Below are 115343 nucleotides of genomic sequence, written 5' to 3' on the forward strand. Positions count from 1 at the left end.
GCGAGTCCTTGCCGGCCGGGCAGGAAAACTTCCCGGACAACAATGCGCGAAGGCGGGCATCCCGTGACATCGGGCTTGGGCCGCGGCAAGCGCGACGAGGTGCTGGGGCCCCGCCTGCAGGGACGACGAGCACACGGATGGCAGCCCACGATCCATGTCCCGCGGTTGCCGATGCGGCCTGCACGGGGACGACGAGCACACGGGCAGCGGCCCACGATCCGTATCCCGCGATTGCGGGTGCGGGTGCGGGTGCGGGTGCGGGTGCACGACTATTGCGGCGAGTCCTTGACGGCCAAGCGAGAACACTTTCCCGGATAGTGCTGCGCGAAGGCGGACATCCCGTGGCATCGGGCTTGGGCCGCGGCAAGCACAACGAGGCGCTGGGTCCTCGCCTGCGCGGGGACGACGAGCACATGGGTGCGGCCCACATCCGTATCCCACGGTTGCCGGGGCGGTCGCACGACGCCTGTGGCGAGCCCTTGCCAGCCAGGCAGGGAAACTTCCCGGACAGCAGTGCGCGAAGGCGGGCATCCCGTGGCATCGGGCTTGGACCGCGGCAAACGCGACGAGGCGCTGGGTCCCCGCCTGCGCGGGGACGACGAGCATATGGGTGACGGCCCACGATCCGTATCCCACGATTGCGGATGCGGGCGCACGACTATTGCGGCGAGCCCTTGCCGGTTAGGCGGGAACACTTCCCCGGGACGCAGCAGGCGCTTGCCAGCCGCGATACGGGTTCCGGCTAATGGTGGCGCCGTCGCGCGTCGACCCGCATGCCGTTGCGCGTCAGCAGCGCGTCGAGTACGCGCCGCGCATAGGCCTGGTCGCGGGGATCCGCACGCGCCAGGATCTCGCTGGCCAGGCAGGTGAACTGTGGCCAGAACTGCGCAGGGTCGCGCAAGTGCTCGCACCAGGGCGGCAGCATCCGCGCCAGGTGGCGCAGGTCCGCGTCGAGTTGCGCGCGCCGGTTCACGCGGCGGCCCTCGGCCAGCGCACCTGCACGTGGTGCTCGCCGCCATCGTCATGCAGGCGGAACGCGAATCCGTCGCGGCCGCTGCCATCCACCCGCAGCGTGGACTCGCCCTCGGCCGCGGCGCCGGCATCGACCTGTTCCACCTCGATCCGGTACGTGCTGGTGCCGAAGCGGTAGCGCAGCGTGTAGCCGGGCCAGTCGGCGGGCAGGCACGGCCGCAGCGCCAGCATGTCGCCGTCGCGCTGCAGGCCGAGCAGCGATTCGGTCAGCAGCCGATACATCCAGCCGGCCGAGCCGGTGTACCAGGTCCAGCCGCCGCGGCCGATGTGCGGGGCCACGCCGTAGACGTCGGCCGCGAGCACGTAGGGCTCGACCTTGTAGCGCGCCACCGCGTCCGCATCGCGGGCGTGGTTGAGCGGGTTGATCATCCGCGCCAGCTCCCACGCGCGCGTCGCATCGCCCAGCCGTGCGAACGCCATCGCCGCCCACACCGCGGCATGGGTGTACTGGCCGCCGTTCTCGCGCACGCCGGGCACGTAGCCGGCGATGTAGCCCGGATCGTGGTAGCCGGCACCGTGGTCGACGCGGTCGAACGGCGGCTCCAGCAGCTGGATCAGGCCGGCGTCGCGCTTGACCAGGTGCTCGTCCAGCGAGGCCATCGCCTGCCGCGCGCGCTCCGGGTCGCCGGCACCGGACAGCACCGACCAGCTCTGCGAGATCGAGTCGATCCGGCATTCGGCATTGCCGGCCGAGCCCAGCGGGGTGCCGTCGTCGAACCAGGCGCGGCGGTACCACTGCCCGTCCCAGGCATGCGCGTCCAGGTTCTCGCGCAGGCGCTGCGCCGCCTGCTCGCAGTGCCGCGCGAATCCGGCGTCGCCGCGCGCGTGCGCCACCGGAGCGAACTGGCGCAGTACCTCGTACAGGAAGAAGCCCAGCCACACGCTCTCGCCGCGGCCGCCCTCGCCTACCCGGTTCATGCCGTCGTTCCAGTCGCCGGTGCCGATCAGCGGCAGGCCGCGCTCGCCGAGCAGTTCGCAGCCGCGGCGCAGCGCGCGCACGCAGTGGTCGTACAGCGGCTGGCGCAGCGACGAGGCGACCGGCAGGTCGTAGTAGGACTCCTCGTCGGCATTGACCAGGCGGCCCTCGACGTAGCCCACCGGCTCGTCGAGCACGCCGGCATCGCCGCTGGCCTGCAGGTAGCGGCAGGTGGCCAGCGGCAGCCACAGGTAGTCGTCCGAGCAGCGCGTGCGCACGCCGCGGTCCAGCGGCGGATGCCACCAGTGCAGCACGTCGCCCTGCGGGAACTGGTGCGCGGCGCTGAGCAGCAGGTGCTCGCGCGCCAGCGCCGGCGCCACGTGCACCAGCGCCATGGTGTCCTGCAGCTGGTCGCGGAAGCCGAACGCCCCGCCGGACTGGTAGTAGCCGCTGCGCGCCAGGTAGCGGCAGGCCAGGGTCTGGTACGGCAGCCAGCCGTTGGCCAGCAGGTCCACGCCGGGATCGGGCGTGGCCACCTGCACGCCGCCGAGCACGTCCAGCCAGTGCGCGCGCACCGCATCGAGCGCGGCATGGGCGGCCCCGCTGCCGCGCACCTGCAACGCCAGCTGCATCGCCTGCGCGCGGTCCATGCCGGCGCCGAGCCGGAACGTGGTCTCGAACGCCTGTCCGGGCGCCAGCTCGAACGGCACCTGGATCGCCGCGCACGGGTCCAGGCCGACGCCGAGCCGGCCGGACAGGTGCTCGCGGCGCAGCGCATCCGGATCGGCCAGGCTGCCGTTGCGGCCGAGGAACTCGCCACGGTCGCCGCTGAAGCTGCGCGCATCGGCATCGGCGTCGAAGAACGCGGTACGGCCGCCGAACTCGGTGTTGTAGGGGTTGCGCGCCAGCACCGGGCCGTCGTCGCCGTCCATCTCGGTGACCACGTGCATCTGCGTGCGCCCGCGGATATCGCCCAGCACCCATTCGACGTAGCCGGTGGCCGACAGCCGGCGCGGACGCGTGCCGAGGTTGCGCAGCTTCAGCAGCGAGAACCGGACCGCCGCGTCCGTCGCCACGAACACCCACAGCTCGCTGGCGATGCCGTCCTCGACATGCTCGTAGACGCTGTAGCCGAAGCCGTGGCGGGTGCGGTAGTCGCCGCGGCCGCGGCACGGCAGCGGCGTCGGCGACCACACCCGGCCGCTGTCCTCGTCGCGCAGGTAGAAGGCCTCGCCGCCGGTGTCCGACACCGGGTCGTTGTGCCAGGGCGTGAGCCGGAACTCGTGCGCATTCTCGAACCAGGTGTAGCCCGGCATGCTCTCGCTGAGCACGCAGCCCAGCTGCGCATTGGCGATGACGTTGGCCCACGGCGCCGGCGTGGCCGCGCCCTCGCGCAGCGCGACCACATACTCGCGGCCGTCGGCGGCGAAGGCGCCGGTGCCGTTGTCGAACAGGGGGTCGCCGGCCGTGGCGGCGAACGGCCATCCGTGCACGTCGGCCGTCTCCGGTGCCGCGTCGTCCTGCACCGCCGTCGCGGCCGCCGGCACCTGCGGCAGCAGCTCGGCCACGCGCAGCTCCGGCGGCATGTGCCGGGCCACCTGCGCCGCCAGCGTGCCGCGCTGATCGCTGACGACCACCCGCGCCACCGTCTGCAGCAGCACGCGGTCCTCCTGCGAGATGGCCTGCACCGCCCGCACGAAGATCCCGCCGGGACGCTCGAGCACGTTGGCATCGGCATCGGCCGAGACCATGCCCAGGATCTGGTCCTGCAGCTGCTGGCGGTAGCCGGCCGGGCTCTCGTTCCAGATCACCAGGTCCGCGTGCAGGCCCTTGAGCCGCCAGTAGGCGTGCGCCTGCACCATCTGCCGCACCAGCTCGATGTTCTCCACGTCGGCGATCTGCAGCAGCACGATCGGCAGGTCGCCGGAGATCGCATGGCCCCACAGCCCGGACTGGCCGCGGCGGTTCTGCAGCAGTACCTCCGGCTCGGCGCGCAGGAACGGGTGCGCGTACACCATCGCCCCGGCCAGGCGCTCGTACAGCTGCGCGTCGGCCTGCGAGGCGTTGATCTGCCGGCGCACCACCTGGCTGTGGGTCCAGGCCAGGTCGAAAACGCGGTCGGCCAGGCGGCGGTCGCGGTACTTGTCGATCAGCGCGGCGCAGGCGGTGCGGTCGCTGCCGACGCCGAACACCATGTCCACCACCGCGCTCTGCTCCGGCGCCAGCACGATGCGGCAGCGGATCGCCACGATCGGGTCGAGCACCGAGCCGGCGCTGCCGGACAGCGCGGCATCGCCGAGCAGCGCCTGCGGCGCGCGCGGGGTGTTGCCGCGGCCGAGGAAGCGCGCGCGGTCGGTCTCGTAGGAGATGGCGTCGATGTCGGCCTCGTGCACCGCCACCAGGTGCAGCATCCACGGCGCGGCCTCCTCCTGCGAGCGCGGCCGCCGCGTGCACAGCAACGCCTGCTTGTCGCGCACGATCTCGGTCTGCACGAACAGGTTGCTGAAGGCCGGGTGCATCTCGTCGGCGATCGCCGGCGCCAGCACCACCTCGGCGTAGGTGGTGATCTCGATGGTGCGCGTGTGGCGCGAGCGGTTGCCGATGCGCAGCCGCCGCAGCTCGATGTCGTCCTCGGCGGAGATGGCGATCTCCAGGTGGGTGTCGTAGCCGCGGCGGCGGCCGCGGAACTCGGCGCGGGCATCGGAGAAGATCGCCTCGTACTGCTCCACCGGCACGCAGGTGGGCTGGTGCGCGGCCGACCAGAAGTCGCCGCTGGCGACGTCGCGCAGGTAGCAGAAGTTGCCCCAGTGGTCGCGGGTGAGGTCCTCGCGCCAGCGCGTGACCGCCATGTCGCGCATCCGGCTGTAGCCGCCGCCGGCGCTGCTGAGCAGGCCGTGGTAGCGGCCGTTGGACAGCAGTTGCACCGCCGGCCGCGCGGTGCCGGGATTGCGGAACACGCGCAGCCGGGTCTCGGCCTCGCCTTCGGTCGCGGTGGCGCGCACGCGCGCGGTCTCGGCCGCCTGCGGATGGAAGATGCCGGTGCGCGGGATGCGTTCCTGCAGCAGCAGCAAGGTGGCCTGGAACTGGGCGTCGGCGGCGAAGCGCTTCTGCATCGGCTGGTCGCGCAGCAGCGAATCCAGCGCCAGGAAGCCCATGCCCTGGTGGTGGGCCATGAACGAGCGCACCACCGCGTGCTCCTGGCCCGGCGGCACCCGCCCGGGGGTGTAGTCGATCGCCTCGTACAGGCCGAAGCGCCCGCCGAAGCCCAGCTCGGCCAGCCGCTGCAGGTTCTGGCACGCCGCCTCCGGCGCCACCATCAGCGCCATCACGCTGGCATAGGGCGCGATCACCAGGTCCTGGTCGAGGCCGCGCTTGAGCCCCAGCCCGGGCACGCCGAAGGCGCGGTACTGGTAGTTCATCCGCGCATCGACCGCGTTGTAGCCCGATTCGGACACGCCCCACGGCACGCCGTGGCGCGCGCCGTGGGCGATCTGCGCGTTCACCGCATGCCGCGAGGTCTGCTCCAGCAGGGTGTCGGCGTAGGCCGGCATCACCAGCTGCGGCATCAGGTACTCGAACATCGAGCCGCTCCACGACAGCAGCGTGGCCTCGCCCGCGACCTCGGTCAGCAGCCGCCCCAGCGCGAACCAGTTCTCCTGCGGCAGCTGGCCCTGGGCGATGGCGACGAAGCTGCCCAGCCGCGCCTCCGAGGCCAGCAGGTCGTAGTAGCCCGAATCCAGGCGGCGCTCGTCGACGTTGTAGCCGATCGCCAGCAACCGCCGCGCGCGGTCGTAGAGGAATTCGTATTCCATCAGCGACAGCTGCCCGGCCACGTGCGCCAGCCGCTGCAGCTGCTGGATGCGCGCCCGCGCCCGGCTCGCCGCCTCGCCGCTGTCCTGGCCGGCGAGCTGGCCCTGGTCGGCGACGGCCGGCGACGTCGCGGCGGCGGCGTCCGGCAGCAGGAAGCGCAGCTCCGCGAGCGCCGCCTGGCAGGCCCGGTCCAGTGCCTGCGGCCAGTGCGGCTCGGGCACCTCGGGCAACGGTTCGGCCAGCGACGGGGGCGGCGGGGGCCAGGCCTGGGCGATGGTCGCCGCCAGCGCGGCCAGGCCTTCCAGCACGGCGCGCGCGTCGGCCAGCGAATGCGGCGGCACCGCGCGCACCGCCGCCAGCTGCCCGGCGAACGCGGACAGCGCCTCCTCGACCACCGCGTCGGTGCGCCCGGCGTTGCGCCAGGCCCGGCGCAGCACGCCCAGCGTGTCGTCCAGGCCGGCAAACGTCGCCGGCGCCAACAGCGGTGCCCGCGCCAGCGCCAGCAGCCCCTGGCGCAGGGTGAGCAGGTGCCCGGCCAGGTTGCCGCTGTCCACCGTGGACACGTAGTGCGGCGGCAGCGGCTGCAGGGTCTGGGTGTCGTACCAGTTGTAGAAGTGGCCGCGGTGGCGCGGCAGCGATTCCATCGTCGCCAGCGCGCGCTCGGTGCGCTCGATCGCCTCGCCCGCCTGCAGATAGCCCAGGTCGTAGGCGGCCAGGTTGGCCAGCAGCGACAGGCCCATGTTGGTCGGCGAGGTGCGCCGCGCCACCACCAGGTTGGGATGCTCCTGCACGTTGTCCGGCGGCAGCCAGTGGTCCTCGGCGCGGATGTGCACCTCGAAGAACGCCCAGGTGCGCCGCGCCAGGCGACCGAGGAAGGCGCGCTGGGCATGGGACAGCAGCGATTGCCGGCGCCGGCGCGGCTGGCCCAGCCAGGCCATCAGCGCCGGCGAGACCAGCCACAGCGCCAGGACCGGCGCGGCCACCCACAACGCGGTCGGTTGCAGCCGCCACAGCACCGCCGCCAGCACTAGCACCAGCACCGGCACCGGCGCCATCGCGCGCAGTTCCGCGGCCATGCCGCCGAGGCCGCGCTCGACCTCGCTGGACGGGTTCCACTGCAGCAGGTGCCGCCGCCGCACCATGCGCCACAGCGTGCGCACGATCGCCACCGCGCTGTAGCCAGCCTCGTACGGCAGGCACGCCAGCATCACCAGCACCCGCTGCAGCTGCCGCGCGGTGGCATGGCCGACCAGCAACAGGTGCGGGCGCCAGGCCACGTCCGGCGGCTTGGACACGGCATCGTGCAGCGCCGGCAACAGCACCGGCAGCAGCCACAGCATGAGCAGCGAGGCGGTCCATGCCAGCGGCCACGGCAGCAGCACCCAGCCCAGCACCAGCAGCGCGACCGCGGCGGCCGGCACCAGGCTGCGCCGCAGGTTGTCCAGCAGCTTGCCGCGCGACAGCGCCGACAGGGTGTTGCGCGCATGGCCGCCGCCGGCGCGCGGCACCCACGGCAGCAGCCACGGCAGCAGCTGCCAGTCGCCGCGGATCCAGCGCGCGCGGCGCTTGACGTCGGCGGCGTAGCGGGTCGGGTAGTCCTCGAACAGGCGCACGTCGCTGACCAGCCCGGCGCGCGCGTAGCAGCCCTCCAGCAGGTCGTGGCTGAGGATGCGGTTGTCGGGCAAGCGGCCTTCCAGCGCCCGCTCGAACGCATCCACGTCGTAGATGCCCTTGCCGACGAACGAGCCTTCGCCGAACAGGTCCTGGTACACGTCCGAGACTGTGCGCGTGTACGGGTCGATGCCCGGCTCGCTGCCGAACAGGCGCGCGTAGCGCGAGCCGCGCCCGCCCATGCTGGTGCCCACGCTTGGCTGCAGGATGCCGTAGCCGCGCGTCACCCGGCCCAGCGCCGGGCCGAAGCGGGCCCGGTTGAGCGGATGCATCAGGGTGGCGGCGAACTCGCGCGCGGCATCGCGCGGCAAGCGCGTATCCGAGTCCAGGGTGATCACGTAGCGCACCTGGCGCAGCACCGCGACGTCGCCGGCGACCTGCATGAAGTCGGCCTGCGCGCCGCCGCCGCGCAGCAGCCGGTTGAGCGCGGCCAGCTTGCCGCGCTTGCGCTCGTGGCCGATCCACTTGCCTTCGCCGGCGTTCCAGCGGCGCGGGCGGTGCAGCAGGAAGAAGCGATCGCCGGTTTCCGGGGCGTAGCGCCGGTTGAGTTCGGCGATGCGTGCCCGTGCATGCGCCAGCAGCGGTGCGTCGGCGGGCAGCGTTTCCGCGTCGGCGTCGAGGAAATCGGTCAGCAGGGCGAAATGCAGGTGGCGGTCGCGGTTGGCCAGGAAGCGCACTTCCAGCCCTTCCGCCAGCTCGTCCACCCCCTGGGTGCTGGCGAGCATGCTCGGTACCGCCACCAGCGTGCGCGCGTCGGCGGGAATGCCCTTGGAGAAGTCCATGCGCGGCAGCGGCCGCGGCGCGACCAGCAGCGTGGCCAGCCAGTTGACCAGGGCGATGCCGAGCTCGCTGAAGGCCAGCACCGCCAGTACCGCGGCCACCGCCGCCAGCCAGGCCGGCGCCGCGCCCGGCGGCAGCGTCCGCCACGATTGCGCCAGCCCCCAGGCGCCGGCCAGCGCGACCAGCGCGATCGGTGCCAGGTACAGCGGCAACGGCACCCGGCGCGGGCGCAGCCGCGGCGGCCCGCGCGCCCCGGGCAGTTGCGCCACCGCGGCGCAGGCGCCGGCCAGGCCGTCGTCGACCAGGTAGTAGCCGACGTGCGCCTGGTCGTCGACGGCGCCGGCCTGCGCCAGCCGCAGCACGCAATCGGCCACCTCGATCTCGCTGGTGCCGCTGCGCCGGGCCAGCGTCTCCACGCCATGGCGATAGCTGTCGCGGGTGTTGAAATCCATCCGCGCATAGATGCCGGCAGGATCGGTGCGCAGGCGCTGCTCGACCAGGCTGGTGCCCTCCACGAACTCGCGCCAGTCCACGTCGGCGAGCAGGCGCAGGCTGCCGATGCTGTTGCCGATCGACACCTGGTCTGCCGCCTGCTGCCGGCTTTCGGCATGCACCAGGTCGTCGATGCGCTGGCCGCTGTCGGCCACCCACTGCTCGACCCAGGTCACCGGCATCGCCAGCACGCCGCCACGCCCCTGCAGGCCGCGGGTCAGCTCGGCGACGAACGCCCCGGTCAGCGGCGGCGACGAGCGCGCCATGTCGGCGACCACCAGCACCACGGCCTTGGGGTCCTGCGCGGCGGTGGCATTGAGCCGCTCGGCCCAGTCGCTGGCCAGGCGGTGGTCGCGGCCATCGCGCATCACCCGCGCCGCTACCCGCCGCAGGTTCTCGAGCAGGCCCAGCCGCAGCATGATCGGGATCGCCCACAGCTCGCCCAGTTTCAGCGGCGTCACCCGCTGGTAGGCGGCGACGAAGCGGCCGATGCTCTCCGCGTCGATGCGGCCGTCGCCGTGGGCGATGGCCTCCATCGACAGGTCGTAGACCCGCGGCAGCCCCGCCGCGCCGCCGCCGGCCAGCACCGGCAGCTGGCGGCTGTAGCCCTGCGGCAGGTGGCGGCGCGCGGTGTGGATCTGTTCCTCGACCAGGTAGTAGTTGTCCAGCAGCCACTCACCGGCCGGGGTGATGCGTACCTCGTCCTGGACCATGCGCGTGAGCAGCGCCTGCGCCTGCGCCAGCACCTCCTCGTTCTGCCGGAGCCGCGCCAGCAGCCGCTCCGGCACCGGCCGCGTGCCGAGCCGGTGCGCGCGCGCCAGCGCCTCGCCGTGCAGCGCCATCTGTTCGGCGCTGAACAGCTGCGCGCGCAGCGGCTCCTCCCCCGTCGGCCGGCGCCGGGCGCGCCCGGCCGCAGCGTCCCGCGCCGCGGAAAGGCTGCGGAAATACCAATTCAGCCAACGGCCGAAGGCGCGCAGTGAGGCAGGCATCGTATGTTCCCGTCAGGCGTGCGGCGCCTGCGCTATGTCCAGCCTTAGCACCCGGCGGGGAATACCGGCGTGAAGCGGGCGGTGCGACGGCACATCGCCGTCCGTGCCGGCGGCGGGCGCGGGCCGGCCCGTGCGATCACCCGGAAACGATCATGGCCCCCACGACGGGCAGCGTATCGGCAGGCACCGGCCGGGCCAGGCGTCAGCCCGGCGCATGTCCGCCACCGGACGCGCGTGCGGGCCGTGCGGTCCCATCCTCGGTTGCCGGCTCCGCCGCGGCGGGCGCGGGCTCCCAGCCGAACACGCTGCGGCCGCCGTAGCCATGCGAATCGCGTCGCTCCCGGGCAAGGTACTGCTCGAGCGAGGGACCGCTGGCACTGGCCTCCAGCCGCCGCGCCTGGGCATCGAGCCGGCCGATCGCCTGCAGCTTCTCCTCGTTGCCGAGCTGCGCCTGCTGCACCGCCTGCTTGAGCACCATGATCGTGCGGTCCAGCACCTTCGTCGGCACCGGGAACGGATGCCGGTCCTTGCCGCCGTGCGCCAGCGAGAAGCGTGCCGGATCGCTGAACCGGCACGGCGTGCCGTGCAGCACCTCGGCCACCATCGCCAGCGAGCGCACCGTGCGCGCGCCCACGCCCGGCACCTGCAGCAGCTCGGTGAAGTCCTTGGGCCCCTGTTCGGCCGCCGCGGCCAGCGCACCGCGCAGCCGGCGCAGCACCACGTCCTGCGGTCGCACGTCGTGGTGGTCGGGCAGTGACAGGTGCGGCTGTCTGTCATCGGGACGCCAGGGTTCCAGCACCGGCACCGGCACCGGTGCCGGCGCGGCTCCCGGCAGGCCACCGAACAGGTCCCCGGTCGTCGGCACAGCCTCGGCACCGATCGGGGCATGCCCTGCCCGGCCGCCAGGACGGGCGTCGCGTGCATTCCCGGAAACGCTGTGCCCCGGTGGACCAGACCGGGCGCGCCGGCCGTCGCGGTCTTCCCGCGCCGTCTCCAGCTTGCCGAACTCGCGTGCGATCGCCTCCGGCGCCATCTCCCGCAGCAGTTCCACCTGCGCCGCGCGCGCGGCGGCGGCACGGTGGTCGGCCAGGTTGACGATGCGTCCCTGCCCCGGCCCGTCGATGGCCGCATGCGGCGCATCGACGAAGCTCTCCAGCCCTTCCGACAGCCAGTGGTAGCGGCGCGCCTGCTTGCGGGCGCCGTTCATGCCCTGCTGCACCACCACCCAGCGGCCGTCGTCGCTGACGATGAAGCCGTGCAGGTACAGGTCGAAGCCGTCCTGCACCGCCGCGCTGTCCACCTTGGCCACCAGCCGGCTGGCGCGCGCCAGTGCCGCACCGTCGATGCCGGTGAGCTCGCCCACCGCCAGCAGTTCGTCCGGCGTGGCCCGCGAATGCCGCCCGCGGCCGCCGCAGACATGGATGCCCAGCTCGCCGGCCAGCGGCGCCAGCCCGCGCTTGAGCGCGCCGATCACGCTGGTGGTGATGCCGGAGGAATGCCAGTCCATCCCCATCACCGCACCGAAGGACTGGAACCAGAACGGATGCGCCAGCCGCCGCAGCAGCTCGTCGCGTCCGTACTCGAGCACGATCGCCTGGCACATCACCGCGCCCAGCCGGGTCATGCGCTGGCCCAGCCACGCCGGCACGCGCCCGCCGTGCAGGGGAAGGTCGGCGCTGCCGCCGCGTCGGCTCATCGGGACACTCCGCAATACATGGCGCACATGATCGCGCAGCCGGGTCTCAGCCGGCGAGAAGCCGGTGCCTCGTGGCGATGAAGGCGTTCATCGTCGCGGCACACAAAGACACAGGCCGCCTCAGGAACGCAGCGCGGCCATCGCCGAACGCGAAGACACCACGCCGGCGGCCTTGGACGCCTCCAGCACCGCGAACGCGGCCCGCATGCCGTCCACGCTGCCGGCCACCGCGTCGCGCACCACCCGCACCCGGTATTCGCGCGTGTTGGCATCCAGCGCGGTGGCCAGCACGCACGATTCGGCCGTCATCCCCGTCAGGTACAACGAGCCGACGCCGAGCTTGGCCAGCAGCACCGGCAGCGCGGTGGCCAGGAACGCCGAATGCTTGGGCTTGAGCACGAAGTAGTCGTCCGCGCCCGGGCGCAACAGCTCGGCCACCTGCTGCGCCGTGCCGCCGGCGCCGGCGCACCTCGCCACCAGTTCGCGGAAGTCCGATTTCCAGTTGGCGAAGTTGTCGTTGGCGTAGATCACCGGCAAGTCGCGGCGGTGGAAGGCGCGGCGCAGGCGCACGATGCAGCGCGCGGCGGCCAGCACGCTCGGCGCCAGCGATTCCGCTTCCGGGAAATCGAGCGGGTGGATCATGTCGATGATCAGCAGGGCCTGGCAGCCATTGGCAGTCCCTGGCATGTCAGCGCCTCCCTCGCGTCCCCGCAGGGCCGGCACGGAAGAGTACGCGCCCCCGTACCGGTCCTGGCCATACGCACAGGCCGCCGACGCTTCCCGCGCATGCCGGCATGGCCGTCACCTGCGGTGGTTCACGCCTGCGCCAGCAACTTTTCCAGCTCTGCGCGGCCGGCACGCACACAATAGGCCGGGGTACCGTTCTGGAAGCGGAAGCCCTCGTGCAGCGGGCCGGCATCGAGCACGTCGAATCCGAACGATTCGATCAGGCCGGCCACCACCTTCTTGGCCTGGGCATCGTCGCCGGCGATGGGCAGCGTGCGCCGCTCCGGATCGCCTTTCGGCCGCGCGGTGCTGCCGATCTCGGCCGCATAGATCGAGTTGAACGCCTTGACCACCTTCGACTGCGGCAGGTGCGCGGCAGTCATCTCGCTGGTGGTGGTGGTGCCGTCGTCGAGCGCGGCGATGTGGCCGTCGCGCTCCGGGTAGTAGTTCATCGTGTCGATGACGACCTTGCCGGCCAGCGGCGCGACCGGCACGTCCTCGAGGTCCTTCAGCGGTACCGTGACCACGACGATGTCGCCACGCTCGCCGGCTTGCTGTGCGGTAGCCGCGCTGGCATGCGGGCCCAGCTTGTCCACCAGGCCGGCCAGCGTCTGCGGTCCACGCGAGTTGGACATGATCACCTCGTGCCCGGCCTCGATCGCCTTCTGCGCCACGATGGAACCGATATGCCCGCTGCCGATGAATCCGATCTTCATGGGACCAACCTCCACTGCATGGAATCGATGGCAGACATGATGCGCCGCCCCATGCGGCGATCGGATGAAGACCACGCCGCCCGGATGCGGCACCGCTTCGCGCCGATGGCGCGGCCACGGATTCGGCCACGACACCCGTGCGGCATGGCGGCTCTATGGCCCTTGCGCTCATACCGGATGTGCCCCCCGGCCGGTACCGATTCGCTGCAAAGCAGCATCACATTGAGCCAGGGCTCACTCGCAATCAATCAACCGGAAGACGACGGACGCCACGCCACATTGCCGCCCCATCGACCTACCTCCGCGCCTCGGCCGCACCTGCTTTTGACCGCAGCGCCTCATACAGCTGTCCCGGCCCGAGCAACACATCCTTGAGCTCCCGGCGGATGCGTTCCGAATTCAGTGCTTGGGTGCTCATGCTCGCGTAGGCACCCGAGGCATCCAGCGCATCCATCAAGGCATGCACCAGCGCCTGGTCCAGGTCCGGCGAGCTGGAAAAATGCTGTTTGCCATTGCTGCCCGCCTGTTCCAGCAGCACCGGATTGTCCAGCAACTTCCCTTTCAGCACGCCGTTGACGTACATCAGCTGGTCGTCATCGCCTATCTGGCCTTCGAACAGGCCGTTGACCTTGTCGATGATCTCGGCCAGCCATGCTTGCTGTTTCTCCTGCACACCGCCGCTGCCCACCGCATCCATCGGCTTGAGCTTGTAGCTGCCATCGGCATTGAGACCCATCGGCTGCGCGCCGCCGCTGCGCAGCGTGTGGTGTGTGAGCACCACCCTGGACAGGTCCACCGTGTCGCGTTCGCGGCCGAACTCCAGCAGGGGCAGCAGGCGCTTGTAGAAGATGAAGCGCTTCTCGATGTCGGTGTTGCCGTAGTCGAACATCTGCGACAGGAAGGCATACAGGCGATTGAATGCACCCATGTCGCCCTTGAACAACACCAGTGCATCGAGCGTGTCCTTGGCCGCCTTGGCCCCATCGGCATCTTCGGCGGCCTCGGCCGTGGCCCTGGCCTGCTGCGCGGCCTTGTAGCGGCGTAGCAGGCGATCGGCCACCGGGGCAATCGCCGCGCTCAGCTGCGCCTGCGTCCCCTTGGGATCCAGCTCCACCTGCGCCACGCGATCCACTTCGAATGCGTCGTAGTGGCCGCTGGCATCGAGCTTGGCGCGCAGGTCGTAGACCAGGTTCGGGTCGGTGGTGGCCTCCAGTTCGGCCGTCTCGTAATAGGTCTTGAAGGCGGCCAGGATCTCCGGCGCCTTGTTGACGAAGTCCAGGACATAGGTGGTGTCCTTGCCCGGATACGCACGATTGAGGCGCGACAGCGTCTGCACCGCCTGGATGCCGCCGAGCTTCTTGTCCACGTACATGCCGCACAGCAGCGGCTGGTCGAAACCGGTCTGGAACTTGTTGGCCACCAGCAGCAACTGGTAGTCCGGCGTGGCGAACGCCTCGCGGATGTCCTTGCCGCGCAGGCCGGGGTTGAGCTCCTTGCTGGCCTCGCCCACCGGCTCGGGATAGCTCTCCGGGTCGTCCACATCTCCAGAGAAGGCCGTCAGCACGCCCAGCGCATAGCCCTGCCGCTGGATGTACTCGCGCATGGCTTTCTGCCAGCGCACCGCCTCCTTGCGGCTGGCCACCACCACCATCGCCTTGGCCTTGCCGTCCAGCAGCGGCTGCACGTTCTCGCGGTAGTGCTCCACCACGATCTGCACCTTGGCGGCAATATTGTAAGGATGCAGGCGAACCCACTGCATGATCCCCTTCATTGCCGTGCTGCGTTCGACCTGGGTGCTGTCGAATTCCTGGCCGTCGTGCGCCAGCCGGAATGCCAGGTCGTAGGGCGTGTAGTTCTTCAACACATCGAGGATGAAGCCCTCCTCGATCGCCTGCCGCATCGAATACACATGGAACGGCTGCGGCAGACCGTCCGGACCGGGACGGCCGAACAACTCCAGCGTCTTGGACTTGGGCGTGGCAGTGAAGGCCACGTAGGTCAGACCATGACCGCTGTCACCGGCACGCGCCTGCATGTTGGCGGCAAGCACCGTTTCCGTGTCGATCTCGCCACCGTCGGCCAGCTGCGCCAACTCCTCGGCACTGAGCAACTGCTTGAGTTTGGCCGCCGCCTCGCCGGTCTGCGAGCTGTGCGCCTCGTCGGCAATCACCGCAAAGCGCTTGCCTTCGGTGGCCGCCAGCTCCTGCACCGCCTGCAGCGCGAACGGGAACGTCTGGATGGTGCAGACGATGATCTTCTTGCCGTCCTTCAGCGCCTGGCCCAATTGCGCACTCTTGCTGCCGTGCTCGCCGGTGATGGTGGCCACCACGCCGGTGGTGCGCTCGAAATCGAAGATCGCCTCCTGCAACTGCGCGTCCAGCACGTTGCGGTCGGACACCACCAGCACGCTGTCGAAGACCTTGCGCTTCCGGTCGTCGTGCAGGTCGGCCAGGAAGTGCGCGCTCCAGGCGATGGAATTGGTCTTGCCCGATCCGGCCGAATGCTGCACCAGGTAGCGCTGCCCCGCGCCCTGCGCCTGCACGTCGGCCACCAGCCTGCGGGTGGCATCCAGTTGGTGGTAGCGCGGGAAGATCACCCCGGTCAGCCGCTTCTTGTCGTCGCGCTTGCCGATCAGGTAGCGCCCCAGGATCTGCAGCCAGCTCTCGCGCTCCCACACCTGCTCCCACAGGTAAGCCGTGGCGAACCCATCCGGATTGGGCGCGTTGCCGGCGCCGCCGTGATTGCCCCGGTTGAACGGCAAAAAACGCGTTGCCGTGCCGGCCAGCCGCGTGGTCATCATCACCTCGGCCTGACTCACGGCGAAATGCACCAGCGCACCGCCGGGAAAGCCGAGCAGCGGCTCGGACAAGCCGCCCTTGGGTTGCGGATCGCGGTCGAACCGGTACTGGTCCACCGCATCGCCCACGCTTTGGGTGAAATCCGATTTCAGCTCCGCCGTCGCCACGGCGATGCCGTTGACGAACAGCACCAGGTCCAACGCATCCAGCGGGCGATTGGGCGAATGGTGCACCTGGCGTACCACCCGCAGGCGGTTGGCCGCGTAGTTGCGCTGGATGGCCGGATTCATCGCCAGCGCCGGCTTGAACTGCACCAGCTGCAACGGCTCGCGCAGTCCCAGCATCTCCACGCCCCGGCGCAGCACGTCCAGCGTCCCGCGCTCGTCCAGGTTCTTGCGCACGCGCGCGGCCAGCCGCTCGCCCAACGCTGGACCATGGGCCTTGAACAGGCGCTGCCAGCTGTCCGCTTGCGTCGCCTCCACCCACGCCAGCAGGTCCGGCAGGAACAGCCCGTGCCGGCGGTCATAGCCGGCGGCATCGCCTTCGGCATATAGCCAGCCGTGGGCGGCCAAGTGCTCGCAGATCTCGGCCTCGAAATGGTGTTCCTGGTGCAGGTTCATGCGTTTCCCTTACGCTGGCCGGGCGGGACACAGTGCGGCCGTATTGCCGCCATCATTTCCACGATGGCCGCTGATCACCAGCATTATGGTTAGACGCCATTCAGCGGTCATACGTAATGTCGAATAATCGCTAGATTTACACAGCTATACGTCAACGAGCGCCCTTGCTCTCGCCGCGAGGTCAGCGCAGAACTCAGGGTTCGCGCGCACCCATAGAGCAAGAAAGGCTCCCCGAACGATTGCCTCTGGTACAAACCCGATAGCGATACCTATTTGGTTGAAAAGAAGATGAGGATCTCGATTTGTCTGTGCAACCTCTTCCAACACCCGATTAACCAATTCTTGGGCCTCAGGTGCGCGTTGACAGGATACTGTTAGCACGGCCAAGTCCCGATCTAGTCTATTTCGAATTTCTTCAAAGACAGCAAGTTCTGGCTGAGTTCCAGGAAGCCGGATGACACCTGCATCGCGATCTTCGGCCTGCTGTGAGTCGCCATCGATTACACATAGCGACTTGAATTTCATGGCGGGATTGCTCATGTGTCCACGATGAGTCTTAACTGCGTTTCCATCGCCTTGTACAGCATGAACCTCGACTTGATCATAGTCTGCCCCTAGCGTTTCACGGAGGATTGCGTCCACCCATGTCTTCGCGAAAACGTCCTCTACGAAAACCGCCAGTTTCTTATCAACGCGACCAGCAACGGCGCGCAGCGCCTCTACGGATAGTTTTCCTTGTCGAAGCTTTCCGTCAATACTTGCCCAAATAGCCTCATTCGGCAGGGGTGAGAGGGCATAGTCGCTATGCGTTGTAAAAATTGTCTGGATCGACTTTCGACTGGCAACGTCGATCAAGTACTCAACCATTCTTCGCGTGGCCACAGGATGTAGCCCGTTTTCAATCTCCTCTATGAGGATCAAGCTGTTCTCAGGAGCCTGCTCAATCTTCGTGACCATACGAATGATGGAAGATTCACCTGCGCCAAAGTGAAATTCTGAATATTGGTTTGCACCAGCACGTCCAACCAAAAACTTGTCGTCGTGCCCATATTGCGTCACGCGATAGTCGGCGACCGACTTTCCTAGAATGTGCTCTACTTGCCTTGCGACATCTGCATCAAGCGGCTCTAAAGGCAGAGTATGCACATACGTGGATCGCATCAATTGTTTGTAGCGCGCTTTCTCGCCAGCCGGGACTGTTCGTTCAATGCCAAAAAATAGAACCTCACGGTCTACAACATCTCCACGGACCCACTTCGCCTGTCGAAAATTTGAAGTCCTCTTAATTGTCTGCCGTTGATTTAGTTTTTTATCGATCAGTTCGTATTCAACCCTCCAGCCGGACATCGATTCGTCGCCGACGGCACTCTTCGGAAAGAACATTCCTGGTTTCACTGGCTTATAGGCGCACCCGGCAGCACCCATGACAGCAGATTTTCCGCTCCCATTCGGCCCTATAAGGGCGGTTACTGGAAACTCGAAATTAATATCCTCACCCATGAATCCACGGATTTTCTCTATACTCGCTTTGAGAAGATAACTACCGTAATCATGCCTTCTTACTTTATCTAATAAATCGACTTTTGTTGAATCACGAATTTCGCTTGCGATCATTATTTAATCCTCAACAATTATGCCGTATTAATTATAAACCTTCGGCTGGACTGTATGACTGTAAAAAACTGGTCGATCAGGTCGTCGATCAGCTCCTTGACCTGCTTCTTCTGCCAGCGGTACTCGCGCTGGTAGTAATCGATGCCGTAGCGCTTGCCCTTGAGGATCTCGCTGATGGTGCGAGCCTTGCCGTCGATGGTCTTCATGGCTGTCCTTCCATCTCGCTTTCCTGCGGGGCGGCCTTGCGCTCGCCGAGGGTACGTCCGTTGGCGTCCTTCCATTCGATCCAGCCGTTGGCGGTGCGTCCGGTCACGCAGGCCGCGGCGCCGCTGGGGGATTGGAACAGGTGATCGCGGGTAAAGCGGATGCGCCCACCCTCCACCACCAACACACCCTGCTGCAGCAGTTGCTCGCGGATGCGGTGATAGCCATGGCCCTGGAACGAGGGCACGGTGTCCAGGCGTCCGCTGGAGCCGGCCAGCACGACGAAGCCTTCCTCGGTGTACAGGCCGCGGGCGTCGGCGCCGGAGGCGCGACACAGGAAGACCTCGTCGGCACGCTGTACCTGTTCCTCGCGCGCCAGCGGCTCGAACAGCGGGTAGCCCAGGGTGGCCAGCAGCGTGCGCACCGTGGCGTGGATCTCCATGCAGTCGGCTTCCAGCGGCGCCGGCGTGTGCGGCCGGCCGCCGACGTTGCCGTTGTCCAGCAGGTAGCGCCCTGCCCGCTGCGCCTGCTGGATCGACAGCCATTCCAGATAGCCCACATGGGTATTGGTCAGGCTGTTGGTGAGCGAGACCGCCACCAGCGCGCGGTTCCAGAAGCCCTTGGCCTGCTGGTGCTGCGACAGGCGCTGCTTCAGCAGGCCGGTCTGGCCGATATACGCCTTGGCCGCGCCGCCGGCCTCGTCCTCGCCGAACAGGAAGTACACGCCCACCTGCTCGGCCTCGGGCATGCGCAGGAAGTCGGCCAGCAGCGCGCGCGGCACCTCGATCACCCGCACGATGCGGGTGGTGATCTCGGCCACGCGGATGCCCTGCGGGTCGCCCGCGGGCAGGAAGATCTGGATGGTCTGCGGGTGGGCGCTCATGCGGCCATACCCTCCACCGCGCCGCGCACGTCGATCTTGCCGGTGACGGCGGCGGCGATGAGGGCGGAACGGCGTTCTTTCAGAAGATCGATGGTGCGCTGCGCAGAACTCGACAAAGAGTTGAGCTTGTTGAGCTTGGTCTGAATGAAGTAGACGACCTGTTGTTGTTCGGCCACTGTCGGCAATGGCAAAGGGAGTTCCATGACAACATCCTGGCCGATATTCAGCATAGAGCTACTGGCACCCGTCGCGACAAGTTCGATTTGCGACCGCGCCTCCCGAGTGCCAAGAACAAAGGCTGCATATTCCGGCAAGCACTCCTTACGATCCAACCGAAGGCGATATAGCTTGTCGCAAAGCAATAAATGATCCAAGTCGGATGGGACGACCGCGGCACTGCCTACGAGCTCTCTTGTATTCGCCCTTGAAATCAAAAGATCCCCTGCATTTAACGCATACTCAGGCCTGGGCGCGAGTTCGGACGGGAGTCTTTTGTTCTGATCTGGATCGAACACTCCTCGATTAACACAGCCCACTTTGAGAACACCCCATTCCGTCGAATCCTCAACAGGATAGTTTTCACATTGGGGGCTCCATCCTTGCTCAATCGTCTGAGTCACGCGCTTGAGCTTGGACACGACCCAATGCGCCGGCACGTGACCCAGCCAGGGGATACCGGAGTCCTTCATGGGGACATTGGGATCAAGCCCGCGGGTGACGGCGCGGGAGATGGTGGCCTGACGCTTTTCGGCCAGCAGCGCCAGCAGCTTTTCCTGCTCGGCGATCAGGGCATCGATCTTGGCGGTTTCGCGGTCGAGGAAGGCGGCGATGGCTTGCACTTCCGTAGATTCGATCGGTAGCGCAAGCCGAATCTTTTCAACATCGGATGATGATAGGTGCTTAACGGTAGTCGAGTAGGTAACGTCGTTTATAGCCCTCAACGGAATCGGTAGAGCATGCAAGAGGATCGATGAGAGTCCGGTATCCCTAGTTCGGACACAGCACATCCGCTGATTCAAGAGAGCAGGTTCGCTGCCAAGCCATCGACCGACATTGAAATCGCCATCCATGCCTATTAGCACGTCTCTCGAACTCACAATTGCGGCGCCAACCTGCTCTCCTGCATAGCGGGTTTCCGCCTCATTTCGATTCAAGTCTCGAATGCGAACAAGCGGAAATTCGCCTTCGGCGTCGAACAGCTTTGAGTCGAACGGATAGCCGTTAATGATTGTTGCAACGTCCTGAAGTCTGTAGATGCGCCAATGCGCTGGCACGCTCCCAAGCCACGTTACCCCACTGTCCTTGTACTCCGGATACCTGGGCAAGCTCATTCCACCAACTCCCCCAGCATCTTCATGATGCTGGCCGACACCTGCTTCAGTTCGGCGTCGATCTCCTGCAGCGGGCGTGGCGGCTCGAACACGTAGAAGTGGCGGTTGAACGGGATCTCGTAGCCCACCTTGCTCTTGGCCTCGTCGATCCAGGCATCGGGCGCGTGCGGCAGCACCTCGCGGCGGAAGTATTCGCCGATGTCCTGGCCCAGCGGCACGTTCTCGGTGTCGCGCAGGGCGCTGTCCGGCTGCGGCTTGCCCTTCTGCTTGCCCTTCAGGCCCAGCACGATGTTGCCGTCCTGGTCGCGCAGCGGCCGCTCCACGGTGACGGTGGTATAGCCGAACTCCCGGTTGCGGAAGATGCGCGACAGCGGTGCGCGCTTGAGGGTGCCGCCGGGCGGCGGCTCGGGTGCGTTCTGCGTGGCGGTGACCACGTGCTGGCCCACTTCGTTGCCCTGGGCATCGAACACGGTGACGCGCTCGGCCTCGACGAAATCCCCGTACAGGCGGGTGAGCATGCCGATGTGCTCGTCGCCCAGTTCCTTGCGCTTGCTGCCCAGGCTCTTGCGCATCTTGCGCCAGAAGCCGCTGCCGTCGATCAGCTGCACCCAGCCGCGGCGGTCGCCGGGTTTCCTGTTGGACAGGATCCACACGTAGGTGGCAATGCCGGTGTTGTAGAACATGTCGGTGGGCAGGGAGATTATGGCCTCCACCAGGTCGTTCTCCAGCACGTAGCGGCGGATCTCGCTCTCGCCGCTGCCGGCGCCGCCGGTGAACAGCGGCGAGCCGTTGAGCACGATGCCGAAGCGGCTGCCGCCCTCGCCGTTGACCACCGGCGCCATCTTGGACACCAGGTGCAGCAGGAACAGCATGGAGCCATCGGATACGCGCGGCAGGCCGGGGCCGAAGCGGCCGTCGAAGCCCTGCTCCTCGTGCTCGCGGCGCACTACCTTCTCCACCTTCTTCCACTCCACGCCAAAGGGCGGGTTGGACAGCATGTAGTCGAAGTGCCGGCGCGGGAAACCGTCATCGCTCAGGGTGTTGCCGGCCACGATGTTGCCGATGGGCTGGCCGCGGATCAGCATGTCGGCCTTGCAGATGGCGTAGGACTCGTCGTTGAGCTCCTGGCCGAACAGCGAGAGCTTGGCCTTGGGATTGTGTACATGCAGGAACTCGGCCGCCACCGAAAGCATGCCGCCGGTGCCCGCGGTGGGGTCGTAGAGGGTTCGGATGACCGGCTTGCCCGGGCTTAGCACCTCGTCGTCCTCGACGAAGATCAGGTGGACCATCAGCTGGATCACTTCGCGCGGGGTGAAATGGTCGCCCGCGGTCTCGTTGGAATCTTCGGCAAAGCGGCGGATCAGCTCCTCGAACACGTAGCCCATCTGCACGTTGTCCACGCTGTGCGGGTGCAGGTCCACGTTGGCGAACTTCTCGGTCACCAGGTACAGCAGGTCGGCCTTGGCCAGGCGTTCGACCTGGGCGTGGAAGTCGAAGCGCTCGAAGATGTCGCGCGCGTCCGGAGAGAACTGCTGGATGTATTCGTGCAGGTTCTGGCGGATGTTGTCCTGGTCGCCGACCAGCGTGGCCAGGTCCATGGGGCTGGTGTTGTAGAACGCCTGGCCGGACTTGCGCAGCAGGAACTGATGCGGATCCACACCACTGGCGGTGCGCTTGTGCGCCTCGGCCAGCACGGCGGCCTTGGTCGGCGCCAGGATGCAATCGAGCCGGCGCAGCACGGTGAACGGCAGGATCACCTTGCCGTATTCGGAACGCTTGTAGTCGCCACGCAACAGGTCGGCGACCGACCAGATCAGGGCGGACAGGGAGCTTTGGTTCATTTCGGCACGTTGTTCCAGAGGTATCGCCGGACACGCGGGGTCCGGCGCCGATTGGGTTCATGACGGGCATGGCGGCTGCGCTGGCCGATGGCGGCCCCTGCCGCTTGCGGGCGATTGCGGGCCGCTCCGTCCCGTTCTTCCATGAATTGTTCCACGAAGTCGCCGATGCGGGGCCTGTCGTCTGGTGTCTGTCATTTTCGGCCTCATCCTCGAACCGGTCCAGTTTCGAGCCGGTCCAGTTCCCATGGGCTATTGCGCTGACAGGGCTGGCAAGGCCACGAGCAGCCCCGCGCAGGCCGGAACGCATCGGCCCGCGCCTGTAAGCACATGGCAAGGCACGCCGCCGCCGTAACCGCACGGACCGCTGCACCGTTGGATGAGCTGGCACTCTCCTGTGGCCTGTGTGGCTTGTGTGGTTTGCGGCCTCGCCGGCCGTGGGCCCGTGCAATCCGGCTTGCCGCCAGTATCGCCATGAATGTCTCACCGGACGAGACCCGGAGATGGCCGTGGCCGACCATGCAACGCCGGGCGGCCCGGAAATGGCCTGGCTGCGGTGCATCAGGCCCCGCCCTCTCACCTTGAATGCAGGCCGGCTCCAGGCGCGCGTGTTACGTTCGTGGCGATCCATCGCCGGGAGCCCCGATGCGCCACCTCCGCCATGCCGTCCACGCCCTGATCCTGGCCACCGCGCTGGCCGGCACCGCCGCCCAGGCGCGGCCGGCCGACGATGCCTATGCGGCGGTGGACCCGTTCATCGGCACCGGCGGCGAAGGCCACACCTACCCCGGCGCCACGGTGCCCTTCGGCATGGTCCAGCTCAGCCCGGACACGCGCATCCAGCCGCGCGCCAAGGCCTACGGCTGGGCCGCCGGCTACCGCCACGACGACAGCACCATCGTCGGCTTCTCGCATACCCATTTCTCCGGCAGCGGCCACTCGGACCTGGGCGACGTGCTGCTGATGCCGGTCAGCGGCACGCCCAGGCTCGAGCGCGGCGATCCCGACGTGCCCGGCAGCGGCTACACCTCGCGCTTCCGCCACGCCACCGAGCAGGCGCGGCCGGGCTACTACGCCGTCACCCTGGACGACTACGGCGTGCGCGCCGAGCTTACCGCGAGCGCGCGCGTGGGCGTGCACCGCTACACCTTCCCGCAGGGCAAGCCGGCGCACGTGCTGGTGGACCTGCGCACGTCCATGTACGACTACCCGGGCAAGGTGTCGTGGTCGCGCCTGCGGGTGCGTGCGGACGGCACCGTCACCGGTTTCCGCGAGACCCGCGGCTGGGCGCCGGGGCGCCAGTTGTATTTCGCGATGCGTTTCTCGCGCCCGCTCGCCGGCCAGCAACTGCAGGACACCGAGCAGGACGTGCCCTACAAGGGCTTCCCGCCGCCGGGCGCCAAGGATCCGCGCCAGCGCGCGCAGATCGAGGGCCGCCAGTTGGTCGGCGTGTTCGACTTCGGCGACGGCGTCGCGCAGCCGCTGGTGGTGAAGGTCGCCCTCTCGCCGGTGAGCGAGGACAACGCCATTGCCAACCTCGACGCCGAGGTGCCCGGGTTCGATTTCGATGCCGTGCAGGCCGACGCGCGCCGGCAATGGACGCAGGCCCTGTCGACGATCGATGCCGAAGGGTCGGCGCCGCAGCGGCGCCAGTTCTACACCGCGCTCTACCACACCCTGCTCGGCCCCACCCTGTTCATGGACACGGACGGGCGCTACCGCGGCCCGGACAACGCCGTGCACCAGGCCGACGGCTGGACCCACTACTCCACCTTCTCGCTGTGGGACACCTACCGCGCGCTGCACCCGCTGCTGACCCTGGTGCAGCCGCCGCGGCACACCAGCGACATCGTCAACTCGCTGCTGGCCGCGCGCCGCGAGAGCCCGTACGGCATCCTGCCGGTGTGGGCGTTCCACGGCCTGGAGACGTGGTGCATGATCGGCTACCACGCCGTGCCGGTGATCGCCGACGCCTACATGAAGGGCATCGGCGGCTTCGACGCCGGCGAAGCGCTGGATGCGATGGTCGCCAGCGCCGACTACGGTCCCTACGGCGGCATCGCGGCCTACCGCGAACTCGGCTGGGTGCCGATCGACGAGGAAGGCGAGGCCGCCAGCAAGACCCTGGAGTACGCCTTCGACGACTGGACCATCGCCCAGGTGGCCCACAAGCTGGGCAGGAGCGACATCGCCGCCGAGTTCGACCAGCGCGCCGGCAACTGGAAGCACGCCTACGACCCGGCCACCGGCTTCATGCGCGCGCGCAATCGCGACGGCTCCTTCCGCGAGCCGTTCGACCCCGATGCCAGCGGCTACGGCACCGACTACACCGAGGGCAACGCCTGGCAGTACTCGTGGTACGTGCCGCAGGACGTGGCCGGGCTGGCCGCCGCGCACGGCGGCGCCGACAAGCTGCTCGATCGGCTCGACGCGGTGTTCGACGCCAAGGTCGATCCCAAGGTGTTCGAGCACATGGAGGACATCACCGGCCTGATCGGCTGGTACGCCCACGGCAACGAGCCCAGCCACCACGTCGCCTACCTGTATGCCTACGCCGGCCAGCCGTGGCGCAGCCAGGCGAGGCTGGCGCAGATCATGGACAGCCAGTACGCCCCGCGCCCGGACGGCCTGGCCGGCAACGACGACCTCGGCCAGATGTCGGCGTGGTACGTGTTCACCGCGCTGGGCTTCTACCCGGTCACCCCGGGCAGCAACCAGTACGTCATCGGCCGCCCGTTCCTGCCGCGCGCCACCCTCCACCTGCCCAACGGCAAGCGCTTCACCGTCATCGCCGACGGCCTGGACGCCGGGCATGGCTACATCGGCGGCGCCACGCTCAACGGCCAGCCGCTGCAGCGCGCGTTCCTGCGCCACGAGGAGATCATGGCCGGCGGCGAACTGCGCTTCGTCATGCAGGCCGAGCCGAACCGGCAATGGGCGACGGACCCGGCGCAGCGGCCGTATTCGATGTCGGCGCAGTGAGGCCGGGGGGCCGGCCCCGTTCCCGTCCCGGAAATCCATTCATGGCAAGGCCCGCATCAACGCGGGCCTTGCCGTTGCGGGGGACCATCAGCGCGAATAGAGCCGGACCATGCCCGCATCCACCACCCTCGCGATTTCTTCCATGCGGCATGTGATGTGTGCCTGGATCAGGGTACGGCATGCCTCGGCATCGCCGGCATCGATGGCATCGATGGCATCGATGGCATCGATGGCATCGATGGCATCGAGCATGCGGAAATGCTCTTCGAAGGTGTCGTGGCCGCGCCACCGGGATCGCTCCATCGCACGATGCGGATGCGGATGCGTGCGTCATGCTCGCCGATGCGTGCCGTCTCCGGGGACCGGACAACGCTGGCGGATTCCCCCATCGGGAAAGGCTCGCTGCACGGCCCGGTAAATCGCAGCCCCGGAACGAAGAAGGGCCCGGCATTGCCGGGCCCTTCTTCTCACACACCCCTGCGCGGGATGCCGATCAGGCGAACGGATCCTGCAGGATCATCGTCTGGTCGCGGTCGGCACCGGTGGAGACGATGGCGATCGGGCAGCTGGCCAGCTCCTCCACCGCGCGTAGGTAGGCACGCGCGGCCGGGGGCAGCTGCTCCCAGTCGGTGATGCCGTGGGTGCTCTCCTTCCAGCCCGGGAACTCCAGGTACACCGGCTCGCACTCGTCCCAGCCCTGCGCGTCCAGCGGCGCGTACTCGCTCTCCTTGCCGTGGTAGCGGTAGGCGATGCAGACCTTGAGCTTGTCCATGCCGTCGAGCACGTCGAGCTTGGTGATGCACAGGCCGGAGATGCCGTTGATCCGCACCGCGCGCTTGAGCGCGACGATGTCGATCCAGCCGCAGCGGCGCGGGCGGCCGGTGGAGGCGCCGTACTCGGCGCCGCGGTCGCGCAGCCCCTGGCCGACCTCGTCGTGCAGCTCGGTCGGGAACGGGCCGCCGCCGACGCGGGTGGCATAGGCCTTGGCGATGCCCAGCACGTAGTCGATGGTCTGCGCGCCCACGCCGGTACCGGCCAGCGCGCCGCCGATGGTGGTGTTGGAGCTGGTGACGTACGGGTAGGTGCCGTGGTCGATGTCCAGCAGCGCGCCCTGGGCGCCCTCGAACAGCACGCGCTTGCCCTGCTTGCGCAGGTCGTAGAGGATGCTGACGATGTCGGACTTCATCGGCTCGACGTATTCGCCGAAGGCCACCGCCTCGTCCAGGGTCTTCTGGAAGTCCACCGGCTCCACGCCCAGGTACTGGGTCAGCACGAAGTTGTGGTAGTCCAGCGCGGCGCGCAGCTTCTCGGCCAGTTCGGCCGGATAGCGCAGGTCGGCCACGCGGATGCCGCGGCGCGCCACCTTGTCCTCGTAGGCCGGGCCGATGCCGCGGCCGGTGGTACCGATCGCCTTGCCGCCGGCGGCCTTCTCGCGCGCCTGGTCCAGGGCGATGTGGTACGGCATGATCAGCGGCGCGGCCGGGGAGATCTTCAGGCGCGAACGCACCTCCACGCCGGACTCCTCCAGCTCCGCGATCTCCTTCTGCAGCGCGGCCGGCGAGATCACCACGCCGTTGCCGATCAGGCACAGGGCATCCTGGCGCAGGATGCCGGACGGGATGAGGTGCAGGACGGTCTTCTTGCCGTTGATGACCAGCGTATGGCCGGCGTTGTGGCCGCCCTGGAAACGGACGACGGCACCGATTTCCTCGGTGAGCAGGTCGACGATCTTGCCCTTGCCTTCATCGCCCCACTGGGCGCCGAGGACGACGACTGACTGACCCATGGCGGATAACTCCTGAGTTGGTGCGGCCATCGGGGCCGCGGAACGGGCCGCGTGCAGGCCGGCACGGGAATGGCGGTTCCATCGGGGAACACGCGCGGCGCCGGCCCTTACACGGAAAAAGCCGGTCGGGCGCTCAGAGGGCCCGGCCGGCTTTTGTGCATTATCCGGGTTTCGGCAGGCACCGGCCACCCCCGCCATTCAGCCCTCGCACGGCGTCGTGAGCGCCGGGTCGACGCCGCGATCCGCGCCCGGTCCGGCGGCGAGCTGCGTGGTCCCCGGCCAGGAAGGCAGTACCGGTCCCGGCGACGCCCGGAGCCGCGGCCGGGACCCGGTGCCCTGGCCCCCACTCCCGATTTCGCCGGGCCGGCCGCAGCGGCCAGCCCGGCATCCGGGCGTTCCTCCCGTCAGCGGTCGCTGCGCAGGTACTGCAGGAACGGGTCGTCCTTGCCCATCACGATCACGCCGTTGCCGTCGGCCAGCGACTTCCGGTAGGCCTCCAGGCTGCGGTAGAAGGCGTAGAACGCCGGATCGGCGTTGCCGGCCTTGCCGTAGGTCGCCGCGGCCTGGGCATCGCCCTCGCCGCGCAGGCGCTGGGCGTCGCGCTCGGCATCGGCCACGATCACCGTGCTCTCGCGGTCGGCCTGGGCGCGGATGCTCAGCGACTGCTCCTCGCCCTCGGCGCGCAGCTTGGCCGCCTCCTGCTTGCGCTGGGCGCGCATGCGCTCGTACACGTCGGTGATCACCTGGCTGTCGGTGGGCAGGTCGATCTGCTTGATGCGCAGGTCGCTGATCTGCATGCCCAGCGGGGCGACGGCGGCGTTGATCGCCTCGAGCTGGCCGGCGATCAGCTCGCTGCGGTCGCCCGAGACCAGCTGCTGCAGCGTGCGCGAGTTGATCTGGTTGCGCAGCGAGTCGGTGATGATCGGCGCCAGGCGCGCATCGGCCACGCGCTCGTCGCCGCCGGTGGCGCGGTAGAACGCGCGCACATCGGAGATGTGGCCAATGGCGAAGAAGTCCACGCTCACGTCCTTCTGCTCGGCGGTGAAGTAGCGCGCCGGCGCGGTGTCGAGCACCTTGTTGCGGCGATCGAACAGGCGCACCGACTCCACCAGCGGCACCTTGAAATGCAGGCCGGGCTCGACGTCGGCCCGCACCACGCGGCCCAGGTTGAGGACCATCGCGGTCTGGTCCTCGCGCACCACGTAGACCGAACCGAACAGCGCCAGCAGCACCGCCACGGCCAGGCCGATCAAGATCGAATTCCTCATGGCTGGACCTCCTCGCGTCCGCTAGGGCGCGGCCCGCGTTCCGGATTGCGGATCGGCTCGGCCGACGCACCCTCCTGCAACGCCGGCAGCAGCGTGCCCGGCGGCAACGGCCCGGGCGTGGCCTGCCCGGCGGCGGCCGGCGCACCGGTGTTGCCGCTGCCGGGCATCGGCACGTAGATCAGCGGCTTGCCGTCGCCGCCGATCACCTTGCGGTTCTCGGCCAGCACCTGCTGCACCGTCTCCAGCCACAGGCGCTTGCGGGTGACCTCCGGGGCGTTCTTGTACTGCTGCTGCAGCAGGGTGAAGCGCTCGGCGTCGCCGTCGGCCTTGGCGATCACCGCCTCCTTGTAGCCCTCGGCGGTGGTGCGGGTACGCGCCGCCTGGCCACGCGCCTCGGGCACCACCTTGGCGGCGTAGGCCTGGGCCTCGTTGATCAGCCGCTCCTTGACCTGCTGGGCACCGTTGACCTCGTCGAAGGCCGGCTTGACCTCCTCCGGCGGGCGCGCGTCGGGCAGGGTCACGCCGGTCACCACCAGGCCGGTGCGGTAGGCGTTGAGCGAGGCCTGCAGGCGTTCCTTGGCGGCGGTGGCCAGCGGCCCGCGGTTGTTGAGCACCATGTTCAGCTCCGAACGGCCGACCTGCTCGCGCACCGCGCTCTGCGCGGCCTGCTGCAGCACCTGGTCGGCATCGCGCGAGCCGAACAGGTAGGTACGCGGGTCGTCGATGCGGTACTGCACGTTCAGCGCCACGGTGACGATGTTCTCGTCGCGGGTCAGTACCGGCACCTGGTTGGAGAAGGTCTTGATCTCGGTGGCGTTGACCTTGCGCACCGACTCGATCGGCCAGGGCAGCTTGAAGTTGGGGCCGGGCGGCAGGATGCGCGAGAACTGGCCGAAGCGCAGCACCACGCCGCGCTGCTGCTCGCCGATCAGCTGGAAGCTGGAGAACGCCAGCAGCACCACCACGGCGATGACGATCCAGCGCGCGATGCCGCCGTCGAGCAGGTCCTTGAGTGGCCCGGGCAATCCGTTCCAGCCGTTCCAGCCATTGCCGCCGCGCGGACGCGGCGCGCCGGGTCCGTTGGAATCCGGGCCGTTTCCGCCCTTGCTGCCGGGTGTGTTCCAGGCCATGCACGCTCCGTATCTGGGGACGCCGGCGGGTACATCCCGCGACGCCGGCCGGTAAGTCGGCCGTCGATTCTACTAGATGGGGACAGACCGTCCCTTTACGAGAGGCTATCTTGGCCGTTCCTTTCCCGGACAGGGCCCGTCATGACCGTTCCGCATACCTTCCGCGTCCTGCGCATCCGCGACGACGAGGCCGGCTACCGCAGCGCCATCGAGCCGGCCACGCTGGACGAACTCTCCCCCGGCGAGATCGTGCTGCGCACCGAGTGGTCCTCGGTCAACTACAAGGATGCCCTGGCCGGCACCGGCGAGGGCAAGATCCTGCGTCGCTTCCCGCTGGTGGGCGGCATCGACGTGGCCGGCCACGTGGTCGCTTCGCGCGATCCGGCCTGGCGCGAGGGCGATGCGGTGATCGCCACCGGCTGCGGCCTGAGCGAGACCCGCGACGGCGGCTACGGCGAGTACGTGCGCCTGGAATCGCGCGCGGCGATCGCACCGCCGCCCGGACTGGGCCTGCGCGAGGCCATGATCATCGGCACCGCCGGCTTCACCGCCGCGCTGGCGCTGTTCCGGCTGCGCGAGAACCGGCAGACCCCGGCGCACGGCCCGCTGGCGGTCACCGGCGCCACCGGCGGGGTCGGGTCGCTGGCGGTGGACATCTTCAGCCGCGCCGGCTTCGAGGTGCACGCCATCAGCGGCAAGGCCGACCACGCCGACTACCTGCGCACCCTGGGTGCCACCCAGGTGCTGGGCCGGGACGTGCTGCAGACCGCGCGGCCGCTGGAGTCGGTGCGCTTCGGCGGCGGCCTGGACAACGTCGGCGGGCCGATGCTGGCCAGCCTGCTGGCGCAGACCGCGCCCTACGGCAACGTCGCCGCGGCCGGCATGGCCGCCTCGCCCAGGCTGGACATGACGGTGATGCCGTTCATCCTGCGCGGCGTGGGCCTGCTGGGCATCGGGTCCTCGGGCACCGCGCGCGACATCCGCGAGCGCATCTGGCAGCACCTGGGCGATGACTGGAAGCCCGCCCACCTGGACGTCATCTGCACCGGCGAGACCACCCTGGACGGCCTGCCGCAGGCGTTCGCGCGGATGCTGGCCGGGGGCGCCATCGGACGGACGGTCGTGCGGCTGGCCTAGGCGGGCGCCGCCGCCGCGCCAGGCGCTTTGCTGGCCCGCACGTGCTCGCTAGACTCCCCGCACTACCGAGGGGGACGAGGGGGGAACCTGAACATGGCACGCATCCTGATCGTGGACGATTCGCCGGTGCAACTGCTCGGCATACAGCGCATCGTCGAGAAGCTCGGGCACGAGACCCTGACCGCCACCGACGGCGCCGCCGGGGTGGAGGTGGCGCGCTCGCAGCTGCCGGACCTGGTGCTGATGGACGTGGTGATGCCCAACCTCAACGGCTTCCAGGCCACCCGCACGCTCAAGCGCGACCCGGCCACCGAGGCCATCCCGGTGGTGCTGGTCACCACCAAGGACCAGGACACGGACCGCATGTGGGGCATGCGCCAGGGCGCCAAGGCCTACATCACCAAGCCGTTCTCCGAGGACGAGCTGTCCGAGGTGATCGAGCGGGTGTTCTCCGGCGTCGAATGACGCCGGCCGCCGCGCCGGCCATCGGCCCCGGCGCGCGCACCGCGCTCCCCCGACATGGCGAAGGCCCGGCACAGGCCGGGCCTTCGCCCACTCGATGCCTGGGCCCGCCGACCGGCGGTGCCGGCCTACTTCTCGCCGAAGGCCTTGGCCAGGGTCTGGTAGGCCTTGCGCTGGGCCTCGGTCCTGGCCTGCGGCGCCACCACCTCCAGCTCGACGATCTGGTCGCCCGGCGGCGTTCCCGGCAGGCCGCGGCCGCGCAGGCGCAGCTTGCGCCCGGCATCGGAATCGGCCGGCACCTTCAGCTCCACGCTGCCGCCCAGGGTCGGCACGCTGATGGTGGTGCCCAGCGCCGCCTGCCACGGGGTCACCGGCAGGGTGTAGAGGATGTTGCGCCCGTCCACCTCGAACTGCGGGTGGGCGGCGTACTCGATCTCCAGCAGCAGGTTGCCGCCGCCGTTGCCCTGCCCGGACAGGCGGATCACCTGGCCGGGGCGGATGCCCTTGGGGATCTTCACGTCCAGCTGCTTGCCGTTGACGGTGATGCGCAGGCTGCCGCCGTTGTAGACCGTGTCCAGCGGCACCGACAGCCGCGCCCGGGTATCGCCGCGCGGCGCCGCCCCGCCGCCGCCGAAGCCGGCGCCGCCGCGGGCACCGCGCTGGCGCGCGAACAGGCTCTCGAAGAAGTCCGAGAAGCCGCCGCCGTCGCCGCCGTGGCCGAACACCTCGTCGAAATCGAAGCCCTGCTGGCCGCCGCCGAAGTTGGGCGGGGTCTGGAATTCCTCGCCGGGCCGGTAGCCCTGCGCGCGCAACTGGTCGTAGGCGGCCCGCTTTTGCGGGTCGCGCAGCGCCTCGTAGGCCTCGTTGACCGCCTTGAACTTCTCCTCGGCCCCCGGCTCCTTGCTCACGTCCGGGTGGTACTTGCGCGCCAGGCGGCGGTAGGCGGTCTTGATCTCCGCCTCGCCTGCGCTGGGTTCCACGCCCAGGGTCGCGTAGTAATCCTTGAATTCCATCCATCACCTCAAAAAAAGGCCCGTTGCCATGCGGCGACGGGCCGGAATGCGTTGGCATCGGACCGACCGGCCCATTCTACGGGCCGGTCGGCACGGCGGCGTGAGCCGGCCGTGGAGAGCGCCACGTCACTGTACCGACGTGCTCGTTCCTTCCACCGTGCCGCCGCTGCCCACCTCGATGCGGCGCGGCGTGCTGGCCGGCTTCTTCGGGATGCGGATCTCCAGCACCCCGTTGTGGCCACGGGCGGTGATGCCCTCGCCGTCGGCGCTGTCGGGCAGCGCGAAGCGACGATAGAAGCTGCCGTAGCGGCGCTCCACCCGCGAGAAGTGCTCGCCGCCGCTGGACACCTCGCTCTTGCGCTCGCCCTTGATCGACAGGATGCCCTTGTCCATCTCGACCTGGATGTCGGCCGGATCGATGCCCGGCAGGTCGGCGTAGAGCACGAACCGGTCCGGCTCTTCCTTGATGTCCACGCGCGGCACCCACTGCGCGGTCACCACCGCGGATTCGTCCGCGTCGGCGGCGGGTTCGAGGAACTGCTCGAACACCTTGTTGAGTTCGTTCTTGAAAGCGGCCTGCGACGGCCACTGGCGATAACGCATGACGTTCATGGTTGACCTCCTAGACACGTCCTGTTGAAGGATGCGGGAAGCGTCCGGGACGCCTCCCCCGATGCCGCATAGATGGCGCCTGGCCGGGGATTTTCAAGACCTTGACGCGGCTTTCCGCCGGCCCGGGCGACACTGCCAGTTCCAGACCGCAGGCGGAGGATCCATGCCCATCCAGATCGGCGAGCCCATCCCCGAGGTCACCGTCAAGCGCATCCGCGAGGGGATCGAGACCAAGGACACCCAGTCGCTGTTCCGCGGCAAGCGCGTGGTCCTGTTCGCCGTGCCGGGGGCGTTCACGCCGACCTGCTCGGAGAAGCACCTGCCCGGCTTCATCGCCCGCTTCGAGGACTTCCGCCGCCGCGGCATCGAGGTGTACTGCATGGCCGTCAACGACCCGTTCGTGATGCGGGCCTGGGCACAGGATCGCAAGGTGCCGGCCGGCCTGCAGATGCTCTCCGACGGCAACGGCGACCTCACCCGCGCGATGGGCATGGAGATCGACGCCAGCAGTTCCGGCATGGGCATGCGCTGCCGCCGCTTCGCCCTGTATGCCGAGGACGGCGTGGTGCGTGCCCTGTACGTCGAGGAGCCGGGCGAATTCCAGGTGTCCGGCGCGGACTACCTGCTCGCCCACCTGCCGACCTGATCCCCTTTCCGTTCCACCCGATCCACCAGGAGGCCAGCCGATGAGTTCCAAGCCAGCCAGCAAGACCAGCAAGCCGACCGACGCCCACTTCACCCCGACCGCCCAGTTGCGCGCCAACGCGCGCAAGAGCATCGAGGACGGTGCGGTCACCCGCAGCTACAACGCCGACCGCGAGACGGTACTGCGCCTGCTCAACGAGGCGCTGGCCACCGAATGGGTGTGCGTGCTGCGCTACTACCGCCACTATTTCATGGCCAAGGGCATGCTCGCCGATTCGGTGAAGGCCGAGTTCCTCGAACACGCCCAGCAGGAGCAGGCCCACGCCAACCGCCTGGCCGAGCGCATCGTCCAGCTCGGCGGCGAGCCCGACCTCGATCCGGACACGCTCAGCGGTCGCTCGCACGCCGAATACCAGGAAGGCACCGACCTGCGCGACATGGTCCGCGAGAACCTGGTGGCCGAGCGCATCGCCATCGACAGCTATCGCGAGATGATCAACTTCGTCGGCGACAAGGACACCACCACCAAGCGCATCCTCGAGGACATCCTGGCGCAGGAGGAAGAGCACGCCGACGAATTCGCCGACCTGCTCGACGGCTGGATCGGCAGCTGAGGCGGCCGCCGTGGCCGCGCGCGGCGGCGCCGTCCGCCGCGGCGTGCCTCAGGCCGCGGCCGGATGGAAGCGCAGCGTGGCCACCACGCCGCGCTCGGCCCCGGGCCTGACGCTGACCCGCCAGCCGTACAGGTCGCACAGCCGGCTGACGATCGACAGGCCGATGCCGCCGCCCTGCGACTGCCCGGCATGGGTGCCGCGGTAGCCGCGCTGGAACAGCTTGGCCGCGTCCTCCTCGCTCAGTCCCGGCCCGGTGTCGGCCACCTGCACCGCATCGTCGAGCACGGTCACGGTGACCCCGCCCTCCTGGGTGTACTTGACGGCGTTGCCGATCAGGTTGCCCAGCGCCACCGACAGCGCCGACTCCGGCGCCTGGATCACCAGCGCATGATTGCCCTCCAGGCGCAGCTCGAGCTTCTTGCCGCCGAGCTGGGCCCGGTGCGATTCCAGCAGTTGCTCGGCGACCCGGGCGACGTTGCTGCTGCCCGGGCCCCGCTCGTTGCGCGACAGCAGCAGCAGCGCGCCGATCAGGTCCGAGCACTGCTGCTCGGCGCGCTGGATGCGCTGCAACCGCTGCAGGATCTTGGGATCCAAGCTCGGCCGCGCCAGCAGCAGCTCGGTGGCGCCGCGGATCACCGCCAGCGGCGTGCGCAGTTCGTGGCTGACATCGGCGTTGAACTCGCGGTCGCGCTGCACCACTTCGGTCAGGCGGCTCGAATAGTCGTCCAGCGCCTCGGCCAGCTGGCCGACCTCGTCGTCGGGGAATTGCGGCGCCAGGGCCTTGGGTTCGCTGTCGCCGCCGCGGTAGGCGCGCAGCTTGGCCGCCAGGTCCGATACCGGCCGCATCACCTTGGCCGCCGACCACCAGCCGATCAACAGCGACAGCACGCTGAACAGCAGCACGGACAGGTACAGCCAGTGCTTGAGCTGCTGCTCGCCGCGCATGGCCTGGGTGGTGTCGTAGGCGATGAAGAACCAGGCATCCGGCGTCTTGCGCACGCCGACCTTGTAGAAGAACGGCCGTCCGTCGGAGCCGATCCCGACCATGTTGTGGATGCCGTCCGGCAACCGCTCCCATTCCGGGAAGTCGCGCCGCAGGCCGTCGAGCTTGTCCGGTCGATACAGGAACGCGCGCATCTGCTGCACCGGCGCCACCACGTCGTGTCCACCGCTGGCCACGTAGCTCTGCCAGGACGCATCGAGGTTGCGATTCATCACGTCCTCGACCAACTGGCTCTCCACGCGCACGCGGGCCCAGTTGGTCGCGAACGCGAACAGCACGGTCAGCCCCGTGCCGAGCAGCAGGAAGGACAGGATGATGCGGCTGCGCAGGCGGCGACGGAAGCGGCCGCGCCGCCGCGCCGGTGCAGCGACCTCCGGCTCAGGCATCGGGCGCGGCGATCCGGTAGCCGATGCCGTGGCGGGTCTGGATCATCGGTACCTCGAAGGGCTTGTCCACCACGGCGCGCAGGCCATGGATGTGCACGCGCAGCGAATCCGAATCCGGTAGCTCCTCGCCCCACACGCGCGTTTCCAGTTCCTGCCGGGTCACCACCGCCGGCGAGGCTTCCATCAGCGACTGCAGGATCTTCAGCGCGGTCGGGTTGAGCTGCAGCAGCTTGCCCTGGCGCCGTACTTCCAGCGTATCCAGGTTGTATTCCAGGTCGCCGACGTTGAGCACCCGGGTCTGTACGCCCTTGCCGCGGCGCGCCAGCGCGTTCAGCCGCACCTCCACTTCCTGCAGCGCGAACGGCTTGATCAGGTAGTCGTCGGCGCCGGAGTCGAAGCCGGCCAGCTTGTTGTCCAGGGTGTCGCGGGCGGTGAGCATCAGCACCGGGGTCTGCTTGCGCGCCTCGTTGCGCAGCTTGCGGCATACCTCCAGCCCATCCATGCCCGGCAGGTTGAGGTCGAGTACGATGGCGTCGAAATCGTGCACCACCGCCAGGTGCAGGCCGGTGACGCCGTCGGCAGCGAAATCCACCGTATGGCCGCGGTCCTCGAGGTAGTCGCCGAGGTTGGCCGCGATGTCGCTGTTGTCTTCGATCACGAGGATGCGCATGACGTGTCCTTCAGTTGTGCGTTGAAGCCCGGCAACGACGCGCGCCACGGCCGCATGGCAGGGTGGCTAGCTTGAACGAAGGCCGGGCAGGGAGTCAAAAGACCGTCCTGTTTGACGCCCGCGGGCGGCGATCGGTTCCCGCCGGCCACCGCCGGGTTCAGGCGCAGGACGGCTCAGCACGTCGCCAGCGACTCGATCACCGCGCCGGCGACGTCGACCCCGCAGGCCGCCTCGATGCCCTCCAGGCCCGGCGTGGAGTTGATCTCCATCACCAGCGGCCCGCGCCGCGAACGGATCAGGTCCACCCCGGCCACGCCCAGGCCGATGGCCGCGGCCGCACGCACCGCCACGTCGCGCTCGCCCGCGCTGAGCTCGACCGCCTCGGCCACGCCGCCGCGATGCAGGTTGGAGCGGAAGTCGCCTTCCGGTGCCTGCCGCATCATCGCCGCCACCACCTCGCGGCCGATGACGAAACAGCGCAGGTCCGCGCCCTGCGCCTCGCCGATGAACTCCTGCACGATGAAGTCGGCGTACAGGCCGCGCAGGGCCTCCACCGCCCCGCGCGAGGCCGACAGCTTCTCGGTCAGCATCACCCCGGCGCCCTGTGCCCCGCTGGTGAGCTTGATCACGTGCGGCGTCTCGCCGAGCATGGCCAGCAGGTCGTCGGTGTCGTCCGGACTGTCGCCGAAGACCGTGGTCGGCATCGCCAGGCCATGGGCCGCCAGCACCTGGTGCGCCAGCAGCTTGTCGCGCGAACGCACGATGGCATCGGCGGGGTTGGGCGTGCGGCTGCCCATCAGCTGGAACTGGCGCAGCACCGCGGTGCCATAGCGCGTCACCGACACGCCGATGCGCGGGATCACCGCGTCGTAGCCGGTCAACGGCCGGCCCTTGTAGTGCAAGGAGAAGCCCTCGGTGCCGATGCGCATGTAGCAGCGCAACGGATCGAGCACCCGCACGGTGTGCCCGCGCACGCGCCCCGCCTCGACCAGGCGACGCGTCGAGTACAGGCGGCTGTTGCGGGACAGGATCGCGATCTTCATCGACGGCCGGAGGACGCGCTGGCCACCGGCGGCCCTCCGGGAAAGCACGGCGTGCATTGTGGGCCGCCGCTCCCCCGTCCGGCAACGGCCAGCGCCACATCGTCCGCATCCACGCCACGGCCGGCGAACGCACGCGCACGCCTTCGGCCTTCGCTGCAGTGCGAAGAGGAAACTTGCGGGAAGGGATTGGCCGCGAACGCGGCGAGATGGAGCGGGTGAAGGGAATCGAACCCTCGTCAGTAGCTTGGGAAGCTACAGCTCTACCATTGAGCTACACCCGCGACGCGAGGCGGAAGTCTAATTCGGGGCCGCCCACCAATGCAATTGCAACGCACGCAGACAACCGCAGGCGCCCCGGGGGGACATCGCCGGCGCATAAAAAAACCCCGGCAAGGCCGGGGCGAAAATGGCGGAGCGGACGGGACTCGAACCCGCGACCTCCGGCGTGACAGGCCAGCATTCTAACCAGCTGAACTACCGCTCCAAATTTTCTGCTCCCGGCATTCCCGGGAAAACAAGGCCCCCGTTCGTCACGGGGGCCCTGCGTCTGTTGGCGGAGCGGACGGGACTCGAACCCGCGACCTCCGGCGTGACAGGCCAGCATTCTAACCAGCTGAACTACCGCTCCGCGCCTATGACCTTTGCCTGGTGCTTATCTGGTGGGTGCTGAGGGTTTCGAACCCCCGACCCTCTCCTTGTAAGGGAGACGCTCTACCGCTGAGCTAAGCACCCAAGCGAGCTGATTAGTTTACGGCATCCTTCAGGGCTTTGCCAGCCTTGAACGAAGGATTCTTCGAAGCGGCGATCTCGATGGTCTCGCCCGTCTTCGGGTTGCGGCCCGAACGCGCGGCGCGCTCGCGGACCTCGAAGGTACCAAAGCCCACCAGCGTCACTGCGTCGCCCTTGGCCAGGGCCTTCTTGATCTCGCTGACGACGGCATCGACGGCGCGGCCGGCTTCGGCCTTGGAGATGTCCGCTGCGGCAGCGACACCGTCGATCAATTCGGTCTTATTCATGGATGGAAACTCCCTTTGCGGCCGGGACCGCTGAACTGAGAATCGGAATCGGGCCGATACGCGACCTGCGGGATCCCGATGACATTTTCGATTCGCCAGCACGTCCAGTGTTGTGCCCGCGAGGCGGAATTGTATACCAGCGGCCCATGGGCCATGCAACCGGAAACCCCCGGCGCAGCGCGGTTTTCGGGCCGCGCGCGCCGCGCCGGAAGGCCCGGGTTCAGTGCTTGACGCGGGCGCTCGGCGCGCTCTTGGACTTGCCGCGCACGCTCACGCGCGTGCCCTCCTTGCCCTTCTCCCGGGCCTTGCCCGCAGGCCCCAGCGGCGACTCGAGCGCCAGGTCCAGCACCTCGTCGATCCACTTGACCGGAATGATCTTCAGGTCGCGGGTGACGTTGTCCGGGATGTCGGCCAGGTCCTTGCGGTTCTCTTCCGGGATCAGCACCGTGCGGATGCCGCCGCGCAGCGCGGCCAGCAGCTTCTCCTTCAGGCCACCGATCGCCGACACGCGCCCGCGCAGGGTGATCTCGCCGGTCATCGCCACTTCCGCCTTCACCGGCACCTTGGTCAGCATCGACACCAGCGCGGTGACCATGGCGCTGCCGGCGGACGGGCCGTCCTTGGGCGTGGCGCCGTCGGGCACGTGCAGGTGCACGTCGTGCTTCTGCAGGAAGTCCGGATCGATGCCCAGACGCTCGGCGCGCGCGCGCACCACCGACAGCGCCGCCGATGCCGATTCCTTCATCACGTTGCCGAGCTGGCCGGTGAGGATCAGCTGGCCCTTGCCCGGCACCAGCGTGGCCTCGATCTGCAGCAGGTCGCCGCCGACCTCGGTCCAGGCCAGGCCGGTGACCAGGCCGACCTCGTTCTGCTCCTCGGCCCGGCCGAAGTCGAAGCGGCGCACGCCCAGGTACCGGTCCAGGTTCTTCGAGGACACGGCGACCTGCGCCTTGGCCTTCCTGGCCCCCTTCCTGGCCTTGGCGACGGGCTGCGGCCCGGCCAGCGCGATCTCCTTGACCACCTTGCGGCAGATCTTGGCGATCTCGCGCTCGAGGTTGCGCACGCCGGACTCGCGCGTGTAATAGCGCACGATGTCGCGGATCGCGTCCTCGCCGATCTCCAGCTCGTCGGCCTTCAGCCCGTTGGCCTTGAGCTGCTTGGGCACCAGGTAGCGCATGGCGATGTTGAGCTTCTCGTCCTCGGTGTAGCCGGGGATGCGGATCACCTCCATGCGGTCCAGCAGCGGGCCGGGGATGTTCAGCGAATTGGAGGTCGCCACGAACATCACTTCCGACAGGTCCAGGTCGACCTCCAGGTAGTGGTCGTTGAAGGCGTTGTTCTGCTCCGGGTCGAGCACCTCCAGCAGCGCCGAGGACGGATCGCCACGGAAGTCCATCGACATCTTGTCGATCTCGTCGAGCACGAACAGCGGGTTCTTGGTGCCGACCTTGTTGAGGTTCTGCACGATGCGGCCCGGCATCGAGCCGACGTAGGTGCGGCGATGGCCGCGGATCTCGGCCTCGTCGCGCACGCCGCCCAGGCTCATGCGCACGAACTTGCGGTTGGTCGCCTTGGCGATCGACTGGCCGAGCGAGGTCTTGCCCACGCCGGGCGGGCCGACCAGGCACAGGATCGGGCCCTTCATCTGCTTGACCCGCGACTGCACCGCCAGGTACTCGAGGATGCGTTCCTTGACCTTCTCCAGGCCATAGTGGTCGGCATCGAGCGTGGCCTGGGCGACCTTGAGGTCCTTGCGTACCTTGGTGCGCTTCTTCCACGGCACGCCCAGCAGCCAGTCAAGATAGTTGCGCACCACCGCGGCCTCGGCCGACATCGGCGACATCTGCTTGAGCTTGTTGAGCTCGGCCTTGGCCTTGGCCTCGACGGCCTTGGGCATGCCCGCGGCGGCGAGCTTGCGGGTGAGCTCCTCCATCTCGCCCGGCGCCTCGTCCAGGTCGCCCAGCTCCTTCTGGATGGCCTTCATCTGCTCGTTGAGGTAGTACTCGCGCTGGCTCTTCTCCATCTGCGACTTGACCCGGCCGCGGATGCGCTTCTCCAGCGCCTGCACGTCGATCTCGCCGTCCACCAGCCCCACCAGCAGTTCCAGCCGGTCGCCGATGTCGGGGGTTTCCAGCAGGCGCTGCTTGTCGCCCAGGCGCACGCCCAGGTGCGCGGCAATGGTGTCGGCCAGGCGCCCCGGCTCGTCGATGCCCGACAGCGTCTGCAGCAATTCCGGCGGCAGCTTGCGGTTGGTCTTCACGTACTGCTCGAACAGCGACATCAACGAGCGCGCGACGGCCTCGACCTCGCGCGGCTCGCGCGCGGCGCTGGAGGCGATCTCGGTGCCGTGGCCCCACAGCGCGCCGTCGCGCTCGGCCACCGCGTCCACGTGCACGCGCTCCAGGCCCTCGACCAGCACCTTGATGGTGCCGTCGGGGAGCTTGAGCAGCTGCAGCACCTGGGCCAGGGTACCGACCGGATACAGGTCCGAGCCGTTGGGGTCGTCGGTCTCGGCCGACTTCTGCGCCACCAGCAGGATGCGCTTGTCGGCCTCCATGGCCTGCTCCAGCGCGCGCATGGACTTGTCGCGGCCGACGAACAGCGGGATCACCATGTGCGGGAACACCACCACGTCGCGCAGAGGCAGGACGGGCAGGTCGAGGATTTCGATCTGGGGGGACTGGGCCATTGCAGGGCTCCGGTTGCGTTGGGGCGGCCACGAAAAAAGCCGATGGCCCCGTTATGGGGCCATCGGCTCGGGGTTGCAAGAGCGGCACGGCACCTGCCGGACCGCCGCTCATGCGCCGGTTTCAGTCGCCGGAGGCCGCCTTGGGCGGCGTGGGCGCGGTCTGGTAGATCAGGTACGGCTCGGACTTGTGCTCGATCACCGACTCGTCCACCACCACCTTGCCCACGTTCTCCAGCGAAGGCAGGTCGTACATGGTGTCCAGCAGCACCGACTCGACGATGGTGCGCAGGCCGCGCGCGCCGGTCTTGCGCTTGAGCGCCTTCTTGGCGATCGCCGAGAGCGCGTCGGGGCGGAACTCCAGCTCCACGCCCTCCATGTCGAACAGCTTCTTGAACTGCTTGGTGATGGCGTTCTTGGGCTCGGTGAGGATCTTGACCAGGGCCGGCTCGTCCAACTCCTCGAGCGTGGCGACCACCGGCAGGCGGCCGACGAACTCGGGGATCAGGCCGAACTTGATCAGGTCCTCCGGCTCGACGTCGGCCAGGATCTTGCCGACGTCGCGCTTGCGCTCGCTGCTCTTGACCTTGGCGCCGAAGCCGATGCCGCCGGCCTCGGTGGAGCGCTGCTGGATCACCTTGTCCAGCCCGGCGAACGCGCCGCCGCAGATGAACAGGATGTTCTTGGTGTCCACCTGCAGGAATTCCTGCTGCGGATGCTTGCGCCCGCCCTGCGGCGGCACCGAGGCCACGGTGCCCTCGATCAGCTTGAGCAGCGCCTGCTGCACGCCCTCGCCGGACACGTCGCGGGTAATCGACGGGTTCTCGCTCTTGCGCGAGATCTTGTCGATCTCGTCGATGTAGACGATGCCCTGCTGCGCCTTGTCGACGTCGTAGTCGCACTTCTGCAGCAGCTTCTGGATGATGTTCTCCACGTCCTCGCCGACGTAGCCGGCCTCGGTCAGCGTGGTGGCATCGGCGATGGTGAACGGCACGTTCAGCAGCCGCGCCAGCGTCTCGGCCAGCAGCGTCTTGCCCGAGCCGGTCGGGCCGACCAGCAGGATGTTGGACTTGGCCAGCTCGACCTCGTCGTTCTTGCTGCGGCTCTCGATGCGCTTGTAGTGGTTGTACACGGCCACGGCGAGCGTGCGCTTGGCGCGCTGCTGGCCGATCACGTACTGGTCGAGCACTTCCAGGATCTCGCGCGGCTTGGGCAGGCTCGAACGCGCCGACTGCGCCTTCTCCTCCAGCTCCTCGCGGATGATGTCGTTGCACAACTCGACGCATTCGTCGCAGATGAACACGCTCGGGCCCGCGATCAGCTTGCGTACCTCATGCTGGCTCTTGCCGCAGAAGGAGCAGTACAGAATCTTGTTGCTGTCGCCGGTACGACCTTGACGGTCTTCGCTCATGCTTCGATTACCCAATTGGCCCACCCGCTGAACGGGTGGTTCGTTTCGAGAATAGCACAGGGCCGGGAGGACGCCAGTCCGACCCCGACCCTGCCATTTACTTCTTCGTTTTCAGCAACTTGGCTGCGTCAGACCGACTGGATCGACTCGTCGGGCCGGCGCTCGAGCACCTCGTCCACCAGGCCGTAGGCCTTGGAGTCCGCGGCGCTCTTGAAGTTGTCGCGCTCGGTGTCGCGGGCGATGGTCTCCAGCGACTGGCCGGTGTGCTTGGCCAGGATCTCGTTCAGCCGCGCGCGCAGGGTCAGGATCTCGCGCGCATGGATGTCGATGTCCGAGGCCTGGCCCTGGAAGCCGCCCAGCGGCTGGTGGATCATCACCCGCGAGTTCGGCAGCGCGTAGCGCTTGCCGGCCGCGCCGGCGGCCAGCAGCAGCGCGCCCATCGAGGCGGCCTGGCCGACGCAGATGGTGCTCACGTCCGGCTTGATGTACTGCATGGTGTCGTAGATCGCCATGCCGGCGGTGACCACGCCACCGGGCGAGTTGATGTACAGGCTGATGTCCTTCTCGGGGTTCTCCGCCTCGAGGAACAGCAGCTGCGCCATCACCAGGTTGGCGACGTTGTCGTCGATCGGGCCGACCAGGAAGATCAGGCGTTCCTTCAGCAGGCGCGAGTAGATGTCATAGGCGCGCTCGCCGCGGCTGGTCTGCTCGACCACCATCGGCACCAGGTTCAAGGCTCTCGTCACATTGTCCACGCGCGGATCTCCTGCTCTCTTGCTTCTTGGTTGACCCCCGCACGCGACATGCGGGAGGTTCGCCTCGCCGGGCCGGTGCCGTCAAAGCACGTCGGCCCGCCGGGCACTGGCATTGCGGCCGGCTACTGCCGGATCGCTTCCTGGAACGACAGCGCCTTCTCGGTGTGGTGGGCGCGCTCGGCGATCCAGTCGATCACCTGCTCCTCCATCACCCGGCTCTGCAGTCCCCCCATCAACTGGGGATCGTTGCGGTACATCTCAATGACCTGCTCGGGCTCCTCGTAGGTGGAGGCGATCAGGCGCAGCGTCTCGCTGACCCGCTTGGGATCCAGGCGCAGCTCGTTGCGGCGGGCGATCTCGCCGACCAGCAGGCCGACCAGCACCCGCTTGCGGGCCGCGTCCTGGAACGACTTCCAGGCATCTTCGGGCACCTGGCCCGGGTCGCGGCCGCTGCGGCGGACCTGGTCGAGCTGCTGGGCGAGCATGCTGCGCGCCTCGTTCTCGACCAGGCGCGGCGGCAGTTCGGTCTGGGCGTAGGCGGCGATCAGCTGCTCGCCGACCTCGCGGCGCAGGCGGTTCATCAAGGCGCCCTTCAGCTCGCGCTCCAGGTTGGTGCGGATCTCCTTGCGGAACTGCTCGAGATCCCCGCCCTTGACGCCGAAACTCTTGATGAAGTCCTTGTCCACTTCCGGCAGCACGGGCTCGGACACTTCCAGCGCCTTCACGTGCACCTGGACGGTCTTGCCGGCCAGCTGCGGCACCCGCCAGTCGGCCGGGAAGGCCACGTCCAGGGTCTTTTCCTCGCCCTTGGCCAGGCCGACCAGACCCTGCTCGATCTGCTCGAACATCACGCCCGAGCCGATCACCACGCTGCCCTTCTCCGCGCCCTCGGCCGGCAGGCGCTCGTCGCCGGCCTGCGACCAGGTCTCCAGCGCGACCAGGTCGCCGGCCTGCGCGCCGCGCGCCACCGGCGAGAAGCTGCGGCGCTGCAGGCGCAGGTTCTCGATCATCTGGTCGATGTCGGCGTCGGTCACCTCGGCGGTGGCGCGCTCGACTTCCAGCTTGGCCACGTCGATTTCGCCGAAATCAGGCACCAGCTCGACCGTGGCGACGAAGTCCAGCTCGCCCTCGCCGGCCCGGTCGATGCGCGGGGCACCGGCGATGCGCAGCGCGTTCTCGCGCACCACCGCGTCGAAGGTCTCGCGCAGCAGCCCTTCCAGCGCCTCGGCGCGCACCTGCGGCCCGAAGCGCTGCTCGATCACCTTCGCCGGCACCTTGCCCGGGCGGAAGCCCTTGATGCGGGCGGTGCGCGCGATCTCGCGCAGGCGGCCGCCGACGTGGGTCTGCAGGCGATCCTCCGGCAGGGAGAAGGTCAGGCGGCGTTCCAGGTTGCCGGTGGATTCGATCGAAGCTTGCATGTTGACTCCTGCCACCGGCGGCACGCGGCCGCCGGCCTCGAAATGGGAATGGATGGATTGCGACGGGCGGCCCGCAGGCCGCCGCAGCCCTCGATTTTCGCCGATTACGGCGGCGCCCGCCACTCGCGCGGGCCAGGGGCATGAACGGGGGAGAGCCATGGTGCGAAAGGCGGGACTCGAACCCGCACGCCGTGAGGCACTGGTACCTAAAACCAGGGCGTCTACCAATTCCGCCACTTTCGCAGTGCGCGGCATTGTGGCAGCCGCGCCGGCAAAGAAAAAGGCACCCGCCGGAGCGGGTGCCTTCTATTGGTGGGCCGTCAAGGATTCGAACCTTGGACCAATTGATTAAGAGTCAACTGCTCTACCAACTGAGCTAACGGCCCTTGAAACCGGGCGCACATTATAGGCGCGCCTCGCATCCCGTTGCAACACCTTCGGGACGCTTGTTGTCAGTGGGGTGGCTGATGGGATTCGAACCCACGACCACTGGAATCACAATCCAGTACTCTAACCAACTGAGCTACAGCCACCACTGAAAAACCTTCCTGCCGTACCGCCGATGGCGCGCCCGGCAGGACTCGAACCTGCAACCACCGGCTTAGAAGGCCGGTGCTCTATCCGGTTGAGCTACGGGCGCCCGGACCGGATCGCATCCCAACCCGCCGGGAAGCTTTGGATTGGTCGGGGTAGAGGGATTCGAACCCCCGACATCCTGCTCCCAAAGCAGGCGCGCTACCAGACTGCGCTATACCCCGGCGGAACGGATCTTTCGTGCCTACGCCCGAAAGGCCGGCTATTGTGGGAAGCGCGGGCGCCGCTGTCAATGGACACGGCCGCATCCGCCGCGATCGGCTATGCTCGGGCCACGTGCCGTCGTGGACCGGCGGCCATCCACGCTGAAGGAAGACGACATGATCAGAAGCGGCAACCCTGCCCTGCAGGAATCCACTTTCCTCGACCTCGGCAGCGGCGCGGTGGTGCGTCGCGACGCCGGCGCCATGAGCCTGAACGGCACGGTCAACAAGACCGGCCTGCTCCTGCTGCTGGCGGTGCTGACCGCGGCCTTCGCCTGGCACCAGGCGGTGGGGGCGGACGGCCTGCCGCAGCCGGCCGCCGGCCTCTATGCGATCGGCGGGGCCGTCGCCGGCCTGGTGTTCGCGCTGGCCACCATCTTCAAGAAGACCTGGGCACCGGTCACCGCGCCGCTGTACGCGCTGGCCGAGGGCTTCTTCCTCGGGGCGATCTCGGCGGTCTACGAGGCCCGCTTCGGCGGCATCGTGTTCCAGGCGGTGCTGTTGACCTTCGGCACGCTGTTCGCGCTGCTGTTCGCCTACCGCAGCGGCTGGATCAAGGCCACCGAGAACTTCAAGCTGGGCGTGGTCGCCGCCACCGGCGGCATCGCGCTGGTGTACCTGGCCACGATCGTGCTCGGGTTCTTCAACGTGCAGATCCCCTACATCCACGATTCCGGGCTGATCGGCATCGGCTTCAGCCTGGCGGTGGTCGTGGTGGCGGCGCTGAACCTGGTGCTGGATTTCGACTTCATCGAGACCGGCATCGACCAGGGCGCGCCCAAGTACATGGAGTGGTACGGCGCGTTCGGCCTGATGGTCACGCTGGTGTGGCTGTACATCGAGTTCCTGCGCCTGCTGTCCAAGCTGCAGTCGCGCAACTGAGGCGCCCATGAGGATCACCCCGCCCCGGCGTCGTTCCGCGGCGGGACTGCCGGGCGGCGGCGGACCGGAGTCCGCTGCCGGCCCCGGAAGCAGGAAGGGCGCCCATGGGCGCCCTTCCTTCGTTGCGGTACCTGCGGCCGTGGCCGCCAGCCGGCTCAGACCCGGCTGGCGATCGCCTGGGCGAAGGACTGGGTGGTGCCGCTGCCGCCCAGGTCCGGGGTCAGCGAATCCTTGGCCTCCAGCGTGGCGACGATGGCCTTGCGCAGGCGCTCGGCGTTCTCGACCTGGCCCAGGTGGTCGAGCATCTGCGCGGCGGCGAGCAGCAGCGCGCACGGGTTGGCCTTGCCCTGGCCGGCGATGTCCGGCGCCGAGCCGTGCACGGCCTCGAAGATCGCCGCGTCCTTGCCGATGTTGGCGCCCGGAGCCAGCCCCAGGCCGCCGACCAGGCCGGCGCACAGGTCCGACAGGATGTCGCCGAACAGGTTGGTGGTGACGATCACGTCGAACTGCTCGGGACGCATCACCAGCTGCATGCAGGCGTTGTCCACGATCATTTCCTGGAACTGGATCTGCGGATACTCGGCGGCGACCTCGCGCGCCACCTTCAGGAACAGGCCCGAGGTGGACTTGATGATGTTGGCCTTGTGCACGGCGGTGACCTTCTTGCGGCCGGTGCTCTTGGCCAGCTCGAAGGCATAGCGCACGATGCGCTCGGAACCCTTGCGCGTCACCCGAGCCATCGACACGGCGGTCTCGCCGTCGGCGGAGACTTCCTGGCCCTCGCTCAGGTAGGCGCCCTCGGTGTTCTCGCGCACGGTGATCAGGTCCACGCCGTCGGCGAAGCGCGACTTGGTGTTCGGGAACGACTTGGCCGGACGCACGTTGGCGTACAGGTCGAAGTGGCGGCGCAGGGCCACGTTGATCGAGGAGAAGCCCTCGCCGACCGGGGTGGTCAGCGGGCTCTTGAGCGCCACCTTGTTGCGGGCGATGGATTCCAGGGTGGCCGCCGGCAGCAGCTCGCCGTGTTTTTCCAGCGCGACCAGGCCGGCATCGGCCTCCTCGTACGCCAGGCCGACGTCGAGGGCGGCGAGCACGGCAAGCGTCGCGTCCATGATCTCCGGGCCGATACCGTCGCCGCGGATGATCGTGATTGTCTGTGTCATTGAGTGGGATTCCGGACAGGGGAAGCGCCGGCCGGCCAGACCCGACACAGCGCGGGGACAAAGCGTGAAGTCGGGCAATTATGCCCGAACGCCCGCCGCCGCCCCAAATCGCCTGCCCGCGGCCGGCTCAGCCGTGGTCGTGGGCCGGCACGGTCGCGGCCTGCCCGTCCTCCAGCCGGTCGAGGAAGTCCACCGCCCGGCGCAGGTGCGGGATGACGATGGAACCGCCGACCACCAGCCCCACCGAGAAGGTCTCGAAGAACTCCTCGCGGCTGACGCCGGCGTCCTTGCACTGGGCCACGTGGTAGCTGATGCAGTCGTCGCAGCGCAGGACCAGCGAGGCGACCAGGCCCAGCAGCTCCTTGGTCTTCACGTCGAGCGCGCCGGCCTGGTAGGTCTGGGTGTCGAGCGCGAAGAAGCGGCGCACGACCTGGTTGGACTCGGCCAGGATGCGCTGGTTCATGCGCTGGCGGAACTCGGTGAATTCGGCGACGCGGTCCTGGCTCTCTTGTTCGCTCATGGCGGTGTTCCCGATGGAGTGGCGTGGCCGCCCAGCGCAGGACCGGCGCCGGATCGCCCGGCTTGGCCTGCGTGGGCCGGCGCGGGGGGCTCAGGCGGCGGCGCCGTCCGGGCCTGCCTGCCCGGCCAGCAGCGGCTCGAGCTTGCCGGCGCGATGCAGCGCCATCATGTCGTCGTAGCCGCCGACGTGGACCTCGCCGACGAAGATCTGCGGCACGCTGGTGCGGTGGGTGCGGGCGATCATCTTCTCGCGCTCGGCCGGGTCGGTGTCGATGCGGACCTCTTCCCAGGTCCATCCCTTGCTCTTGAGGAAGTTCTTGGCGGCCACGCAGTACGGACACACCGCGGTGGAATAGATCGTGATCCGGGGGGCGGCGGACTCGCTCATGGGGAAACTCCGGCAACGGAATGGGGTCTGAGCATATGGTAGCGGCGCGGTGGAATTTCCACGGCGCGGCCGCAACACTGTGAACCGCTTTTCCCCTATCGACAGGAAACCCCGCTTGCCCCTGCGCCCCGTCCTCCTCGCCGCGGCCACCGCGCTGGCCCTGTGCGCCGCGGCCGCACCGGCCCAGGAAACGCGCCTGCCCGACATCGGCTCCTCGGCCGGCGAGGTGCTCAGTCCGGCGCAGCAGACCGAGTACGGCCGGATGATGCTGGCCGAGCTGCGCAACTACGGCTACGTGCTGGACGATCCGCTGCTGGAGAACTGGCTGCAGTCCATGGGCACGCGCCTGGGGGCGGCCAGCGACCGGCCGCAGCAGCAGTTCACCTTCTTCGTCCTCAAGGACCGGCAGATCAACGCCTTCGCCACGCTCGGCGGCTACATCGGCGTGAACGCCGGCCTGGTGCTGACCGCCGAGCGCGAGGACGAGGTCGCCGCGGTGCTGTCCCACGAGATCGCCCACGTCACCCAGCAGCACGTGCTGCGCGCGGTGGAACGGGCCAAGCGCGACCAGGTGCCGATCCTGCTGGGCATGCTGGCGGCGGTGATCGCCGCCCAGCAGGCCGGCGGCAATTCCTCCGGCGACGCCTCGATGGCCGCCATCGCCAGCGGCATGGGCCTGATCCAGCAGCGCCAGATCGACTACACCCGCGCCAACGAGGCCGAGGCCGACCGCCTGGGCATCCGCACCCTGGCCCGCTCGGGCTACGACGTGGATGCCATGGCCGGCTTCTTCGAGCGCATGTCGCTGGCCATGCGCGCCAACGAGGGCGGCTACAGCGCGCCGGACTTCCTGCAGAGCCACCCGGTCACCGCCACGCGCATCAGCGAGGCGCACGAGCGCGCCCAGCAGATGAAGAAGAACACCCTGGTGCTGACCACCAGCACGCCCAGCGGCACGCGCCAGGAACGGGTGGACCCGTCCGATCCCGGTGTCCAGCCGCCGCTGGCCCCGTCCGGCAACCCGCTGCTGCCGGCCGGCATGCAGCTGCCCTACGGCGAGCTCGCGCGCGGGCCCAGCGGCGATTTCGACTGGGCCCGCGAGCGCCTGCGCGTGCTCAGCGCCAGCACGCCCGGCGCGGCCATCGCCGAGTACGAGGGCATGGCCCGCAAGCGGGCCCTGGACGATCCGCAGCGCTACGGACTGGCCCTGGCACGCCTGCGTGCCGGCGATGCGGCGCCGCAGGCGGTGCGCGAGCTGCGACCGCTGCTGGACGCGCATCCGGACAATGTCTGGCTGGCCCTGGCCCTGGGCCAGGCCGAGGCCCGCGCCGGCCAGCTCGCCCAGGCCGATGCGCGCTTCGCGGCCGTGCTCAAGCGCCTGCCCGGCAACCGCGCCGCCGCGCTGACCTACGCCGAGACGCTCAATGCACGCGGCAACCGCGAGGGCGGCGAGCGCGCGCAGGCGGTGCTGCGGCCGATGCTGGCCCAGGGCGGCGACGACCCGGTGTTCCAGCAGACCTACGCCCGCGCCTGCGAACTGGCCGGGGACACGATCCGCGCCGGCGAGGCCTATGCCGAGGCCGCCTACCTGAACGGTCGCCCGCAACAGGCCCTGATCCAGCTGCAGAACCTCAAGAAGCGCGGCGACCTGGACTACGTGGCGCGCGCGCGCATCGATGCCCGCATCGCCGCCATCACCCCCGAGGTGCTGGAAATGCGCCGCGAGGGCATCCGCGACCCCGACATGGGCGGGCGCTGAGCGACGGCTACCAGACGGTCGCGCGGCGGCAGGACGGTGGATTGGCGGATTCGATCCTGCGGCCTCGGCGCCAGGCCGGGCAGGTCGCGGCCAAGCAAGGCTGGCCGCGTCGCGCGCGGGTCATGCGCCTGGCGCGATCCAGGCCAGGGTCGCCATGCGCCCGGTACGGCGGTCGCGCCGGTGCGAATAGAAGCGCGCCGCGTCGGTGATCGTGCACAGCCCGCCGCCATGCACCTGTCCGGGCGCCACCCCGGCCGCGGCCAGGCGCCGCCGCGCCAGCGCGTACAGGTCCACCCGCCAGTGCCCGGGGCCGGTGGCCAGGAACGCGCCGGCCGCACCCGGGTCGGCATCGACGAAGGCGTGGAAGACCTCCGCGCCGATCTCGTAGGCCTGCGGCCCGGCGGCCGGGCCGAGCCAGGCCTGCAGGTGCCCGGCCGGCGTCCGCATCGCCGCGACCGTGGCCTCAAGCATCCCGCCGGCCAGGCCGCGCCAGCCGGCGTGCGCGACCGCGACCTCGAGGCCGTCGCGCGCGGCGAACACCACGGGCAGGCAGTCGGCGGTGAGGATGGCCAGCACCACGCCGGGCGTACCGGTCACCGCGGCATCGGCCTCCGGCTCGGCGACGGCGGCGCGGGCGGCGGCCAGCGGGACATCGAAGCGGGCCACGCCGCGGCCATGCACCTGGCGCAGCCAGTGCGGCAACGACGGCAGGCGCAGGCGCGTGGCGAGTTCGGCCCGGTTGCCCTCGACCGTGGCCGGATCGTCGCCGTCGGCCGCGGTACGGTTGCCCAGGTTGAGCGTATCGAACGGCGGCAGCGAACGGCCCGCCCCGCGGCGCAGCGTGACCAGCGCCTGCACGCCGGCCGGTGCCGGCCAGTCGGCGGGCAGCACGAACGCCGGCCCCGGCGCGGCCATCAGCGCGCTCGCTCCTCGGCCTGGCGCGTGTCCTCGCGCAGCGCGGCCAGCAGGCGGCGCATGTCCTCCGGCAACGGCGCCTGCACCCGCACCGGCACGCCGGTGACCGGGTGGTCGAATTCCAGGACCTCCGCGTGCAGCGCCTGGCGCCGGAACCCGCGCAGGACCTCGGCCAGCTCGTCGGTGGCATGGCGCGGCAGGCGCAGCGCGCCGCCGTAGAGCGGATCGCCCACGATCGGGGACTTCATGTAGGCCATGTGCACCCGGATCTGGTGGGTGCGGCCGGTCTCCAGCCGGCACTCCAGCGCGGTATGCGCGCGGAAGCGCTCGCGCAGGCGGAAGTGGGTGATGGCCTCCTTGCCGTCCTCGCGCACGGCCATCTTCAGCCGGTCGCGCGGATGCCGGTCGATCGGCAGGTCGGCGGTGCCGCCAGCGACCAGCGCGCCCTGCACCACTGCCAGGTACTGGCGGTGCACCTGGCGCGCGGACAGCTGCGCGACCAGGGCGGCCTGGGCCTGGGCGGTGCGGGCGATCACCATCACCCCGCTGGTGTCCTTGTCCAGGCGATGGACGACGCCGGCGCGCGGCAGCGCGGCCAGCGCCGGATCGCGGTACAGCAGCGCGTTGACCAGGGTACCGGTGGGATTGCCCGCCCCGGGATGGACCACCAGCCCGGCCGGCTTGTCCAGCACGAAGACGTCCGCGTCCTCATACAGCACGTCCAGCGGGATGTCCTCCGGCGCCGCGTCGGTGCGCTCCTCCGGGGTCGCGGTCACGGTGACGGTCTCGCCGCCGCGCACCGCATCGCGCGGGCGCGCCGGGGCGCCGTCCACCTGCACCTCGCCAGCCTTGATCCAGGCGGACAGGCGCGAGCGCGAGAACTCGGGGAACAGCTCGGCCAGCACCGCATCGAGGCGGCGGCCGGCGGCGCTGTCGGGCACCACGGCGTGGCGGGAGGGATCGGGAACGGGCAGGGACATGGCGGGGACAGGCGAGGGAAACGGCGGCCGGCACCGGCAAGTCATTCGCCGGACAGGCCACTAGGCTATCATCGCCGCCTACGTTTCCCGACGCGTCCTGCGCAGAGCCCATGATCCGACGCCCCCGCTCCACCCCGTTCCGCCTGATCGCCCTGGTGCTGGTCATCGCGGTACTCGCCACCGGCTGCCATCGCGGCACCAAGAAGGACGCCGAGGAAGGCATGCCCGTCGAACAGCTCTACCAGAAGGCCCACGGCCTGATGGAGAAGGGCAACTGGAGCGGCGCGGAGACCACCTTCAAGCGCCTGACCGCGCAGTACCCGTACGGGCCGTACACCGAGCAGGCCATGGTCGAGGTCGCCTACGCCCAGTACAAGGCCGGCAAGCACGACGACGCGGTGTCGAGCATCGACCGCTTCATCCGGACCTATCCGACCCACCGCGACATCGCCTACATGTACTACCTGCGCGGCCTGTCCAACGCCAACCGCGACACGGTGTTCCTGCGCCGGGTGTGGTCGCTGGACCCGAGCCGCCGCGACCTGTCCACGCCGCAGCAGGCCTACAACGACTTCAACATCGTCGCCGACCGCTACCCCAACAGCCGCTACGCCGCCGATGCGCGCGAGCGCATGATCGCCCTGCGCGACGTGTTCGCCCAGCACGAGCTCGACGTGGCCCTGTACTACCTGCGCCGCACCGCGTGGGTGTCGGCCGCCAACCGCGCCACCTACCTGCTGGAGACCTATCCGCAGAGCGCGTTCCAGTACGACGCGGTGGCGGTCCTGGCCGACGCCTATACCCACCTGGGCAACCAGAAGCTGGCCGACGACGCGCGCCGGGTGTTGCAGCTGAACGACCCGCAGCACCCCTACCTGGCCGGCAACTGGCCCAAGTACCCGTGGGCGATCCGCAAGCTCAATCCGTTCGCCGGCGAGAAGTCGGTGGCCACCGGCCAGAAGAACGCGGTGATCGACCGCAGGTAGGAATCGGCGGCGACCGGTTCGGGAAGGGGCCCTGCGGGGCCCTTTCCGTTTCAGGATGGCGGTGGCGGCGACCGAGGGCCACTTCGCCAGGCCGCTCCCTGCCGGGTTGCCGCCTGCCCGGCGGCGACAAGCTCACCCCGTGGGTCCCGCGTCCAGGCATCGACCTGCCGGCGGCCGCGACCCGTACCGGCCGCCAGCTCAGCCGCGGTAGCCGTTGGTGATCGGGTAGCGCCGCTCGCGGCCGAACGCGCGCCGCGACACCTTCGGCCCGGGCGCGGCCTGGTGGCGCTTCCACTCGTTGACGCGCACCAGGCGCAGCACCTTGTCCACCACCTCGGCGGCGTAGCCGGCGGCGACGATCTCCGCGCGCGACTGCTCCTGGTCCACGTAGCGGTAGAGGATCGCGTCGAGCACGTCGTAGGGCGGCAGCGAGTCCTGGTCGGTCTGGTTCTCGCGCAGCTCGGCCGAGGGCGGGCGGGCGATCACCGCCGGCGGGATCACCGGCGCGCCGCCCACGGTGTTGCGCCACTTGGCCAGGCCGAACACCTCGGTCTTGTACAGGTCCTTGATCGGCGCGTAGCCGCCGCACATGTCGCCGTAGATGGTGGCGTAGCCGACCGCGTACTCGCTCTTGTTGCCGGTGGTCAGCAGCAGCCCGCCGAACTTGTTGGCCAGCGCCATCAGGATCGCGCCGCGGCAGCGCGACTGCAGGTTCTCCTCGGTCAGGTCGGGCTCGGTGCCGGCGAACAGCGGCGCCAGCGCGCCGAGCATGCCCTCGAAGGCCGGCTCGATCGCCACCGTGTCCAGCTTCACGCCCAGCGCGGCGCACTGCTCGGCGGCCAGGTCGTTGGACAGGCCGGAGGTGTAGCGCGAAGGCAGGCGTACCGCGGTGACGTTGTCCGCGCCCAGCGCGTCCACGGCGATGGCCAGTACCAGGGCCGAGTCGATGCCGCCGGACAGGCCGACCCACACCCTGGAGAACCCGTTCTTGCGGCAATAGTCCTGCACCCCGCGCACCACCGCGCGCCAGGCCAGCGCATCCATGCTCTCGTCGCCGTCGTCCATCCACAGCAGCGGCGTGAAGCGGCGTGCGTCGGCGTCGTATTCCACCGCCAGCCACTGGTCCACGAACGCGGCCGCGGCCGGATGCACGGTGCCGTCGCCGTCGGCCACCACCGAGGCGCCGTCGAACACCAGCGCGTCCTGGCCGCCGACCAGGTTGAGGTAGGCGATCCCCGCCCCGCCCTGGCGGGTGCGCTCGGCCAGCAGCGCGTCGCGCTGGGCGTGCTTGCCGCGCTCGTAGGGCGAGGCGTTAGGCACCAGCACCAGCTCCGCGCCGGCGGCGACGGTGTCGTCCAGCGGCTGGTCGAACCACAGGTCCTCGCAGACCACCACGCCCACCTGCACGCCGCCGACCTCGAACACGCAGGCGCCGCCGTCGGGATCGACGTCGAAGTAGCGGCGCTCGTCGAACACCGCGTAGTTGGGCAGCTCGCGCTTGCGGTAGGTGGCCGCGACCGCGCCGTCGCGCAGCACGCTGGCCGCGTTGTAGACCACCGCGCCGGCGCTCTGCGGCCAGCCGACCACGGCCACGATGCCGCGCACGCCGCGCGCGATGCGCTCCAGCGCGCGCTCGCAGTCGGCCAGGAACCCCGGGCGCAGCAGCAGGTCCTCCGGCGGATAGCCGCTGACCGCCAGCTCCGGGAACAGCACCACGTCCGCGCCCAGCTCGTCGCGGGCCTGCGCGACCAGTTCGATGATCCGTTCGGCGTTCTTGTCCACCGCGCCGACCGGGAAGTCGAACTGCGCCAGGGCGATGCGGAGCGTGCGTGACATGTCGGTCGTGCGCCTCGTGTTGCGCCCGCGCGGGCGCGGGCCGGAAGAAGGCCGGCCGGCGGCCGGACCGCGCCATTATCCCAGATGGCGCACGCCGCCATTCCACGCCCCGCAAAACGCCACGGCCCCGGGCGCTGCCGGGGCCGTGGCGGTGGGACCGGCGCGACGACGCCGGGCTACAGCTGGGATTCGTTGAGGGTGATCTTGTCGCGCTTGCGCAGTGCCTGGATGAACGCCTTGGCGGCATCCACGCCGTCGAGCTGCTCCAGCTGCTGGCGCAGCGCGGTCTTCTGCTCGGCCGGCACCGCGGCCACGTCGCCCGGGGTGACCTTGTCGACCACGAACAAGGCCTGGCGGCCGTCGGGCATGGCGATGTGGCCGACCGCGGGCTTGCCGTCGGCCGGGGCCGGCGCGGCGAACACGGCGCGGTTGGCCTCGGCCGTGGGCAGCGGCGCGGTGCGCGGCAGGCCCGGCATCGGGGTGACCTGCAGCTTCTCGGCCGCGGCGATCGCCTGCAGGCTCTCGCCCTTGCGCAACCGCTCCACCAGGGCCTGCGCGGCCTGGGCGCCGGCCTGCTTCTGGCGGTCGGCACGGATGGCGGCGACGACCTGGTCGTGCACCTTGGCCAGCGGCTGTGCCTGGGCCGGGGTGTGGGCGGCGACGCGGATGATCACGCTGTGGTCCGGGCCCAGTTCGATCGGGTCGCTGGCGGTACCGTCGGCGATCAGGTTCTCGGAGAAGGCCTGGTGCAGCACCGCCGGGTTGGCGGCCAGCCCGGGGGCATCCTGGCGCGAGAACGGGCCGATCGTCTCCACCTTCAGGCCGGCCTGGGTGGCGGCCTGGTCCAGCGCGGTGGGGTTCTTGTAGACCAGGTCCACCAGCTTGCCGGACAGGTCGCTGTAGGCGCGGTCGCGGTCGGCCTGGCGCTGCTCGTCGGCCAGCTGCGCGCGGACCTCCTCGAAGCTCTTGCCCTGCCCGCCCTTGATCCCGCGGACCTGGATGACGTGCCAGCCGAACTCGGTCTTGACCGGGCCGACGATGGCCCCGTCCTGGGCGCCGAACAGGGCGTCCTCGAACGGCTTGACCATGGTGCCGCGCTCGACCCAGCCCAGGTCGCCGCCGTTGTCCTTGGAACCGGGATCCTGCGAATCGGCCTTGGCCAGCGCGGCGAAGTCCGCGCCCGGCTTGCGCGCCTGCTCGGCGATCTGCGCGGCCTTCTGCTCGGCCGCCTTCTGCGCGGCGGCATCGCTGCCGGCGGTGATCAGGATGTGCGAGGCCAGGCGCTGCTCGGGCGCCACGAAGCGGGCCTTCTCCTCGTCGTAGCGCTTGCGCAGGGCGGCCTCGTCCGGCTCGGCCGGTGCCGGCAGCTTGCTGCCGTCGACCTCCACGTACTGCAGGGTGACCTGCTCGGGCTGCATGAAATCGCGCGGATGGCCGTCGTACCACTGCTTGACCTGCGCCTCGGTGACCGGCGCGGTGTCCGCGGCCGGCTCGGGCAGCAGCGCGAACTGCACGTCGCGGGTCTCGCCGAGCAGGCGCAGGGTGCGCTCCAGCTCGCCCGGGGTGACGAAGGCCGACTCGACCAGGCCCTCGGGAATCACCGTCTGCTGCAGGGTATCGCGCACCAGCTGCTGGAACTGCGCCGGCGTGCGCGGCGGGGTGCCCTGGGCCAGCGCCATCTGGTAGGTGGCCGGGTCGAACTTGCCGTCGCTCTGGAACGCGGGGATCGCGGCGATGTAGTCGCGCACGGCGTTGTCGCCGACCACGATGCCGGCCTGCTCGGAGGCCAGCCGCATCACCTGCTCGTCGATCAGCTGGTCCAGCGCCTGGCGCTTGTTCTCGGTGCTCTCGAAGGCGCGCGCGTCGAAGGCGTCGCCCTGCTGCTCGCGCGCCTGCATGCGCAGCTGCTCGAAGCGGGCGCGGAAATCCTCGGTGCTGATCTCGTGGTGGCGCCACAGCAGCGACACCGGCCACCACGACGGCGCGGACGCCCACCAGGACGGCGGTGCGGCGACCTTGGCGACGTTGTTGGCGCCGACGCCACCGAGGTAGCTGTTGTCGACGACGAACAGGAACGGGATCATCAGCAGGCCGAGGATGGCCGTGGCGATCCATCCCGAGGTCTTCTCACGGAGTGTCTGCAGCATTGCGGGAATCTGGGCCTGGGGGCAGAGCCGCGCAGTTTAACCCGCTTCCCGGGCCGGGCGGGGATCGGCCCCGTCCGGCCCGGCCCGGCGATCAGAACGCGTTGCCGAAGGTGACGAATAGCGAGGTGTCGTGCGCCCCGCTCTGGCCGACCGTGGTGGCCACGCCGATGTCGCTGTGCAGGCCGCCCAGGCGGGTACGCGCGCCCAGCGCCAGGGCGCCGTAGCTGCGGCCGTAAGCCAGCCCCGGGACCTGGTACTCGCCCACCTCCGGCATCGACTGCAGCCAGGCCGAGGCCTGCTGCGGGCGCTTGAACTCGTGCTCCCAGCTGGCCTGCAGGTACGGCGAGACGCGCTCGCCCTCCATCCGCACCGCCCAGCCCACGCGCCCGGTGAGCGAGGTGGCGTCCTGGTCGCCGTAGCCCAGCGCGGTCGAACCGCCGCCGCTCTCGGTATAGCCGTCGATGGCGACCTTCTGCCAGGTCAGCGCGGCCAGCGGGCCGTGGCGCAGGGCGCCGGCGCTCCATTCCCAGCCGCCGGACAGCGCGGCGGTCAGGTCGTGGCCGTCGGGCGAGCCGGTGTGCAGGCGCCGCGCCGGGCCGAGATCGACCTGGCGGCGCACGTCGTAGCCCAGCCAGCTGTAGCTGGCCTGCAGGTTGACCCACGCCTGCGCGCCGTACCAGCCGGCGAAGGCGCCCACGCTGGTGTCGGTCTGGCGGAAGTTGCCGCGGCTCTGGCCGAAATCGGCCTTCAGGCGCTCGTAGCCGGCGAAGCCGCCGACCACCCAGGCGCCGCGGTTCCAGTCCAGCCCGAACAGCGCGGCCGGGGCGACGCCGTCGTACATGTCGCCGTGGTCGTAGCGCTGCGAGTCGCCGCGCACCCCGCCCCACCAGCGCAGGCCGTCCTGGCCCAGGCCGGCCGGATCGACATGGCCGGCCACCTGCAGGCTGCGCTCGCGCCCCAGGTTGGTGGCCGAGCGCGCCAGCACCTGCTGCAGGCGCGGCGCCTCGAGGATGGAAAGGGCGTACTGCGCCAGGATCGCGTGGGTCGCCGCCGAGGGATGCACGCCATCGGCGAACACGTAGGCGCTGGCCGCATCCGGGGCCACGTAGCTGGCCGGGCTGCAGGTCAGCGAGCTGCTGTCCAGGCAGCCCGGGTCGGTGGCGTTGCGGAAGCCGTAGGTGGCCGGGGCGGCCACCACCTCCTGCAGCAGGTGGAAGGTGTCCACCGGGATCACCCGGTAGCCATTCGCGGCCAAGCCGGCGAACAGGGCGCCGTTGTAGCTGCTGGCCAGCTGGGTCAGCGCCGCCATGCCGGCGGGGCCGGCGGCGCGGGCGCTCGGCGTCAGGCCCATGTCGGGCAGGGTCGGCACCAGGATGTAGCGCGCCCCGGCCGCCTGCAGCTGCCCCACCGCGCCGATCGTGCCGGTCACGGCGCCGGCCAGGGTGGTCTGCACCGGGGCGCCGGCGGCGATGGCGAAGATGTCGTTGGCGCCGGTCCACACCGTGTACAGCGCGTTGCGGTCGGCGCGGCCGCCGTTGGCGTCCAGGTAGCGCCCGACCTGGGAGAGCGTGGATTCGGCATCGCCGTTCTGCACGGCCGCGCGCGAGCCGCCCTGGGCGTAGTCGTCGCCGCCGGCGTTGTCCGAGGCGCCGTTGCCGCCGTAGTACTGGGCGACATATTCCGCCCAGACGTAGCCGGGGTTGGTGGTGAACTTGCCGATCACCGGCCGCACCGATTCCGGCAGCGCCGGCCGGTAGTGGCCCGAGTCGGTCAGCGAGTCACCGAAGAAGACCGTGCCCGAATAGGGCGATGCGGCCAGGGCCGGGGTCGCGGCGGCAGCCAGGGCCAGCGCCAGCAGGGAACGGGCGGGAAACGTCATGGGGCTCTCTCTCCAGGGAAACGCGGCGAAGACCGCGCCGGACGGCGCGGCAATGCGCGCATGGTTCCACCCCGCCCCCGCCGGTTCACGCTGCATCGCGCAAACGTGCGCGCCGTCGTGCCGCGCGATCGCCGCGGCGGTCCCGTCACGCCGGATCGGCGATAATCGCCGCCGTTTCCCTGCCCTGCCCGGCTCCGCCCGGCACCCCGCCCGCCGCATGACCGATCCGTTCACCAGCCCCGGCGCCAAGACGCCGCCCAAGCCCTTCACCCTGGAGGAAGGCGTGCGCCGCGTGCGCAGCTTCGTGCTGCGCCAGGGCCGCTTCACCCCGGCCCAGCAGCGCGCCTTCGACGAGCGCTGGCCGCGCTTCGGCCTGGACTACGCCGCCCGGCCGCGCGACCTGGACGCCACCTTCGGCCGGAACGCGCCCAAGGTGCTGGAGATCGGCTTCGGCAACGGCGAGGCGCTGCGCTTCGCCGCGCGCCAGGACCCGGCGCGCGACTACGTCGGCATCGAGGTGCACGCGCCCGGCGTCGGCCGCCTGCTCAATGCCCTGGCCGAGGACGGCACCGGCAACGTGCGCCTCTACCACCACGATGCGGTGGAGGTACTCGAGCACGAGATCGCCGATGCCGCGCTGGACGAGGTGCGCATCTATTTCCCCGATCCCTGGCACAAGAAGCGCCACAACAAGCGCCGCCTGGTCCAGCCCGCGTTCGCCGCGCTGCTGGTGCGCAAGCTGCGCCCCGGCGGGCGCCTGCACTGCGCCACCGACTGGCAGGACTATGCCGAGCAGATGTGGGACGTGCTCGACGCCACCGCCGGCCTGGCCAACCGCGCCGGCCCGCGCGGCCACGTGCCGCGCCCGGACTGGCGCCCGCAGACCCATTTCGAGACGCGCGGGCAGAAGCTCGGGCACGGCGTCTGGGACCTGCTGTACGACCGCACCGCGGCACCGGCACCGGGCCCGGACACGCCGCCGCCCGGCTGACGCGCGCCCGGTTCCCGCGTCCGCCCCCCGCCCCTCCATTCCCGAATCCCTGCCACCGGCCGCGATGGACACCACGCTGACGCTGACCAACGACATGAAGCTCGTCCTCGGGCTGGTCGGCTTCACCATGGCGATGTTCCTGTTCGAGCGCATCCGCGCCGACGTGGTGGCGCTGGTGGTGCTGGTGGTGCTGGGCATCAGCGGCCTGGTCGCCCCGGAGGAGATCTTCGGCGGCTTCTCCTCCGGCGCGGTCATCAGCATCATCGCCACCACCATCCTCGGTGCCGGGCTGGAACGCACCGGCGCGCTCAACCGCCTGGCCGGCTGGCTGCTGCGGCGCGCGCGCGGCAGCGAGCAGCGCCTGCTGCTGTGGACCTGCGGCGTGGCCGGCCTGAACTCCTCGTTCATGCAGAACCCGTCGGTGATGGCGCTGTACCTGCCGGTGGCCTCGCGGCTGGTGGCGCGCACCGGCCTGACCCTGCAGCGCCTGCTGCTGCCGATCGCCGCGGCGATCGTGATGGGCGGCGCGCTGACCATGGTCGGCAACTCGCCGCTGATCCTGCTCAACGACCTGCTCGCCTCGGCCAACAACAGCCTGCCCTCCGGCGCGGCCAGCATCGCGCCGCTGGGCATGTTCGCGCCGCTGCCGATCGGCGTGGCGCTGCTGCTGGCCTCGCTGCTGTACTTCCGCTTCCACGGCACCCGCCGCCTGCAGGAGGAGGAGACCCGGGTCAACGGCGGGGCCACGCCGGCGCGCACCGAGAGCTACTTCGCCCAGGCCTACGGCATCGAGGGCGACGTGTTCGAGCTCGACGTCACCGCCGAGAGCCCGCTGGTCGGCATGACCCTGGGCGAGGCCGAGACCCTGTACGACGCACCGCTGATGCTGGCGCTCAAGACCGGGACCGACACGCGCCTGGCGCCGCCCTCGGACATGCGCATCTGGGTGGGCAGCGTGCTCGGGGTGATGGGCCCGCGCCGGCAGGTGGCCGACTTCGCCCAGAACCAGTTCCTGCGGCTGTCCTCGCGGCTGAAGCAGCTGGGCGACCTGTTCAACCCGGCCCGCGCCGGCATCTGCGAGGTGCTGGTGCCGCCCAATTCGCGCTGGATCGGCAAGAGCGCGGCCGAGCTGCGCCTGCGCAAGCAGCACGGCATCAGCCTGCTGGCGATCAACCGCGACAAGCAGGTGATCCGCGACGACGTGCGCAAGGTGCCGCTGCGCGCCGGCGACCTACTGGTGGTGCACAGCATCTGGAGCGACCTGGCGCAGGCGGCCCGGGACCGCGATTTCGTCCCGGTCACCGATTTCCCCAAGGGCGAGCAGCGCCCGCACAAGTTCAAGATCGCCATGGCGATCTTCGCGGTGACCATCGCCATCGCCCTGACCTCCAAGCTATCGGTGCCGCTGACCCTGATGACCGGGGTGGCCGGCATGCTGCTGACCGGCGTGCTGCGCATGGACGAGGCCTACGCCGCCATCGGCTGGCGCACGGTCTTCATGATGGCCGGGCTGATCCCGCTGGGCTGGGCGATGGACAGCTCGGGGGCGGCGGCCTGGGTCGCCGGGCACACCGTCGACCAGTTGCCGCAGGGCGTGCCGGTGTGGGCCATCGAGATCGCCCTGGCGCTGCTCACCACCGCCTTCTCGCTGGTGATCAGCCACGTCGGGGCGACCATCGTGATGGTGCCCATCGCCGTCAACCTGGCGCTGGCGGCCGGCGGCAACCCGACCTCGTTCGCGCTGATCGTGGCGCTGTCGGCCTCCAACAACCTGATGACCTCCTCCAACCCGGTGATCTCCATGGTCACCGGCCCGGCCGACTACACCTCGCGCGAACTGTGGCGGGTGGGCGGGCCGCTGTGCCTGGTCTACACCGTCGTCGTGGTGGCCATGATCAACCTGATGGCCTGGGTCGCCGGGCACGGCGCGTAGGCAGGTTCCGTGGCAGCGGCATCCGGCCGGTGCCGGGCGGTGGCGTGCCGCCGTCCTGGCGACACCATGCCCGGGTGATTCCCGGACCACGGCCCGTGCCATGCGCGCCGGACCGGCAAGGCGCTGGCACTGTTGTGCGGCGGGGGGACACGGAAGTGGCGGACGAGGCGCATGTCGAACCCCAGGCGCGGCGGGTAGGCCCTTAGCTCGCAGGGCCGGCTCGCTCGCCCCGGTCGGCTTCCCGCTGTCTCTGACCGAGCCACGCCCAGACCTGCACCGGTCGTCGCGGCCCGAGCCGCTCACTCCCGACCGGCATCCTGCCGTCACTGCCCGAGCTTCCCGCCCTGGCCGGCACCCCGGCCGTCGCGGACCGAGCCGCTCACCCCCGACCGCATCCTGCCGTCACTGCCCGAGCCGCCCGCCCTGGGCGGCACCCGGCTGTCGCGGCCCGGGCGCCCGCCGCGGCCGGCATCGGCTATTCGCGATCCCGGCTTCCATACCGGCTGCGTGCCTATCTACATGTCCATCAAGATAGAGCGGCAGGATGCGGCGATGGCTACGCCGGAGTCGGGGCCGGGGGGCCTCAAGAGGACGACGGCGCCTGGGCCGCCCGGTCCAGCCATACGGCCCCGTCGCGCACCTGCACCGGCACCCGGACCAGGCCCTGGCCGCGGCAGGGCCCGGCCACGCAGTGTCCGTCCTCCAACGCGAAGCTGGCCCCGTGCACCGCGCATACCAGCAGGCCCTCGCGGCTGCGCAGGAACTGTCCCGGCGCCCAGTCCAGGCGCCGCCCGGCGTGCGGGCAGGCATTGAGGAAGGCCTGCACGCGGCCGTCCGCATCGCGCCACAGCAGCAACGATTCGATTCCGTCCGGCAGCGGCGCCTGGACTTCCATCAGGGTATCCGGCGCGAGTTCGGACAACGGCACCAGCGGGACGTGCGAAGCCATGGCGGACCCATCGCGGCAAACCCCGGATTGTGGCACCGACGCCGCGGCAAATCGCCGCTTCCACGAAATTCATTTCAAATACAATCGCTTATTTCGTTTCTAACGAAATTTTCACGCAATGCGCCGATATCGCCGCGATACTCCCGGACACCGCCCTGAAGGCGTTTACACAGATCTGCCGATGTCCATCCGCTTCCACTTCAACCGCTTCGGCCCCCTGCTGGAACCGCGCAAGCCGCGGCACCCGCTGGTGCGGCTGGCCGCCGGCCTGCTCGGCCTGGCGATCCTGGCGGTGATGGTGTTCGTGGGCGTGTTCGTCGGGGCTGCGATGATCCTGGTCGGCGTGGCATGGAAGCTGTTCAGTCAATACCGCAGGCGCCCGAGTGCGCCGGTCGACCCGCGCGTGGTCGATGCCGAGTACGAGATCGTACGCAAGCCGGCCCTGCCGCACCTGCCCTGATCCGGCCACCGCACCGCGCTGCTAGACTCCCGCGGGTTTTCCCCGGGAGTCCAATCTAATGAGCGACGTGATCCCTGCCCCGTCCCCGGTCCGCGTGCCGGTCGCCGGCGGCGGCAGTTTCCCCGTGCACCGCATCTATTGCGTCGGCCGCAACTTCGCCGACCATGCCCGCGAGATGGGCGCCAGCGCCCCGGCCTCGCGCGCCGAGCGCGGCACGCCGGTGTTCTTCCTCAAGCCGGCCGACGCCCTGGTAAGCGGCGATGCCGACGTGCCCTATCCTTCTGCCACCGGCGAGCTGCACCACGAGGTGGAGCTGGTGGTGGCGCTGGGCAAGGATGCCCCGCCCGGCGTGCTGCCGGTGGCCGAGGCCATGTCCCTGGTGTACGGCTACGGCGTGGGCCTGGACCTGACCCGGCGCGACCTGCAGGCCGCGGCCAAGGCCAAGGGCCTGCCGTGGGATACCGGCAAGGCGTTCGACCATTCCGCGCCGATCAGCACGCTGGTGCCCGCCGCCGCGGTGGCCGACCTGGACACGCTGGAGCTGTCGCTGGCCGTCAACGGCCAGGTGCGCCAGCGCTCGCTCCTGGACCAGCTGATCTGGAACGTGCCGGAGATCCTGCACGAGCTGTCGCGGCTGTTCGCGCTCAAGGCCGGCGACCTGGTGTTCATGGGCACGCCGGCGGGCGTCGGTCCGCTGCAGCGCGGCGACCGCTTCGAGGCGCGCCTGGACGGGGTGGCCACCCTGCACGGCGTCATTTCCGGCTGACGCCGGCTCGGCTAGGCTGTCGCCCACGGCACCGCGGTGCCGCCCCCTCACCTCACAAGGAGCTTCCCCATGGGCATGTTGAGCGAGTTCAAGGAATTCGCCATGCGCGGCAACGTCATCGATCTGGCGGTCGGTGTCGTGATCGGCGGCGCGTTCGGCAAGATCGTCACCGCGCTGGTGGACAAGATCATCATGCCGCCGATCGGCTGGCTGGTCGGCGGCATCGACTTCTCCAAGCTGGCCTGGACCCTCAAGCCGGCCGAGACCGGCGCCGACGGCAAGGAGATCCCGGCCGTGGTGATCGGCTACGGCGACTTCATCAACACCGTCATCCAGTTCGTCATCATCGCCTTCGCCATCTTCCTGGTGGTCAAGCTGATCAACACGCTGCACAAGAAGGCCCCCGCCGCCCCGGCCGCACCCTCGGAGGAAGTGCTGCTGCTGCGCGATATCCGCGACTCGCTGAAGAAATAGGCCCGGGTCGAGGACGGAAGCCCGGCTTCCGTCGCGCCTCCTGGAAGCCGCGCGCCGCCAGGCGCGCGGCTTTTTTGTGCGCGCCCTCGCAAGCGCCGCGTTTCCTGTGCGGGGACTCGGAAGGCAAGTCCCGTGCAAGAGCCCGCATGCCTGTACGGGGACCGGGAATGCGCATCCCTCGCCGGAGGCCGCATGCCCCGGTTCCGGGCCCCGGAACGCGGGCCTCGCACCGGCGCTCGTACATCCCGGCACGAGGACCATGTGCGCGGACCCGCCGGAACCTGCGGCTTCCGTCGCGCATCCCCGGAAGCCGCCGCCAGGCGCGCGGCGTCTTTGTGCGCATCCTCGCAAGCGCCGCGCATCTCGATGCGGAACCTCGGAAGGCAAGTCCCGGGCAAGAGCCCGCACGCCTGTACGGGGACCGGGAATGCGCATCCCTCGCCGGAGGCCGCATGCCCCGGTTCCGGGCCCCGGAATGCGGGGCTCGCGCCGGCGCTCGTATATCCCGGCACGAGGACCGAGTGCGCGGCCCCGCCGGAACCTGCATGCTTGTGCGGTGGCCGCAAACGCCAGTCCCTCGCCAAGACCCGTGCATCCCGTGCGGGGACAGCCAAGGCGAGTCCCTGGCAGAGCCCGTCGCACGCCCCGCTGATCCTTCCCCCAACACGGAGCCTTCCATGCATAGCCTTGCCACGCTTGCCGCCGCCGTCCTGCTGTCGCTGCCGGTCACGCCCGCCTTCGCCGCCGCGGCGCGCATCCCCGCCGCGGCGCTGGCCGAAGTGGACGCGCTGCGCACCCAGGCGCTGGCCGATGCCACCGGCTGGCAGGTCACCGAGTCGCTGACCACCGAGGTCGGCCCGCGCCTGGCCGGCAGCGAGGCCGATGCGCGCGCGGTGGCCTGGGCAGTGGCCAAGTTCAAGGAACTGGGCTTCGACAAGGTGTGGACCGAGCCGGTCACCTTCCCGAAGTGGGAGCGCCGCGGCGAGAAGGCCGAGGTGCTCGGCGCCCACGCCCAGCCGCTGGTCGTCACCGCGCTGGGCGGCAGCCCCGGCGGCACGGTCGAGGCCGAGGTGGTGCGTTTTGCCGACCTGGCCGCGCTGCAGGCCGCGCCGGCCGGATCGCTGGCCGGCAAGATCGCCTTCCTCGACTACCGCATGCAGCCGCGCCGGGACGGCGGCGACTACGCCAACGGCAGCGGCATCCGCGGCCGCGGCCCGTCCGAGGCCATCCGCAAGGGCGCCGTCGCCTTCGTGATGCGCTCGGCCGGCACCGACGCGCACCGCGTGCCGCACACCGGCATCACCCGTTTCGACGAGGGCCTGGCGCCGATCCCGGCGGCCGCGCTGTCGGCCCCGGATGCCGACCAGCTGGCCCGGCTGGCCGCGCTCGGCCCGACCCGCATCCGCCTGGCGCTGGACTGCGGCTGGAACGGCGAGGCGACCTCGTACAACGTGATCGGCGAGATCACCGGCAGCCGCCGGCCCCGGGAGATCGTGCTGATGGGCGGGCACCTGGACTCCTGGGACCTGGGCACCGGCGCCATCGACGACGCGGCCGGCATCGGCATCTCGATGGCCGCCGCGCGCCTGCTCAAGCCGCTCAAGCCGGCCCGCACGCTGCGCGTGGTCGCCTTCGCCAACGAGGAACAGGGCCTGTGGGGCGGGCGCGCCTATGCCCAGGCCCACGCCGGCGAGATCGCCCGCCACGTGATCGCCGCCGAGAGCGACCTCGGTGCCGGCCGCATCTACGGCTTCGACACCAGCGCATGGGAAAGCTCGCAGGAAGCGGTCGCCCGGATCGCCGGGGCGCTGCGCCCGCTCGGCATCGCGCCGATGCCCGGCCAGGGCGATCCGGAATCGGACATCGGCCCGATGGCCCGCCAGGGCATGGCCTGGGCCTGGCTCGGCCACGACGCCACCCGGTATTTCGACCTGCACCACAACGCCGACGACACCCTCGACAAGATCGACCCGGAGGACCTGGCGCAGAACGTCGCCGCCTACGCCGTGTTCGCCTGGCTGGCCGCGCAGACCGAAGGCGGGTTCGGCAGCCGAATCAAGGCGTCATTGCCGCCGGACCCGTGATGTCCTGTATCGGCAATGGCGCCTGTGTGCATGTGCCTCGTTCGCCTTCGCTGATGCGTCAGGATCGGGGCCGTCGTTCACGGGCCGGGCGGACCATGACCCGTTCGTCCGCCTCACCCCCGTAGCGGTGCCGCTGCTCGGGCGTGGCTTCGACGAACTCCAGCCGCCGCAACAAGCCCTGCGAACGATAATTGGCCGCCTTGAGCACGGCGACATGGGTATGGACGCCAAAACGGGCCGCCAGCTCGATCATCATCGCCGAGACCGCCGCGGTAGCGATGCCGCGTCTCCAGTAGCGGCTGTTGATTTCATAGGCCAGCAACGCACAGGAGTCCGGGAGCACCGTGGCCTGGACGTAGCCGGCCAGGTACCCCTCGGGCAGCCGGATCACCCAATTGAGCCAGCGCTGCCGGCCATCGGGCGAACTCCGTCGCTCCAGCCATGCAAAGCGGTCAAACAGCTCGCGCTCCGATTCGGGTGGTTCGTTCTCGAACTCGTAGATCGCCGGATCGCTCAACGCCTCGAACATCGCCGCTGCATGCTCCCGCGTCTGCGGCTCCAGCACCAAGCCGGCCACGGCCAGCGGGCGCATGATGTCGATCTGCATGCATGCTTCCTCTTCCATGCGCAAACGGTAACGGAGATCGGCAAGCCGACACAACGGCGCCATGCCGTTGAGGATTCGGCCCTATGCCTGCCCCGGGAGGGTCAGCAGGGCTCGCCGGCGCCCACGAAGTCCGGCATGCCTCTCCGGCTTCGGCGCTTGCACGGCGTCTGCGCGAGCAGCGTGGGCGTTATCGCGAAGCTAGCGCTGCGCTGACGTGCCAGGCGGCTGCTGGTGCCACCACGACGCCAGCAGCACCGCCGTGGCCGCGGCGACGTTGAGGCTTTCCACCGCGCCGCTGCCGGGAATGGACAGGCGCAGGTCGCAGGCGTCGGCGAAGCCGCGGTCCATGCCCGCGCCTTCGGCGCCCATCACGTAGACCAGCCGCGGCGGCAGCCGGGTGGCGAACAGGTCGGCACCGCCGTGCACCAGCGTCGCGGCGAGGACGAAGCCGGCCTCGTGCAGGTGCTCGTCGGCCAGCGCCGGCTTCGGCAGCTGCACCAGCGGCACCGCCTCCGCGCCGCCCTCGGCCACGCGCGCGGCCGCGCCGGACAGCGCCAGCGCCGAACCGGCCGGCAACAGGAGGCCGGCCGCGCCGAAATGTGCGGCCGAGCGCAGGATCGCGCCGAGATTGTGCGGGTTGCCGACGCCGTCCAGCCAGATCGCCAGCGCCGGGCCGGGGCGCAGGCCGGCCAGCCATTCCTCCAGCGGCAGCGGCTCCGGGCGCAGCACGTCGGCGACCACGCCCTCGTGGCGGTCGCTGCCGGCGAGCTTGCGCAGGTCGTCCTCGCCGACCACGCGGTAGCCGATGCGCTGGGCCACGCACCACGCCAGCAGCGCCTTGAGCTCGCCCATGCGGCGCTCGTCCAGGTACAGCTTGCGCAGCGCCCGCGGCCGCCGTTCGAAGGCCGCGCGCACGGCATTGAGGCCATACAGGCGCAGTTCCGGCGCTCGCTCGGGGCGTGGCGCCGGCGCATCGCCGGCAGCGGCGGCCGGTTCGCGGCGTGGACGCGCGGCCGACGGGCCGGGCTGGGGCGGGCGCTGCCGCCACGGGCCGCGGGGATCATTCATGGGACCAGACTCCGGTGGGTTCTTCGATGCGCGCGAACAGGCGCAGGTCGTGCAGATCGCCGTGGCGATCCACGACTGCGCAGCGCATGCGTCCTTCCTCGACGAAGCCGTTGGCCAGCAGCACGCGCGCGGAGGCGGGATTGTCGTCGAAAACGGTGGCCTCCAGCCGCGCCAGCCGCAATTGCCGCATCGCCCAGGGCGCGTAGGCCGCCACCACCGCGCGCATCACCCCGCGGTTCCAGTGCGCGCGGCCGAGCCAGTAGCCGAGCGAGGCGCCGCAGCGGCGCTCGCCGCGGCCGGGGCGCAGGCCGATGCCGCCGCAGGCTTCGCCGTCGATCTCGATGGCCCGCTGCAGGCCGTCGCCCTCGACCACGTGGCCGGCGAGGAAGGCCGCGCCGTCGGCGCGGGTGTACGGCACCGGGAAACGCGCGCCGAGGCCGCGCGCCACCTGCGCGTCGTCGGCGTGGCGGACCAGGGCGTCCAGGTCGCCGGCCCGCCACGGGCGCAGGACGAAGCCGGTGCCGTGCAGCACGGCGTCGGCGGCATCGGTCGCGGGATCGGGCATGGCAGCACCGGGAGCGGGTCGGGCCGCCATGATGCCGCAACGGCCCGGCGTGGCCGGCCATTGCAGGCGGCCACGCCGGGCGGTTGTGGCCGCCCGGCGCCCGGCCGTCAGCGCGCGATCGCCGCCGGGTCCTGCGCGTCCTTCAGGGCCGCGCACAGGCGCAGCGATTCGCCGGCCTGGGCCAGGCCGCGCGCGGCGCCGGTCAGCGTGGCCAGCTTCGGCTTGAAGAAAGCATCCAGGCGATCGGCCTCGGCCACCGAGCAGCCGCCGGACGCCGGCAGGCGCGGCAGGCCGCCGGCGGAGAACGCGCCGGTGCGCGCGACGATGCGCTCGTAGTTGGCGGTGAACCACGGCCAGAACGAATCGCGCACGGCCGGATCGGTAGCGCCGGGCAAGAGCAGCGAGAACATCTCGCCGACCTTGATGTCCGGGCTCAGCGCCAGTTCGCGCACGCGTGCCAGCTGCGCCGGGTCGCGGGTGAAGGACAGCCCGGCGATCAGCGCATTGCGCTGCACCGGATCGCCGGCCTGCTTCAGCGCCGCGACCAGGGTGTCGACCGCCGGCTCGCCGCGTTCGCGCACCACCGCGATCAGGGCGTTGCCGAGCAGGTCCGGCGGCACGGCGGCGAAATCGGGCGCACCGTCCTTGCCGGCCAGCACCGCATCGCCGTAGGCGAGCAGCGCCTGCTTCACCTCCGGCACCTCCAGCCGTGTGCCGAGCAGGCCGACCAGGTCCGAGCGCAGGGTGGCATCGTCCTGCGATTCGCCGGCGCGGGCGACGTAGCCGAGCTGGCGCAGCCGCGGCAGGTAGGCGTCGCGGGCGGCCTGGCGCAACGCGTCGCGCCGGGCGTCGGTGTCGGCCAGGTAGGCCCACAGCCAGGCGAAGCGCTCCAGCAGCGCGGTGGACACCTGCGCCGAGGGCGAGCCGGCCAGCCGGCGCAGGCCGGCCAGCACGTCGGCGGCATCGGCGTCGCCGCGGGCGAAGGCAGCGTCGATCGCATCGGCGTAGGCCAGCTGCTCGGCCTCGTCCAGATCGCCGATGTGCTGGCCGAGCCGGTCCAGCTGCGCCCTGGGCAGGCTGAAGCGGTAGTAGCCGGTGCCGCCGGCATTGGGCAGCACCCAGCTGTCGGCGCCCGCGCCGGGCAGCGCGATGCTCCCGCTGGCCGCATCGACCAGGCCGCAGGCGCTGCGGCTGCCGCCGGCCACGCCGTACTTCACGCACACCGGCACGCCCCAGGTCTGCGCCGCCGACCCGGTCGAACCGACCGGCAAGTAGCGCTGCTGGGTGAACTGCAGCGAATAGCCGCCGGGCGCGCCGGCCAGCTGCGCCTGCAGGTAGAGCACGCCGGGCTGCTCGATGAAGCTGGCGAAGGCGTGCCTGAAGTCCTCGCCCTTGCCGGCGGCATCGGCGATGGCGCCGATCAGGTCGTAGGCGGTGGCGTTGCCGAACCTGTGCGCCTGGATGTACCGGCGCATGCCGGCGCGGAAGGTGTCCGGCCCGACGAAGTGCTCGAACATGCCCAGCACCGCCGCGCCCTTCTGGTAGGTGATGCCGTCGAAGGCGGTCTCGATGTCGCCGTTGCCGGTGATCGGCTGGCGGATCTTGCGCGCGCTGACCAGGCTGTCGGCATTCATCGTGCGCTGGGCGCTGGCCACCCGGTCCAGGTCGGCGCGGAACTGCGGGCGCAGCGCCATCGTCACCTTCTGCTGCATCCAGGTGGCGAAGGCCTCGTTGAGCCACAGGTCGTCCCACCAGGCCATGGTCACCGTGTCGCCGGTCCACTGGTGGGCCAGCTCGTGCGCGGTGACGTTGAACGAACCCTGCACGTTGCGGGTGGGCGAGTGCTCGTCCAGCAGCAGCAGCCAGTCGCGGAAGGTGACGAAGCCCGGGTTCTCCATCGCGCCGGCGGAGAAATCCGGCGCGGCGACCAGGTCGAGCTTGCCGAACGGGTAGCCGAAGCCGTAGTAGTCCTCCAGGTAATGGATGATCTCCGGGGTCTGTTCCAGCGCGCGCTGCATGCGCGGGCCCTGCCCCCGGGCGGCCACCCCGCGCAGCGGCACCGGCTTGGCGCGCTCGGCGTCGGGCGCGATCGCCGGGCCGTCGACCACGTCCCACGGACCCACCGCGTAGGCCAGCAGGTAGGTCGGCAGCGGCCGGGTCTCGGCGAAGGTGACGGTCTTCCAGCCCTTGCCGGCCGGGGTGCTGGACACCTCGGCGGTGTTGGCCAGCGCCTGCTCGGCCTGCGGCACGGTCAGGCTGAGCGCGAACGGCGCCTTGAACCCCGGCTCGTCGAAGCCGGGAAAGGCGTAGCGCGCGCTGATCGGCTCCATCTGCGTCATCGCGTAGGCGCGACCCTGGTAGTCGACCTTGTACAGCCCCTGCAGCTGCTGGTTCAGCGGCGCGCTGTAGGCGATCTCCAGCGTCAGTGCCTGCGGTTCCAGGACGCGGCCGAAGTCGATGCGGGCCACGCCGGCCTGGGCGTCGGCCTGGTGCCAGGTGGCGGCGAACGCCTTGCCCCGGGCCGGGACCACCCGCGTGGCCGAGACCTCGAGCGCCTTGCCGTGCAGCCACAGGTGGTCCGCGGCCTCGGTCAGGCGCACGCGGATCTTCACGCTGCCGCTGAAATCAGCCTGGTCCGGATCGATCTTGAGGGCCAGCGCATAGTGCTCGGGCACGGCCCACTGCGGCAGGCGGCCGCCGGGCACGCCGTCCCTGGGAACGGCGGCAAGGGCGGTGGCGCAGCACAGCGCCAGGGTGGAGGCCAGGACAACGCGGGCGGGACGGTGCATCGGACAATCCTGTCATGGAACGGTAACCACGCACTGCACCACGGCCCGCCGCGGCGGTCATGTGCCCAAAGTGACAGGGGCGGGGATGCCTGGCCGGCCGACCGGGAGGACGGCGGCGCCCGCGTCCGTCACAATTGTCACGAAACGGTCACCCGATCGTCGTTTACTGCTTTGGCCCCTCCTTCAGGAACGCTCCTGTGCAGAAGCGCATCCTCATCGTCGACGACGAACCCGCGATCCGCGACATGGTCGCCTTCGCCCTGCGCAAGGGCGACTTCCAGCCGGTCCATGCCGGCGATGCGCGCGAGGCGCAGAGCGCCATCGTCGACAAGGTGCCCGACCTGATCCTGCTGGACTGGATGCTGCCCGGCACCAGCGGCCTGGAGCTGGCCCGGCGCTGGCGCCGCGACGAGCTGACCCGCGACGTGCCGATCATCATGCTGACCGCCCGCGGCGAGGAGAACGACCGCGTCGGCGGGCTCGAGGCCGGCGTGGACGACTACGTGGTCAAGCCGTTCTCGGCGCGCGAGCTGCTGGCGCGCATCCGCGCGGTGATGCGCCGTTCGCGCGAGGACGACGAGGACGGCAGCATCGCGGTCGGGCCGATCCGCATCGACGGCGCCGCCCACCGCGTGTTCGTCGGCGATGCGCCGGTGCCGATCGGCCCCACCGAGTACCGCCTGCTGCACTTCTTCCTCACCCACGCCGAGCGGGTGTATTCGCGCACCCAGCTGCTGGACCACGTCTGGGGCGGCAGCGTGTACGTGGAGGAGCGCACCGTGGACGTGCACATCCGCCGCCTGCGCAAGACCCTCGAACCGTTCGGCGCGCAGGACATGGTGCAGACCGTGCGCGGCGCCGGCTACCGTTTCTCCGCGGCGGCCTGACCCGCCGGCTTGCCCGCCCGCGCGCGCGGCCCCACCTTGTCCCCGATGCCCGAACTGCTGCGCCCCGCCTGGTTCCGTTCCCTGTGCCTGCTGGCCCTGGGCCTGCTCGCCGCGACCCTGGCGGGGGCATCCTTCGGCCATGGCTGGATGGCGCTGGCGCTGGCCGCGCTGGCCGCGCTGGGCTGGAATGCCTGGCACCTGGGGCGCGTGCTGCGCCGGCTGACCGACCGCCGCCGCGCCGCCCCGCCCGACGGCGACGGGGTCTGGGACGAACTGGACCGGCTGCTCTACCGCGGCCAGGTCGAGATGCGCTCGCGCAAGCGCCGCCTGCTGGCCATGCTGCGCGCCTACAGCGCCGCCGCCGCCGCCCTGCCCGACGCGGTGGTGGTGGTCGACCGCACCACCCAGCGCATCCAGTGGTTCAACGACGCGGCCACCACCCTGCTCGGCCTGCACCACCCGGCCGACCTGGACGCGCCGGTGGTCGAGCGCCTGCAGCCGCTGCCGCTGGCGCACTGGCTCGCCGCCGGGCGCAACGCCGAGCCGATGCTGGATGCGCCCTCGCCGGTGGACCCGGAGCTGCGCCTGAACCTGCGCCTGATCCCGTATTCGGACGACTACTGGCTGCTGACCGCCCGCGACGTGAGCAAGCTGCTGCACCTGGAGCAGGTACGGCGCGATTTCGTCGCCAACGTCTCGCACGAGCTGCGCACCCCGCTGACCGTGGTCCACGGCTACCTGGACATGCTCGACCCGGAGGACTACCCGGAGCTGGCGCCGATGCTGCTGGAGATGCGCAAGCAGTCCCAGCGCATGACCCAGCTGGTGGAGGACCTGCTCACCCTGTCGCGGCTGGAATCGCAGGAGCAGGCCGCGCCGGACGAGCCGGTGGCGATGCGGCCGATGCTGGCCACGCTGCGCCGCGAGGCCGAGGCCCACAGCCAGGGCCGGCATACCATCGAGATCGACGACGCGGCCGGCTGCGACCTGCTCGGTTCGGGCAAGGAGCTGCACAGCGCCTTCTCCAACCTGGTGGTCAACGCGGTGCGCTACACCCCCGCCGGCGGCACGGTGAAAGTGCGCTTCGCCCGCGAGGGCGACGGCGTGGCGATGGAGGTGGTCGACACCGGCTACGGCATCCCGGCCAGCCACATCCCGCGGCTGACCGAGCGCTTCTACCGCGTCTCCAGCAGCCGCTCGCGCGAGAGCGGCGGCACCGGGCTGGGCCTGTCCATCGTCAAGCACGTGCTCGGCCGCCACCAGGCCCGGCTGGAGATCCGCAGCGAGGTCGGCAAGGGCAGCGTGTTCTCCTGCCATTTCGGCCCGGCCCGGGTGATCGCGCGCGAATCCACCGGGGAAACACCTGGGGCGGCGCATGATCCCGCCTAGCCCCGTGCCGCCCCTTTCCGCCCATTGCAGGATCGCCCCATGAACCGCGCCAAGGCCGCCCTCCCCGTCCCCGCTCCGCCGGTGTCAGACCCGTTGCGCGACCCGTCGCTGTACCTGAACCGGGAACTGTCGCAGCTGGACTTCAACTTCCGGGTGCTGGCGCAGGCGCTGGACGAGACCGTGCCGCTGCTGGAGCGGCTGCGCTTCCTGTGCATCTCCTGCACCAACCTGGACGAATTCTTCGAGATCCGCGCGGCCACCGTGCGCCACGCCCAGGACTTCGGCCTGCCGCCGGCCCCGGACGGGATGAGCCCGCAGGCCATCCTGGTGGCGGTGCACGACCGCGCCGCCGACCTGGTGGCCCAGCAGTACCACTGCTGGAACCAGGTGCTGCGCCCGGCCCTGGCCGAGGCCGGGATCGGCGTGCTCGGCCGCAACTCCTGGAACGCGCGGCAGAAGCGCTGGCTGCGCGCCTACTTCCGCAACGAGATCATGCCGGTGCTGTCCCCGCTCGGCCTGGACCCGGCGCATCCGTTCCCGCGCATCCTCAACAAGTCGCTGAACGTGGTGGTGATGCTGGAAGGCACCGACGCCTACGGCCGCAGCGGCCACCTGGCGATCGTGCGCGCGCCGCGCTCGCTGCCGCGCATCATCCAGCTGCCCGCCTCGCTGTCGGACGGGCAGGACTTCGTGTTCCTGTCCTCGGTGCTGTCCTACTTCGTGGACGAGCTGTTCCCCGGCATGCAGGTCAAGGGCGCCTACCAGTTCCGCGTCACCCGCAATTCCGAGCTGGTGGTGGACGAGGACGAGGTGGAGAACCTGGCCCTGGCGCTGCGCGACGAGCTGGTCGACCGCGGCTACCGGCCGGCGGTGCGCCTGGAGATCGCCAGCGACTGCCCCAAGCCGATCATCCGCACCCTGCTGCAGAACTTCGGCCTGCCCGACAACGCGGTCTACCCGATCGACGGGCCCGTCAATCTCAGCCGCGTGGTCCAGCTCTACGACCTGGTGCAGCGCCCGGAACTGAAGTACCCGCCGTTCATCCCGCGCACGCTGCACGATGCCGACAACATCTTCGACATCCTCGCCAAGCACGACGTGCTGCTGCACCACCCCTTCGATGCCTTCACCGCGGTGCTGGACATGATCCGCCAGGCGGCGGTGGACCCGCAGGTGCTGGCGATCAAGCAGACCCTGTACCGTACCGGCAAGGACTCGGCGATCGTCGATGCGCTGATCCAGGCCGCGCGCAACGGCAAGGACGTGACCGTGGTGGTCGAGCTGCTGGCGCGCTTCGACGAGGAGGCCAACCTCGGCCTGGCCGACCGCCTGCAGGAGGCCGGGGTGCAGGTGGTCTACGGCGTGGTCGGCTTCAAGACCCACGCCAAGATGCTGCTGGTGGTGCGCCGCGAGGGCCGCAAGCTGCGCCGCTACGTGCACCTGGGCACCGGCAACTACCACAGCGGCACCGCGCGCCTGTACACGGACCTGGGCCTGATGACCGCCGATGCGGAGATCGGCAACGACGTGCACCTGCTGTTCCAGCAGCTCTCCGGGCTGACCGCCCGGGTCAAGCTCAAGCGCCTGCTGCAATCCCCGTTCACGCTGCACGCCGGCGTGCTCAAGCGCATCGAGCGCGAGACCGCGCACGCCAAGGCCGGGCGCCCGGGCCGGATCATCGCCAAGATGAACGCGCTCAACGAACCGAACGTGATCCGCGCCCTGTACACCGCCTCGCAGGCCGGCGTGCAGATCGACCTGATCGTGCGCGGCGCCTGCACCCTGCGCCCGGGCGTGCCCGGGGTGTCGGAGAACATCCGCGTGCGCTCGGTCGTCGGCCGCTTCCTGGAGCACAGCCGGGTGTACTGGTTCGGCAACGACGGCGAGGCGGAGATGTACTGCGCCAGCGCCGACTGGCTGGAGCGCAACCTGCTGCGGCGCGTGGAGACCTGCTTCCCAATCCTGGATCCGCGCCTGCAGCAGCGCATCTACCGCGAGGCGCTGGACAACTACCTGCGCGACAACCTCAACGCCTGGGAGCTGGGCGCCGACGGCCAGTACCGCAAGCAGGTGCCGGCGCCCGGGCAGGCGCCGCACTCGGCCCAGGCCACCCTGCTGGAAGCGCTGCAGCCCTGAGGCCGCCGCCGCTGCCCGCCGTGCCGGCGGCGGGCATCGGCTACCATGCCGCCATGCCGCATTCCGCCCTCACCGTTCCCCCCCTGCAGGACGGCGACCTCCTGGCCGCCATCGACCTGGGGTCCAACAGCTTCCACATGGTCATCGCCCGCAACCTGATGGGCCAGTTGCGGGTGGTGGACCGCCTGCGCGAGACCGTGCGCCTGGCCGACGGCCTGGATGGCAAGGGCGGGCTGTCCGACGAAGCGTGCCAGCGCGCGCTGGACTGCCTGGCGCGCTTCGGCCAGCGCATCCGCGAGATCCCGCCGCGGCGGGTACGCGCCCTGGCCACCAACACGGTGCGCCAGCTGCGCTCGCCGCAGCGCTTCCTGGTGCCGGCCGAGGCCGCGTTGGGCCACGCCATCGAAGTGGTGTCCGGCCGCGAGGAGGCCCGCCTGATCTACCTGGGCGTGGCCCACGCCCAGCCGCCCAAGCCGGGGCAGCGGCGCCTGGTCATCGACATCGGCGGCGGCTCGACCGAGTTCATCATCGGCCGCGGCTTCCAGACCCTGGAGCGCGAGAGCCTGCAGGCCGGCTGCATCGCCAGCACGCGCCGCTTCTTCCCCGGCGGCAAGCTGAGCAAGCGCCGCTGGAAGCAGGCACTGACCGAGATCGGCACCGAGTTCCGCCAGTTCGCCGCCCAGTACCGCGCCATCGGCTGGAACGAGGCGGTCGGCTCGTCGGGCACGCACAAGGCCATCGGCGAGATCTGCGCGGCGATGAAGCTGACCAAGGGCGCGATCACGGCCGAGGCGCTGCCGAAGCTGCGCGACGAGCTGCTCAAGGCCAAGACCATCGACACCATCCAGCTGCCGGGCCTGTCGGCCGACCGCCGCCCGATCATCGCCGGCGGCATCCTGGTGCTGGAGGCGGCCTTCCAGGCACTCAAGCTGGACCGGCTGCTGGTCAGCAAGGCGGCCATGCGCGAAGGCATCCTCTACGACATGCTCGGCCGCGCCGGCGACAACGACCCGCGCGACGCCTCGGTGGCGGCGCTGGTGCGCCGCTACGGCGTGGACGAGAACCAGGCCGAGCGCGTGGCCGGCACCGCGCTGCAGCTGTTCGCCCAGGTCGCCCAGGCCTGGGAACTGGGCGAGGACGAGGCGCGCATGCTTGACTGGGCCGCGCGCCTGCACGAGGTCGGGCTGGCCATCGCCCATACCGGCTACCACGTGCACGGCAGCTACATCCTGGCCAACTCGGACATCGCCGGCTTCTCGCGCCAGGAACAGCTGCTGCTGGCCGCGCTGGTGCGCACCCACCGGCGCAGCGTGCCCAAGGGCGCGTTCGAGGCGCTGGCCGAGCGCGTGCAGCCGGTGGCGCGGCGCCTGGCCGCGCTGCTGCGGCTGTCGGTGCTGCTGCACCGCGCCCACGAGTCCGACCCGATCCCGACCCTGGAAGCCTCGGCCGAGGGCAACACGTTCAAGCTGCTGCTCTCGCGGGCGTGGCTGGAGGAACGCCCGCTGCTGCGCGCCGACCTGGTGGCCGAGATCGAGGGCATGGCCAGCCTGGGCATCAACTTCGAGCCGTTCGTGGCCTGAGGCCGCGATCCTCGCGCCGCGCCCGGCCTGTCACGCGGGCGCCGCCGAACCGACACATCCCTGCCACCGCCGCCGCGCACCCTCCGCCCTAGCCGCAACGGCCGGGGTGGACCATGCGCTACGCGATCGTCACCGAAACCTATCCGCCGCAGATCAACGGCGTCGCCCTGACCGTGCAGGGCCTGGAGCAGGGCCTGCGCGGGCGCGGCCACCGCGTCGAGCTGGTGCGTCCCGGCCACGCCGATCTGTCCGCCCGGGCGGACGAGCTGCTGGTGCGCGGGGCCGGGCTGCCGCGCTATCCGGGCCTGCAGTTCGGCCTGCCGGCCACCCGCCGCCTGCTGCTGCACTGGCACCGCCACCGTCCCGATGCGGTGTACGTGGCTACCGAGGGCCCGCTGGGCTGGTCGGCGGTGCGCGCGGCGCGGCGCCTGGCCATCCCGGTGGCGACCGGCTTCCACACCCGCTTCGACGAATACATGGGCGACTACGGCGTGCCCTGGCTGCGCGCGGCGGCGCTGTCGTGGATGCGCCGGGTCCACAACCAGGCCGATGCCACGCTGGTGCCCACCGCCGAGCTGCGCCAGGAGCTGGCCGGCCTCGGCTTCCGGCGGGTGGTGCTGCTGCGCCGCGCGGTGGATGCGGCCCTGTTCAGCCCGCAGCGGCGCGATCCGGCGCTGCGCGCGCAGTGGGGCGTCGAGGGCGAGGGCCTGGTGGTGGTCCACGTCGGCCGCATCGCCGCGGAGAAGAACCTCGCGCTGGCCGTGCAGGCCTTCCGCCAGCTGCAGCGACGGCGGCCGAAGGCGCGCTTCGTCTGGGTCGGCGACGGCCCGCAGCGCGAGGCCCTGGCCCGGGCCAACCCGGATTTCATCTTCTGCGGCATCCAGCGCGGCGAGGCGCTGGCGCGCCATTTCGCCAGCGCCGACCTGTTCCTGTTCCCCAGCCGCAGCGAGACCTTCGGCAACGTCACCCTGGAGGCCATGGCCAGCGGCGTGCCCACCGTCGCCTTCGACTACGGCGCCGCGCGCGAGCACCTGCGCGGCAGCGGCGGCGGCACGGTGGTCGCGGACGAGGCCGGCTTCGTCGATGCGGCCGAACGCCTGGCCGACGACGACGCCCTGCGCCGGGCGATGGGCCACGCCGCCAGCCTGGCCATGCGCCACCTGCATCCGCAACAGGTGGCGGCCGACTTCGACCGCCTGCTGTCCGGCCTTGCCCTGCCCCCGGAGAACCGCCATGTCGTCCACGCCGCTTGAAGCCCTGCTGCGCCGCGAACACGCCTGGTGCCGGCGCGCCAACCGCTGTTGCGGCCGCCCGGCGGTGCGGCGCTTCTTCGCCCTCGTCAGCCGGCTCGGCGACGGCGCCTTCTGGTATGCGCTGATGGGCGTGCTGGTGCTGGCCGACGGCCTGGACGGGCTGCGCGCCGGCGCCCACATGGCCGCCACCGGCGTGGCCGCGCTGCTGCTGTACAAGGCCCTCAAGCGCCATACCCGGCGCCCGCGCCCGTTCGCCGCCGACGGCCACATCCGCGCCTGGGTGGCGCCGCTGGACGAGTTCAGCTTCCCCTCCGGGCACACCCTGCACGCGGTCGCCTTCACCGGCGTGGCGCTGGCCCACTACCCGGCACTGGCGCCGCTGCTGCTGCCGTTCACCGCCTGCGTGGGCGTGTCGCGCGTGGTGCTGGGGCTGCACTACCCCAGCGACGTGCTGGCCGCCACCGCCATCGGCGCGGTGCTCGCCGGCGCCTCGGTCTGGCTGGCCGGCTGAGCCGGGCCGCCATGCCCACTACAATGGGCGCATGACGACCCTGTTCATCTCCGACCTGCACCTGGACCCCGTCCGCCCGGCCATCACCGCGCTGTTCCTGCGCTTCCTGCAGGACCAGGCACGCCAGGCCGACGCGCTGTACATCCTCGGCGACCTGTTCGAGGCGTGGATCGGCGACGATGCGCCCTCGCCCACCGCCGACGCGGTGGCCGACGGGCTGCATGCCCTGGCCGACACCGGCGTGCCGGTGTACTTCATGCACGGCAACCGCGACTTCCTGCTCGGGCGCGACTACGCCGCCCGCGCCGGCATGCGCCTGCTGCCCGATCCGACCGTGATCGAGCTGTACGGCCATCCCACGCTGATCACCCACGGCGACCAGCTGTGCACCGACGACACCGCCTACCAGGCGTTCCGCGCACAGACCCGCGATCCGCGCTTCATCGCCCAGTTCCTGGCCCGGCCGATCGCCGAGCGCCTGGCCATCGCCCAGCAGGCACGCCAGGCCAGCGCCTCCCGCCAGAGCGAGATGAAGCAGGCCGACCGCGGCCAGTTCGAGACCATCACCGACGTGGCGCCGGCCGAGGTGGAAGCCACCTTCGTGCGCTACGGCGTGGACCGCATGATCCACGGCCACACCCACCGCCCGGCGCTGCACGCGCTGCAGGCCGGCGGGCGCGACTGCACGCGGGTGGTGCTCGGCGACTGGTACGCGCAGGGCTCGGTGCTGCGCGTGGACGGCGAGCACCTGGACCTGGAACGCCTCGCCCCCGCCGCCGGCTAGACTGCATGCACCTTCCTTCTCCGGCGAGCGCGACCATGACAGCGCCAGAGCGCCCCGCGCGCACCAAGGGCTCGGCCATCGAACGGGTGATGGAAATCGTGGAAATGGTCGCGGCCTCGCCGCGGCCGCCGTCCCCCGCCGACATCGCCTTCCAGCTGGACATCCCCAAGCCGACCGTGCACCGCCTGCTGCAGCAGCTGCAGGCAGACGGCTACCTGCAGGCGGACATGCGCGGCCAGGTGGTCCCCGGCGAGCGCCTGGTCACCGTGGCCCGCGGCGTGCTCTACACCAGCCGCCACAAGGCGCTGCGCCAGGCGATCCTGCGCCGGCTCTCGGCCGAGGTCGACGAGACCTGCGGCATCTCCCTGGCCGACGGCGTGGAGATGGTCTATTACGACCGCGTGCAGAGCAACTGGCCGCTGCAGATCCACCTGCCGGTCGGCATGCATTCGCCGGTGTGGTGCACGGCCAGCGGCAAGCTCTACCTGAGCACGATCCCCAACCCGCGGCGCGCGCGCATCATCGCCCACCTGCCGCTGCAGCGCATGACCCATCGCACGATCACCGACCCGGCGGCGCTGGAGGCGGCGGTGCACAGCATCGAGCGCACCGAGCTGGGCATCGACGACGAGGAATTCATCGCCGGCATGGTAGCCGTGTCGGTGCCGATCAAGGACGCCCAGGGCCGCAGCTATGCGTTCCTGTACGTGCACGCGCCGACGCTGCGCAAGAACATCGACGACCTGCGCGCCTGCGAGCCGGCCATGCGCCGCGCCGCGGCCGACCTGGCCCAGCTGATCGAGTCGCCCGAGCAGGACACCTGAAGTCCACACCGCCGGCGATGACCGGCGCCGCGCATCGGGGCGATACCGGTACAGGCCGGACATGCCTTCCGGCAACGGCGATGCGGCCGCCGCGGCGAAGGCCGATCTTTCGCGGATTCCTGGTGCCGTCGCCAGGGGAAGCGGCGACGTGGGCGGGAGGACAGCGGACATGCGACGGCCGGGCGGCCATCGGGCGGCTACCGGCATCCGCGGTGCCCACCGAAGAAACGCCGCCCAAGGCAGCGATGCAGGAGTCCCGGCGATGTATCGGTGCGTCCGTTTCCCGGCACCCCGTCCCGGGCTTCGCGGAGTGCGTTCCGCCGCGCAAGCTCGCGATGGGAAAAGTGGCCTTCCGCCCGCCGCACCGAATGAGGGCGGTGTCGGCGGGAGGAAGGCCGTGCGTCAACCGAAGGTAGGCATCGAGAACTGCGCGCCCTCGCGCACGCCCGCCGAGGGCCAGCGCTGGGTGATGGTCTTGCGCCGGGTATAGAAGCGCACGCCGTCCGGGCCGTAGGCCGACAGGTCGCCGAACAGCGAGCGCTTCCAGCCGCCGAAGCTGTGGTAGGCCACCGGCACCGGCAGCGGCACGTTGATGCCGACCATGCCGACCTTGATGTGGTCGCTGAAGTAACGCGCCGCCTCGCCGTCGCGGGTGTAGATGCAGGTGCCGTTGCCGTACTCGTGGGCGTCGATCAGGTCCATGGCCTCCTGCATCGTCTGCACCCGCATCACCTGCAGCACCGGCCCGAAGATCTCGTTGCGGTAGCTGTCCATGGCGGCGGTGACGCCGTCGATCAGCGTGCCGCCGACGTAGAAACCGTGCGCATGGCCGGCGACCTGCGGCTGGCGGCCGTCGACGACGATCTTCGCGCCCTGCCGCTCGGCGCTGTCGATGAAGCCCACCACCTTGTCGCGGTGCTGCGGGGTGATCACCGGCCCGAAGTCGTTGCCGCTGTCGTCGAAGGCACCGACCTTGAGGCCCGCCATGGCCCGGGTCAGTCCCGCCACCAGCCGGTCGCCGGTTTCCTCGCCCACCGCCACCGCCACCGACAGCGCCATGCAGCGCTCGCCGGAGGAGCCGAAGGCGGCGCCGATCAGCGAACTGACCGCGTTGTCCAGGTCGGCGTCGGGCATGACGATGGCGTGGTTCTTGGCCCCTCCCAGGGCCTGGCAGCGCTTGCCGTGCGCGGTGGCGGTGGCATAGACGTACTCGGCGATCGGGGTGGAACCGACGAAGCTCACCGCCTGCACCCGCGGATCGGTCAGCAGCGTGTCCACCGCCTCCTTGTCGCCGTTGACCACGTTCAGCACGCCCGGCGGCAGGCCGGCCTGCTGCAGCAGCTCGGCCACGAACAGCGAGGCGCCCGGATCGCGCTCGGACGGCTTGAGCACGAAGGTGTTGCCGCAGGCGATGGCCAGCGGGAACATCCACAGCGGCACCATCGCCGGGAAGTTGAACGGGGTGATGCCGGCGACCACGCCCAGCGGCTGGAACTCGCTCCACGAATCGATGCCGGGGCCGACGTTGCGGGTGTATTCGCTCTTGAGCAGCTGCGGCGCCGCGCAGGCGAACTCCACGTTCTCGATCCCGCGCTGCAGCTCGCCGGCAGCGTCGTGGGCGATCTTGCCGTGCTCGCGGCCGATCAGCTCGCAGATCCTGTCCGCGTGCTGCTCCAGCAGGTCGCGGAAGCGGAACATGACCCGCGCGCGCTTGGCCGGCGGGGTGGCGCGCCAGGCCGGGAACGCCGCCTGTGCGGCGGCAATGGCCGCCTCCACGGTGGCCTTGCCGGCGATGGCGACGCGGCTGCCGACCTGGCCGGTGGACGGGTTCCACACGTCCTGCAGGCGCTTGGCGTCGGTGACGGTCTTGCCGCCGATCAGGTGCCCGGTCACGGGCAGGGCGTCGGTCCCGGTGGCGGGGGTATCGAGTACGGCATTCATGCGCGCTTGGCCTCCAGTTGCGGTTCCGCCCACAGCGAGCGGTAGATGTCGATGATCTCGTCCGCGTCGGGCACGCGCGGGTTGTTGCCGGGCGAGCCGGAAGCGAGCGCCTGCTCGGCCATGGTCGGCAGCAGCGAGAAGAAGCGCTCGCGGCCGGCGCCGAATTCGGCCAGCGTCGGCACCTGCAGCTCGGCATTGATCGCGTACAGGAAATCGATCAGTTTTTCGTTGGCCACGTCGTCGCCGTCGTGGGCATCGGCCACGCCGATGAAGCGCGCGCAATCGGCGTAGCGTTCGTACGCGGCCGGCAGCGACCACGCGGTGACCGCCGGCAGCAGCATCGCGTTGGACAGGCCGTGCGGCACGTGGAAGAACGCGCCGATCGGCCGGCTCATGCCGTGCACCAGCGCCACCGAGGCGTTGGAGAAGGCGATGCCGGCCAGGGTGGCGCCGAGCATCATCGCCTCGCGCGCCGGCTTGTCGTTGCCGTCGTGGTAGGCGCGGCGCAGGTTCGGCCCGATCAGGCGCATCGCGGCGATGGCCTGGCTGTCGCTGTACGGGCTGGCCTTGCGGCTGACGTAGGCCTCCATCGCGTGGGTGAGCGCGTCGATGCCGGTGTCGGCGGTGGTGCGCGGCGGCACGCTGACGGTGAGGTTGTAGTCCACCAGCGCCGCCACCGGCATGAAGCCCAGGCCCACGCACAGCAGCTTCTCGTCGTTGGCCTCGTCGGTGATGATGGTGAAGCGGGTGCACTCCGAGCCGGTGCCGGCGGTGGTGGGGATGGCCACGATCGGCAGGCCCGGCTCGTTCACCTGGCGCGGGAAGCGGTAGTCGCGCACCGTGCCGCCATGCTTGCCGAGGATGGCGATCGCCTTGGCGCTGTCGATCGGGCTGCCGCCGCCCAGGGCCACGATCGAGTCGTAGTTGCCGTGGCGCACCTTCTCCACGCCGGCCTCGATCGAGGTGTCGGTGGGCTCGGGCACGGTCCCGTCGAACACCTCGCAGGCGATGCCGGCCTGCGCCAGCGCCTGCTGCACGGCCGCCGCGTAGCCGAGCTTGACCATCATCGCGTCGGTCACCAGCAGCGGGCGCGAACACCCCAGTTGGGCCAACACCTCGCCGGCCTTGTGGCTGGCGTCGGCCCCGACATGCATCACGCGGGGCAAAACGACCTGCACGGACATCGCGAACCTCCAGGGATCTCGTTTATTTCGATACGAAATGTATCGTTTTGCGAGATACATGGAATTCGACCATGGGCGTAGGTGCGCCGCAGCAAACCGACCTCGTTTGGCTGGCATTAGACGAATGGCTAGCCCCTACGAAGGTCTTGTCGCCTTTTGTCGAATGGACGCTGAATTTCCATATCGATAGAAAACGTATCGTTTTGTACGAACCCCCGGCATCCCGCCGGGTTCCATTCCGAAGCTGTACTCATTGGAGGGATGAAATGGCTTCCACCTACACCGCAGCGCCCGCCGCCGGCCCGCTGACCACCGGGCACAAGCGCGTGATCATCGCGTCCAGCCTGGGCACGGTCTTCGAGTGGTACGACTTCTTCCTGTACGGATCGCTGGCGGCCAACATCGCCCACCAGTTCTTCAGCGGGGTCAACGAGACCACCGGCTTCATCTTCACCCTGCTGGCCTTCGCCGCCGGCTTCTTCGTGCGCCCGTTCGGCGCGGCGCTGTTCGGCAGCCTGGGCGATCGCATCGGCCGCAAGTACACCTTCCTGATCACCATCCTGATCATGGGCAGCTCCACCTTCCTGGTCGGCGTGCTGCCCAGCTATGCCAGCATCGGCATCACCGCTCCGGTGATCCTGATCGTGCTGCGCATGCTGCAGGGCCTGGCGCTGGGCGGCGAGTACGGCGGCGCGGCCACCTACGTGGCCGAGCACGCCCCGCCGGGCAAGCGCGGCTACTACACCAGCTACATCCAGACCACCGCCACGGTGGGCCTGTTCCTGTCGCTGCTGGTGATCCTGTCGTGCCGCCTGAGCATCGGCAACGAGGCGTTCGATGCCTGGGGCTGGCGCATCCCGTTCCTGGTGTCGATCATCCTGCTCGGCGTGTCGGTGTGGATCCGCCTGCAGCTGCAGGAGTCGCCGCTGTTCAAGCAGATGAAGGCCGAGGGCCGCACCTCCAAGTCGCCGATCCGCGAGAGCTTCAAGGGCAGCAACGCCAAGATCATGCTGGTGGCCCTGTTCGGCGCGTCCTCGGGCGAGGCGGTGGTCTGGTACACGGGCCAGTTCTACGCCCTGTTCTTCCTCACCCAGTCGCTGAAGATCGACGGCACCACCGCCAACCTGCTGCTCGCCGCGGCGCTGGCGCTGGCCTGCCCGTTCTTCATCCTCATGGGCTGGCTGTCGGACCGCATCGGCCGCAAGCCGGTACTGCTGGGCGGCTTCGCCCTGGCGGTGTTCACCTTCTTCCCGCTGTTCAAGGCGCTGACCCACTACGGCAACCCGGCCATCGAGGAAGCCCGCACCCGCTCGCCGGCCCTGGTCGTGGCCGACCCGGCCACCTGCAGCTTCCAGTTCGATCCGGTGGGCGTGCGCAAGTTCACCAGCTCCTGCGACATCGCCACCGCGGCGCTGACCAAGGCCGGCGTGCCCTACGACATCAAGCCGGCCGCGCCGGGCTCGCTGGCGCAGGTGCAGGTGGGCAATGCCACGCTGAACTCCTACGAGGGCAGCGGCCTGTCCAAGGACGAGGGCAAGGCCAAGGGCGATGCCTTCACCGGCGTGCTCAAGGGCGCGCTCGGCGAGGCCGGCTACCCGACCAAGGCCGATCCGGACCGCATCAACAAGCCGATGATGATCGTGGTGCTGTTCGTGCTGGCGCTGTACGTGACCATGGTGTACGCGCCGCTGGCGGCGCTGCTGGTGGAGCTGTTCCCCACCAACATCCGCTACACCTCGATGTCGCTGCCCTACCACATCGGCAACGGCTGGTTCGGCGGCTTCCTGCCGGCGATCTCCTTCGGCCTGGTGGCCGCCACCGGCGACATCTACAAGGGCCTGTGGTACCCGATCGCCATCGCCGCGATCAACCTGGTGGTGGGCCTGTTCTTCCTGCGCGAGACCCGGAACGTGGACATCTCGCGCTGAGCGCACCGTCCGCGCCACGATGACGAGGAAGGCCGGCGGGGAACCGCCGGCCTTCCTCATTTCCGCTGTCCGGTTCTTCGCCTCCCCGGCGGCGCAGTTCAGCCCGCGGCGGCCTGGCGCTCGCTCTCGTGGCGCAGCGCCTCGATCTCGTCGGCGTCGAAGCCGGCCAGCAGCCGCGCCTCCAGGTTGAACGGGCCATGCAGGTAGCCGCCGGCGTACTCCCGCAGCAGCTCGCGGAAACGCGGCCGCGGGTCCACCCCGCGCTGCGCGCAGTACCAGTGGTACCAGCGCGAGCCGGCGGCCACGTGCGCCACCTCCTCGCGCAGGATGATCTCCAGGATGTCGGCGGTGGCATCGTCGCCCAGCGCGCGCAGCTTGACGATCATGCCCGGGGTCACGTCCAGGCCGCGCGCCTCGAGCACGCGCGGCACCAGCGCCATGCGCGCCAGGCCGTCGTGGGCGGTCTTGATGCACATCTCCCACAGGCCGTTGTGGGCGTCGAAGTCGCCGTAGTCGTGGCCGAACGCGCGCAGGCGCCCGCGCAGCAGGGTGAAATGGCGCGATTCGTCGTTGGCCACCGATACCCAGTCGGCATAGAACTGCGGCGGCAGGCCGCGGTAGCGGTACACCGCATCCCAGCCCAGGTCGATGGCGTTGAGCTCGATGTGGGCGATGGCGTGCAGGAACGCGGCGCGGCCCTCGTCGCTGCCCAGCCCGCGCCGCGGCAGCTCGCGCGGGTGCACCAGGCGCGGCCGCCCGGGACGGCCGGGCATGCCGATCGGCTCGGGTTCGCCCCAGGTCTCCGGCAGCGGCAGCCAGCCCTGGGCGAACTCGGCGGCGAAGCGCTGGGTCAGCGCGACCTTCTCGCCCGGGTCGGCCGCGTCCAGGCACAGCCGCGCGGCCTGCAGCAGGTCGCGCGGCGCGGCCGCGGCCACGTCCTGGTCAACCATCGTCGCGACGCCTCAGGCGCGGCGCAAGCGCTTGGCCTCGTCCGAGCGCAACTGGCGGATGCGTTCGAAGTAGCCCGCCTCGATGCCGGTCGGGTAGACGCCATTGAAGCACGAGGAATCGAACCGGGTCAGTTCCGGGTTGCCCTCGCGCACCGCCGCCTCCAGGTCGTCCAGGTCCTGGTAGACCAGCCAGTCGCAGCCGAGGAACGCCTGCACCTCGTCCTCGCTGCGGCCGTGCGCGACCAGCTCCTCCGCGGCCGGCATGTCGATGCCGTAGATGTTCGGGTAGCGCACCGGCGGCGCGGCGCTGGCCAGGTAGACCTTGCGCGCGCCGGCCTCGCGGGCCATCTGGATGATCTGGCGGCTGGTGGTGCCGCGCACGATCGAGTCGTCCACCAGCAGCACCACGCGGTTGCGGAACTCCAGGTGGATCGGGTTGAGCTTGCGGCGCACCGATTTCAACCGTTCGCCCTGCCCCGGCATGATGAAGGTGCGGCCGACGTAGCGGTTCTTGACGAAGCCCTCGCGGTACTTCACCCCGAGCACGTTGGAGATCTCCAGCGCGGCGTCGCGCGAGGTGTCCGGGATCGGGATGATGGTGTCGATGTCGTGGTCCGGGCGCAGGCGCAGGATCTTCTCGCCGAGCTTGATGCCCATGCGCATGCGCGCCTTGTGCACCGAGACGTTGTCGATCATCGAATCCGGGCGGGCGAAGTAGACGTACTCGAAGATGCACGGGGTGTGGTCCACGTCGGTGGCGCAGACCTCGGCGAACAGCTCGCCGCGCGCGGTGATGACGATCGCCTCGCCCGGGCGCACGTCGCGCACGCGCTGGAAGCCGAGGATGTCCAGCGCCGTGGACTCGGAGGCGACCATGTACTCCGGCCCTTCCGCGCTCTCGCGCTTGCCCAGCACCAGCGGGCGGATGCCGTGCGGGTCGCGGAACGCGACCAGGCCCAGGCCCAGCACCAGGCTGACCACCGCGTAGCCGCCCTTGCAGCGCCGGTGCACGCCGGCCACCGCGCGGATCGCCGCCTCGGGGGTGAGCATGCGCTGCGCGTCCAGCTCGTAGGCGAACACGTTCAGCAGCACCTCGCTGTCCGAATCGGTGTTGATGTTGCGGCGGTCGGCCTCCCACACCTGCTGGCGCAGCGCCTCGGTGTTGATCAGGTTGCCGTTGTGGGCCAGGGCGATGCCGTAGGGCGAGTTGACGTAGAACGGCTGGGCCTCGTCCAGGCCTTCCGAACCGGCGGTGGGATAGCGCACGTGGGCGATGCCGATGCGACCCTCCAGGGTGGCCATCTTCTGCGCGTCGAACACGTCGCGCACCAGGCCGTTGCCCTTCTGCACGCGCAGGCGCGTGCCGTTGGCGGTGGCGATGCCGGCCGCATCCTGGCCCCGGTGCTGCAGCACGGTGAGGCCGTCATAGAGCTGCCCGGCCACGTTCTGGTTGCCGACGATACCGACGATGCCGCACATGATGGATGTTCTCCGCTGTCGCGGCCCGCGGGCCGCAGGGGAAAGTCAGGGCCGCTGGCGGCCCGGGGAACCGTCCTGCCGCGCGGGCTGCGCCGCGGCCGGTTCCGGTTCCGGTTCGATGCTGGCGGGCCAGGCCGCCTTGGAATCCTGTTCGCCGCCGGCCCCGTGGCCGGCCTCGGCATGCCCCAGCACGCGCCCGACCACGCTGTGCACGGCATCGCCCACGATGGGTTGTCGAAGGACTGCATTATCGCCCGAGCCGGGGCCGTTGCCCAACCCGGGGGCTCCCGCGTTCAGCGCCGCGTCCGCCAGCTGCGGCGCGCCGGGCAGCTGCGCGCGCATCCAGCCGGCCAGCGGCGCCAGCCAGGGCAGCAGCAGCGATTCGTTCCAGGCCGGCGACCGCACCAGCGGGGTGAAGCCGGCCACCAGCACCAGCACGCAGGCCAGCAGCGCGCCGCGCAGCGCCCCCAGGGCGAAGCCGAGCGCACGGTCGGCGCCGGTCAGGCGGGTGGCGTCCACGGCCGCGCGGATCAGCCAGCCGGCGACCGCGACCAGCACCAGGACGAGGAGGAAGACCGCGACATAGCCGCCGGCATGGTGCAGGGCGTCCGCCTGGCCGCTGCCGGCCAGCCAGTCGCCGGCCTGGGCGCCGAAGCGGAAGCTGGCCCAGCCGGCCAGGATCCAGGACACGGTGGCCACCACCATCCCGACGAAGCCGCGCAGCAGCCCCAGCAGGGCCGATACGCCGACCACGGCCAGCACGGCGAGATCGAGCATCACCGCCGGCCCTCAGCCATGCCGGGGACGCCGGCCGGCCCGGGCGTCCGCCCGGCACCGGGCCGGCGACGGGCGGACGTCACGGATGCGGGCGCACCATGCCGGCCACGCCGACGCGGGCGGCAACCTGGGCCTTGAGCTGCTCGGCGTCGGCGCGGGTGGCCACCGGCCCGACGCGGACGCGGTTGAGCGGGCCCTTGTCGGTCGGCACCTGCTCGACGAAGGCGCTGAACCCGGCCGCGCGCACCTTGTCGCGCAGGGCATCGGCCTCGGCGGCATTGCCGAAGGCGCCAAGCTGCACGGCGAAACCGACCCCGGCCGCCGCCGGCGCCTTGGGCGCGGCCGGCGCCGCGGTGGCCGGCTTGGCGACCGGCTTTTCAGCCGCCGCGGGCTTGGCCGGGGTCTCGGCCACCCGGGTCTCCGGCTTGGCTTCGGCCTTAGGCTCGGGCTTGGCGGCCGGCTTGGGCGCTTCCGCTTTCGGCGGCTCGCTCCTCGCCGGCGGCGCGGGTGTCGCGGGCGTCGCGGCCACCGGTGTGGCCGCCGGCGCGGCAGGTTGGCCGGCATCGAGCGTGACCACCTGCGCATTCACGTCGTCGCGCACCTTGACCGCCTGCAGCCGCACCGATTCGGCCTGCGCGCGATCGGCGTAGGGACCGATGCGCACGCGCCACACCTTGCGCTCGCCGAGGGTGTCCGGCTGGGCGAAGCCGGGCAGCTTGGCCTCGCGCAGGCGCGCGATGACGATGTCGGCATCGGCCTGGCTGGCATAGGCGCCGAAGCTGACCGCGTAGTCGCCCCCGGCGGTCGTGGCCGAAGCCGGGGGCGGCGTGGCCGCCGGCGCGGCACCGGGCGTGCCCGCCGGTGCGCTCTGGACGGCGGCGGGCGACGACGCCCCCATGCCCACGGCACCGCCGGCGGGCGCCTGGCCCGGGGTCACCAGGGGCAGCTCGCGGGTCTCGAACTGGCCCGCGTCCGGCGCCGGCGGCGCCTTGATCGGCACGTCGGACACGCCGCTGTCGGGGGCCGGGCCCTTCACCAGCATGGGCAGGAAAATCACGGCCAGCGCCACCAGCACGATGGCGCCGATCAATCGCTGTTTCAGCTTGGTATCCACGAAGGCAGTCGGCGGCGGGCAGGGACGCCGATTATAGGGCGGCACCCGCCGCGCGCCGCTCAGCCGGCTGAACGCAGCAGCGGCAGGGCCTCGGCGACGGTGTGGAAGGAGCCGAACACCAGCACCCGCTGCCCCGGCGCGGCCTCGGCCAGCGCGGCGGCCAGCGCTTCGCCCACGCCGGCATGCAGCGCGCCGGCGGCCGCGCCGGTGGCGGCCAGGCGCTCGCGCAGGGCCGCGGCGGACTGGCCGCGGGCGCCGCCCAGGCCGGCCAGGTGCCAGCGATCCACCTGCGCCTGCAGCGCGGCGACCACGCCGCCGGCATCCTTGTCCGCCAGCGCCGCGTACACCGCCAGCGTGCGCCCGGCGGCCGGCGCCGCGCGCAGGGCGGTGGCCAGCTCGCGCGCGGCCTGCGGGTTGTGGCCGACGTCGAGCAGGATCTCCACGCCGTCGCGCTCGAAGCGCTGCAGCCGGCCCGGCAGGCGCGCCCGGACCACGCCCGCCGCCCAGGCCGCGTGCGGGACCGGCCGCCCCAGCGCGCGCAGCGCGGCGATCGCGGCGGCGGCGTTGGCCAGCTGCACCGGCGCGCGCAGCGCGGGCATCGGCAGGTCCAGGCGGAAGGAGACGTCGCGCCAGCGCCAGTGCGCGGCATCGATCGGCTCGTGGAAATAGTCGCTGCCGGCGCGGATCGCGTTGGCGCCGAGCGCATAGGCGCGGCGCAGCACGCTGGAGGGCGGATCGATCTCGCCCAGCACCACCGGCTTCCAGGCGCGGATCACCCCGGCCTTCTCGGCGCCGATGCTCTCGCGGTCCGGCCCCAGCCATTCGGTGTGGTCGATGTCCACGGTGGTGATCACCGCCACGTCGGCATCGACGATGTTGACCGCGTCCAGGCGCCCGCCCAGGCCGATCTCCAGCACCGCCAGGTCCAGCCCGGCCTGCGCGAACAGCCACAGCGCGGCCAGCGTGCCGTGCTCGAAATAGGTCAGCTCGGCGTCCCCGCGCGCGGCCTCCACCGCGGCGAAGGCGGCGGCCAGGGCGTCGTCGTCCGCCTCGGCGCCGTCGATGCGCACGCGCTCGTTGTAGCGCAGCAGGTGCGGGGAGGTATAGGCGCCCACCTTCCATCCGGCGGCGCGCGCGATCGCCTCGACGAAGGCCACCGTGGAGCCCTTGCCGTTGGTCCCGGCCACCACGATGGTGCGCCGCGCCGGCGCGCCCAGGCGCATGCGCGCGGCCACCTCGCGCACCCGATCCAGCCCCAGCGCGATGGCGCTCGGCGGGTGCCGGCGCTCGATGCGGGCCAGCCATTCGGACAGGGACGAGGATTCGCTCACGACTGCAGCCACCCGGGAAACCGCACATTATCGCGTCAACCGCCGCCGCCGGCACGGCGGCCGCCTCAGTCCTGGCGGTGGGTCGCGGCCTTGACCACGTACATCGCCCGGTCGGCGGCGCCCATCCAGTCGTCCAGGCCGCGATGCTCCGGCGCCAGTTCGGCCAGGCCGACGCTGATGCTCGGCACCAGCCCGGGCGCGCCGGGGATCTGCAACTGCGCCACCAGCGTGCACAGCGCCGCCGTCACCGCGGCGGCGGCGGCGCCGTCGCAGGGCAGCAGCAAGGCGAACTCGTCGCCGCCGATGCGCGCCGGGAACCCGTCGCTGTCGCGGGCCTGCTCGCGCAGCACGCGCGCGATCTGGCGCAGCACCTCGTCGCCCACGCCGTGGCCGTGGCCGTCGTTGATGGCCTTGAAACGGTCCACGTCCACCAGCAGCAGCGACGCGGCGCCGCCGTGCCGGTGGACCTGGTCGAGCAGGTGCAGCGCGCGCTGGGCGAAGAAGCGGCGGTTGGGGATGTCCAGGCCGGGGTCGGTGCGGTTGACGCGGTCCAGCTCGCGGTTCTGCTGGACGATATGGCGCGCCTGGCGGTAGGTGACGCTGCTCAGCGCCAGCATGTACACGAAGATCGGCGGCAGCGACAGCAGCAGCGTGCGCTGCGAGGGCAAGGGATCGAACGGGCGCCCCGCCAGCAGCCAGCACGCCAGGAACGCGACCGCGAAGCCCGCGCCGGCACGCCACAGCAGGCGCCAGCCGCCGGCGGCCAGGCGGTCGGCGGCCAGGATGCTGACCAGCGCCGCGGCCGGCACCAGGCTCACCTGCGACATCGCCACCCAGGCGCCGCCGAACACGGCATCCAGCACCAGGTTGCGCCGCTCGGCCCGCGCCGGGTCGCGCGAACGATACGCCCACAGGAATGCCAGGTGCGGCCAGACCAGCAGGTTCAGCGCCAGCGCCGTCCAGGCGAGCGCGCCGGCGCCGCGCTCCTGCAGCACCGAGGCGTACGGCAGCGCCAGCAGCGCCACGCCGAGCATCCGCATCGGATAGACGCGGCGCACGAACGCCCGCGCCCGGGCATCGGGCGTGGCTGCGTCGGTGCGATGGAAGGGCATGTGTCCGGTCGCCGGACGGCCGGAGGTACCCTGCCCGCGCTACAGCGCGCGGTGCAGGGCCTCGCCGAAGAACGGGGTGTGGTGGGCGCAGTCGTTCAGGCGCACCACGTCCAGGTGCTCCACGTCCGGGCCCTCGAGCAGGTTCAGCGTGGTCGGGGCCTGGCGGAAGCTCCACAGCCGCGCCAGCGGGATGCCCATCACCCGGCACAGGATCACCCGGTTGACCGCATCGTGGGCGACCAGCAGCAGGGTGTCGTCGGCCCCCAGGCCCTCGCCGGCACGGGCCAGGCCGCGCCAGGAACGCTCCAGCACCTGCCGCAGCGATTCGCCGCCGGGCATCAGCACCGTGTCCGGCGCCTCGCGCCAGGCGGTCAGGCGCACCGGGTCCTTGGCGGCGATCTCGCTGGCCAGCAGTCCCTCCCATTCGCCGTGGGCGATCTCCTGCACGTCCGGCTCGGTCTGCAGCATGGCCGCGCGCGCCGGCCCGAGCGCGAAGCGCGCGGTGGCCTGGGCCCGCGCCAGCGGCGAGGCCACCGCGCGGTCGATGCGCACGTCCCGCAGGCGCTCGCCCAGGGCGCGGGCCTGGGCCTCGCCCACCGGCGAAAGCGGGATGTCGATCTGGCCCTGGTAGCGGCCTTCGGCGTTCCACGGCGTCTCGCCGTGGCGGGCAAGCAGGATGCGCATGCGGTTCCTCGAAGCGGGCCGATAGCGGCCACGGCGGCTGCGAATGATAGCCGCTCGGCCGGCCGGACTCTGTCCGGCCCCGCCCCACACCCCCCCGGGGCGGCGCCGGTCCGGATCAGCGCGCCAGGTCCAGCTCCCGCAGCAGATGCGGCGCCGGCGCCACCTCCTTCATGATCCACTGCAGGTAGCGGCCGTCCACGGCGATCATGCGCGTCATCGCCGGGTCGAACACCCAGTTGCTGCTGACCGACTCCCAGTTGCCGTCGAAGGCCAGGCCGACCAGCTTGCCGTGCGCGTCCATCACCGGCGAGCCGGAATTGCCGCCGGTGATGTCCAGGTCGGACAGGAAATCCACCGGCACCGAGCCCAGGCGCGGATCGGCCAGCCCGGCGTAGCGCTTGGCCTTGACCGCGTCGAGCAGGGCCTTGGGCGAGGCGAACGGATCGGTGCCGGTCTCCTTGGCGGCCACGCCCTCCAGGGTGGTGAACGGGGTGTATTCCACGCCGTCCCGGGGCGCATAGCCCTTGACGTTGCCGAAGGTGATGCGCAGCGACAGGTTGGCATCCGGGTAGACGGCCTCGCCCTGGCTCTTCTTGTAGTCGGCCAGCGCCTGCAGGTAGACCGGGCGGTACCTGAGCTGCTCGCCGGCCTCGGTCTTGTCCTGCTTCTCGAGCGCCAGCAGCGCCGGCATCACCGCCACGGCGTAGCGGATCGCCGGATCGTCGCTGGCCTCGAACGCGGCGCGGTCGGCGGCGAGCCATTTCATGCGTTCGCCGGTATCGCCGAGCCGGGTACCGTCCAGGCGCGCGACTGCGGCCTGCACCGCCGCCGCATCGCTGCCGCCGAGCCAGGCATCCACGGCCGGCACCCGCTGCGCGGCCGGCAGGGCGGCGTACCGGTCCAGCCAGAACCGCTGCAGCTGCGCGTCCATCGCCGGCACGTAGCGGCGCTCCATCTGCTTCATCGCGCCCTCGATCGCCGGCAGGTCGCGGTCCTGGTAGCCGGCCTCGCGCTGCGCATCGGGCTTGGCGCGCTCGATCGACAACCGGTACAGGGTGATCGCCGCACCGATCGCGCCGGTATGGTCGAACTGGCCGAGCACGAAGTCGCGCTGCTGGGTGGCCTTGCCCTGCTCCACCAGTTCCACCAGGGCGTCGTGCGCGTCCAGCGCCGGCTGGCCGGCGGCGCCCTGCTGCCGCAGCCAGGCCAGCACGGCGCCTTCCTCGGCCTGCTTGCGGCCGAGCGCATCGATGCGCCGGAAGCCCTCGAGCTGGCCGCGGTAGTTCTTGCTGGCGTTGTTCCAGCCGGCCAGCGCGCTGGCGTACTTGACCTGGATGTCCGGATCCTGGCGCCCGGCCTTCTCCACCAGCGCGATCACCTGCTCGAAGGTCTGCGCCACGGTGGGATAGACCCAGCCGGCGGTGTTCTCGAACTCGGCCACCAGCGCGTAGCGGTTGGTGCGGCCCGGGTAGCCGGCGACCATGACGAAGTCGCCCGCGCCCAGCGGCTGGTCAGCGAACTTCAGCCAGTGCTTCGGCCGATACGGCACGTTGTCCCGGGAATACGCGGCCGGCTTGCCGTCCTTGCCGACATAGGCGCGGTAGAAGGAGAAATCGCCGGTGTGGCGCGGCCACATCCAGTTGTCGACATCGCCGCCGAACTTGCCGACGCTGTCCGGCGGTGCGTAGACCAGGCGCACGTCGCGGATCTCCAGGTTGCGTGCCAGGCGGTAGGCATTGCCGCCGGAGAAGCTGTACAGCGTGCAGCGGTAGCCCGGCTCGGCCTCGCAACCGGCGACCTGCTGCTTGCGGAAATCCTCCAGGGCCTGCGTGCGCGCCAGCGGGTCGTCCCCGGCGGCGGCGATGGCGGCCTTGGCCGCGGCGGTGACATCGCTCATCGACTCGAGCACGTACACGCGCGCATTGGGCCCGGCGCTGAGCTCGTCGGCCGGGGTCGGCGCGTTGAAGCCGTCCTTGATCAGGTTCTTCTGCGGCGTGGAATTGAGCTGGATCGCGCCATAGGCGCAATGGTGGTTGGTCACCACCAGGCCCTGGGGCGAGACGAAGCTGGCGGTACAGCCGCCGAGCGCGACCACCGCGCCGATCGGATCGCCGGTCAGGTCCGCGAGCTGCTCGGGCGCCAGCTTGAGGCCGGCCTGGCGCAGCGGGCCGGCGATCTCCGGCAGTTGCTGCGGCACCCACATGCCTTCGGCGGCCCGGGTACTGGAGGCCGCGCCCAGCGCGGCGGCGACGGAAACGGCAAGCAGTGGGATGCGCATCGGTCGATCCGTAATGTAATGAGGTAACAATATTACCGGCCAACCGGCGTCCGCCGCGCATGACCGATGGCACCCCCGCGACGCTGCACTGCGGCGGGAGATGGTTCCAGATGCAACCTATACTGCGCCCCCTTTCCCCAGTCACGGGTGCGCCCGCATGGCGGCAACGATGAAGGCCCTGGTCAAGCGCGAGGCGGCCCGCGGCATCTGGATGGAGGACGTGCCGGTACCGGCGCCCGGTGCCAACGAGGTACTGATCCGGGTCGAGAAGACCGCCATCTGCGGCACCGACCTGCACATCTACCTGTGGGACGCGTGGGCGCAGCGCACGATCCGCCCGGGCCTGGTCGTGGGCCACGAGTTCGTCGGCCGCATCGCCGCGCTTGGCCCGGGGGTGACCGGCTACCAGGTCGGCCAGCGCGTATCGGCCGAGGGCCACATCGTCTGCGGCCACTGCCGCAACTGCCGTGGCGGCCGCCCGCACCTGTGCCCGCATACCGTCGGCATCGGCGTGAACCGCGACGGCGCCTTCGCCGAGTACATCGTCATGCCGGCCAGCAACCTGTGGCCGATCCCCGACAGGATCCCGTCCGAACTGGCCGCGTTCTTCGACCCGTTCGGCAACGCCGCGCATTGCGCCCTGGAGTTCGACGTGGTCGGCGAGGACGTGCTGATCACCGGCGCCGGCCCGATCGGCGTGATTGCCGCCGGGCTGTGCAAGCACATCGGCGCGCGCAACGTCGTGGTCACCGACGTCAACGACTACCGCCTGGCGCTGGCCGCGGACATGGGCGCCACCCGCGTGGTGAACGTGTCCGAGACCCCGCTCAAGGAGGTGATGGCCGACCTGCACATGGAAGGCTTCGACGTCGGCCTGGAGATGAGCGGCAACCCGCGCGCCTTCGCCGACATGCTCGACTGCATGTACCACGGCGGCAAGGTCGCCCTGCTCGGCCTGCTGCCGGCCGGCACCGGGATCGACTGGGACCGGATCATCTTCAAGGGCCTGACCGTGCAGGGCATCTACGGCCGCAGGATGTACGAGACCTGGTACAAGATGACCCAGCTGGCGCTGTCCGGCTTCCCGCTGGGCAAGGTGCTCACCCACCAGTTGCCGGCGCGCCAGTTCCAGCAGGGATTCGACCTGATGGAAGCCGGCCGCTGCGGCAAGATCGTGCTGAGCTGGTGAGCCCGGTCGCCACCCGCCCTCCCCATCTTCCGGTGCCGCCCCCATGTCGCTGACCCAACGCTACGCCGACGAACTGGAGCTGCTGCGCGAGCAGGGCCTGTTCAAGTCCGAGCGCGTCATCACCAGCCCGCAGTCGGCGCAGATCACCCTGGCCGACGGCCGCACGGTGCTGAACTTCTGCGCCAACAACTACCTCGGCCTGGCCGACCACCCGGACATCGTCGCCGCCGCCAAGGACGCACTGGACACGCACGGCTTCGGCATGGCCTCGGTGCGCTTCATCTGCGGCACCCAGGACCTGCACAAGCAGTTGGAACGGACCATCGCCCGCTTCTTCGGCACCGAGGACACGATCCTGTACGCGGCCTGCTTCGATGCCAACGGCGGCCTGTTCGAGCCGCTGCTGGGCGAGGACGACGCGATCATCTCCGACGCGCTCAACCACGCCTCGATCATCGACGGCGTGCGCCTGTGCAAGGCCCAGCGCTTCCGCTACGCCAACTGCGACATGGCCGACCTGGAAGCGCAGCTGCAGGCGGCCGACGCCGCCGGCTGCCGCACCAAGCTGGTCACCACCGACGGCGTGTTCTCGATGGACGGCTTCATCGCCCCGCTGGACCAGATCACCGCGCTGGCGCAGAAGTACGGCGCACTGGTGCACATCGACGAGTGCCATGCCACCGGCTTCCTCGGGGCGAGCGGGCGCGGCTCGGCCGAGGTCAAGGGCGTGCTGGACCGGATCGACATCGTCACCGGCACCCTGGGCAAGGCCATGGGCGGCGCGCTGGGCGGCTTCACCACCGCCCGCGCCGAGGTGATCGAACTGCTGCGCCAGCGTTCGCGCCCGTACCTGTTCTCCAACTCGCTGCCGCCGCACGTGGTCGCCGCCGGGATCAAGGCCTTCGAGATGCTCGACGCCGCCGGCGAGCTGCGCGAGCGCCTGCGCGAGAACACCGCGTATTTCCGCAGGGAGATGGCCGCCGCCGGCTTCGAGCTGAAGCCCGGCACCCATCCGATCTGCCCGGTGATGCTGTACGACGCGCCGCTCGCCCAGCGCTTCGCCACGCGGCTGCTGGAGGAAGGCATCTACGCCATCGGCTTCTTCTTCCCGGTGGTGCCCAAGGGCCAGGCGCGCATCCGGGTGCAGCTCAGCGCCGCGCATACCCGCGCGCACCTTGACCGGGCCATCGCGGCCTTCACCCGCATCGGCCGCGAACTGGGCGTGCTGGAGGCCTGAGCGGCGGACCGCCGCCCTCGGCACGCGCCGTCGCCGGTTCACCGCGACGGCGCGGCCAGCGCGCGCACCTCCTCGGCGGTCAGCGCGCGCCACCGGCCCTTCGCCAGTTCGCCCAGCGCCAGATCGCCGACGGCCACGCGCACCAGCCGCAGCACCTCGATGCCGTGCGCGGCCAGCAGGCGGCGGATCTGCCGGTTGCGGCCCTCGTCGAGCACGATCTCCAGCCACGCGTTGCGCTCGCCCTGCCGCAGCAGCTTGGCCGATCGCGCGGCCAGGTGCTCGCCGCCGTCCTCGACGCCGCGTTCCAGCGCGGCCAGCAGTGCGGCATCGGGCCGCGCGTCCACCTGCACGTGGTAGGTCTTGTCCGGCCCGGATTCCGGGTCGGCGATGCGCGCGGCCCACTCGGGGTCGTTGCTGAACAGCAGCAGGCCTTCGCTGGCCTTGTCCAGGCGCCCGACCGGCGCCAGCCACGGCAGGCCGGCGCCGTCGAAGGCGCGGTAGACCGTGTCGCGGCCGTGCTCGTCGCGGGCGGTGGTCACCAGCCCGCGCGGCTTGTTGAGCATCAGGTAGTGGCGCGCCACCGCAGCCAGCGGCAGGCCATCCAGGCGGATGCGGTCTTGCGCGCCGCGCGCGACGGGGAACTCCGGATCGCGCACCACGCGCCCGTCCACGCTCACCCGCCCGTCGACGATGCGTTGCGCCGCCTCGTTGCGCGAACAGATGCCGCACTTGGACAGCACGCGTGCCAGGCCGTGGCGAACGCCCCCGGCGGCACGGGCCGGCGTGCGGACACGCCCGGCTTCCCCGGTGCGCCGCCCCGGCGGCGGCCGACGCGCGCTCACGCGGGAGGATTACTGCTTCTGCACCGGATCGGCGGCCTGGGCTTCCACCGCTGCCGGCGCCGCTGCCGGACGCGCCTTGACCACGCGCACGCCGCGGGACTTCATCCAGGCGTCGAACTCGTCGGCGGTCATGCGCTTGCCGTTCTGGTTCATGTTGAAGCGCCACGGCGTGTTGTCGAATGCCGTCTGCGGCTTGTAGGCGGCCGGATCGTCGGCCAGCGTTCCGGCGGCGGCGGGCAGCGCGTTGGCCACCTGCTGGCAGCCCTCCACGCGCAGGCGCAGCAGCACCCGGTCCACCGACTGGTCGCTGTCGTAGCTGGTCGCGAGCACGCCGGCCGGCATGCCCAGCTGCACGCTGCGCGTATACAGCTCGGCCGAGGCCGGCGCCACCGCCGTGGTCGGCAGCGGCAGCGGCTGGGCGAGGCTGGCAGTCGAGCAATCCGCCGCCGCGTGGGCGGCCGGCGCCAGGGCGAGGGCGAACAGGGCAACGAAGACAGGGCGCGACATCGGGCAGTCCAGGGTGGCGGATACGCCGCGAGTGTAGGCGGCGCGGCACGGCCATTTCAACCACCACATGCGCTTGCGCCCGCAAGCCCATGTCGGCCAAGGGATTTCCGACACAAAGGTGAATGGGCAACGATCCCCTTCCACCGTGCGCCCTCCCCGGAACGACAAAGGCCCGGCAATGCCGGGCCTTTGCGTGGAGCCGTGGAGAACGTCCGATCAGTTCTGGACGTTCAGCTCGGTGCGACGGTTCTTCTCGCTCTTGCAGGCCGGGAAGGTCTGCGGGGTCGGCTCCAGCGGACGGCTCTCGCCGTAACCGATCGGGCCCACCAGGCGCGAGGAATCGATGCCGTTCTTGGTCAGGAAGTCGTACACGGCCGTGGCGCGACGCTCCGACAGCTTCTGGTTGTAGGCCTCGGTACCGCACAGGTCGGTGTGGCCGGCAACCTCGACGCGCAGGTCGGGGTAGCGCTGCAGGATCTGCACGGCTTCGTTCAGGATGGCCACCGCGTCAGGACGCAGGGTCGCCTTGTCGAAGTCGAAGTTCACACCCTTCAGGTCGATCGACACCGGCACCGGGCAGCCGTCCGGACCGATGGTCTGGCCAGGCTGGGAGTTCGGGCACTTGTCGTCGCAGTTGTTGACGCCGTCGCCGTCGTCGTCCAGGTCGGCGCAGCTCGGCGCGGCCGGCGGCGGAGCCACGACCGGGGCCGACGGGGCGGGGCCCAGCGGGATCACGACGCCGATCGAAGCCAGCGTGTCACCGAACCAGTTCTCCTTCGGGGCGACGATGCTGCTGTCGTCGAAGTCGCCACGGTAGGCCACTTCGGCGCGCACGGCGACGCGGTTCTCGAAGGTGGTCTGCAGGCCGACGCCGACCTTGGCGGCGAACTCGGTGTCCTTGCGCTTGCCGGGGGAGTTCGGGTTCGGGTTGGCGTCGAACTCTTCCTCGGTGCGCTGGGCGCCCAGGCCGAACAGCAGGTACGGATTCCAGCCGCGGCCTTCCTTGATGAAGTGGCGACGCAGATCGAACGAAGCGCCGTACTGGCTCCAGTTCAGGTCCTTGTTGCTCTCGAAGTTCGGGTTCTGGTAGTTCAGCTCGAAGTCCAGGGACCAGTTCGGGCTGATGAACTTGCCGACGCCCAGGGTGCCGAACGGGGTGTCGTCGGTCTTGCGGTCGCCGTCCTGGAAGTTGTAACCGGCCGAACCGGTCAGGTACCAACGGTCATCGAAGTCCTGGGCGGACGCCACGTGGGCGACTGCCAGGCCGCTCAACAGCGCAGCGGCAAGCATCTTCTTGTTCATGGATACAGCTCCTTGTTTCAGGGGTATTGAAAACGGGTTAGGCATTCGTTTGACAGATGTCTCGTCGAACATCCCGGACGGCCGTCCCACACGCCATCGCGGCGCAGATTATGCGCGAGTCGGTGAAGGCGGTGTTAACGGTCACATAACACATGTGAAGACCCAGATTCCTGCCTCCCACCGGGTTGACACCCAGACAGGTTCGTGAAGTCGGCGCCTTTCGTCAAGCCGTCGCCCTCAGGAACGGCGGCGGGCGGCGATGACCACCCGCCGGATGTACCAGTCGCGCAACCCGAGCAGGGCGACGTAGCGCCGGGCGCGGGCGGCCACCTCGGGCGCCGGCGCCTGCCCCACCGTGGCGACGTGGCGATCGTCCAGCCAGCGGTGCAGCAGCGGCTGCTGCAGCGGGAACAGCACGCCCTCGCGCAGGTACAGGCGCTGTCCCTGGGCGAAGGCGGCGCCGCCGTCCGCGGCCGGCGCCAGCAGGTCGCGGCCGCTGGCGAAATAGCGCTGTCCGGGCGCGGCCAGCGCCGCCAGGGTCGGCACCAGGTCGCCGTGGCCGGCGATCGCGGCCAGGTCCGGCGGCGTCGCCGGGCGCAGCGCCGCCGGCACGCGCAGGTAGCCGAACACCCGGTCCACGTCGGGCTGCTCGTCGGGCAGCACGTAGCGGAAGTGCTCGCGCAGGTTGTGGTCGCCGGCCGCGGCGACGACGGTGTGCTCGCCCAGCCCCTGCGCGTCCAGCCCCTGCAGGAAGGCGCCGAACTGGTCGGCCTGGTACTGGTAGGTGGCCAGGATCCGGCGCAGCTCCGCCGGCGGCAGGCTGCCCGCCCGCGGCCCGAGCGCGGCCACGTCCAGCGGCAAGGCGGGGTGCGGCGTATCGAGCTTGTAGGGCGGGTGGTTGGTCGTGGTCAGCACGAACACGAACAGGCGCTCGCCCTTGTGGTCGGCCTGCTGCAGCAGGTCGGCGACGAAATCGAAGACGTACTTGTCGTAGATGCCCCATTCGGTGCCGCCGGCCCCGGGGAAGCGCTGGCGGATGTCGCGCGCGTCGTAGATGCGCTCGAAGCCCTGGTGGGCGAAGGTGCGCCCGATGTTGCGCCAGTCCGCTCCGCCGGCGTAGACGAAGGCGGTGTGGTAGCCGGCCGCCAGGAACGGCAGCGCGGCGGAGTTGGGGAACCGGATGTCGGCATTGCCGCCGCGGGTCAGGGGGGTGATCGGCGAACCCAGAAGCAGGTATTCCAGCTCCGGGTGGGTACCGTTCTGCCCGGCGACGAAGTTGCCGAAGCGATAGCCCTTGGGCAGCTCGGCACGCAGGCGGCCGAGCATGTCGTTGCGCGGCCCGTCCACGGTGAGCAGGTCGGCGCCGAAGGATTCCAGCAGCGCCAGCACCACGTGCGGCGAGGCCGACGGCGGTCGCGCGCCCCCCGGCGCGACCGCGAACAGGTCGCGGGCGACGGCCTCGTCGGAGGCATCGCCCGGCAGGCCGGCGGCATGGGCGGCATCGGCCACGCTGGCGAAGCCGAGCTGGCGCAAGCCCACGGTGGGATCGTTGCCGATGTCGATCTCCTTGTCGCGCTGGCGGACCGCCTTGTACAGCTCCACCGGCGCGTTGAGCACCAGGGTGTTGACGAACGGATCGGCCGAATAGGCCACGTCGCGCCGGACCAGCGGGAACGTCCCGACGCTGCCGCGCGCCAGCAGGAGCAGCAGCAGCACCTGCACCAGCACCAGGGCGGAGGCGGTCCAGCGCGAGGCCGGTGCCGGCCAGTACCGGGCCAGCATCCGCGCCAGGCCGCGCCAGAGCAGCACCATGAGCGCCACGGCCAGCACCAGCACCGCCAGCATCCGCAGCACCGGGTAGCCCTTCCAGATGGTGAGCAGCACGGCGCGCGTGTCGTCCTCGAACAGGCCGAACACGATCGGGTCGAAGCGGGTCTTGTAGAACCCGTAATAGAAGTATTCGCACAGCCCGGCGAGCACGATCGCCGCCAGCAGCCCGGCCCCGGCCAGCAGCACCAGCCATGCGCCACCGCGACGCCACCCCGCCAGCCGCAACGGCAGCGCCAGCAGCGCCAGCAGCAACGCCGCCAGGGCACCGACCACCAGGTCGAAGCGCACGCCGTAGCCGAACGCGACGGCCGCCCCGGCCAGCCCGCGCCCGCCGCCGTAACCCAGCCACAGCGCCAGGCGCGCGCAGAAGCCCAGCACGATCACGCAGGCCACGAAGGCCCACAACGCGGGAAACAGGCGCGGGGCCCGGGAAGCCTGCACAGCGGGGGATCTGGACACCATGGTCGTTCCGCGGCGCAGGGCCGCCCGGCGATGAAGCGCGCGATTGTAATGCGGCTGTCATGGGAACGCCGTCGTACCGCGCGGCTTGGAACCGCGCCGGGTTTGGCCCCAGAATGGATGTCCCATACGCCAGCGTATCCAGCGCCATGACGCCAGCCCTGCCGCCCGAGGAAGGCTCCGCCGCCTACCCCCATCTGTTCGCCCCGCTGGACCTGGGCTTCACCACCCTGCGCAACCGCGTGCTGATGGGGTCGATGCATACCGGGCTGGAGGATCACGCGCGCGACTTCCCGCGCCTGGCGGCCTACTTCTCCGAGCGCGCCGCCGGCGGCGCGGCGCTGCTGGTGACCGGCGGCTTCGCCCCGAACCTGGCCGGCTGGCTCAAGCCCTTCGGCGGCACCCTGTCCTGGCCGTGGCAGGTGCGCCGGCACCGCCAGGTCACCGCGGCGGTGCATGGCCACGGCGCGAAGATCTGCGCCCAGCTGCTGCACGCCGGCCGCTATGGCTACCACCCGCTGTCGGTGGCCCCGTCCCGGATCAAGTCGCCGATCACGCCGTTCACGCCACGGGCGCTGAGCGCACGCGGCGTGGAGCGGCAGATCGCCGCGTATGCGCGCGCCGCCCGCTACGCCCGCGAGGCCGGCTACGACGGCGTGGAGGTGATGGGCTCGGAGGGCTACCTGATCAACGAGTTCACCGCGCCGCGCACCAACCGGCGCGGCGACGCCTGGGGCGGCAGCGCGGAAAAGCGCATGCGCTTCGCCGTGGAGATCGTGCGCCGCGTGCGCGAGGCGTGCGGCCCGGACTTCATCATCGTCTACCGCCTGTCGCTGGCCGACCTGGTCGAGGACGGCAACGCCTGGGACGAGATCGTCGCCCAGGCCCGCGCGGTGGAGGCCGCCGGCGCGACGATCATCAATTCCGGCATCGGCTGGCACGAGGCCCGCATCCCGACCATCGCCACCTCGGTGCCGCGCGCGGCCTGGGCCGGGGCGACCGCCAGGATCAAGCCGCACGTGGCGCTGCCGGTGGTCGCCAGCAACCGCATCAACATGCCCGAGGTGGCCGAGGGCATCCTCGCCGGCGGGGACGCGGACATGGTGTCCCTGGCACGGCCGCTGCTGGCCGATCCGTACTGGCCGGCCAAGGCCCGTGCCGGCCGCGCGGCGTCGATCAACACCTGCATCGCCTGCAACCAGGCGTGCCTGGACCACGTGTTCGCCGGCAAGCTGGCGACCTGCCTGGTCAACCCGCGCGCCGCGCACGAGACCGAACTGGACTACGCCGCCACCGCCGCGCCGAAGCGGATCGCGGTGGTCGGCGCCGGCCCGGCCGGGCTGGCCTGCGCGACGGTGGCGGCCGAGCGCGGCCACGCGGTCACGCTGTTCGATGCCGGCGCCGAGATCGGCGGCCAGTTCAACGTGGCCAAGCGCATCCCCGGCAAGGAGGAATTCCACGAGACGCTGCGCTACTTCGGCCAGCGGCTGCGCGAGACCGGGGTGGCATTGCGCCTGAACACGCGCATCGAGGCGGCCGCCGACCTGGCCGGGTTCGACGAGGTCGTGCTCGCCACCGGGATCGTGCCGCGCAAGGTGGATTTCCCGGGTGCGGACCATCCCGGCGTGGTCGGCTACCTGGACGTGCTGCTCGGCCGGGTGGTGGCAGCCGACAAGGTGGCCATCATCGGTGCCGGCGGCATCGGCTTCGACGTGGGCGAGTTCCTGGTGCAACCGGGCCCCTCGCCGTCGCTGGACGTGGCGCGCTGGCAGGCCGAATGGGGCGTGGACCCGGCGTTCGCCAGCCGCGGCGCGCTGGCCACCGCGCACCCGGAGGCGTCGCCGCGCCAGGTCTGGCTGATGCAGCGCAGCCCCGGCAAGCCCGGCGCCCGGCTCGGCAAGACCACCGGCTGGATCCACCGCGCCACGCTCAAGGCCAAGGGCGTGCGGATGCTGGGCGGCGTGGACTACCTGGGCTACGACGAAGCCGGCCTGCGCATCCGCGTGGACGGCGCCGAACAGCTGCTGCCGGTGGGCACGGTGGTGGTGTGCGCCGGCCAGGAGCCGCGTCGCGAACTGGTCGAGATGCTGCGCGCGGCCGGCATCACCCCGCACCTGATCGGCGGTGCGGACGTGGCCGCCGAACTGGATGCCAAGCGCGCCATCGACCAGGGCAGCCGGCTCGCCGCCGCCCTCTGACGCCCGGCGGCGGCGGGATTTCCGGCCGCCAACAAAGCTGAATGTCAACTCCAATCGTTCAGGCGCGATTGGGTTTTTGCCGCCTACCTTGCGCGCACTTTCACGACGCCCGCCGCATTGCCGGCGGGTCCCCTCCGGCAGGCGAAGGCGTCCCGTTCCCTTCGCCGACCGGATGCAAGAAGGCGACCTGCCAGAGCGGTCGCCTCCCCATAACGCCAAGCCCCCCCACGGCCCACTTGCCTGCTTCGGCGGCAAGCGCGCCCCGGTTCGGCCCATACGGAGCAAGGAGTCATGAAACTCGCCTGGATCCTGTGGCTGTCGCAGATGCTGCCCCAGCCCGCCGCCGATTCGCTGTGCCTGAGCACGACCGTGTACCTGGAAGCCCGCGACCAGACCCCGCGCGGCCAGCAGGCCGTCGCCGAGGTGGCCCTGCGCCGCCTGGACAGCGGCCTGTGGGGCGACTCGATGTGCGCGGTGGTGACCGCGCGCAAGCAGTTCGCGCCCAGCCTGGTGGCGCCGGCCACCGAGCTGGCCAACAACTCGGCCTGGGACAAGTCCGTGCACGTGGCGCTGTCGGCGCAGCGCAACTGGGCGTTGCCGATCGGGCAGCGCAAGGAGATCGTGCCCGGCGCCAGCCACTTCGCCGCGCACGCGATCGCCAGCCCCTCCTGGAGCAACGCCGCGCAGGTGGCGACCATCGGCGACCACACCTTCTACAAGGTGCAGCCGCTGCGTCCGCGCTCGTCCTGACGCGCTGTCCCGAATACCCGGGGGCGACTGCCGCCGGGCGCCGCGTTCAGGCCTGCTCGTCGCCGGCGAGCAGGGCGTGCGACTCCTGCAGCCAGCGCGTGGCCGTGCCCTCGTCGTGGTGCTTGCGCAATGCCTCGGCCATCTCCGGCCACAGCGCGCGCAGCGCTTCGGCATCGGCGCAACACTCGATCTTGAGCTGCATGAAATAGCCGCGCAGGCCCAGGCGCCGGCGCACCGTTTCGCTCATCCAGCCGTACAGCAGGTGGTAGCGCTCGACCTCGGGTGGAGCCACCGTCGCCGTCGCCTCCGGCGGCGGCGGCGCAGGCGCCTCCTCGGCCGGGCCCTCGCGCTCGATCAGGCCCAGCGCCGCCAGCTGGCGCAGGGCATCGTCCGGCGCGCGCAGGCCCGCGACCACCTCCGCCAGTTCGGTATCGCTGCGCTTGCCGTCCACCACCAGCAGGATCGCGCGCAGCGTCGGGGCCAGGCGCAAGGCCCGGTCCTCGATCTCGCGCCGGCCCGCCGCCGTCTTCGCGTACTTCGCATCCAAGGCTTCCCCTCCCCCAAAGGCCCCGCAGCCGCGGCCGTGCCCGCGGGCCGCCATCCCCTTTCCCGCCGCGCTCAGGCGTCCAGCGCGCGCCGGATCCCCTCCAGCGCCCCCGGATCGTCCAGCGTGGACAGGTCGCCCGGGTCGCGCTTCTCGGCCAGGGCCTGCAGCGAACGGCGCAGCAGCTTGCCCGAGCGCGTCTTGGGCAGCGCGTTGACCAGGTACACGCGTGCCGGCCGCGCCACCGCGCCGAGCTGGTCGGTGACCTGCTGCATGATCTGGGCGATCGCCGCGTCCGGGTTCTCCGGCGCCTGCTTCAGGGTCACGAACACGATCGGCACCTGGCCCTTGAGTTCGTCGGCCACGCCGACCACCGCCGCCTCGGCCACGCTGGCGTGGCTGGAAACCGACTCCTCGATCTCGCGCGTGCCCAGGCGATGGCCGGCGACGTTGATGACGTCGTCGGTGCGGCCGAGGATGAAGGTGTAGCCGTCCTCGTCGCGGATCGCCCAGTCCAGCGAGCTGTACAGCAGCTCCTTGAAATGGCTGAAGTAGCTGCTGATGAAGCGCGCATCGTCCTGCCACACGGTGGACAGGCAGCCCGGCGGCAACGGCGGTTCCATCACCAGCACCCCCTTCTGGCCGGGCCGCACGGTCTGACCGGTGGCCTCGTCGATGACCTTCATCTTGTAGCCCAGGTTGGGAAAGCCCGGCGAACCGAACTTGACCGGCTGCATTTCCAGCCCCGGCAGCAGGGTCAGCGCCGGCCAGCCGGTCTCGGTCTGCCAGTAGTTGTCGATCACCGGCTTGCCCAGCGCCGCGGAGATCCACAGCGCGGTCGGCTCGTCCAGCGGCTCGCCGGCCAGGAACAGGTACTTGAGCGTGGACAGGTCGTGCTCGCGGATGTACTTGAGGTCGTGCTTCTTCAACACCCGGATCGCGGTGGGCGAGGAGAACATGGTGCGCACGCCGTACTGCTCGCACAGCGCCCACCAGATGCCCGGGTCCGGATGGGTCGGCAGGCCCTCGTACAGCAGCGAGGTGCAGCCGCCGATCAGCGGGCCGTAGACGTTGTAGGAATGGCCCACCGCCCAGCCCACGTCGGAGGTGGAGAACATCACCTGCCCGGGCGCGCAGTCGAACACGGTGCGCATCGACTGCGCCATCGCCACCGCGTAGCCGCCGACGTCGCGCTGCACGCCCTTGGGCTTGCCGGTGGTGCCGGAGGTGTAGAGCAGGTAGCTGGTCTCGTTGGACTCCAGCCAGGCCACCGGCACCTCGGCATCGCCGACCTCGGCGCGCAGCGCGGCGTACTCCACGTCGCGTCCCTCCACGCGCGGCTGCGCCGGATCCAGCCCGCGCGAGACGATGAGCACGTGCGGCGGCGCGAACTGCGCCTGCGCACAGGCCGCGTCGACCATCGGCTTGTACGGGATCACCTTGCCGCCGCGCATGCCGGCGTCGGCCGCGATCAGCAGCTTGGGCCTGGCATCGTCGATGCGCACGGCCAGGTTGTGCGCGGCGAAACCGCCGAACACCACCGAATGGATCGCACCGATGCGCGCGCAGGCCAGCATCGCGAACACCGCCTCGGCCATGTTCGGCATGTACACCACCACGCGGTCGCCGCGCCCCACGCCGAGCCTGACCAGGACCGCGGCGAACGCATTCACTTCGCGGTACAGCTCGCGGTAGGTGATTTCGCGGGTGACGTCGGTCTCGGTGGATACCGCCACCAGGGCCAGCTGGTCGGCACGCTCGGCCAGGTGCCGGTCCACCGCGTTGTAGCAGAGGTTGGTTTCCCCGCCGACGAACCACTTGCGGAACGGCGGGTTGGAATAGTCCAGGATCTGCTGCGGCGGCTTGTGCCAGTAGATCGCCCGGGCCTGTTCGGCCCAGAACGCCTCGGGCTGCTCGATGGAGCGGCGATAGACTTCTTCGTAGCGCATTGTCGGTTCCCTCCCGGACCCTGGATGACCCAAGCATAGGAGGCCGGCGGCAGCGCGCCCGTGCGACCTTGGTCGATGCTTCGACCAAGGTCTTACGCAGCGGGGAACACGGCAAATGCGCGGGAACCGGGCACCGGCCGCGCCACGGCACGCGCCCGCGGCGGATGCGGCCGCGCGCGGGTTACTCGACGTCCCGCGCGCGCTCGCGCAGCACGAACTTCTGCACCTTGCCGGTGGCGGTGCGCGGCAGCTCGCCGAACACGAAGAAGCGCGGCACCTTGTAGCCGGCCAGGTGTTCGCGGCAGTATGCCTGCAGGCCTTCCGGCGGCGCCTGGTCGGGCGACTTGAGCTCGACGAACGCGCACGGCGTCTCGCCCCACTTCTCGTCCGGGCGCGCCACCACCGCGGCGGCCATCACCGCCGGATGCCGGCACAGCGCGTCCTCCACCTCGATGGAGGAGATGTTCTCGCCGCCGGAGATGATCACGTCCTTGGAGCGGTCGCGGATCTTCACGTAGCCGTCCGGGTACACCACCGCCAGGTCGCCGGTATGGAACCAGCCGCCCTCGAAGGCCTGCGCGGTGGCGCGTGGATTCTTCAGGTAGCCCTTCATGGTGATGTTGCCGCGGAACATGATCTCGCCGATCGCCTCCCCGTCCCACGCCACCGGCTGCATCGTCAGCGGGTCGAGCACCTGCATGTCCTCCTGCAGCAGGCAGGCCACGCCCTGGCGGCTGTTGAGCTCGGCGCGCTCGGCCAGCGACAGCTCGGCCCAGTCCGGGCGCGGGATGCACAGCGAGGCCGGGCCGTAGACCTCGGTCAACCCGTACACGTGGGTGATCTCGAAGCCCATCCGCTCCATGCCCTCGATCACCGCCGCCGGCGGTGCCGCGCCGGCCACCTGCGCCTTGACCCCGTGGATGCCCTCCTTCCATTCCTCAGGCGCGGCCACCAGCGCGCTGTGGATGATGGGCGCCCCGCAGAAGTGGGTGACGCCGTGCTCGCGCATCAGTTCGAACACGTGCCGGGGATCGAACTTGCGCAGGCACACGTTGATGCCCGCCGTCGCCGCCACCGTCCACGGGAAGCACCAGCCGTTGCAGTGGAACATCGGCAGCGTCCACAGGTAGACCGGGTGCGGCGGCATGTTCCAGTCGATGATGTTGGCCACCGCGTTGAGGTAGGCGCCGCGGTGGTGGTAGACCACGCCCTTGGGATCGCCGGTGGTGCCGGAGGTGTAGTTCAGCGACACCGCGTCCCACTCGTCCGGCGGCAGCTGCACCGGGAAGTCCGGATCGCCGCCGGCCAGGAACATTTCGTACTCGATCTCGCCCAGCCAGTCGCCGCCCACGATTTCGGCATCGTCCACGTCCACCACCCGCGGCGGCTGCTTGCACAACTGCAGCGCGCGGGCGATCACCGGGGCGTACTCGCGGTCGCTGAACAGCACCTTGGCCTCGCCGTGGTCGAGCATGAAGGCCAGGGTTTCCGCGTCCAGGCGCGTGTTGAGCGCATTGAGCACCGCGCCGAGCATGGCCGGGCCGTAGTGCAGTTCGACCATGGCCGGGATGTTGGGCAGCATCGCCGCCACCGTGTCGCCGCGGCCGATGCCCCACTGCTGCAGGGCCGAGGCCAGGCGGCGGCACCGTTCGTGGACCTGCGCCCAGTTCAGGCGGCGCGCGCCATGGATCACCGCGGTGCGATAGGGATGGACCTGGGCCGCCTTGCGCAGGAAGGTCAGCGGCGAGAGCGGGGTGTAGTTGGCCTGGTTGCGGTCCAGGTCGCGTTCGTAGGCGGCTTGCGCCATCGTCGTTCCCCTCTGAGCGGCATGTTGGAGTGCAGCAAAGGGTAGCCGCCGGCGCCTGCCCGGCCCTTTCGACCTTGGTCGAAGCCGGGCGATGGCCTGCTCCGGTTCGGTACCTTCGCACCGCCGGCATCGGTGGCAATAGCCGACGCTTGCGCGGACACCGGCGCACCCGTCTCGCCCTCGCCCGCCCGGAAGCGGCGATCCGATGCGATCGCATGACCGGCGGCACCGGCACGTAGCCGGGGCACGCATGCGTCGCCCCGCACCGATGCCATTACTGGAACAACGCAACGGACGGCGGCCACCGGCCAATGTCCATCCGGCCCCCCCCTTCGCCGCGCGGCCGGCCTCCGGCGCCACCCCGGCGGGGAGCAACGGCCTACCCGCTTGCACCGGACCCACCCAACGCGACCGGCATCACCATTTCACTTGTTGCACATATTTGTCGGCACGTGCCAGGCATCGCCGGGCACGGCAACAAGGGGATCGCATCCAGCATCGACTCGCCGTGGCGGCCCCCTGGGCTGCAGGCCGATCCCTGCAAGGTCGCAAGCAATCTCGCGCGTGTCCCTCCCCCTTCCTGGAATGAGCCGAGCATGAAAGCCACCGCCCCCCGCTTCCGCAGCACGTCCCCCCGCTTCCGGCGCGATCCGTTGTTCAGCATGATCGCCCTGTCCCTCGCCATCGCCGGCAACGTCCAGGCGCAGGAAGCCTCCGGCGGCGGCGAGGCCAAGACCCTGGACAACGTCATCGTCACCGGCACGCGCCGGACCGGCATGTCGGTGGACGACAGCCCGGCGCCGGTGCAGATCGTCACCGCCGAGGCGCTGCAGCAGTCGGGCGCGCCGGACCTGATGAACCAGCTCGCGTTCCAGGTGCCCAGCTTCAATGCCAGCCAGCAGGGCACGGACATGACCAGCGCCACGCTGGTGGCCAACATGCGCGCGCTCTCGCCCAACCACACCCTGGTCCTGGTGAACGGCAAGCGCCGCCACTTCACCTCCAACGTCGCGGTGACCGGCAGCTACGCCGGCGCGGCCTCCACCGACCTGAGCTTCATCCCCACCAGCGCGATCGCCAGTACCGAGGTGCTGACCGACGGCGCCGCCGCGCTGTACGGCTCGGACGCGATCGCCGGCGTGATCAACCTGATCACCAAGAAGAACAGCAGCGGCGGCAGCGTGTCGGCCGGCACCTCCGGCTACGACGACGGCGGCGGCTTCACCACCAACTACCAGGGCAACTTCGGCTTCGGCGGCGACAACAGCTATTTCAACATCGCCCTGGAGAGCGAGCGGCGCGACACCATCAACCGCCCCGGCGCGCCGTATGGCGCCGCCGCGTGCGTGGCCGACCGGCTCGCCGACCCGGTCAACGGCTGCCCGGCCACCGGCACCACGACCACCGCCAGCGGCTACCCCAGTTCCACCGGTACCGCCGCGCTCGGGCGCGAGAACGAATACAACATGGTCTACGACGGCTGGTTCCCGAACAACAACCACCAGGGCGACTCGCCGGCCATCCAGCGCGACATCGCGTTCATGAGCGGCGGCTTCTTCCTGGACAACGGCGCCGAGGTGTACGGCACCGGCAGCTTCGGCAAGAAGAAGACCCAGAGCTGGCAGAGCTACCGCCGCCCGTCGCAGGACGGCGGCGTGGACCTCAACGGCGACGGCGACCGCACCGACCCGATCGGCGGGATCGGCGTATACAGCGGGCAGCCGCTGACCGAGGCGGACATCAACAAGTATCCCTATGGTTTCAGCCCCTCCATCGACACCGACGAGAAGGACTGGGAGATCGGCATCGGCATCACCGGAGAGCTGGCCGGGTGGACCTACGACCTGTCCACCAACTACGGCAAGAACCAGATGGAGATCTACAACACCCACTCGATGAACTTCAGCCTGTGGAACGAATCCGGCGCCTCCCCGGACAGCTTTTATGTCGGTCGCTTCAACGCCACGCAATGGGACACCGCGCTGGACGTGAGCCGCGACTTCGACTGGGGCATGGCCAAGCCGGCCACCGTGGCCGCCGGCCTGGAGTACCGCAAGGACACCTACGGCATCGACCCGGGCGATGCGGCCTCGTACTACGGCGCCGGCTCGGCGGCGTTCCCCGGCTACAACCCGGCCGCGACCGGCGAGTGGGAGCGCAACAACAAGGCCGCCTTCGTCAACGTGATCGTCAATCCGACCGAGCGCTGGATCGTCGATGCCGCCGCGCGCTACGAGAAGTACAGCGACTTCGGCAGCAAGGCGGTGGGCAAGCTGACCACCCGCTTCGACTTCAGCGATGCCTTCGCCGTGCGCGGCACGATCAGCACCGGCTTCCGCGCGCCGACGATGGGCGAGAACTACTACACCGCCATCCAGGTCGGCCCCACCGCCGCCACCGCCACCCTGCAGGCCGCCAACGTCGGCAGCGGCCTGAAGCCGGAGACCAGCAAGAACATCAGCCTCGGCCTGGTGTTCAAGCCGCTGGAGAACCTGACCAGCACCCTGGACGCCTACCAGATCCGGATCGACGACCGCATCCGCCTCGGCAGCACCCTGAACTACTCGACCAGCCAGAGCACCAACACGCTGTGCGGGCGCACGCCCGGCTGCGTGCCCGACTCGAACCTGCCCGATCCGGCCGACACCAACCGCGACGGCATTCCGGACGATACCTACAACCAGACCCTGGGCATGGCCCTGGTCGCCGGCGGCTTCATCTCGCAGTGGAACGACCCGACCGCGGCCGGCGGCAGCATGGACGCGACCGCGCGCGCCAACATCGGCCTGAACTTCTTCACCAACGCGATGAACACCAAGACCACCGGCGTGGACTGGGTGACCACCTACAACAGCGAGTTCGACTGGGGCCGCATCGACTGGGTGCTGGCGGCCAACTACAACAAGACCAAGGTCACCCGCGTCGGCAACGCGCCGGCCGATCTCGGCGGGCTGCCGCTGCTGACCGACGCCGACGTCGCCTCGGTCGAGCACAACAGCCCCAAGTACCGGGTCAACCTCGGCGCGACGATCCACTTCAGCGACAAGCTCAGCCTCAACATCCGCGAGAACGTCTACGGCCCGCAGTACACGCTGGGCACCACCAGCGCGTATGCGGCGTATCCGCAGATCATGGACACGCTGGACCTGGTGACCCTCAACGGCGTCACCTACTACAAGCTGGAGATCGGCACGCTGTACACCACCAACGTCGAGCTGACCTATCGGCCCAGCAAGAACCTGCGCTTCAGCATCGGCGCCGACAACCTGTTCAACGCGTATCCCGACAAGACCCCGGCCGCGATCCTCGAGTACAACATCGAGCGCTACGCCAGCACCGGCGCACGCGATTACATCCTCGGCAGCCCGCTCGGCTTCTTCGGCACGCGCTGGTTCGCCAAGCTGGCCTACGAGTGGTGATCGCCCGGCGGCGTCGGCAGTGATGCGAGGGCGCTGCCTCGATCAGGCCGCGGTGCCGGTATCCATCGCCGGCACCGCGGCCTGCCGCTGTGGCCACCGCTTCCGGCCCGCGTCCGCATCCGGGAGACGTCGTGGCCGCGCACGCAGGAAATCCAGCAAGGGAAGTACATGCCGGCCACGCAGCCGGTGGCCACGGAAGTGCCCGGGCGGGACCGCCACGGCCAGTCCGGCAGGCGGCAGCGGTCCCCGGCAAGCGATCCTGCCACGGCGCATCGGCATCGGCATCGGTCGCGGCATCGGCCGCGGACAAGACACTCGAGGTATGTGCGGGCACCGTGGCGTGGCCACCGCCCCGGCCGGCCCGGGCACCGGCAGGTACGATGCTCCGCGGCGGGAGACGGCGTACGCCCGCCCGCCATGACCGATACCGATACCGATACCGATACCGTGCAATGTGCCGCAGGTGACCGCATGCGGTCCGTCCTGCGGCATCGGGAAGTCGCAGTCGTCGCCGGTGCCGAGCCGGCCCATCCAATCCGAGGAATCCAGATGCAACGTCGCAATTTCCTGCATGCCGTCGGTGGCGCGAGCGTCGCCGCCCTCGGTGCCGGCATCGCCGGCAACGCCCTGGCGCAGGCGGCGCCGGCGGCCATGGTCCCTCCCGGGCAGAAGCCACACTTCCTCCCGGTCCCGCCGCTGGCCAGGGTGCGGGCCTCTCCCGAGCGGGTGATCTCGGTCGATGTATGCACCCGTCCGTTCCGCGCCCAGGGACCGCGCATCGAGGCGGAAAGGGTCGGGCGCAAGACCGTCATCCACAGCTACGGGCACGGCGGCAGCGGCTGGTCGCTGTCGTGGGGCACCGGCGAACAGGTGGCGGCGCTGGCGCTGGCCACCGGCGAGAAGGAGATCGGCGTCGTCGGCTGCGGCGCGATCGGGCTGACCGCCGCCCGGGTCATGCAGAAGTACGGCCTGAAGGTACACATCTACGCCCGGGAATTCCCGCCGGCGGTGCGCTCCAGCTTTGCCACCGGCGCGTGGACGCCCGCCTCGCGCATCGTCTCGGCCGACAACGCCACCCCGGAATTCCGCGCGTGGTGGCAGAAGACCGCGCGCAGCTCGTTCCGCATGTACCAGAGCCTGCTCGGCCTGCCCGGCAACCCGATCGCCTGGCAGGACGTCTACCTGCTGTCAGACGGACAGGCCGGCACGACCCACTGGGAAAGCCAGGGCGAGCCGGAATACCCGGACCTGCAGCTGGACCTGATCGAAGGCTTCCATGCCCGCCCGCTGGAACTGGCGCCGGACCAGCACCCGTTCGCCGCCGCCTACGTGCGCCGCAGCGTGAACCTGGTGTTCGGCATCGGCGCGTACTCGAAGATGCTGATGGACGATTTCGTGCGCGCCGGCGGCATCACCGAGCTGCGCGAGTTCGGCAGCCTGGACGACATCGGCAGGCTGCGCCAGAAGGTCGTCGTCAACGCCACCGGCTACGGCGCGCGCGCCCTGGTCGGCGACGAGTCCATCGTCCCGGTGCGTGGCCAGACCTGCCGCCTGGCACCGCAGCCGGAGGTGAACTACAACCTGTACTACACCTCGCGCAACGTCAGCATGACCTCGCGCACCGATGGCCTGCTGGTGCAGAGCCAGGGTGCGCACGACTTCGGCAACGACGACATCCGCCCGGACTACGCCGAGATCCTGCGCAGCGTGGACGCACTGGCCCAGGCCTTCGCCTGACGATGACGCGGCGGGGCCGGGCCTGCACCCGGCACCCGCCTTGCGAGCCATCGCGGCAACGGCCCGGCATCGACGCCCGGGCCCGGTCGAGCGCGCGCACTCCGGGCCTTCGGGCACCGTCTGCCTGGCCGGGCTGCGGTGGCCCCGCTTGCCACGCAGCGCCACGCTGCGTTTCCACTGCCACCGGCACCTCGACCGGTGCCGCGCACGCTGCACCCCGCCTCGCCCGCCCAGGAACCGCGCGCTTCCTCCTGGCCAGCGAGGTCGTGTCGCCACGCATGGTGCGCGGGCTCCGCCCCGGCCACCCGGCTGGCACGGCTCCGGTGCAACGGGAGGCATCT

83 protein-coding genes, 9 tRNA genes and 1 pseudogene are annotated in these 115343 nt (G+C 70.4%); 29 read left to right on the plus strand and 64 right to left on the minus strand.

What is annotated here, in order from left to right; genetic code table 11:
* Nucleotides 1-742: 742 nt before the first annotated feature.
* From BN3794_RS11630 to BN3794_RS11680, 11 genes and pseudogenes are all read right to left on the minus strand, one after another.
* Nucleotides 743-973, minus strand: coding sequence for a hypothetical protein (locus BN3794_RS11630; RefSeq protein ID WP_066097482.1), 231 nt, complete (start codon nucleotides 971-973; stop codon nucleotides 743-745).
* On the minus strand, nucleotides 970-9690 hold the full coding sequence (locus tag BN3794_RS11635) for a glycoside hydrolase family 94 protein (RefSeq protein ID WP_147675760.1): 8721 nt from the start codon (nucleotides 9688-9690) through the stop codon (nucleotides 970-972). Before BN3794_RS11635 ends, BN3794_RS11630 begins: the two co-directional genes overlap by 4 nt.
* Before the next feature lie 202 nt (nucleotides 9691-9892).
* Nucleotides 9893-11446, minus strand: a pseudogene (locus BN3794_RS11640) (DUF763 domain-containing protein); the annotation flags it as partial.
* Nucleotides 11447-11506: 60 nt separating this feature from the next.
* A complete protein-coding gene (locus tag BN3794_RS11645) occupies nucleotides 11507-12073 on the minus strand; it encodes a cysteine hydrolase family protein (RefSeq protein WP_066097484.1) in 567 nt (188 codons plus the stop codon).
* Nucleotides 12074-12201: 128 nt separating this feature from the next.
* The gene (locus BN3794_RS11650) at nucleotides 12202-12963 is read right to left on the minus strand and encodes an NADPH-dependent F420 reductase (protein WP_328585352.1); all 762 of its coding nucleotides are present in this window, start codon (nucleotides 12961-12963) and stop codon (nucleotides 12202-12204) included.
* 160 nt (nucleotides 12964-13123) lie between these two features.
* Nucleotides 13124-16246, minus strand: a complete 3123-nt coding sequence (locus BN3794_RS11655; protein WP_066097486.1) for a type I restriction endonuclease subunit R — start codon at nucleotides 16244-16246, stop codon at nucleotides 13124-13126.
* Between the two features lie 144 nt (nucleotides 16247-16390).
* The gene (locus BN3794_RS16010; protein ID WP_078059734.1) at nucleotides 16391-17860 is read right to left on the minus strand and encodes an ATP-dependent nuclease; all 1470 of its coding nucleotides are present in this window, start codon (nucleotides 17858-17860) and stop codon (nucleotides 16391-16393) included.
* 17 nt (nucleotides 17861-17877) lie between these two features.
* Nucleotides 17878-18066, minus strand: coding sequence for a GmrSD restriction endonuclease domain-containing protein (locus BN3794_RS11660; protein ID WP_066097487.1), 189 nt, complete (start codon nucleotides 18064-18066; stop codon nucleotides 17878-17880).
* Nucleotides 18063-18947, minus strand: a complete 885-nt coding sequence (locus BN3794_RS11665; RefSeq protein WP_066097488.1) for a GIY-YIG nuclease family protein — start codon at nucleotides 18945-18947, stop codon at nucleotides 18063-18065. The genes BN3794_RS11660 and BN3794_RS11665 overlap by 4 nt, the downstream gene beginning before the upstream one ends.
* Nucleotides 18944-20278, minus strand: coding sequence for a restriction endonuclease subunit S (locus BN3794_RS16015; RefSeq protein WP_078059735.1), 1335 nt, complete (start codon nucleotides 20276-20278; stop codon nucleotides 18944-18946). Before BN3794_RS16015 ends, BN3794_RS11665 begins: the two co-directional genes overlap by 4 nt.
* Nucleotides 20275-22119, minus strand: coding sequence for a type I restriction-modification system subunit M (locus BN3794_RS11680; RefSeq protein WP_066097491.1), 1845 nt, complete (start codon nucleotides 22117-22119; stop codon nucleotides 20275-20277). Before BN3794_RS11680 ends, BN3794_RS16015 begins: the two co-directional genes overlap by 4 nt.
* Before the next feature lie 642 nt (nucleotides 22120-22761).
* Between BN3794_RS11680 and BN3794_RS11685 the strand changes: the two genes are divergently transcribed.
* Nucleotides 22762-25098 carry a GH92 family glycosyl hydrolase gene (locus BN3794_RS11685; protein WP_066097492.1) on the plus strand — a complete coding sequence of 779 codons (2337 nt, stop codon included), beginning with the start codon at nucleotides 22762-22764 and terminating at the stop codon, nucleotides 25096-25098.
* Nucleotides 25099-25185: 87 nt separating this feature from the next.
* On the opposite strand, the gene BN3794_RS16625 is transcribed toward BN3794_RS11685, so the two are convergent.
* From BN3794_RS16625 to hflK, 4 genes are all read right to left on the minus strand, one after another.
* On the minus strand, nucleotides 25186-25350 hold the full coding sequence (locus BN3794_RS16625) for a hypothetical protein (protein WP_160330918.1): 165 nt from the start codon (nucleotides 25348-25350) through the stop codon (nucleotides 25186-25188).
* Between the two features lie 241 nt (nucleotides 25351-25591).
* A complete protein-coding gene (locus tag BN3794_RS11695; RefSeq protein ID WP_066097494.1) occupies nucleotides 25592-26884 on the minus strand; it encodes an adenylosuccinate synthase in 1293 nt (430 codons plus the stop codon).
* A gap of 404 nt (nucleotides 26885-27288) precedes the next feature.
* Nucleotides 27289-28152 carry a protease modulator HflC gene (gene hflC / locus BN3794_RS11700; RefSeq protein WP_066097495.1) on the minus strand — a complete coding sequence of 288 codons (864 nt, stop codon included), beginning with the start codon at nucleotides 28150-28152 and terminating at the stop codon, nucleotides 27289-27291.
* Nucleotides 28149-29282, minus strand: coding sequence for an FtsH protease activity modulator HflK (hflK, locus tag BN3794_RS11705; RefSeq protein WP_066097496.1), 1134 nt, complete (start codon nucleotides 29280-29282; stop codon nucleotides 28149-28151). The genes hflC and hflK overlap by 4 nt, the downstream gene beginning before the upstream one ends.
* Nucleotides 29283-29423: 141 nt before the next feature.
* Between hflK and BN3794_RS11710 the strand changes: the two genes are divergently transcribed.
* The gene (locus BN3794_RS11710; protein WP_066097497.1) at nucleotides 29424-30419 is read left to right on the plus strand and encodes a YhdH/YhfP family quinone oxidoreductase; all 996 of its coding nucleotides are present in this window, start codon (nucleotides 29424-29426) and stop codon (nucleotides 30417-30419) included.
* 93 nt (nucleotides 30420-30512) lie between these two features.
* Nucleotides 30513-30884, plus strand: coding sequence for a twitching motility response regulator PilH (gene pilH, locus BN3794_RS11715; RefSeq protein WP_066097498.1), 372 nt, complete (start codon nucleotides 30513-30515; stop codon nucleotides 30882-30884).
* A 125-nt stretch (nucleotides 30885-31009) separates the two neighbouring features.
* Here the strand turns inward: pilH and BN3794_RS11720 are convergent, their stop codons facing one another.
* Both BN3794_RS11720 and BN3794_RS11725 read right to left on the minus strand, forming a co-directional pair.
* Nucleotides 31010-31894 carry a DnaJ C-terminal domain-containing protein gene (locus BN3794_RS11720; protein WP_066097499.1) on the minus strand — a complete coding sequence of 295 codons (885 nt, stop codon included), beginning with the start codon at nucleotides 31892-31894 and terminating at the stop codon, nucleotides 31010-31012.
* A gap of 126 nt (nucleotides 31895-32020) precedes the next feature.
* The gene (locus BN3794_RS11725) at nucleotides 32021-32506 is read right to left on the minus strand and encodes an Hsp20/alpha crystallin family protein (protein ID WP_066097500.1); all 486 of its coding nucleotides are present in this window, start codon (nucleotides 32504-32506) and stop codon (nucleotides 32021-32023) included.
* Between the two features lie 163 nt (nucleotides 32507-32669).
* On the opposite strand from BN3794_RS11725, the gene BN3794_RS11730 reads away from it, so the two are divergent.
* Both BN3794_RS11730 and BN3794_RS11735 read left to right on the plus strand, forming a co-directional pair.
* Nucleotides 32670-33152 carry a peroxiredoxin gene (locus tag BN3794_RS11730; RefSeq protein ID WP_066097501.1) on the plus strand — a complete coding sequence of 161 codons (483 nt, stop codon included), beginning with the start codon at nucleotides 32670-32672 and terminating at the stop codon, nucleotides 33150-33152.
* 40 nt (nucleotides 33153-33192) lie between these two features.
* Complete coding sequence (locus tag BN3794_RS11735) at nucleotides 33193-33765, plus strand: ferritin-like domain-containing protein (RefSeq protein ID WP_066097502.1); 573 nt, start codon at nucleotides 33193-33195, stop codon at nucleotides 33763-33765.
* Between the two features lie 48 nt (nucleotides 33766-33813).
* Here the strand turns inward: BN3794_RS11735 and BN3794_RS11740 are convergent, their stop codons facing one another.
* From BN3794_RS11740 to BN3794_RS11820, 17 genes are all read right to left on the minus strand, one after another.
* Nucleotides 33814-35154 (minus strand): sensor histidine kinase, encoded by a 1341-nt coding sequence (locus BN3794_RS11740; RefSeq protein WP_066097503.1) that lies wholly within the window; start codon nucleotides 35152-35154, stop codon nucleotides 33814-33816.
* Complete coding sequence (locus BN3794_RS11745) at nucleotides 35147-35824, minus strand: response regulator transcription factor (RefSeq protein WP_066097504.1); 678 nt, start codon at nucleotides 35822-35824, stop codon at nucleotides 35147-35149. Before BN3794_RS11745 ends, BN3794_RS11740 begins: the two co-directional genes overlap by 8 nt.
* A 173-nt stretch (nucleotides 35825-35997) precedes the next feature.
* Nucleotides 35998-36867: a 30S ribosomal protein S6--L-glutamate ligase gene (gene rimK, locus BN3794_RS11750; RefSeq protein ID WP_066097505.1), complete on the minus strand. Its 870-nt coding sequence runs from the start codon at nucleotides 36865-36867 to the stop codon at nucleotides 35998-36000.
* 207 nt (nucleotides 36868-37074) lie between these two features.
* Nucleotides 37075-37148, minus strand: a tRNA-Gly gene (locus BN3794_RS11755).
* Nucleotides 37149-37274: 126 nt separating this feature from the next.
* Nucleotides 37275-37351 (minus strand) — tRNA-Asp (locus BN3794_RS11760).
* A gap of 67 nt (nucleotides 37352-37418) precedes the next feature.
* Nucleotides 37419-37495: transfer RNA gene (locus BN3794_RS11765), tRNA-Asp, on the minus strand.
* A gap of 29 nt (nucleotides 37496-37524) precedes the next feature.
* A tRNA-Val gene (locus BN3794_RS11770) sits at nucleotides 37525-37599 on the minus strand.
* Nucleotides 37600-37610: 11 nt separating this feature from the next.
* Complete coding sequence (locus BN3794_RS11775) at nucleotides 37611-37883, minus strand: HU family DNA-binding protein (protein WP_066097506.1); 273 nt, start codon at nucleotides 37881-37883, stop codon at nucleotides 37611-37613.
* A 220-nt stretch (nucleotides 37884-38103) separates the two neighbouring features.
* Nucleotides 38104-40572, minus strand: a complete 2469-nt coding sequence (lon, locus tag BN3794_RS11780) for an endopeptidase La (RefSeq protein ID WP_066097507.1) — start codon at nucleotides 40570-40572, stop codon at nucleotides 38104-38106.
* 121 nt (nucleotides 40573-40693) lie between these two features.
* Nucleotides 40694-41980, minus strand: a complete 1287-nt coding sequence (clpX, locus tag BN3794_RS11785; RefSeq protein WP_066097508.1) for an ATP-dependent Clp protease ATP-binding subunit ClpX — start codon at nucleotides 41978-41980, stop codon at nucleotides 40694-40696.
* A gap of 128 nt (nucleotides 41981-42108) precedes the next feature.
* On the minus strand, nucleotides 42109-42735 hold the full coding sequence (clpP, locus tag BN3794_RS11790) for an ATP-dependent Clp endopeptidase proteolytic subunit ClpP (RefSeq protein ID WP_066097509.1): 627 nt from the start codon (nucleotides 42733-42735) through the stop codon (nucleotides 42109-42111).
* A gap of 122 nt (nucleotides 42736-42857) precedes the next feature.
* Nucleotides 42858-44153, minus strand: coding sequence for a trigger factor (gene tig / locus BN3794_RS11795; RefSeq protein ID WP_066098834.1), 1296 nt, complete (start codon nucleotides 44151-44153; stop codon nucleotides 42858-42860).
* Between the two features lie 158 nt (nucleotides 44154-44311).
* Nucleotides 44312-44396: transfer RNA gene (locus tag BN3794_RS11800), tRNA-Leu, on the minus strand.
* 67 nt (nucleotides 44397-44463) lie between these two features.
* Nucleotides 44464-44539, minus strand: a tRNA-Lys gene (locus BN3794_RS11805).
* A gap of 70 nt (nucleotides 44540-44609) precedes the next feature.
* Nucleotides 44610-44686 (minus strand) — tRNA-His (locus BN3794_RS11810).
* Between the two features lie 30 nt (nucleotides 44687-44716).
* Nucleotides 44717-44793: transfer RNA gene (locus tag BN3794_RS11815), tRNA-Arg, on the minus strand.
* 41 nt (nucleotides 44794-44834) lie between these two features.
* Nucleotides 44835-44911, minus strand: a tRNA-Pro gene (locus BN3794_RS11820).
* Nucleotides 44912-45067: 156 nt separating this feature from the next.
* On the opposite strand from BN3794_RS11820, the gene BN3794_RS11825 reads away from it, so the two are divergent.
* Nucleotides 45068-45832 carry a Bax inhibitor-1/YccA family protein gene (locus BN3794_RS11825; protein WP_160330919.1) on the plus strand — a complete coding sequence of 255 codons (765 nt, stop codon included), beginning with the start codon at nucleotides 45068-45070 and terminating at the stop codon, nucleotides 45830-45832.
* Between the two features lie 155 nt (nucleotides 45833-45987).
* Here BN3794_RS11825 and BN3794_RS11830 read toward each other — a convergent pair whose 3' ends face one another.
* The 3 genes from BN3794_RS11830 to grxC all read right to left on the minus strand — a co-directional run bounded on the left by BN3794_RS11830 (nucleotide 45988) and on the right by grxC (nucleotide 47902).
* Complete coding sequence (locus BN3794_RS11830) at nucleotides 45988-46995, minus strand: isocitrate dehydrogenase (RefSeq protein ID WP_066097510.1); 1008 nt, start codon at nucleotides 46993-46995, stop codon at nucleotides 45988-45990.
* A 127-nt stretch (nucleotides 46996-47122) separates the two neighbouring features.
* Nucleotides 47123-47515: a carboxymuconolactone decarboxylase family protein gene (locus tag BN3794_RS11835; RefSeq protein ID WP_066097511.1), complete on the minus strand. Its 393-nt coding sequence runs from the start codon at nucleotides 47513-47515 to the stop codon at nucleotides 47123-47125.
* 90 nt (nucleotides 47516-47605) lie between these two features.
* Complete coding sequence (grxC, locus tag BN3794_RS11840) at nucleotides 47606-47902, minus strand: glutaredoxin 3 (RefSeq protein ID WP_066097512.1); 297 nt, start codon at nucleotides 47900-47902, stop codon at nucleotides 47606-47608.
* A 121-nt stretch (nucleotides 47903-48023) separates the two neighbouring features.
* On the opposite strand from grxC, the gene BN3794_RS11845 reads away from it, so the two are divergent.
* Nucleotides 48024-49661, plus strand: coding sequence for a M48 family metalloprotease (locus tag BN3794_RS11845; protein ID WP_066098839.1), 1638 nt, complete (start codon nucleotides 48024-48026; stop codon nucleotides 49659-49661).
* A gap of 120 nt (nucleotides 49662-49781) precedes the next feature.
* On the opposite strand, the gene pgeF is transcribed toward BN3794_RS11845, so the two are convergent.
* Together pgeF and rluD are read right to left on the minus strand one after the other, a co-directional pair.
* Entirely contained in the window at nucleotides 49782-50576 is a 795-nt protein-coding gene (gene pgeF, locus BN3794_RS11850; RefSeq protein ID WP_066097513.1) for a peptidoglycan editing factor PgeF, read from the minus strand.
* Nucleotides 50576-51556 carry a 23S rRNA pseudouridine(1911/1915/1917) synthase RluD gene (rluD, locus tag BN3794_RS11855; protein ID WP_066097514.1) on the minus strand — a complete coding sequence of 327 codons (981 nt, stop codon included), beginning with the start codon at nucleotides 51554-51556 and terminating at the stop codon, nucleotides 50576-50578. The genes pgeF and rluD overlap by 1 nt, the downstream gene beginning before the upstream one ends.
* A 110-nt stretch (nucleotides 51557-51666) precedes the next feature.
* Between rluD and BN3794_RS11860 the strand changes: the two genes are divergently transcribed.
* On the plus strand, nucleotides 51667-52542 hold the full coding sequence (locus BN3794_RS11860; protein WP_066097515.1) for an outer membrane protein assembly factor BamD: 876 nt from the start codon (nucleotides 51667-51669) through the stop codon (nucleotides 52540-52542).
* A gap of 198 nt (nucleotides 52543-52740) precedes the next feature.
* On the opposite strand, the gene BN3794_RS11865 is transcribed toward BN3794_RS11860, so the two are convergent.
* From BN3794_RS11865 to BN3794_RS11875, 3 genes are all read right to left on the minus strand, one after another.
* Entirely contained in the window at nucleotides 52741-54378 is a 1638-nt protein-coding gene (locus BN3794_RS11865; RefSeq protein ID WP_066097516.1) for an NAD+ synthase, read from the minus strand.
* A 176-nt stretch (nucleotides 54379-54554) separates the two neighbouring features.
* Nucleotides 54555-56525 (minus strand): peptidyl-prolyl cis-trans isomerase, encoded by a 1971-nt coding sequence (locus BN3794_RS11870; RefSeq protein ID WP_066097517.1) that lies wholly within the window; start codon nucleotides 56523-56525, stop codon nucleotides 54555-54557.
* A gap of 91 nt (nucleotides 56526-56616) precedes the next feature.
* Nucleotides 56617-58380, minus strand: coding sequence for an autotransporter domain-containing protein (locus BN3794_RS11875; RefSeq protein WP_187128076.1), 1764 nt, complete (start codon nucleotides 58378-58380; stop codon nucleotides 56617-56619).
* 241 nt (nucleotides 58381-58621) lie between these two features.
* Here BN3794_RS11875 and trmB point away from each other — a divergent pair, with 241 nt between their 5' ends.
* Both trmB and BN3794_RS11885 read left to right on the plus strand, forming a co-directional pair.
* Entirely contained in the window at nucleotides 58622-59395 is a 774-nt protein-coding gene (gene trmB, locus BN3794_RS11880; RefSeq protein ID WP_066097519.1) for a tRNA (guanosine(46)-N7)-methyltransferase TrmB, read from the plus strand.
* Nucleotides 59396-59459: 64 nt separating this feature from the next.
* The gene (locus BN3794_RS11885; protein WP_066097520.1) at nucleotides 59460-61328 is read left to right on the plus strand and encodes an SLC13 family permease; all 1869 of its coding nucleotides are present in this window, start codon (nucleotides 59460-59462) and stop codon (nucleotides 61326-61328) included.
* Nucleotides 61329-61911: 583 nt separating this feature from the next.
* Here BN3794_RS11885 and BN3794_RS11890 read toward each other — a convergent pair.
* A complete protein-coding gene (locus BN3794_RS11890) occupies nucleotides 61912-62223 on the minus strand; it encodes a Rieske (2Fe-2S) protein (protein WP_236493284.1) in 312 nt (103 codons plus the stop codon).
* Nucleotides 62224-62452: 229 nt separating this feature from the next.
* On the opposite strand from BN3794_RS11890, the gene BN3794_RS11895 reads away from it, so the two are divergent.
* The 4 genes from BN3794_RS11895 to BN3794_RS11910 all read left to right on the plus strand — a co-directional run bounded on the left by BN3794_RS11895 (nucleotide 62453) and on the right by BN3794_RS11910 (nucleotide 66061).
* Nucleotides 62453-62737 carry a hypothetical protein gene (locus BN3794_RS11895; protein WP_425476725.1) on the plus strand — a complete coding sequence of 95 codons (285 nt, stop codon included), beginning with the start codon at nucleotides 62453-62455 and terminating at the stop codon, nucleotides 62735-62737.
* A gap of 58 nt (nucleotides 62738-62795) precedes the next feature.
* Complete coding sequence (locus BN3794_RS11900) at nucleotides 62796-63503, plus strand: fumarylacetoacetate hydrolase family protein (RefSeq protein WP_066097523.1); 708 nt, start codon at nucleotides 62796-62798, stop codon at nucleotides 63501-63503.
* 69 nt (nucleotides 63504-63572) lie between these two features.
* Nucleotides 63573-63977 carry a large-conductance mechanosensitive channel protein MscL gene (mscL, locus tag BN3794_RS11905; protein ID WP_066097525.1) on the plus strand — a complete coding sequence of 135 codons (405 nt, stop codon included), beginning with the start codon at nucleotides 63573-63575 and terminating at the stop codon, nucleotides 63975-63977.
* Between the two features lie 677 nt (nucleotides 63978-64654).
* On the plus strand, nucleotides 64655-66061 hold the full coding sequence (locus tag BN3794_RS11910) for a M28 family peptidase (RefSeq protein ID WP_066097527.1): 1407 nt from the start codon (nucleotides 64655-64657) through the stop codon (nucleotides 66059-66061).
* Between the two features lie 58 nt (nucleotides 66062-66119).
* On the opposite strand, the gene BN3794_RS11915 is transcribed toward BN3794_RS11910, so the two are convergent.
* The 4 genes from BN3794_RS11915 to BN3794_RS11930 all read right to left on the minus strand — a co-directional run bounded on the left by BN3794_RS11915 (nucleotide 66120) and on the right by BN3794_RS11930 (nucleotide 71090).
* A complete protein-coding gene (locus BN3794_RS11915; RefSeq protein ID WP_160330920.1) occupies nucleotides 66120-66668 on the minus strand; it encodes a GNAT family N-acetyltransferase in 549 nt (182 codons plus the stop codon).
* Nucleotides 66669-66866: 198 nt separating this feature from the next.
* The gene (locus BN3794_RS11920) at nucleotides 66867-67736 is read right to left on the minus strand and encodes a TrmH family RNA methyltransferase (RefSeq protein ID WP_066097532.1); all 870 of its coding nucleotides are present in this window, start codon (nucleotides 67734-67736) and stop codon (nucleotides 66867-66869) included.
* The gene (locus tag BN3794_RS11925; protein ID WP_066097535.1) at nucleotides 67729-68301 is read right to left on the minus strand and encodes a GNAT family N-acetyltransferase; all 573 of its coding nucleotides are present in this window, start codon (nucleotides 68299-68301) and stop codon (nucleotides 67729-67731) included. Before BN3794_RS11925 ends, BN3794_RS11920 begins: the two co-directional genes overlap by 8 nt.
* A 107-nt stretch (nucleotides 68302-68408) precedes the next feature.
* A complete protein-coding gene (locus BN3794_RS11930) occupies nucleotides 68409-71090 on the minus strand; it encodes a M1 family metallopeptidase (RefSeq protein ID WP_066097537.1) in 2682 nt (893 codons plus the stop codon).
* 197 nt (nucleotides 71091-71287) lie between these two features.
* On the opposite strand from BN3794_RS11930, the gene phoB reads away from it, so the two are divergent.
* The 8 genes from phoB to BN3794_RS11970 all read left to right on the plus strand — a co-directional run bounded on the left by phoB (nucleotide 71288) and on the right by BN3794_RS11970 (nucleotide 80454).
* Complete coding sequence (gene phoB / locus BN3794_RS11935; protein ID WP_066097539.1) at nucleotides 71288-71977, plus strand: phosphate regulon transcriptional regulator PhoB; 690 nt, start codon at nucleotides 71288-71290, stop codon at nucleotides 71975-71977.
* 45 nt (nucleotides 71978-72022) lie between these two features.
* Nucleotides 72023-73366, plus strand: a complete 1344-nt coding sequence (phoR, locus tag BN3794_RS11940) for a phosphate regulon sensor histidine kinase PhoR (RefSeq protein WP_066097541.1) — start codon at nucleotides 72023-72025, stop codon at nucleotides 73364-73366.
* A gap of 39 nt (nucleotides 73367-73405) precedes the next feature.
* Nucleotides 73406-75502, plus strand: a complete 2097-nt coding sequence (gene ppk1, locus BN3794_RS11945) for a polyphosphate kinase 1 (protein WP_066097543.1) — start codon at nucleotides 73406-73408, stop codon at nucleotides 75500-75502.
* Nucleotides 75503-75555: 53 nt separating this feature from the next.
* The gene (gene ppx, locus BN3794_RS11950) at nucleotides 75556-77082 is read left to right on the plus strand and encodes an exopolyphosphatase (protein ID WP_066098841.1); all 1527 of its coding nucleotides are present in this window, start codon (nucleotides 75556-75558) and stop codon (nucleotides 77080-77082) included.
* 113 nt (nucleotides 77083-77195) lie between these two features.
* On the plus strand, nucleotides 77196-78335 hold the full coding sequence (locus BN3794_RS11955) for a glycosyltransferase family 4 protein (RefSeq protein ID WP_066097545.1): 1140 nt from the start codon (nucleotides 77196-77198) through the stop codon (nucleotides 78333-78335).
* Complete coding sequence (locus BN3794_RS11960) at nucleotides 78316-78846, plus strand: phosphatase PAP2 family protein (RefSeq protein ID WP_066097547.1); 531 nt, start codon at nucleotides 78316-78318, stop codon at nucleotides 78844-78846. Before BN3794_RS11955 ends, BN3794_RS11960 begins: the two co-directional genes overlap by 20 nt.
* 31 nt (nucleotides 78847-78877) lie before the next feature.
* On the plus strand, nucleotides 78878-79630 hold the full coding sequence (gene lpxH, locus BN3794_RS11965) for a UDP-2,3-diacylglucosamine diphosphatase (RefSeq protein ID WP_066097549.1): 753 nt from the start codon (nucleotides 78878-78880) through the stop codon (nucleotides 79628-79630).
* 35 nt (nucleotides 79631-79665) lie between these two features.
* The gene (locus BN3794_RS11970; protein ID WP_066097551.1) at nucleotides 79666-80454 is read left to right on the plus strand and encodes an IclR family transcriptional regulator; all 789 of its coding nucleotides are present in this window, start codon (nucleotides 79666-79668) and stop codon (nucleotides 80452-80454) included.
* A 402-nt stretch (nucleotides 80455-80856) separates the two neighbouring features.
* On the opposite strand, the gene BN3794_RS11975 is transcribed toward BN3794_RS11970, so the two are convergent.
* The gene (locus tag BN3794_RS11975) at nucleotides 80857-82395 is read right to left on the minus strand and encodes a CoA-acylating methylmalonate-semialdehyde dehydrogenase (protein WP_066097553.1); all 1539 of its coding nucleotides are present in this window, start codon (nucleotides 82393-82395) and stop codon (nucleotides 80857-80859) included.
* Nucleotides 82392-83579, minus strand: coding sequence for an iron-containing alcohol dehydrogenase (locus tag BN3794_RS11980; protein ID WP_066097555.1), 1188 nt, complete (start codon nucleotides 83577-83579; stop codon nucleotides 82392-82394). Before BN3794_RS11980 ends, BN3794_RS11975 begins: the two co-directional genes overlap by 4 nt.
* Nucleotides 83580-83845: 266 nt before the next feature.
* Here BN3794_RS11980 and BN3794_RS11985 point away from each other — a divergent pair, with 266 nt between their 5' ends.
* Complete coding sequence (locus BN3794_RS11985; protein WP_066097557.1) at nucleotides 83846-85507, plus strand: MFS transporter; 1662 nt, start codon at nucleotides 83846-83848, stop codon at nucleotides 85505-85507.
* Between the two features lie 98 nt (nucleotides 85508-85605).
* Here the strand turns inward: BN3794_RS11985 and BN3794_RS11990 are convergent, their stop codons facing one another.
* From BN3794_RS11990 to BN3794_RS12025, 8 genes are all read right to left on the minus strand, one after another.
* A complete protein-coding gene (locus BN3794_RS11990) occupies nucleotides 85606-86457 on the minus strand; it encodes a ferritin-like domain-containing protein (protein ID WP_066097559.1) in 852 nt (283 codons plus the stop codon).
* 12 nt (nucleotides 86458-86469) lie between these two features.
* Nucleotides 86470-87936, minus strand: coding sequence for an amidophosphoribosyltransferase (gene purF / locus BN3794_RS11995; RefSeq protein ID WP_066097561.1), 1467 nt, complete (start codon nucleotides 87934-87936; stop codon nucleotides 86470-86472).
* Between the two features lie 45 nt (nucleotides 87937-87981).
* Complete coding sequence (locus tag BN3794_RS16990) at nucleotides 87982-88713, minus strand: CvpA family protein (RefSeq protein WP_066097563.1); 732 nt, start codon at nucleotides 88711-88713, stop codon at nucleotides 87982-87984.
* A gap of 79 nt (nucleotides 88714-88792) precedes the next feature.
* Nucleotides 88793-89827 carry an SPOR domain-containing protein gene (locus BN3794_RS12005; RefSeq protein WP_066097566.1) on the minus strand — a complete coding sequence of 345 codons (1035 nt, stop codon included), beginning with the start codon at nucleotides 89825-89827 and terminating at the stop codon, nucleotides 88793-88795.
* A gap of 59 nt (nucleotides 89828-89886) precedes the next feature.
* Nucleotides 89887-91158: a bifunctional tetrahydrofolate synthase/dihydrofolate synthase gene (gene folC / locus BN3794_RS12010; RefSeq protein WP_066097568.1), complete on the minus strand. Its 1272-nt coding sequence runs from the start codon at nucleotides 91156-91158 to the stop codon at nucleotides 89887-89889.
* 65 nt (nucleotides 91159-91223) lie between these two features.
* Entirely contained in the window at nucleotides 91224-92270 is a 1047-nt protein-coding gene (locus tag BN3794_RS12015) for a diguanylate cyclase domain-containing protein (protein ID WP_078059738.1), read from the minus strand.
* Between the two features lie 39 nt (nucleotides 92271-92309).
* Nucleotides 92310-92954, minus strand: a complete 645-nt coding sequence (locus BN3794_RS12020) for a histidine phosphatase family protein (protein WP_066097572.1) — start codon at nucleotides 92952-92954, stop codon at nucleotides 92310-92312.
* 115 nt (nucleotides 92955-93069) lie between these two features.
* Entirely contained in the window at nucleotides 93070-95157 is a 2088-nt protein-coding gene (locus tag BN3794_RS12025; RefSeq protein WP_187128077.1) for a S46 family peptidase, read from the minus strand.
* Between the two features lie 232 nt (nucleotides 95158-95389).
* Between BN3794_RS12025 and tdh the strand changes: the two genes are divergently transcribed.
* Nucleotides 95390-96421: an L-threonine 3-dehydrogenase gene (tdh, locus tag BN3794_RS12030; RefSeq protein WP_066097576.1), complete on the plus strand. Its 1032-nt coding sequence runs from the start codon at nucleotides 95390-95392 to the stop codon at nucleotides 96419-96421.
* A gap of 43 nt (nucleotides 96422-96464) precedes the next feature.
* Nucleotides 96465-97658, plus strand: coding sequence for a glycine C-acetyltransferase (gene kbl, locus BN3794_RS12035; protein ID WP_066097578.1), 1194 nt, complete (start codon nucleotides 96465-96467; stop codon nucleotides 97656-97658).
* A 38-nt stretch (nucleotides 97659-97696) separates the two neighbouring features.
* On the opposite strand, the gene BN3794_RS12040 is transcribed toward kbl, so the two are convergent.
* The 4 genes from BN3794_RS12040 to BN3794_RS12055 form a co-directional block, all read right to left on the minus strand.
* Complete coding sequence (locus BN3794_RS12040; RefSeq protein ID WP_066097579.1) at nucleotides 97697-98500, minus strand: pseudouridine synthase; 804 nt, start codon at nucleotides 98498-98500, stop codon at nucleotides 97697-97699.
* 9 nt (nucleotides 98501-98509) lie between these two features.
* On the minus strand, nucleotides 98510-99007 hold the full coding sequence (locus BN3794_RS12045; RefSeq protein WP_066098843.1) for a hypothetical protein: 498 nt from the start codon (nucleotides 99005-99007) through the stop codon (nucleotides 98510-98512).
* A gap of 216 nt (nucleotides 99008-99223) precedes the next feature.
* Entirely contained in the window at nucleotides 99224-100309 is a 1086-nt protein-coding gene (locus tag BN3794_RS12050) for an OmpA family protein (protein ID WP_066097581.1), read from the minus strand.
* 237 nt (nucleotides 100310-100546) lie between these two features.
* A complete protein-coding gene (locus tag BN3794_RS12055) occupies nucleotides 100547-102598 on the minus strand; it encodes an LTA synthase family protein (RefSeq protein WP_160330921.1) in 2052 nt (683 codons plus the stop codon).
* A 149-nt stretch (nucleotides 102599-102747) separates the two neighbouring features.
* Between BN3794_RS12055 and BN3794_RS12060 the strand changes: the two genes are divergently transcribed.
* Nucleotides 102748-104796, plus strand: coding sequence for an NADPH-dependent 2,4-dienoyl-CoA reductase (locus BN3794_RS12060; protein ID WP_066097584.1), 2049 nt, complete (start codon nucleotides 102748-102750; stop codon nucleotides 104794-104796).
* Between the two features lie 291 nt (nucleotides 104797-105087).
* The gene (locus BN3794_RS12065; RefSeq protein WP_066097586.1) at nucleotides 105088-105546 is read left to right on the plus strand and encodes a cell wall hydrolase; all 459 of its coding nucleotides are present in this window, start codon (nucleotides 105088-105090) and stop codon (nucleotides 105544-105546) included.
* A 46-nt stretch (nucleotides 105547-105592) separates the two neighbouring features.
* Here BN3794_RS12065 and BN3794_RS12070 read toward each other — a convergent pair whose 3' ends face one another.
* From BN3794_RS12070 to BN3794_RS12080, 3 genes are all read right to left on the minus strand, one after another.
* A complete protein-coding gene (locus BN3794_RS12070; protein WP_066097588.1) occupies nucleotides 105593-106093 on the minus strand; it encodes a hypothetical protein in 501 nt (166 codons plus the stop codon).
* A gap of 71 nt (nucleotides 106094-106164) precedes the next feature.
* Entirely contained in the window at nucleotides 106165-108039 is a 1875-nt protein-coding gene (gene prpE / locus BN3794_RS12075) for a propionate--CoA ligase (RefSeq protein WP_066097590.1), read from the minus strand.
* Nucleotides 108040-108220: 181 nt separating this feature from the next.
* Complete coding sequence (locus BN3794_RS12080; protein WP_066097592.1) at nucleotides 108221-109846, minus strand: acyl-CoA synthetase; 1626 nt, start codon at nucleotides 109844-109846, stop codon at nucleotides 108221-108223.
* Between the two features lie 596 nt (nucleotides 109847-110442).
* On the opposite strand from BN3794_RS12080, the gene BN3794_RS12085 reads away from it, so the two are divergent.
* Both BN3794_RS12085 and BN3794_RS12090 read left to right on the plus strand, forming a co-directional pair.
* Nucleotides 110443-113265, plus strand: coding sequence for a TonB-dependent receptor plug domain-containing protein (locus tag BN3794_RS12085; protein ID WP_160330922.1), 2823 nt, complete (start codon nucleotides 110443-110445; stop codon nucleotides 113263-113265).
* Nucleotides 113266-113814: 549 nt separating this feature from the next.
* Nucleotides 113815-115002 carry an FAD-dependent oxidoreductase gene (locus BN3794_RS12090; RefSeq protein WP_066097596.1) on the plus strand — a complete coding sequence of 396 codons (1188 nt, stop codon included), beginning with the start codon at nucleotides 113815-113817 and terminating at the stop codon, nucleotides 115000-115002.
* Nucleotides 115003-115343: the final 341 nt, after the last annotated feature.

This window comes from Xanthomonas massiliensis, assembly GCF_900018785.1.
Classification (GTDB): domain Bacteria; phylum Pseudomonadota; class Gammaproteobacteria; order Xanthomonadales; family Xanthomonadaceae; genus Xanthomonas_B; species Xanthomonas_B massiliensis.

Coding starts and splice junctions, on each gene's coding strand:
- clpX (WP_066097508.1), bottom strand. CDS start 41,980: ATGAGCGAAGACCGTCAAGGTCGTACCGGCGACAGCAACAAGATTCTG.
- tdh (WP_066097576.1), top strand. CDS start 95,390: ATGGCGGCAACGATGAAGGCCCTGGTCAAGCGCGAGGCGGCCCGCGGC.
- BN3794_RS11685 (WP_066097492.1), top strand. CDS start 22,762: ATGCGCCACCTCCGCCATGCCGTCCACGCCCTGATCCTGGCCACCGCG.
- BN3794_RS11860 (WP_066097515.1), top strand. CDS start 51,667: ATGATCCGACGCCCCCGCTCCACCCCGTTCCGCCTGATCGCCCTGGTG.
- kbl (WP_066097578.1), top strand. CDS start 96,465: ATGTCGCTGACCCAACGCTACGCCGACGAACTGGAGCTGCTGCGCGAG.
- BN3794_RS12015 (WP_078059738.1), bottom strand. CDS start 92,270: ATGCCCTTCCATCGCACCGACGCAGCCACGCCCGATGCCCGGGCGCGG.
- BN3794_RS11720 (WP_066097499.1), bottom strand. CDS start 31,894: ATGGAATTCAAGGATTACTACGCGACCCTGGGCGTGGAACCCAGCGCA.
- BN3794_RS11915 (WP_160330920.1), bottom strand. CDS start 66,668: ATGCAGATCGACATCATGCGCCCGCTGGCCGTGGCCGGCTTGGTGCTG.
- BN3794_RS11665 (WP_066097488.1), bottom strand. CDS start 18,947: ATGAGCGCCCACCCGCAGACCATCCAGATCTTCCTGCCCGCGGGCGAC.
- BN3794_RS11910 (WP_066097527.1), top strand. CDS start 64,655: ATGCATAGCCTTGCCACGCTTGCCGCCGCCGTCCTGCTGTCGCTGCCG.
- BN3794_RS11835 (WP_066097511.1), bottom strand. CDS start 47,515: ATGAGCGAACAAGAGAGCCAGGACCGCGTCGCCGAATTCACCGAGTTC.
- ppk1 (WP_066097543.1), top strand. CDS start 73,406: ATGAACCGCGCCAAGGCCGCCCTCCCCGTCCCCGCTCCGCCGGTGTCA.
- BN3794_RS11725 (WP_066097500.1), bottom strand. CDS start 32,506: ATGAACGTCATGCGTTATCGCCAGTGGCCGTCGCAGGCCGCTTTCAAG.
- BN3794_RS11680 (WP_066097491.1), bottom strand. CDS start 22,119: ATGAACCAAAGCTCCCTGTCCGCCCTGATCTGGTCGGTCGCCGACCTG.
- BN3794_RS11960 (WP_066097547.1), top strand. CDS start 78,316: ATGTCGTCCACGCCGCTTGAAGCCCTGCTGCGCCGCGAACACGCCTGG.
- BN3794_RS11970 (WP_066097551.1), top strand. CDS start 79,666: ATGACAGCGCCAGAGCGCCCCGCGCGCACCAAGGGCTCGGCCATCGAA.
- BN3794_RS11900 (WP_066097523.1), top strand. CDS start 62,796: ATGAGCGACGTGATCCCTGCCCCGTCCCCGGTCCGCGTGCCGGTCGCC.
- trmB (WP_066097519.1), top strand. CDS start 58,622: ATGACCGATCCGTTCACCAGCCCCGGCGCCAAGACGCCGCCCAAGCCC.
- BN3794_RS11865 (WP_066097516.1), bottom strand. CDS start 54,378: ATGTCACGCACGCTCCGCATCGCCCTGGCGCAGTTCGACTTCCCGGTC.
- prpE (WP_066097590.1), bottom strand. CDS start 108,039: ATGCGCTACGAAGAAGTCTATCGCCGCTCCATCGAGCAGCCCGAGGCG.
- grxC (WP_066097512.1), bottom strand. CDS start 47,902: ATGAGCGAGTCCGCCGCCCCCCGGATCACGATCTATTCCACCGCGGTG.
- BN3794_RS11830 (WP_066097510.1), bottom strand. CDS start 46,995: ATGACACAGACAATCACGATCATCCGCGGCGACGGTATCGGCCCGGAG.
- BN3794_RS12050 (WP_066097581.1), bottom strand. CDS start 100,309: ATGAACAAGAAGATGCTTGCCGCTGCGCTGTTGAGCGGCCTGGCAGTC.
- BN3794_RS11825 (WP_160330919.1), top strand. CDS start 45,068: ATGATCAGAAGCGGCAACCCTGCCCTGCAGGAATCCACTTTCCTCGAC.
- BN3794_RS12025 (WP_187128077.1), bottom strand. CDS start 95,157: ATGTGGGTGCCGCAGCAACTGCCGGAGATCGCCGGCCCGCTGCGCCAG.
- pilH (WP_066097498.1), top strand. CDS start 30,513: ATGGCACGCATCCTGATCGTGGACGATTCGCCGGTGCAACTGCTCGGC.
- mscL (WP_066097525.1), top strand. CDS start 63,573: ATGGGCATGTTGAGCGAGTTCAAGGAATTCGCCATGCGCGGCAACGTC.
- BN3794_RS16015 (WP_078059735.1), bottom strand. CDS start 20,278: ATGAGCTTGCCCAGGTATCCGGAGTACAAGGACAGTGGGGTAACGTGG.
- BN3794_RS11990 (WP_066097559.1), bottom strand. CDS start 86,457: ATGGTTGACCAGGACGTGGCCGCGGCCGCGCCGCGCGACCTGCTGCAG.
- hflC (WP_066097495.1), bottom strand. CDS start 28,152: ATGAGGAATTCGATCTTGATCGGCCTGGCCGTGGCGGTGCTGCTGGCG.
- BN3794_RS11870 (WP_066097517.1), bottom strand. CDS start 56,525: ATGCTGCAGACACTCCGTGAGAAGACCTCGGGATGGATCGCCACGGCC.
- BN3794_RS12060 (WP_066097584.1), top strand. CDS start 102,748: ATGACGCCAGCCCTGCCGCCCGAGGAAGGCTCCGCCGCCTACCCCCAT.
- BN3794_RS12065 (WP_066097586.1), top strand. CDS start 105,088: ATGAAACTCGCCTGGATCCTGTGGCTGTCGCAGATGCTGCCCCAGCCC.
- purF (WP_066097561.1), bottom strand. CDS start 87,936: ATGTGCGGCATCGTCGGTATCGTCGGCAACCAGAACGTGGCCGGGCAG.
- BN3794_RS11925 (WP_066097535.1), bottom strand. CDS start 68,301: ATGCCCGATCCCGCGACCGATGCCGCCGACGCCGTGCTGCACGGCACC.
- BN3794_RS12020 (WP_066097572.1), bottom strand. CDS start 92,954: ATGCGCATCCTGCTTGCCCGCCACGGCGAGACGCCGTGGAACGCCGAA.
- BN3794_RS11645 (WP_066097484.1), bottom strand. CDS start 12,073: ATGCCAGGGACTGCCAATGGCTGCCAGGCCCTGCTGATCATCGACATG.
- BN3794_RS11740 (WP_066097503.1), bottom strand. CDS start 35,154: ATGCCTGAGCCGGAGGTCGCTGCACCGGCGCGGCGGCGCGGCCGCTTC.
- BN3794_RS12080 (WP_066097592.1), bottom strand. CDS start 109,846: ATGGCGCAAGCCGCCTACGAACGCGACCTGGACCGCAACCAGGCCAAC.
- ppx (WP_066098841.1), top strand. CDS start 75,556: ATGCCGCATTCCGCCCTCACCGTTCCCCCCCTGCAGGACGGCGACCTC.
- BN3794_RS12090 (WP_066097596.1), top strand. CDS start 113,815: ATGCAACGTCGCAATTTCCTGCATGCCGTCGGTGGCGCGAGCGTCGCC.
- BN3794_RS11955 (WP_066097545.1), top strand. CDS start 77,196: ATGCGCTACGCGATCGTCACCGAAACCTATCCGCCGCAGATCAACGGC.
- BN3794_RS11975 (WP_066097553.1), bottom strand. CDS start 82,395: ATGAATGCCGTACTCGATACCCCCGCCACCGGGACCGACGCCCTGCCC.
- BN3794_RS16010 (WP_078059734.1), bottom strand. CDS start 17,860: ATGATCGCAAGCGAAATTCGTGATTCAACAAAAGTCGATTTATTAGAT.
- BN3794_RS11930 (WP_066097537.1), bottom strand. CDS start 71,090: ATGCACCGTCCCGCCCGCGTTGTCCTGGCCTCCACCCTGGCGCTGTGC.
- rluD (WP_066097514.1), bottom strand. CDS start 51,556: ATGTCCCTGCCCGTTCCCGATCCCTCCCGCCACGCCGTGGTGCCCGAC.
- hflK (WP_066097496.1), bottom strand. CDS start 29,282: ATGGCCTGGAACACACCCGGCAGCAAGGGCGGAAACGGCCCGGATTCC.
- BN3794_RS11890 (WP_236493284.1), bottom strand. CDS start 62,223: ATGGAAGTCCAGGCGCCGCTGCCGGACGGAATCGAATCGTTGCTGCTG.
- BN3794_RS16990 (WP_066097563.1), bottom strand. CDS start 88,713: ATGCTCGATCTCGCCGTGCTGGCCGTGGTCGGCGTATCGGCCCTGCTG.
- BN3794_RS11655 (WP_066097486.1), bottom strand. CDS start 16,246: ATGAACCTGCACCAGGAACACCATTTCGAGGCCGAGATCTGCGAGCAC.
- lon (WP_066097507.1), bottom strand. CDS start 40,572: ATGGCCCAGTCCCCCCAGATCGAAATCCTCGACCTGCCCGTCCTGCCT.
- BN3794_RS11980 (WP_066097555.1), bottom strand. CDS start 83,579: ATGTCCGTGCAGGTCGTTTTGCCCCGCGTGATGCATGTCGGGGCCGAC.
- BN3794_RS11635 (WP_147675760.1), bottom strand. CDS start 9,690: ATGCCTGCCTCACTGCGCGCCTTCGGCCGTTGGCTGAATTGGTATTTC.
- BN3794_RS11745 (WP_066097504.1), bottom strand. CDS start 35,824: ATGCGCATCCTCGTGATCGAAGACAACAGCGACATCGCGGCCAACCTC.
- pgeF (WP_066097513.1), bottom strand. CDS start 50,576: ATGGCCGCGCCGGGGCCGGCGTTCGTGCTGCCCGCCGACTGGCCGGCA.
- BN3794_RS11730 (WP_066097501.1), top strand. CDS start 32,670: ATGCCCATCCAGATCGGCGAGCCCATCCCCGAGGTCACCGTCAAGCGC.
- BN3794_RS11885 (WP_066097520.1), top strand. CDS start 59,460: ATGGACACCACGCTGACGCTGACCAACGACATGAAGCTCGTCCTCGGG.
- BN3794_RS11710 (WP_066097497.1), top strand. CDS start 29,424: ATGACCGTTCCGCATACCTTCCGCGTCCTGCGCATCCGCGACGACGAG.
- BN3794_RS11985 (WP_066097557.1), top strand. CDS start 83,846: ATGGCTTCCACCTACACCGCAGCGCCCGCCGCCGGCCCGCTGACCACC.
- BN3794_RS11920 (WP_066097532.1), bottom strand. CDS start 67,736: ATGAATGATCCCCGCGGCCCGTGGCGGCAGCGCCCGCCCCAGCCCGGC.
- BN3794_RS11775 (WP_066097506.1), bottom strand. CDS start 37,883: ATGAATAAGACCGAATTGATCGACGGTGTCGCTGCCGCAGCGGACATC.
- BN3794_RS11735 (WP_066097502.1), top strand. CDS start 33,193: ATGAGTTCCAAGCCAGCCAGCAAGACCAGCAAGCCGACCGACGCCCAC.
- BN3794_RS16625 (WP_160330918.1), bottom strand. CDS start 25,350: ATGCTCGATGCCATCGATGCCATCGATGCCATCGATGCCATCGATGCC.
- rimK (WP_066097505.1), bottom strand. CDS start 36,867: ATGAAGATCGCGATCCTGTCCCGCAACAGCCGCCTGTACTCGACGCGT.
- BN3794_RS12045 (WP_066098843.1), bottom strand. CDS start 99,007: ATGTCGCGCCCTGTCTTCGTTGCCCTGTTCGCCCTCGCCCTGGCGCCG.
- BN3794_RS11660 (WP_066097487.1), bottom strand. CDS start 18,066: ATGAAGACCATCGACGGCAAGGCTCGCACCATCAGCGAGATCCTCAAG.
- lpxH (WP_066097549.1), top strand. CDS start 78,878: ATGACGACCCTGTTCATCTCCGACCTGCACCTGGACCCCGTCCGCCCG.
- tig (WP_066098834.1), bottom strand. CDS start 44,153: ATGCAAGCTTCGATCGAATCCACCGGCAACCTGGAACGCCGCCTGACC.
- BN3794_RS11695 (WP_066097494.1), bottom strand. CDS start 26,884: ATGGGTCAGTCAGTCGTCGTCCTCGGCGCCCAGTGGGGCGATGAAGGC.
- phoR (WP_066097541.1), top strand. CDS start 72,023: ATGCCCGAACTGCTGCGCCCCGCCTGGTTCCGTTCCCTGTGCCTGCTG.
- BN3794_RS12085 (WP_160330922.1), top strand. CDS start 110,443: ATGAAAGCCACCGCCCCCCGCTTCCGCAGCACGTCCCCCCGCTTCCGG.